Origin of the sequence: Agrobacterium sp. rho-8.1 (assembly GCF_033957725.1) — a bacterium.
Classification (GTDB): Bacteria; Pseudomonadota; Alphaproteobacteria; order Rhizobiales; family Rhizobiaceae; genus Agrobacterium.
Map to the genome: position 1 here is coordinate 632,191 of NZ_CP192789.1, position 115,343 is coordinate 747,533.

The 115,343-nt window shown below is 56.5% G+C and carries 99 protein-coding genes, 8 pseudogenes and 1 riboswitch (2 of these 108 only partly in view); of the genes and pseudogenes, 52 read left to right on the top strand and 55 right to left on the bottom strand.

Annotated features, from left to right (window positions below):
• From RMR21_RS17775 to RMR21_RS17795, 5 genes are all read right to left on the bottom strand, one after another.
• Positions 1 to 58 carry the beginning of an FGGY-family carbohydrate kinase gene (locus RMR21_RS17775; RefSeq protein WP_498670791.1) on the bottom strand. Its footprint begins 1,568 nt before the window's first position, so only the first 58 of its 1,626 coding nucleotides appear in the window; it begins with the start codon at positions 56 to 58; its stop codon lies off the left edge, out of view.
• A gap of 50 nt (positions 59 to 108) precedes the next feature.
• Positions 109 to 837: an SDR family oxidoreductase gene (locus RMR21_RS17780; RefSeq protein WP_498670793.1), complete on the bottom strand. Its 729-nt coding sequence runs from the start codon at positions 835 to 837 to the stop codon at positions 109 to 111.
• Positions 838 to 858: 21 nt separating this feature from the next.
• Positions 859 to 2,121, bottom strand: coding sequence for a sugar ABC transporter permease (locus tag RMR21_RS17785; RefSeq protein WP_498670794.1), 1,263 nt, complete (start codon positions 2,119 to 2,121; stop codon positions 859 to 861).
• Entirely contained in the window at positions 2,118 to 2,936 is an 819-nt protein-coding gene (locus RMR21_RS17790) for an ATP-binding cassette domain-containing protein (RefSeq protein ID WP_498670795.1), read from the bottom strand. Before RMR21_RS17790 ends, RMR21_RS17785 begins: the two co-directional genes overlap by 4 nt.
• Before the next feature lie 74 nt (positions 2,937 to 3,010).
• Positions 3,011 to 4,057, bottom strand: coding sequence for an ABC transporter substrate-binding protein (locus RMR21_RS17795; protein WP_498670796.1), 1,047 nt, complete (start codon positions 4,055 to 4,057; stop codon positions 3,011 to 3,013).
• Positions 4,058 to 4,328: 271 nt separating this feature from the next.
• On the opposite strand from RMR21_RS17795, the gene RMR21_RS17800 reads away from it, so the two are divergent.
• Positions 4,329 to 5,354: a LacI family DNA-binding transcriptional regulator gene (locus RMR21_RS17800; protein WP_498670797.1), complete on the top strand. Its 1,026-nt coding sequence runs from the start codon at positions 4,329 to 4,331 to the stop codon at positions 5,352 to 5,354.
• Between the two features lie 1,030 nt (positions 5,355 to 6,384).
• Here the strand turns inward: RMR21_RS17800 and RMR21_RS17805 are convergent.
• The 10 genes from RMR21_RS17805 to RMR21_RS17850 all read right to left on the bottom strand — a co-directional run bounded on the left by RMR21_RS17805 (position 6,385) and on the right by RMR21_RS17850 (position 19,893).
• Positions 6,385 to 10,371, bottom strand: coding sequence for an amino acid adenylation domain-containing protein (locus RMR21_RS17805; RefSeq protein WP_498670798.1), 3,987 nt, complete (start codon positions 10,369 to 10,371; stop codon positions 6,385 to 6,387).
• Positions 10,372 to 11,373: 1,002 nt separating this feature from the next.
• Positions 11,374 to 11,814 carry a DUF3429 domain-containing protein gene (locus RMR21_RS17810; protein ID WP_498670799.1) on the bottom strand — a complete coding sequence of 147 codons (441 nt, stop codon included), beginning with the start codon at positions 11,812 to 11,814 and terminating at the stop codon, positions 11,374 to 11,376.
• Positions 11,811 to 12,797: an NAD(P)/FAD-dependent oxidoreductase gene (locus RMR21_RS17815; protein ID WP_498670800.1), complete on the bottom strand. Its 987-nt coding sequence runs from the start codon at positions 12,795 to 12,797 to the stop codon at positions 11,811 to 11,813. The genes RMR21_RS17810 and RMR21_RS17815 overlap by 4 nt, the downstream gene beginning before the upstream one ends.
• Before the next feature lie 117 nt (positions 12,798 to 12,914).
• Complete coding sequence (locus RMR21_RS17820; protein WP_498670801.1) at positions 12,915 to 13,523, bottom strand: Urease operon accessory protein; 609 nt, start codon at positions 13,521 to 13,523, stop codon at positions 12,915 to 12,917.
• 588 nt (positions 13,524 to 14,111) lie between these two features.
• Entirely contained in the window at positions 14,112 to 14,891 is a 780-nt protein-coding gene (locus tag RMR21_RS17825) for an inositol monophosphatase family protein (protein WP_498670802.1), read from the bottom strand.
• Positions 14,879 to 15,775: a glycerophosphodiester phosphodiesterase family protein gene (locus RMR21_RS17830; RefSeq protein WP_498670803.1), complete on the bottom strand. Its 897-nt coding sequence runs from the start codon at positions 15,773 to 15,775 to the stop codon at positions 14,879 to 14,881. Before RMR21_RS17830 ends, RMR21_RS17825 begins: the two co-directional genes overlap by 13 nt.
• A gap of 47 nt (positions 15,776 to 15,822) precedes the next feature.
• Entirely contained in the window at positions 15,823 to 16,686 is an 864-nt protein-coding gene (locus RMR21_RS17835; RefSeq protein ID WP_498670804.1) for an ABC transporter permease, read from the bottom strand.
• A complete protein-coding gene (locus RMR21_RS17840) occupies positions 16,683 to 17,543 on the bottom strand; it encodes an ABC transporter permease (protein WP_498670805.1) in 861 nt (286 codons plus the stop codon). The genes RMR21_RS17835 and RMR21_RS17840 overlap by 4 nt, the downstream gene beginning before the upstream one ends.
• The gene (locus RMR21_RS17845) at positions 17,540 to 18,580 is read right to left on the bottom strand and encodes an ABC transporter ATP-binding protein (protein ID WP_498670806.1); all 1,041 of its coding nucleotides are present in this window, start codon (positions 18,578 to 18,580) and stop codon (positions 17,540 to 17,542) included. Before RMR21_RS17845 ends, RMR21_RS17840 begins: the two co-directional genes overlap by 4 nt.
• Before the next feature lie 83 nt (positions 18,581 to 18,663).
• A complete protein-coding gene (locus tag RMR21_RS17850; protein WP_498670807.1) occupies positions 18,664 to 19,893 on the bottom strand; it encodes an extracellular solute-binding protein in 1,230 nt (409 codons plus the stop codon).
• Between the two features lie 145 nt (positions 19,894 to 20,038).
• Between RMR21_RS17850 and RMR21_RS17855 the strand changes: the two genes are divergently transcribed.
• Positions 20,039 to 21,187: an ROK family protein gene (locus RMR21_RS17855; RefSeq protein WP_498670808.1), complete on the top strand. Its 1,149-nt coding sequence runs from the start codon at positions 20,039 to 20,041 to the stop codon at positions 21,185 to 21,187.
• Positions 21,188 to 21,407: 220 nt separating this feature from the next.
• Positions 21,408 to 22,775 carry an LLM class flavin-dependent oxidoreductase gene (locus RMR21_RS17860; RefSeq protein ID WP_498670809.1) on the top strand — a complete coding sequence of 456 codons (1,368 nt, stop codon included), beginning with the start codon at positions 21,408 to 21,410 and terminating at the stop codon, positions 22,773 to 22,775.
• A gap of 111 nt (positions 22,776 to 22,886) precedes the next feature.
• Here the strand turns inward: RMR21_RS17860 and RMR21_RS17865 are convergent, their stop codons facing one another.
• On the bottom strand, positions 22,887 to 24,149 hold the full coding sequence (locus RMR21_RS17865) for an SfnB family sulfur acquisition oxidoreductase (RefSeq protein WP_498670810.1): 1,263 nt from the start codon (positions 24,147 to 24,149) through the stop codon (positions 22,887 to 22,889).
• Positions 24,150 to 24,160: 11 nt separating this feature from the next.
• The gene (locus RMR21_RS17870) at positions 24,161 to 25,429 is read right to left on the bottom strand and encodes an SfnB family sulfur acquisition oxidoreductase (protein WP_498670811.1); all 1,269 of its coding nucleotides are present in this window, start codon (positions 25,427 to 25,429) and stop codon (positions 24,161 to 24,163) included.
• Between the two features lie 196 nt (positions 25,430 to 25,625).
• On the opposite strand from RMR21_RS17870, the gene RMR21_RS17875 reads away from it, so the two are divergent.
• From RMR21_RS17875 to RMR21_RS17885, 3 genes and pseudogenes are all read left to right on the top strand, one after another.
• Positions 25,626 to 27,044 (top strand): LLM class flavin-dependent oxidoreductase, encoded by a 1,419-nt coding sequence (locus tag RMR21_RS17875; protein WP_498670812.1) that lies wholly within the window; start codon positions 25,626 to 25,628, stop codon positions 27,042 to 27,044.
• Between the two features lie 153 nt (positions 27,045 to 27,197).
• Positions 27,198 to 27,409: pseudogene (locus RMR21_RS17880) on the top strand (transposase); the annotation flags it as partial.
• 82 nt (positions 27,410 to 27,491) lie between these two features.
• Positions 27,492 to 27,802 (top strand): annotated as a pseudogene (locus tag RMR21_RS17885) (IS30 family transposase); the annotation flags it as partial.
• A gap of 44 nt (positions 27,803 to 27,846) precedes the next feature.
• Here RMR21_RS17885 and RMR21_RS17890 read toward each other — a convergent pair.
• The 10 genes from RMR21_RS17890 to RMR21_RS17935 form a co-directional block, all read right to left on the bottom strand.
• The gene (locus RMR21_RS17890) at positions 27,847 to 29,253 is read right to left on the bottom strand and encodes an amidohydrolase family protein (protein ID WP_498670813.1); all 1,407 of its coding nucleotides are present in this window, start codon (positions 29,251 to 29,253) and stop codon (positions 27,847 to 27,849) included.
• Between the two features lie 122 nt (positions 29,254 to 29,375).
• Positions 29,376 to 30,422 (bottom strand): questin oxidase family protein, encoded by a 1,047-nt coding sequence (locus tag RMR21_RS17895; protein WP_498670814.1) that lies wholly within the window; start codon positions 30,420 to 30,422, stop codon positions 29,376 to 29,378.
• Positions 30,410 to 31,915 carry an NAD(P)-binding domain-containing protein gene (locus RMR21_RS17900; protein WP_498670815.1) on the bottom strand — a complete coding sequence of 502 codons (1,506 nt, stop codon included), beginning with the start codon at positions 31,913 to 31,915 and terminating at the stop codon, positions 30,410 to 30,412. Before RMR21_RS17900 ends, RMR21_RS17895 begins: the two co-directional genes overlap by 13 nt.
• 398 nt (positions 31,916 to 32,313) lie before the next feature.
• A complete protein-coding gene (locus RMR21_RS17905; RefSeq protein WP_498670816.1) occupies positions 32,314 to 33,288 on the bottom strand; it encodes a LysR family transcriptional regulator in 975 nt (324 codons plus the stop codon).
• Between the two features lie 121 nt (positions 33,289 to 33,409).
• Positions 33,410 to 34,699 (bottom strand): amidohydrolase family protein, encoded by a 1,290-nt coding sequence (locus tag RMR21_RS17910; protein ID WP_498670817.1) that lies wholly within the window; start codon positions 34,697 to 34,699, stop codon positions 33,410 to 33,412.
• 16 nt (positions 34,700 to 34,715) lie between these two features.
• Complete coding sequence (locus RMR21_RS17915) at positions 34,716 to 35,660, bottom strand: ABC transporter permease (protein ID WP_498670818.1); 945 nt, start codon at positions 35,658 to 35,660, stop codon at positions 34,716 to 34,718.
• Entirely contained in the window at positions 35,657 to 36,706 is a 1,050-nt protein-coding gene (locus tag RMR21_RS17920; protein WP_498670819.1) for an ABC transporter permease, read from the bottom strand. The genes RMR21_RS17915 and RMR21_RS17920 overlap by 4 nt, the downstream gene beginning before the upstream one ends.
• Positions 36,696 to 38,216, bottom strand: a complete 1,521-nt coding sequence (locus RMR21_RS17925; protein WP_498670820.1) for an ABC transporter ATP-binding protein — start codon at positions 38,214 to 38,216, stop codon at positions 36,696 to 36,698. Before RMR21_RS17925 ends, RMR21_RS17920 begins: the two co-directional genes overlap by 11 nt.
• Positions 38,213 to 39,622, bottom strand: a complete 1,410-nt coding sequence (locus tag RMR21_RS17930) for an amidase (RefSeq protein WP_498670821.1) — start codon at positions 39,620 to 39,622, stop codon at positions 38,213 to 38,215. Before RMR21_RS17930 ends, RMR21_RS17925 begins: the two co-directional genes overlap by 4 nt.
• Before the next feature lie 7 nt (positions 39,623 to 39,629).
• Positions 39,630 to 40,604, bottom strand: a complete 975-nt coding sequence (locus RMR21_RS17935; protein WP_498670822.1) for a BMP family protein — start codon at positions 40,602 to 40,604, stop codon at positions 39,630 to 39,632.
• 528 nt (positions 40,605 to 41,132) lie between these two features.
• Here RMR21_RS17935 and RMR21_RS17940 point away from each other — a divergent pair.
• The gene (locus tag RMR21_RS17940) at positions 41,133 to 42,422 is read left to right on the top strand and encodes an ABC transporter substrate-binding protein (protein WP_498670823.1); all 1,290 of its coding nucleotides are present in this window, start codon (positions 41,133 to 41,135) and stop codon (positions 42,420 to 42,422) included.
• A 228-nt stretch (positions 42,423 to 42,650) separates the two neighbouring features.
• Positions 42,651 to 42,884, top strand: a pseudogene (locus RMR21_RS17945) (transposase); the annotation flags it as partial.
• Between the two features lie 58 nt (positions 42,885 to 42,942).
• Here the strand turns inward: RMR21_RS17945 and RMR21_RS17950 are convergent.
• Positions 42,943 to 43,680: pseudogene (locus RMR21_RS17950) on the bottom strand (IS3 family transposase); the annotation flags it as partial.
• 53 nt (positions 43,681 to 43,733) lie between these two features.
• Here RMR21_RS17950 and RMR21_RS17955 point away from each other — a divergent pair.
• Complete coding sequence (locus RMR21_RS17955; RefSeq protein WP_498670824.1) at positions 43,734 to 44,450, top strand: IS6 family transposase; 717 nt, start codon at positions 43,734 to 43,736, stop codon at positions 44,448 to 44,450.
• Here RMR21_RS17955 and RMR21_RS17960 read toward each other — a convergent pair.
• A complete protein-coding gene (locus RMR21_RS17960) occupies positions 44,384 to 44,734 on the bottom strand; it encodes an FAD-dependent oxidoreductase (protein ID WP_498670825.1) in 351 nt (116 codons plus the stop codon). The genes RMR21_RS17955 and RMR21_RS17960 overlap by 67 nt on opposite strands.
• The gene (locus tag RMR21_RS17965; RefSeq protein WP_498670826.1) at positions 44,731 to 45,189 is read right to left on the bottom strand and encodes a MarR family winged helix-turn-helix transcriptional regulator; all 459 of its coding nucleotides are present in this window, start codon (positions 45,187 to 45,189) and stop codon (positions 44,731 to 44,733) included. Before RMR21_RS17965 ends, RMR21_RS17960 begins: the two co-directional genes overlap by 4 nt.
• Positions 45,190 to 45,319: 130 nt before the next feature.
• Between RMR21_RS17965 and RMR21_RS17970 the strand changes: the two are divergent.
• A pseudogene (locus RMR21_RS17970) lies at positions 45,320 to 46,023 on the top strand (IS5 family transposase).
• Between the two features lie 291 nt (positions 46,024 to 46,314).
• On the opposite strand, the gene RMR21_RS17975 reads toward RMR21_RS17970, so the two are convergent.
• The 3 genes and pseudogenes from RMR21_RS17975 to RMR21_RS17985 all read right to left on the bottom strand — a co-directional run.
• Positions 46,315 to 48,108 (bottom strand): GGDEF domain-containing protein, encoded by a 1,794-nt coding sequence (locus tag RMR21_RS17975; RefSeq protein WP_498670827.1) that lies wholly within the window; start codon positions 48,106 to 48,108, stop codon positions 46,315 to 46,317.
• A gap of 165 nt (positions 48,109 to 48,273) precedes the next feature.
• Positions 48,274 to 48,624, bottom strand: a complete 351-nt coding sequence (locus RMR21_RS17980) for a LysR substrate-binding domain-containing protein (protein ID WP_498671778.1) — start codon at positions 48,622 to 48,624, stop codon at positions 48,274 to 48,276.
• 834 nt (positions 48,625 to 49,458) lie between these two features.
• Positions 49,459 to 49,593: pseudogene (locus RMR21_RS17985) on the bottom strand (IS5/IS1182 family transposase); the annotation flags it as partial.
• A 226-nt stretch (positions 49,594 to 49,819) separates the two neighbouring features.
• Here RMR21_RS17985 and RMR21_RS17990 point away from each other — a divergent pair.
• Positions 49,820 to 50,848: a four-carbon acid sugar kinase family protein gene (locus tag RMR21_RS17990; protein WP_498670828.1), complete on the top strand. Its 1,029-nt coding sequence runs from the start codon at positions 49,820 to 49,822 to the stop codon at positions 50,846 to 50,848.
• A 3-nt stretch (positions 50,849 to 50,851) separates the two neighbouring features.
• Positions 50,852 to 51,553: a FadR/GntR family transcriptional regulator gene (locus tag RMR21_RS17995; RefSeq protein WP_498670830.1), complete on the top strand. Its 702-nt coding sequence runs from the start codon at positions 50,852 to 50,854 to the stop codon at positions 51,551 to 51,553.
• A gap of 63 nt (positions 51,554 to 51,616) precedes the next feature.
• On the opposite strand, the gene RMR21_RS18000 is transcribed toward RMR21_RS17995, so the two are convergent.
• The 3 genes from RMR21_RS18000 to RMR21_RS18010 are packed head-to-tail and all read right to left on the bottom strand — an operon-like array spanning position 51,617 to position 54,894.
• A complete protein-coding gene (locus RMR21_RS18000; RefSeq protein ID WP_498671780.1) occupies positions 51,617 to 52,723 on the bottom strand; it encodes an iron-containing alcohol dehydrogenase in 1,107 nt (368 codons plus the stop codon).
• Positions 52,724 to 52,734: 11 nt separating this feature from the next.
• Complete coding sequence (gene pdxA, locus RMR21_RS18005) at positions 52,735 to 53,700, bottom strand: 4-hydroxythreonine-4-phosphate dehydrogenase PdxA (protein ID WP_498670831.1); 966 nt, start codon at positions 53,698 to 53,700, stop codon at positions 52,735 to 52,737.
• Between the two features lie 3 nt (positions 53,701 to 53,703).
• Positions 53,704 to 54,894, bottom strand: a complete 1,191-nt coding sequence (locus tag RMR21_RS18010; RefSeq protein ID WP_498670832.1) for a sialidase family protein — start codon at positions 54,892 to 54,894, stop codon at positions 53,704 to 53,706.
• A gap of 351 nt (positions 54,895 to 55,245) precedes the next feature.
• On the opposite strand from RMR21_RS18010, the gene RMR21_RS18015 reads away from it, so the two are divergent.
• The 5 genes from RMR21_RS18015 to RMR21_RS18035 all read left to right on the top strand — a co-directional run bounded on the left by RMR21_RS18015 (position 55,246) and on the right by RMR21_RS18035 (position 61,376).
• Positions 55,246 to 56,763, top strand: a complete 1,518-nt coding sequence (locus tag RMR21_RS18015) for an ABC transporter substrate-binding protein (protein WP_498670833.1) — start codon at positions 55,246 to 55,248, stop codon at positions 56,761 to 56,763.
• A gap of 208 nt (positions 56,764 to 56,971) precedes the next feature.
• The gene (locus RMR21_RS18020; protein WP_498670834.1) at positions 56,972 to 57,886 is read left to right on the top strand and encodes an ABC transporter permease; all 915 of its coding nucleotides are present in this window, start codon (positions 56,972 to 56,974) and stop codon (positions 57,884 to 57,886) included.
• 95 nt (positions 57,887 to 57,981) lie between these two features.
• Positions 57,982 to 58,848, top strand: coding sequence for an ABC transporter permease (locus tag RMR21_RS18025; RefSeq protein ID WP_498671782.1), 867 nt, complete (start codon positions 57,982 to 57,984; stop codon positions 58,846 to 58,848).
• Positions 58,841 to 60,460 (top strand): ABC transporter ATP-binding protein, encoded by a 1,620-nt coding sequence (locus RMR21_RS18030; RefSeq protein WP_498670835.1) that lies wholly within the window; start codon positions 58,841 to 58,843, stop codon positions 60,458 to 60,460. Before RMR21_RS18025 ends, RMR21_RS18030 begins: the two co-directional genes overlap by 8 nt.
• 22 nt (positions 60,461 to 60,482) lie before the next feature.
• On the top strand, positions 60,483 to 61,376 hold the full coding sequence (locus RMR21_RS18035; protein ID WP_498670836.1) for a dihydrodipicolinate synthase family protein: 894 nt from the start codon (positions 60,483 to 60,485) through the stop codon (positions 61,374 to 61,376).
• Between the two features lie 295 nt (positions 61,377 to 61,671).
• Here RMR21_RS18035 and RMR21_RS18040 read toward each other — a convergent pair whose 3' ends face one another.
• From RMR21_RS18040 to RMR21_RS18065, 6 genes are read right to left on the bottom strand one after another with little or no spacing between them, the layout of a single operon-like run.
• Positions 61,672 to 62,334, bottom strand: coding sequence for a flavin reductase family protein (locus RMR21_RS18040; RefSeq protein ID WP_498670837.1), 663 nt, complete (start codon positions 62,332 to 62,334; stop codon positions 61,672 to 61,674).
• A 1-nt stretch (position 62,335) separates the two neighbouring features.
• A complete protein-coding gene (locus RMR21_RS18045) occupies positions 62,336 to 63,760 on the bottom strand; it encodes a M24 family metallopeptidase (protein ID WP_498670838.1) in 1,425 nt (474 codons plus the stop codon).
• Between the two features lie 23 nt (positions 63,761 to 63,783).
• Positions 63,784 to 64,611, bottom strand: a complete 828-nt coding sequence (locus RMR21_RS18050) for an ABC transporter permease (RefSeq protein WP_498670839.1) — start codon at positions 64,609 to 64,611, stop codon at positions 63,784 to 63,786.
• On the bottom strand, positions 64,604 to 65,431 hold the full coding sequence (locus RMR21_RS18055; RefSeq protein WP_498670840.1) for an ABC transporter permease: 828 nt from the start codon (positions 65,429 to 65,431) through the stop codon (positions 64,604 to 64,606). Before RMR21_RS18055 ends, RMR21_RS18050 begins: the two co-directional genes overlap by 8 nt.
• Before the next feature lie 9 nt (positions 65,432 to 65,440).
• Positions 65,441 to 66,481 carry an extracellular solute-binding protein gene (locus tag RMR21_RS18060; protein WP_498671784.1) on the bottom strand — a complete coding sequence of 347 codons (1,041 nt, stop codon included), beginning with the start codon at positions 66,479 to 66,481 and terminating at the stop codon, positions 65,441 to 65,443.
• Positions 66,482 to 66,504: 23 nt separating this feature from the next.
• The gene (locus tag RMR21_RS18065) at positions 66,505 to 67,620 is read right to left on the bottom strand and encodes an ABC transporter ATP-binding protein (protein WP_498670841.1); all 1,116 of its coding nucleotides are present in this window, start codon (positions 67,618 to 67,620) and stop codon (positions 66,505 to 66,507) included.
• Positions 67,621 to 68,247: 627 nt separating this feature from the next.
• On the opposite strand from RMR21_RS18065, the gene RMR21_RS18070 reads away from it, so the two are divergent.
• From RMR21_RS18070 to RMR21_RS18125, 12 genes and pseudogenes are all read left to right on the top strand, one after another.
• Complete coding sequence (locus RMR21_RS18070; protein WP_498670842.1) at positions 68,248 to 69,180, top strand: ABC transporter substrate-binding protein; 933 nt, start codon at positions 68,248 to 68,250, stop codon at positions 69,178 to 69,180.
• 3 nt (positions 69,181 to 69,183) lie between these two features.
• A complete protein-coding gene (locus RMR21_RS18075; protein WP_498670843.1) occupies positions 69,184 to 70,056 on the top strand; it encodes an amino acid ABC transporter permease in 873 nt (290 codons plus the stop codon).
• Positions 70,057 to 70,135: 79 nt separating this feature from the next.
• Positions 70,136 to 71,266 (top strand): sugar phosphate isomerase/epimerase family protein, encoded by a 1,131-nt coding sequence (locus RMR21_RS18080; RefSeq protein ID WP_498670844.1) that lies wholly within the window; start codon positions 70,136 to 70,138, stop codon positions 71,264 to 71,266.
• Positions 71,267 to 71,405: 139 nt separating this feature from the next.
• Positions 71,406 to 72,158, top strand: a complete 753-nt coding sequence (locus RMR21_RS18085) for a GntR family transcriptional regulator (protein ID WP_498670845.1) — start codon at positions 71,406 to 71,408, stop codon at positions 72,156 to 72,158.
• Between the two features lie 265 nt (positions 72,159 to 72,423).
• A riboswitch (guanidine-I (ykkC/yxkD leader) is annotated at positions 72,424 to 72,534 on the top strand.
• Positions 72,535 to 72,611: 77 nt separating this feature from the next.
• Positions 72,612 to 73,685, top strand: a complete 1,074-nt coding sequence (locus tag RMR21_RS18090; protein ID WP_498670846.1) for a putative urea ABC transporter substrate-binding protein — start codon at positions 72,612 to 72,614, stop codon at positions 73,683 to 73,685.
• 66 nt (positions 73,686 to 73,751) lie between these two features.
• Complete coding sequence (locus RMR21_RS18095) at positions 73,752 to 74,570, top strand: ABC transporter permease (RefSeq protein ID WP_498670847.1); 819 nt, start codon at positions 73,752 to 73,754, stop codon at positions 74,568 to 74,570.
• Positions 74,567 to 75,394 (top strand): ABC transporter ATP-binding protein, encoded by an 828-nt coding sequence (locus RMR21_RS18100; RefSeq protein ID WP_498670848.1) that lies wholly within the window; start codon positions 74,567 to 74,569, stop codon positions 75,392 to 75,394. The genes RMR21_RS18095 and RMR21_RS18100 overlap by 4 nt, the downstream gene beginning before the upstream one ends.
• A 2-nt stretch (positions 75,395 to 75,396) precedes the next feature.
• On the top strand, positions 75,397 to 76,215 hold the full coding sequence (locus RMR21_RS18105; RefSeq protein ID WP_498670849.1) for an urea amidolyase associated protein UAAP1: 819 nt from the start codon (positions 75,397 to 75,399) through the stop codon (positions 76,213 to 76,215).
• 13 nt (positions 76,216 to 76,228) lie between these two features.
• Complete coding sequence (locus RMR21_RS18110) at positions 76,229 to 76,879, top strand: urea amidolyase associated protein UAAP2 (RefSeq protein WP_498670850.1); 651 nt, start codon at positions 76,229 to 76,231, stop codon at positions 76,877 to 76,879.
• A 4-nt stretch (positions 76,880 to 76,883) separates the two neighbouring features.
• Positions 76,884 to 80,423 carry an urea carboxylase gene (uca, locus tag RMR21_RS18115; protein ID WP_498671786.1) on the top strand — a complete coding sequence of 1,180 codons (3,540 nt, stop codon included), beginning with the start codon at positions 76,884 to 76,886 and terminating at the stop codon, positions 80,421 to 80,423.
• A 1-nt stretch (position 80,424) separates the two neighbouring features.
• Positions 80,425 to 80,709 (top strand): annotated as a pseudogene (locus tag RMR21_RS18120) (amidase family protein); the annotation flags it as partial.
• Positions 80,710 to 81,132: 423 nt separating this feature from the next.
• Positions 81,133 to 82,419, top strand: a complete 1,287-nt coding sequence (locus RMR21_RS18125) for an MFS transporter (protein ID WP_498670851.1) — start codon at positions 81,133 to 81,135, stop codon at positions 82,417 to 82,419.
• Positions 82,420 to 82,632: 213 nt separating this feature from the next.
• Here the strand turns inward: RMR21_RS18125 and RMR21_RS18130 are convergent, their stop codons facing one another.
• From RMR21_RS18130 to RMR21_RS18140, 3 genes are all read right to left on the bottom strand, one after another.
• A complete protein-coding gene (locus tag RMR21_RS18130; protein WP_498670852.1) occupies positions 82,633 to 83,058 on the bottom strand; it encodes an FAD-dependent monooxygenase in 426 nt (141 codons plus the stop codon).
• A gap of 149 nt (positions 83,059 to 83,207) precedes the next feature.
• Positions 83,208 to 83,828, bottom strand: coding sequence for an FAD-dependent monooxygenase (locus tag RMR21_RS18135; RefSeq protein WP_498670853.1), 621 nt, complete (start codon positions 83,826 to 83,828; stop codon positions 83,208 to 83,210).
• A gap of 74 nt (positions 83,829 to 83,902) precedes the next feature.
• Positions 83,903 to 84,424: a MarR family winged helix-turn-helix transcriptional regulator gene (locus RMR21_RS18140; protein ID WP_498670854.1), complete on the bottom strand. Its 522-nt coding sequence runs from the start codon at positions 84,422 to 84,424 to the stop codon at positions 83,903 to 83,905.
• A 420-nt stretch (positions 84,425 to 84,844) separates the two neighbouring features.
• Here RMR21_RS18140 and RMR21_RS18145 point away from each other — a divergent pair, with 420 nt between their 5' ends.
• The 11 genes and pseudogenes from RMR21_RS18145 to RMR21_RS18195 all read left to right on the top strand — a co-directional run bounded on the left by RMR21_RS18145 (position 84,845) and on the right by RMR21_RS18195 (position 96,227).
• Positions 84,845 to 85,195 (top strand): peptidyl-tRNA hydrolase, encoded by a 351-nt coding sequence (locus tag RMR21_RS18145; protein WP_498671788.1) that lies wholly within the window; start codon positions 84,845 to 84,847, stop codon positions 85,193 to 85,195.
• Between the two features lie 78 nt (positions 85,196 to 85,273).
• On the top strand, positions 85,274 to 85,885 hold the full coding sequence (locus tag RMR21_RS18150) for a LysE family translocator (protein ID WP_498670855.1): 612 nt from the start codon (positions 85,274 to 85,276) through the stop codon (positions 85,883 to 85,885).
• Positions 85,886 to 86,206: 321 nt separating this feature from the next.
• Positions 86,207 to 87,106 (top strand): hypothetical protein, encoded by a 900-nt coding sequence (locus tag RMR21_RS18155; RefSeq protein WP_498670856.1) that lies wholly within the window; start codon positions 86,207 to 86,209, stop codon positions 87,104 to 87,106.
• Positions 87,107 to 87,704: 598 nt separating this feature from the next.
• Positions 87,705 to 88,838 (top strand): annotated as a pseudogene (locus RMR21_RS18160) (transporter substrate-binding domain-containing protein).
• A gap of 1 nt (position 88,839) precedes the next feature.
• Positions 88,840 to 89,463, top strand: coding sequence for an ANTAR domain-containing response regulator (locus RMR21_RS18165; protein ID WP_498670857.1), 624 nt, complete (start codon positions 88,840 to 88,842; stop codon positions 89,461 to 89,463).
• A 196-nt stretch (positions 89,464 to 89,659) separates the two neighbouring features.
• Positions 89,660 to 90,505 carry a nitrilase family protein gene (locus tag RMR21_RS18170; RefSeq protein WP_498670858.1) on the top strand — a complete coding sequence of 282 codons (846 nt, stop codon included), beginning with the start codon at positions 89,660 to 89,662 and terminating at the stop codon, positions 90,503 to 90,505.
• 35 nt (positions 90,506 to 90,540) lie between these two features.
• Positions 90,541 to 91,689, top strand: a complete 1,149-nt coding sequence (locus RMR21_RS18175) for a substrate-binding protein (protein WP_498670859.1) — start codon at positions 90,541 to 90,543, stop codon at positions 91,687 to 91,689.
• A gap of 54 nt (positions 91,690 to 91,743) precedes the next feature.
• On the top strand, positions 91,744 to 92,577 hold the full coding sequence (locus tag RMR21_RS18180) for a branched-chain amino acid ABC transporter permease (protein WP_498670860.1): 834 nt from the start codon (positions 91,744 to 91,746) through the stop codon (positions 92,575 to 92,577).
• Between the two features lie 115 nt (positions 92,578 to 92,692).
• Entirely contained in the window at positions 92,693 to 94,321 is a 1,629-nt protein-coding gene (locus RMR21_RS18185) for a branched-chain amino acid ABC transporter ATP-binding protein/permease (RefSeq protein ID WP_498671790.1), read from the top strand.
• The gene (locus RMR21_RS18190; protein WP_498670861.1) at positions 94,314 to 95,021 is read left to right on the top strand and encodes an ABC transporter ATP-binding protein; all 708 of its coding nucleotides are present in this window, start codon (positions 94,314 to 94,316) and stop codon (positions 95,019 to 95,021) included. Before RMR21_RS18185 ends, RMR21_RS18190 begins: the two co-directional genes overlap by 8 nt.
• 9 nt (positions 95,022 to 95,030) lie before the next feature.
• A complete protein-coding gene (locus RMR21_RS18195; protein ID WP_498670862.1) occupies positions 95,031 to 96,227 on the top strand; it encodes an amidase family protein in 1,197 nt (398 codons plus the stop codon).
• A gap of 223 nt (positions 96,228 to 96,450) precedes the next feature.
• On the opposite strand, the gene tnpC is transcribed toward RMR21_RS18195, so the two are convergent.
• From tnpC to RMR21_RS18215, 4 genes are all read right to left on the bottom strand, one after another.
• Positions 96,451 to 98,106 (bottom strand): IS66 family transposase, encoded by a 1,656-nt coding sequence (gene tnpC, locus RMR21_RS18200; RefSeq protein WP_498667440.1) that lies wholly within the window; start codon positions 98,104 to 98,106, stop codon positions 96,451 to 96,453.
• 45 nt (positions 98,107 to 98,151) lie between these two features.
• Complete coding sequence (gene tnpB / locus RMR21_RS18205) at positions 98,152 to 98,499, bottom strand: IS66 family insertion sequence element accessory protein TnpB (protein ID WP_498667441.1); 348 nt, start codon at positions 98,497 to 98,499, stop codon at positions 98,152 to 98,154.
• A complete protein-coding gene (tnpA, locus tag RMR21_RS18210) occupies positions 98,496 to 98,906 on the bottom strand; it encodes an IS66-like element accessory protein TnpA (RefSeq protein ID WP_498667442.1) in 411 nt (136 codons plus the stop codon). The genes tnpB and tnpA overlap by 4 nt, the downstream gene beginning before the upstream one ends.
• A 259-nt stretch (positions 98,907 to 99,165) precedes the next feature.
• Positions 99,166 to 99,453 carry a hypothetical protein gene (locus RMR21_RS18215; protein ID WP_498671792.1) on the bottom strand — a complete coding sequence of 96 codons (288 nt, stop codon included), beginning with the start codon at positions 99,451 to 99,453 and terminating at the stop codon, positions 99,166 to 99,168.
• A gap of 8 nt (positions 99,454 to 99,461) precedes the next feature.
• Here RMR21_RS18215 and RMR21_RS18220 point away from each other — a divergent pair, with 8 nt between their 5' ends.
• The gene (locus RMR21_RS18220) at positions 99,462 to 100,178 is read left to right on the top strand and encodes an IS6 family transposase (protein ID WP_498670863.1); all 717 of its coding nucleotides are present in this window, start codon (positions 99,462 to 99,464) and stop codon (positions 100,176 to 100,178) included.
• A 227-nt stretch (positions 100,179 to 100,405) separates the two neighbouring features.
• On the opposite strand, the gene RMR21_RS18225 is transcribed toward RMR21_RS18220, so the two are convergent.
• Together RMR21_RS18225 and RMR21_RS18230 are read right to left on the bottom strand one after the other, a co-directional pair.
• Positions 100,406 to 101,197, bottom strand: coding sequence for an ABC transporter permease (locus RMR21_RS18225; protein WP_498670864.1), 792 nt, complete (start codon positions 101,195 to 101,197; stop codon positions 100,406 to 100,408).
• Positions 101,194 to 101,778: an ABC transporter ATP-binding protein gene (locus RMR21_RS18230; protein ID WP_498670866.1), complete on the bottom strand. Its 585-nt coding sequence runs from the start codon at positions 101,776 to 101,778 to the stop codon at positions 101,194 to 101,196. The genes RMR21_RS18225 and RMR21_RS18230 overlap by 4 nt, the downstream gene beginning before the upstream one ends.
• Positions 101,779 to 101,968: 190 nt before the next feature.
• Between RMR21_RS18230 and RMR21_RS18235 the strand changes: the two genes are divergently transcribed.
• From RMR21_RS18235 to RMR21_RS18260, 6 genes are all read left to right on the top strand, one after another.
• Entirely contained in the window at positions 101,969 to 103,624 is a 1,656-nt protein-coding gene (locus tag RMR21_RS18235) for a phosphoethanolamine transferase (protein ID WP_498670868.1), read from the top strand.
• 2 nt (positions 103,625 to 103,626) lie between these two features.
• Positions 103,627 to 104,007, top strand: a complete 381-nt coding sequence (locus RMR21_RS18240) for a diacylglycerol kinase (RefSeq protein ID WP_498671795.1) — start codon at positions 103,627 to 103,629, stop codon at positions 104,005 to 104,007.
• Between the two features lie 66 nt (positions 104,008 to 104,073).
• On the top strand, positions 104,074 to 104,784 hold the full coding sequence (locus RMR21_RS18245) for a phosphatase PAP2 family protein (protein WP_498671797.1): 711 nt from the start codon (positions 104,074 to 104,076) through the stop codon (positions 104,782 to 104,784).
• Positions 104,785 to 105,397: 613 nt separating this feature from the next.
• Positions 105,398 to 106,408 (top strand): FAD-binding domain-containing protein, encoded by a 1,011-nt coding sequence (locus RMR21_RS18250; RefSeq protein WP_498670869.1) that lies wholly within the window; start codon positions 105,398 to 105,400, stop codon positions 106,406 to 106,408.
• On the top strand, positions 106,401 to 106,748 hold the full coding sequence (locus RMR21_RS18255; protein ID WP_498670870.1) for a thiol-disulfide oxidoreductase DCC family protein: 348 nt from the start codon (positions 106,401 to 106,403) through the stop codon (positions 106,746 to 106,748). Before RMR21_RS18250 ends, RMR21_RS18255 begins: the two co-directional genes overlap by 8 nt.
• The gene (locus RMR21_RS18260) at positions 106,745 to 108,058 is read left to right on the top strand and encodes an ABC1 kinase family protein (protein WP_498670871.1); all 1,314 of its coding nucleotides are present in this window, start codon (positions 106,745 to 106,747) and stop codon (positions 108,056 to 108,058) included. Before RMR21_RS18255 ends, RMR21_RS18260 begins: the two co-directional genes overlap by 4 nt.
• Positions 108,059 to 108,151: 93 nt before the next feature.
• Here the strand turns inward: RMR21_RS18260 and RMR21_RS18265 are convergent, their stop codons facing one another.
• From RMR21_RS18265 to RMR21_RS18275, 3 genes are all read right to left on the bottom strand, one after another.
• On the bottom strand, positions 108,152 to 108,478 hold the full coding sequence (locus RMR21_RS18265; protein ID WP_498670872.1) for an ANTAR domain-containing protein: 327 nt from the start codon (positions 108,476 to 108,478) through the stop codon (positions 108,152 to 108,154).
• Positions 108,479 to 108,756: 278 nt separating this feature from the next.
• Positions 108,757 to 109,710, bottom strand: a complete 954-nt coding sequence (locus RMR21_RS18270; RefSeq protein ID WP_498670873.1) for a quinone oxidoreductase family protein — start codon at positions 109,708 to 109,710, stop codon at positions 108,757 to 108,759.
• On the bottom strand, positions 109,707 to 110,357 hold the full coding sequence (locus RMR21_RS18275) for a TetR/AcrR family transcriptional regulator (RefSeq protein ID WP_498670874.1): 651 nt from the start codon (positions 110,355 to 110,357) through the stop codon (positions 109,707 to 109,709). The genes RMR21_RS18270 and RMR21_RS18275 overlap by 4 nt, the downstream gene beginning before the upstream one ends.
• A gap of 142 nt (positions 110,358 to 110,499) precedes the next feature.
• Here RMR21_RS18275 and RMR21_RS18280 point away from each other — a divergent pair, with 142 nt between their 5' ends.
• Complete coding sequence (locus RMR21_RS18280; protein WP_498670875.1) at positions 110,500 to 111,309, top strand: glutathione S-transferase family protein; 810 nt, start codon at positions 110,500 to 110,502, stop codon at positions 111,307 to 111,309.
• 108 nt (positions 111,310 to 111,417) lie between these two features.
• The gene (locus RMR21_RS18285) at positions 111,418 to 111,729 is read left to right on the top strand and encodes an alpha/beta fold hydrolase (protein ID WP_498670876.1); all 312 of its coding nucleotides are present in this window, start codon (positions 111,418 to 111,420) and stop codon (positions 111,727 to 111,729) included.
• A gap of 105 nt (positions 111,730 to 111,834) precedes the next feature.
• Here the strand turns inward: RMR21_RS18285 and RMR21_RS18290 are convergent, their stop codons facing one another.
• On the bottom strand, positions 111,835 to 112,779 hold the full coding sequence (locus RMR21_RS18290) for an AraC family transcriptional regulator (protein ID WP_498670877.1): 945 nt from the start codon (positions 112,777 to 112,779) through the stop codon (positions 111,835 to 111,837).
• Positions 112,780 to 112,985: 206 nt separating this feature from the next.
• Between RMR21_RS18290 and RMR21_RS18295 the strand changes: the two genes are divergently transcribed.
• The 3 genes from RMR21_RS18295 to RMR21_RS18305 form a co-directional block, all read left to right on the top strand.
• Positions 112,986 to 113,501, top strand: a complete 516-nt coding sequence (locus RMR21_RS18295; RefSeq protein ID WP_498670879.1) for a nuclear transport factor 2 family protein — start codon at positions 112,986 to 112,988, stop codon at positions 113,499 to 113,501.
• 99 nt (positions 113,502 to 113,600) lie between these two features.
• Entirely contained in the window at positions 113,601 to 114,773 is a 1,173-nt protein-coding gene (locus RMR21_RS18300) for an aldo/keto reductase (RefSeq protein ID WP_498670880.1), read from the top strand.
• Positions 114,774 to 114,826: 53 nt separating this feature from the next.
• A protein-coding gene (locus RMR21_RS18305) for a formylglycine-generating enzyme family protein (protein WP_498670882.1) crosses the window boundary here: on the top strand, positions 114,827 to 115,343 show its 5' portion. The gene runs 185 nt beyond the window's last position; the window shows 517 of its 702 coding nt (coding positions 1-517); it begins with the start codon at positions 114,827 to 114,829; its stop codon lies beyond the right edge, outside the window.

Here is a 115,343-nt window from a genome sequence, read left to right on the forward strand (position 1 = left end):
TACCGACATCGATACCGATGAGGTAGCCTGACACGGTCGTGTTCACTGCTTTGTTCATTGTGCTTGGCTCTTGAAAGTCTTGGAGTCAAATATGGCCGCTGGCATCGATCAGAGATCGACGCTGTTGGGTAGGATGACGAGATCGCGGATGGTTATGTTGCGCGGTCGCGACAACATGAAGAGAACGGCATCTGCCACTTCCTTCGGCTGCATCAGGCTGCCATTGGCAAGTGCATCGTCCAGCTTGGCCTTCGGCCAATCATCGATCAATGCCGTCACCACCGGTCCGGGTAGCACAGCGCCAACGCGCACGCCATGAGGTGCGACCTGGCGACGGGTGGAGTGCACGAAAGCCTGAACCGCGAACTTCGATGCGGTGTAGATGGGTTCCCACACGACAGGAACCACCCCGGCGATCGAACTGGTGAATAGAATATCGCCCGACTTCTGGGCAATCATGTGCGGAAGCACGGCGTGTACTGAGCGGAAAGCTGCGTTGATGTTGAGGTTCAGCATCCTGTCCCAAGCATCCGGATCGCCTTCCGCCACAGGTCCTCCGACATACGCACCGGCGTTGGCGTGGAAAATGTCAAGCCCACCAGCGACTTCCAAAATACGCGGCAACATGGCAGAGACCTCAGGTCCGTTCAGCAGGTCAACCACCAAGGGCTTGGCATTCTCTCCGAGTTCGGCGCACAGAGTCTCCAGTTTGTCCCTGGCGCGGTCGATCAACACGACGGTTGCGCCTTCGGCGAGCAGAGTGCGGGCGCATTCCAGGCCGATGCCCGATGCGGCACCCGTTATAGCGGCAACCTTGCCCTTCATGAGTTCAGTCATCAGTTTTCCTCCAATATGGTATTAGGCACGGCCATGGCTGACGCGAGATTGACGCGCCAGTGAATCGACGATGACCGCGATGGCGAGCACAGCGCCGGTAATCATGTAGCGCAACGATGAATTGAGATTGAGAAGGGTCAGACCATTCGAGATTGCCTGGATGACGATGATCCCAAGCAAAGCCGAATATGCGCTGCCACGGCCACCGAACAGGCTGGTACCGCCGATCACGGCTGCGGCAATTGCATTCAGGTTGACGTCGCCGGTACCGGCTTGCTGGCTTGCCGAAGCCAGACGCGATGCCGACAACACACCGCCCAGCGCCCCAAGCGTCGAGCACAGCATGAAGGCACTCATATAGATCCGGCGGACATTGATACCTGAGCGGCGGGCCGCTTCTCTGTTGCCGCCGACGGCAAATATTGATCGACCCCACTGTGTCTTGGTCAGGGCATAGTTGAGAATGACGACCAACGCGACGAACAGACCGAACATGTAAGGGACGCCGCGACCACGGTTCAGATAATAGACAGCAAATTCAAAGATCAATGTCAGCATGACCGCTTGGACCATGAGGCTGCTCAACGGTTTGGCGGACAGATTGACCGACAGGCGACGCTGGCGAACGAGATAGCCAGAGATCACCAGCACCAGACCGGGGATCAATGCCAGCATATAGGACAGCCAATCCGGCATCACCAGAATCTGACCGAAGCGTACGAGTGGCGAGGCATATGGCAGATTGATGCTGCCAGTCGGCCCGAGGATGTAGAGTTGCAGGCCAAGCAGGGCGAGCAGACCGGCAAGCGTTGCCACGAAACTCGGCATGCCCAGCCGGTTGTACATGACCGAATACAAGGCACCAACCAGTGCACCGAACACCAGAGCTGCGAAAATTGCCACCGCGATCGGCAAACCGGTATTCACCCAGAGCACGCCTATGATGGCGGACGACAGGCCGCTCATCGAGCCGACGGACAGGTCGATCTCTCCGAGCAACAGCACACAGACGATGCCAAGTGAGATAATCCCGACAGTGGCGCAATCGAACAGCAGGTTGACGAGGTTGTTCGGCGCCAGAAAGACCGGATTGAGAAGGCTGAACACCGTCGAGATGACGATCAGGCCGATGGCAACCGGTAGCATTCCGAGATCCCCGGATCGGACTCGAGTGAAGAAACCACGCACCATTCCTGAAATACCATCGTCGTGCCGGACGCGGATATCACTGCGGTCGAGCGCAGATGACTCGTTTGCTTTATCATTGGAGATGTTTTGACTCATAGGGTGCTCCCGGTCGTTTCCGTTTGCCCGGCCTTGCGCTCATTGCGGCGTGAAACAGAGTTTTCGGTCGCTCCGGTAATGGATGCGACTAGTTCCTGATTGGAGGCATCCGGTTCAAAGACGCCATTGTTGCGCCCAAGCCGCAGCACGACGATGCGGTCGGCAACAGCACGGACGTCTTCCATGTTGTGACTGATGATGATGACGCCCAACCCGCGATCCCGCACACGTTCGATCAGGTTCAGCACCTCGGCGGTCTGTGCAACACCCAGAGCGGCTGTCGGCTCGTCCAGCATGATGATTTTCGGGTCGAGGAGGAGCGAACGCGCAATGGCGACCGTCTGGCGCTGGCCACCCGAAAGTGAGGCAATCGGTTCGCGCACCGACGGAATACGCGCGGCGAGCTCTTTCAGAAGCGTCCAGGCACGAACTTCCATCGCAACTTCGTCAAGGTTCCACGGCGACATTTCATGGCCGAGAAAGAGATTGGCCACCACATCGAGATTTTCGCAGAGCGCCAAATCCTGAAAGACTGTGGCGATACCGAGTTCCAGTGCGCGGCTTGGGCTGTCGAGCGAGACCTCCTGACCACAAAATTCGATTGTCCCGGAAGTCGGCTGGTGAACCCCTGCAAGGACCTTGACCAGCGTTGATTTTCCCGCGCCATTGTCTCCCACGAGCGCAACGACCTCGCCGGCCCGCACGTCTAGGTCAATATCGGTGAGTGCCGACACCGCACCAAATTTTTTCGAAATTTTGCTCAGTCTGAGAAGGGTACTTCCCTTCTTTGGGACGATTGTGTCCGATTGCACCATGAGATCAGGCTCTTTTCTGGTTCCGGATATGCCCGACCGGATACGGAGATCCGATCGGACAAAGTCAAACAGGTTTACTGCGTGATACCGAGCTTCTTGCACCCGGCGAGGTACTCACCGGTGCAAACCTCCTGGACGGTTTGTATCTTCTTGTCGAAGATTTCAGCCTTGATGTTGTCGGCTGTGACAACGGCAGGAATGAAAAGCTCCGAAGGCGTATCGTAGAGCGAGGTCTTGGGCTCTGGCTTTTCACCTTTCAGAAACTGGACCGCCACTTTGGCCGCCGCCGCCGCAACGATTTCGGAAGGCTTGGAAATCGTATTGTACTGGTCGCCGGAAATCACGAGCTGCAACGCGGCGATGGTGGCATCATTGCCTGTCACAGGCGGAACCGGATTGACACCAGCGGCCTTGAAAGCCGCAATCGCACCGCCACCCGTGCCGTCATTGGCGGCAACGACACCCTTGATGTCAGCACCGAATCGGGTGATCTGGCCAGCTGCCCACTCCTGGGCCTTGGGGGGAGCCCATTCCGGTGTGTCATATTCAGCAAGCGTCTTATAGCCCGAATCCTTCAGACCGAGATGCACGCCATCGCGGATAAGGCCCGCCGCCGCATCGGTGGGCGAGCCATTGATCTGGAGAACGCCCGCGCCCGCAGGAACCCCGTTTGCCTTCAGATGCGCAACCAGCGACTTAGCAATTGCCTCGCCGATACCCTGATTGTCGAAGGAAACGTAATAGTCTGCTGGCTTAGCGGGGATCGGACGGTCATAGGCAATGACCTTGACCTCTTGCGACTGTGCAATTTCAACAAGAGCAGCGGCAGCCGCAGAATCGACCGGGTCCAGAACGACGACCTTGGCGCCCTGAGCAATGACGGAGTTAAACTGCTGCTGCTGCAGAGCTGCATCGCCGTTGGCATTCTGATAAATCAGCGTGCATTTTTCGCAAAGCTTTGCCATCTCGGCCTTGAAGCCGGGATAGTCGTGATTTTCATAGCGGGTTGATGCCTGGTCCGGCATCAGAAACGCAACGGTCGCTGCCTCCTGAGCGTGCGCTGAACCGGAAAACAGGGCAGCGGTCGCAACCGACACCATCATCATTGAACGAAGTTTCATAGTCTCCTCCTTTAGAATTCAAAATTCGTGCCGAGACGTGCTCCGGTTTCACGCCAAGCCTTTTCCATCTTCGTGATCATGACGCACAGTTCATTTGCCACAGCCGAAGCAGCGCCTGCGCGACGATGTTCATGGAAACTGACTTGAATGCCTCCCGGCCGACCCTCCACAGTCAACCAAATAACATCGATTGCGCAACTATGCTCAATCGATGAAGCAGATTGCTCCGTTCCCGGTTTGATGTCAAGCTGTGTTTGAAGTGGAGTCATTTGTGAATCAGCGTAGACCACCTAAAAAGACCACGATCTACGATTTGGCCGCACTTGCTGACACGTCAGCCAGTGCGGTGAGTGCAGTGCTCAACGGAAACTGGAAAAAGCGGCGTATCAGCAGCCAACTGGCGGAAAAGATCACGCAGATAGCTGAAGAGCAGGGTTACGCTCTCAACATGCAGGCCAGCCTGCTGCGCAGGGAAAAGTCGAAGATCATCGGCATGATCGTGCCCAAATACGACAATCGCTATTTCGGGTCGATCGTCGAGACATTCGAGAGCATGGCGCGCGAAAGGGGCCTCTTCCCAATCATTACCTGTACGCGACGTGACCCTGAACTTGAAGTCGAGGCGGCACGAACGATGCTCTCCTATCAGGTTGAATGGTTGATCTCGACAGGCGCAACTGACCCGGATCGCATCAGTGATCTGTGCGCTGCCGCTGGCGCGCATAGCCTCAATCTCGACTTGCCGGGAAAGAAGGCGCCATCGATCATTTCCGATAATTTTTCAGGCGCGCGGGAACTGACACGGCGCATTCTTGCCAACAGCAAACGCAAGCTGGGGGCTGCCAAACCTCTTCTTTTCATAGGGGGGCGCGGCAGCGATCATAACACGGCCGAGCGCGTGCGAGGGTTCCGCGCGGCACACGACGATATCGGTATTCCCGTCGATGACAGCCATATTCTAGCCAGTGGCTACGCACCGGAAAAGGCCGAAAATTCGCTTCGGGCACTGGCCGCCTCCGGTGACGCGCTTCCGATCGGAATGTTCGTGAACTCAACCATCTCTCTGGAAGGTGTGATGCGCTGGATCAAACGATCCGGCCACTACAAAGACCGGATGCCCGTCATAGGCTGCTTCGACTGGGACCCCTTCGCAGCGTTGTTGGGAGACGAGATCGAGATGGTTCGACAAGACGTTCAGGGTATGTTGGACGCGGTCTTCAACCTTATAGACCACGGCACAACGACTGACGGACTGATAGAAATCCCGCCCATATTTATTGATGCCGAGCAGAGGTAAATGATGTCAGCTCGACCCCGAATACGCCGCAGTGTCCGTCGATAAACGTCATCATTGCCCGAAGAGGCGGTCGCGATCGCTTTGCCCGACACGCAATGCTTGCTTTCGATGACAGGGGAAATCGCGAATGGCATTTCAGTCATCTCTGGTGAGGAGCCGGTTAATATTTGTTTCCTGTCTTGCAGTCGTCAAACCTAGCCATCGCGCGCCCAAGGGTTGAGGATAAGGCTGTGCCGAAGGCATTTAACAACTCGCGCCGAAGAGGTTGATGTGCTTGCGATTTTGAGCTACAAGCCCTTCTCGCAGCAATGCTTGCGTCCACGTAGCTCAGTCGGATAGAGCACAGGATTCCTCAATTGGGGGTTGCAATAGGAAACTTATGCAATCAAACCGCTCAAAGTCGGGGAACGCTTCGCTGGGCTTCCAGCATGCCAATCCCGAGCCAAGCCCCGGAGAAATCAGGGGAAGTGTGTAGAGACTGGACGGGCGGCACCTAACGGCTTCGGCTCATGGTGAAGGGACAGTCCAGACCACGAACGCGCAAGCGGCGGCGAAAGCCGAAGTGGTATGAATCCTGGGGTCGGAGGTTCGAATCCTCTCGTGGACACCATTTTCTCTTATGGAATCAATATATTATGGGCTTTCAGCTGATTACGCTCCGTTGATATGTCGCTGGTTGCAGAACCAGCGTTGATTTCACTGGTGTTTCACGGCCACGCTCACAAAGGTACGGGTGTTTGGATCTACTAGATTTGTCCGTACCGCTCTCTCTTCGGCTCCCCTGAGGTACCCACTTCCCTATTGCTCCCACCAACTTGGTTATCTGATCGCGGCGATCGCCTGGCGCGGATGAATGTCGATCGGCGTTAGCCGGTGTGGTTCATGCCAAAAATGCTTCAGACATACGAGCCTGTTCGTGGCAAGGACACCGCACGCTAAGCAGGAGCTACCAAATATTCCATGGTTTGTGGGTCGCCAGTCAAAGACTGAATTCAGAACGGCTTTTCGTTTCCAAACTCAGGTCGCACCCTTAAACCAAAAGCTGTGCCATGTGGTTGTTGGGAGTGGCACCTTGGTTTTGCATGCGGTGAGACATTTTTTTCAGCGAGTTCTTCGTAAAGATGGCCGCTATTTTTTCTGCGTTGCGTTGCTCCAACATGTCTTCGTGCGAACAATTGAGGTCATATCGAAGAACTCTGCCAATCGTATGTGGATGCCACGCCTCGGCATCGTATTTCAGAATTTTATGAAGCGTTTTCGATGTGATTGGATTTGCGCTGAAGAACCTTATATCGGCGTTGATCCTGCCCGGAACGAAGCGTTGTGCGATATCCAGGTGGTGCAGAATAACTTCGCGCAAACGCTCTATAAATGCCGGGTTCTCTCGCAGGATTTCCTTGAATACTGGATTTTCGCGCAGCCTGTATTGCTGGGCCAGGAAATCGCCGAGATCCAGGAATGTCGGTTCGGCTCCCATGATGTTCTCGTCGAAACCAAGGAAGCCCAAGGCGGACTTCGCCAGGACGCTCTCATTGTTGAATGTCGCACCTGAAGGCGGCATGAAGGGATAGGAATCCAGAAGAGCAAGGAATGTGACATCGTCGCCACTTCTTTCCAACTGCCTGGAAATTTCGTGCGCCACCAGCCCGCCGAAAGACCAACCGATGATATTGTATGGCCCCTCCGGCTGAATGGTGCGGATCCGGCCAAGATAAAGATTGGCCATTTCCTCGATCGAGGTCGGCATCCTTTCGTCGTTAAGTCCCTCGGCTTGGAAAGCGAAAATGGGGATGTCCTGATGGATATGCTTGGCCAAAGAGGTAAACGCCCAACCCAGACCCATGACAGGATGGATACAAAACAAGGGTGCGTGACGTCCCGTTGCCCGGATCGGCAAAACAGGAACCACTGACGCCGTCTGTTGACGCGGACCGTCCAGATGTTTTGCAAAACTGGCGATGGTCGGCGTATCCACGAAGCTCGACCATGCGACGTCGCCGTCTATCTTGCGGCTCAAAGCCGATATCATGGACGCTGCAGCGAGGGAGTCTCCTCCCAGCTGGAAAAAATCATCGTGAATGCTGATGGTTTCCAGATCGAGCACGTCGCACCACACCTTCGCCAACACCATTTCGGTAGCGGTGCTGGGCGCAACATGATCGTGCGAAATGCGCGCCTGCGGGGCCGGCAGGGCATTTCTGTCGATCTTTCCATTGGTATTCAAAGGCAGGTCTTCCATGACGACATAGATCGCCGGGATCATGTGCGGCGGCAGCGTTCCGGCTAGACGACTGGACAGATGCTGGGTGTCGATCGTCGCCCCTGCGACAGGGGTCAGATAAGCCACCAGCTGTTTGCTCTTGCCTGGGTTTTCTCGCAATACGACCACCGTCTGGCGTACCGATCCATTCGACATGATCGCCGCTTCGATCTCGCCAGGTTCGACACGGAACCCGCGGATTTTAATTTGGTGATCGTTTCGCCCGAGATATTCGAGCACCCCATCATTGCGCCATCGCGCAAGGTCGCCGGTGCGATACATCCGCTCTGCACCCGTCTTGAAGGGGTTCGGCAGAAAACGCTCGGCCGTGAGTTCAGGTTTGTTGAGGTAGCCCTTGGCGACGCCAACGCCGCCGATATACAGCTCTCCGACACTGCCCGGAGGCACAGGCTGTTGCATTTTATCCAGAACATAAAGCTCGGTATTGCGGATCGGTCTGCCGATAGGAACACTATCCAGATCAGGCCCGCTCAGCGGCATGCATGCAGACCACACCGTCGTTTCCGTGGGCCCATAGAGGTTGACCACCGGATGCCCGAGTTTTTCCATCACGCGTGCAAGATCACGCGGCAAGGCTTCACCGCCCACCAGGGGACGCAGACCTTTCAGTTCCGTCGCATATTCACTCAAAAGCATACGCCACAATGACGGCGTTGCCTGCATCAACGAGACGGCGTTGCGTTTGATGAGACGATAGAGAGCGGTCGGATCCTTGACCACGCAACGGGGCGCGATGACCGTTGCCGATCCCACCGTCAGCGGCAAGAAGAGTTCAAGGGTGGCAATGTCGAATGCAATCGTGGTGACGGCGACGATGCGATCTTCCGGTTTCAGAACGAGCAGTTCTTGCATGGCCTGCAGGAAGTTGAGCAAGGAGGCATGGGAAATCTCAACCCCTTTCGGGCGCCCCGTCGAGCCGGAGGTGAAAATCACATAAGCCGTGTCCTGTGGTTCAGGACGTTCGAACGTTGCCTCTCCGGAAACATTTGCGGGTTGCTTATCCAGCAAAATGATCGGTGCCTTAAGAACAGGAAGTGAAACACGAGCTTTCGATGTGGACAGGATGATGCTTGGCATCGCGTCCTCAAGGATCATCGATAGGCGGTCGCTTGGATCGGAAGGATCGAGCGGCAGATAGGCAGCACCTGTCTTGGCAACCGCCAAAAGCGCAATCAGCATATGTTCGTTCCGCGGCGTGGCTATCGCCACCAAGTGCCCGCGGCAGATCCCGCGTTCTCTCAGGACCTTAGCCCAGATGTCTGAGGCCTGATCCAGCCCCTCATATGTCAGATGCCGTTCCTCGAAAATGACCGCTGCCGCATGCGGTTGGTGCTCAACCTGTCGTTTGAACAAATCGAGCCAGGTGGCATCTTCGATTGGCGCACTGGTGTCATTCCAATCATGGAGAATACGTTTGCGTTCGCTCGCCAGAAGCAGCGAGATGTCACAGACCGGACGATCAGGATTGGCAAGTATATCGGAAATCAGGCGAAGGAACCGGTCTTTGTGGTCTTCCAACTCTTCCAGTGTGTAGAGAGCCGGATTTGCGTCGAAGTCGATATGCAGATCACCTCCATCGCCACGGTCATAGGCGAAAATCGTGAAATCGGTCATCGTGCCGTTCGACAGGTTGTGTGCAGTCGCGGCATGTCCTTCGAACCGAAGGTCGTAGTCAAAAGGTTCGATATTCACGCCCAGACGCGCTATCTGATCATCCTGGCTGTTGAAATTGAGATCGCGCCGCATGTCTTCGTAGCGATATCTCTGATAACGCAAAGCCCGCATCATCTGACCTGAAGATTGCTTGACCAAATCCCGCCACGAGAGCTCCGGGGTAATCTTGAAACGGAGCGGGACAGCATTCGCTACCATACCGGGTATTCGGCGTGCGGCGCCGCTGATGCGGCCGGTAACCATCGTGACCATCGTCAGGTCGTAACAATCGGTGGCGCGGGCATAGTATGTGGCCACCGTTGCAATCAATGCTTGAGGCAGGCTAGCGCCTTGCTGTTTCGCGTTTTGTTGTAACCGTTTGACGTCGTCTTTGCCAATCGTCGCTCTCAGGCGCAGCAAACCACCCGAGGGAACCTCGCTTCGCCGTGCAAGTGTAACCGGCGGCGAGATACCCTTCATCTGCTCGAGCCAATAGGCTCGATCGCGTTCGAAATGGACGGAGCGGCGATAATTGTCTTCACTCTCCAGCAGTTCCTGAAGCGACCCGAAGTCATATTCCCCAACGGCCTCGCCACGCATCATAGACGTATATATTTCTGCCTGACGGCGCGCGAGCAGCCCCCCGGAAAAGCCATCGAAAAGAATATGGTGGACCCTGTGGTACCAGATCCAGTGATCATCGTTGATCTTGATCAGGGCGCTCGACCAGAGATCGTCTTCCTCCAGGTCGAGGCGACCTGCCAGTTCTGAGCGCATCCAGACATATGCTTTTTCCAGCCCATCGCAATCAGCGCTGAAATCAAGCACGTCGAAATCCCTGCGCACATATGGCGTTATGATCTGCCGAGGCGTGCCATCGATTTCCATAATGCGCAGACGCGTCGCATCCACCTCTTGAGACAGACGCTGTAGCGCCTGACAAAAGATATCCGGCGATATGGGACCAGCGATCTCTATCGCCTCGGCAAGCACGAAACTTAAATCTGGCGGGGATAATTTTTCCTTTACCCACATGCCTGTTTGCGCGACTGAAAGCGGGTGCGATTTGAAATGCCTGTCCATCGAATGATCCTTCGTAAAATCGAGTAGGCAAAAATTCGGCCAGACATACAGGCGCAACGACGCGTCGCGCGGTCGCCAACGCTGCGGTGCAAGAGTGGTCTGGATTTGTGCTATGTGCAGAGTAGTGGACGTGTAAGCCAACTGACTCTGCTGCAGTGCACACTACAGAAGCATGCTCATTTTACAAGCTGAGGGTGCGCGTTTAAAATAAACCCTTATGAGTTTATAGTTGACAGGTATTATCGAAAAAACCCGGCTAAAATACAATCTAAAGGCGTCATATTCCCTATTATTGGACCAATAGCAGCAAGAAACTACAGTAATGTCGACGTCTTAGATTTAATTATAATTCAATCTTAAGGAGTCAATATTAATTTTAAAATTATTACGGGTAATTTTTCAGTGGTGATCCTGCCGCAGTGCAAGAAGATGATCGGGCTCGGCCTACAACCTGGGGGAAAGCCGCAAGCACAGCGCCTTATGCTTCGGCTCCCTGTTGGTGTCACAGTGGAAGGCCTCTTACAGCAAGGGGTGTCATTGATGTTCGTGGGACCCAACGGCCTTTCCAGTTCTCACCTATCAACTGACCCACTCTATTCCGTCGATTTTTGAAGGTCCTAATCAATCAGGAATTCGGGCTCGGGAGTCACGACAATTGCCATCCTGCCCACATCCTGCGGCCGTCCCTAGACGTTTCGTGGCAAGACTAGCTGCGAGTTGCTCTTCCCGCACATCGATCATGGCGCCTAGGCGATCAAGGGACGACCGACATTTTTGAGCAAGTGTGTCGAACAGCCCCCCGTGTTGTATCGACCTCGGCGACAATCTGTGCGGCACGACTGTGCTCGCGAACATCAGCGAAAACGTCAGCGCATCGGTCGAATGATCGCCTGAAGATGTTCTGCATGGCGGTGAGTGATAGAAATCGAATCTTCGCCCGAACCAATAACCTTGCCTGCCGCAGGCGTTCCGCTCGCGTCTTGTTGGTTCTGACGGTCAACTTCAAAGTCCCACCGTGAGTGCGCGATCAACGAGCAAGACACAGTAAGCCACTGCGACAATGAGAGTCACTCGCATCCGCAGCACGAGATACCAACGGTGCTCCTTGCGTTGGGCAAGGCTCTTGAAGTCAGCCACGAGAAGAAGCCCGAACACCGTCAGTTGCACGAAGAGAGCGGCGAGCGGCAGACCCGTCACGACGGTGACGAAAGCGATCAATGCCAGGACATTGCTCAGACCCATGAGGACGATATCGCCCTGTTCCATCTGAGCCCGTCCCCACAGGGTTCCAGCCATGAAAGAACTGATAATCGCACCGTACGAAACGAATACCGACGCCGTGTCGAAACCAGCAACGGTTTCCGGAGCGAGCATCAGAAACCAGAATGGCATTGCACCAGCATAGGCGAGTGTAATGGACACCTTGCGAGAGAGAGCCATCATTCAACGCCCTCGATGATGCCCTGCAAAGCATCTCCCAGACCTGCCCCACTGAGAAACGCCGCTTCGACGCGGCCGCCGATGCACCAATCGCCGCAAGCGGCAAGCTGCGACGCCCGATCGAGCAGGAATGCTTTTCCGACCGGCCGTTGAACATTGGCATAACGCCAGCGATGAATGACGGCGGCTTCGTATTCGATCGGAATATAACGCCTGATCGCATCAATCATATCGGCTCGGATAACGTCAAGCGGGCGATCGATATTGGTGTCGGCCCAGACGGGGTTTGAATTTACCACGAGGCAGGGCGATTCGGGGCGGTCTGGTTTGCTCTCGTTGCGGCAGATCCAGTCGATGACGGGGTCATCGACATGGGCTGCCGCGAACGGAATTTGGAGTTCGTGTTTTGGCCTGACCATCAACGTGAAACACGCGTTCATCTTCACAAGGCCTAATGCATCGTGATGCTCGAACCGGGAGGGAAGCAGCGCTGCCGATTGCGGCGCGGGCGCCGTCGCAATCAACCAGTCAAACGGCCCTTCCAGCTCGTCCCCTATCTGGAGGTACCACTGGCCGGGCTCTCCGGTGATGGCAGAAATCTGGACGTTCAACAGGACGTTCAAACCTTCGGACATGGCTTTCGGTAGCGCATTCATCGAGGGGCAACCGACGTATCTGGGCGTTTTTGAAGCGCTTTGTGTCGGATCACCATGCGTGCCCAAGTATACCAAATCTCCATTCCACGTCTGCACTGTTCCCGCTATACGGGCGGCCTCAAGCGTGTTGCGGAAGCGATCGTCTCGGATGGTGAAGTATTGTGCGCCATGGTCGAAGGCGGCATCCTCTGACCGTCGCGTGGCCATTCGGCCTCCGACACCTTTACTCTTCTCGAAAATGCTGACATCTGCGATCTTGGAAAGCGATCTTGCCAGGGTTATTCCCGCTATCCCAGCGCCGATGATCCCTATTCGTTGGCGTGTCACCATTCTATCCTCCAGTGCGAAATCTTGATGAACCATAGCCAGTCGGTTCGGAAGTCTCTTGATTTGAAAGCGCAGTCCTCACAAAGGGTTTGACGTTGTGATCGGCGTGGCAGAGGCAGCCTATAATCTGCAGAGCAATCCATTGGCGATATACCGTTCTATGAGGTCACGCTCAGCCCTGAAAGAATGGCCGCTCCAACCTTGATGACCAAAACCAGCTAGGAGCACTGTATCGTCGTCGACCGCGACCTCGCCGACGACATAGGAAACAGCGATCATGCCCGAACTCGGGACGACGTAGTTGCTGGTAACCCGCGTCTTCAGCTCCAGATCGATCCGGTCGTGATATCTGCGCGGTATCACCGTGAACATTTTGGCATTCTCTGTGGCAAAGTGGGCAAACTCGTCCGTATAGTCGTCACAAAAGTCGTCCAGCCCAGAGTGTTGAGCAAGAAGCCCCGGCTTCAGTTCGGCGAATTTTTTGCCGTCCCGCACGCACCAAATGGCGTTTGCATGTTCAATTGCTGCTTTTTCGCGCCAGGAGCGCTGTCTGATCATGGCGGATGCGGGACGTCCGGTGTTGCATACTGCGACCACATCGGTTCGCGATCCGCCCTCCCCGACCGACCTGCAGTCGTTGAACCGGATGACAACATCACAGTTATCAATCCGGCTTGCGTCGGATGGGGCGAATGCACCGTTTCCTACAATTGCAATATTACGTGACACGACGATATCCTATCAATTCACCGTATTACGATGTAATGAAACGAACGGATCACGGGCGATCTTCCGCGGATGTAACAGCATGGGGAAGATGGACGTTCAGTATGCCGTTGAGGTTTGTTTGATCGACGCGACCGTCGTCAAAATTTATCGTCGCGGGATCGGTAAATCAAAGAGTGGCTGAACCACCTAGAAACCTGCACTGGTGGATGCCTTAGCAACTTTGTCGGGGTCCGATGCTGGCCAATGGCCACAATACCATCGGTATCGCGCGCCTGATCAGAGCCATAGAATTGGATGCTACTCACCGCGAGATTTTCGCATCCGACTGAGATTTTCTCAAAATAGGTGACGAGCCGTTTGCGAGAGACAGTTCTTTGCTGGGAGAGTTTTCGGAGTGACTGATCGCTCTGTTCAGGAAGAAAGGAAGCTTCTGAACGGGAAGGGCATTTCCAACTGATCGTCTTGATGGTTCATCCGCCTTAGACAGCGGCGCTCACGAAAAGCGCCGCTCCAAACACTGCAAACTCCTTGCCCGAAACGATCGGGGTCAAGCGCCCTATAAGTCCTTTGCTCCGAGGCTCGGTGATCTCAGCGCGGGTTCCTGATGTCTGGCCAGAGATCTTCAGTCGCGGCCATGAGGGTTGGCGTTGCGGCGGCCACCCAAGGGATATCGCTGTCACCGCGTATTCCGATGCGGACATCAAGCCCCGCTTCCCGCGCCAGGACCGCGCCACCGGCGATGTCCCACATGGTCGTGAGTTTCTGTAGATGACCGTCAAATATACCGCGTGCGGCGAATGCCAGACCAAGGGATGTGGAGCGGATCGATTCGACAACCCAGCCCGCGTGCCTCAGACCGACATTGAGAGCCGCGATCTCTTGGGCGTCGGCGGATGCACTATCGCCGAGCGACATCACGCGTACATCCTCAAATGATACACGGCGCAGACATTGTTTGCCATTCAACAGCAAACCGGTCCCCTCCGCTGCTGCGTAGATATCACCTAAAACCGGAACCGCGACCACACCCAGTTCCGGTCGACCGTTGCGAACGAAGCCGAGCGATATGCCCCAGAACGGTGACCCGCGCAGAAAGTTTGCGGTCCCGTCGATCGGATCGATGATCCAGTAGGCGTCATCGGCGATGCCGCCCATTTCCTCTCCCAGCACGGTTTGCCCTGGAAATGCGACCGCCAACCTGTCCCGCACCAGCTTTTCGACTGCGGTATCCGCTTCAGAAACGAAATCCTGAAAACCCTTTGCCCGCGCGGCAATGGCGTCACGCGCCTCGAAAAAGCGCATAGCAAGCGCCACCGCTTCCTCGACAATAGTGACGGCTTGCTCAAGGCGGTGGCTTATCGTGTCCATGATCGAGCCGCCTCGCCAGCATCTGCCTTCAGCCAGTCCTTGAACGCCTGGACTTCATCCGTCTGGATGGCACCGACACCGCCCCGCGCAAGCACGCCCCAGACAGCCTCGGGATCGGCCAGCGCGTGCGTATCGTTAAAATCGAGGGAGTGTGAAACATCGAGCGTGTTGATCCAGAGACGAATATTCTGGCGCTCCAACTCGGCGCGGCCTTCCTCGACATCATCAATGTCGGAAAACTTCACTTCGATGATGGGCGCGCGCAACGCTTCGATCCGGCGTAGATCTTCGGCAAATCGACCCTTTCTCACCGGGAACATCGGCATATGCGGGATCTTGCCGAACCAGTCTGTATCCAGCACCGCGAAATGGGCAGCGTCAGTGTCGATATCCGTCTTGACCAGCACCTGATCTTCGATGCCCAGGCGCAACACCGTATCCATCACCTGTGGCAGATCACGGACAAACTTGGTATCGATATTGACGGTGATGCGCCCCCGTGCCTCCTCGAGCAGTTCTTCCAGCGTCGGCACGCATTCCTCAGTCACGTTGGCGCTCTGGCCACCCGCACCGGACTTCAGCCTCGCGGCACGAACCACCTCGAAGGGTAAGGCGCTCACGGTTCCTTTGCCCGTCGTCGTGCGGTCGATGGTTGTGTCGTGAATAACGACAAGCCGACCGTCCGCCGTTGTTTGCGTGTCGATCTCGATCATCTCCACGCCGGCCGCGACGGCCGCGCGAACGGAAGCCAGCGAGTTTTCGGCTGTGGTGGTCCAGAAGCCACGGTGAGCGATCGTCAGAATGGCGGGGTTGTTGCGCGAGCAAAGAGAGAGGACATTGCAGGATAAGAAGGCTTTTGAGGAGGCTGTAAGCGCCTGATTCATGGTTTTCGCTTTCGGATTTTACTTTTGATGAGATGTGATCGCCCAGATCAGATTTTGCCCATGCCGGCAGCCATCAGATCGTCGCGCAGAATGCGGCCGGCGATGATGAAGACGACAAGTGCTGGAAGAAGCAGGATGAAGGAGACGATGGACGCAAGCGGAAGCTGCATCGAATAGGGATCGAGATACATATAAAGCTTGATCGGCAGGGTCTGCACAACCGGTGCGCCGACGATGAAGGACTTGTCGAATTCTTCGAAACTACCGATGAAAGACATCAGCCCGCCCGCCAGAAGACCGGGAACGGCAAGCGGCAGGATGATGTGAAGAACGATGCCGACAGTTCCGGCACCCAGCGAGCGTGCGGCGTGGATGAGATCGTCGGGAATGGTTTCGAGCGTCGCCGTCATCAGCCGGATCATCAGCGGCAGAGTGCCGACGATCTGTACGAGAATGACCCCCGTGATCGAATAGGCAAGGCCAAAATGAAGAAATACCTGACCGATGCCCACAGCGACGACCAGTCCTGGAATGATGATCGGTGCCAGTATGAAGATTTCCACCAACCGTTTCAGCCGGAAGGGGAAACGAGCCATGGCCCATGCCGTGGGCAACGCGATGACGGCCGTTAGGAACGTCACAACAACGGCAATCACGATGCTGTTGACCGTCGCACCGAGAAGGCCCGCGTCGTTGAGAAGACTTGCCCAGCGCGCCGTCGTGTAATCCCGGGGTACGATGAGCGGCGGCGACCAGCCGTCGGCCACGCTCCATAAAAACATCAGCACGAGCGGCACTGCGATGGCGAGTGCCAAGGCACCGTAGAGACCGATGGCGACGAAAATCCGGTCCTCAGGCGTAAAGGAGCGACGACGTGGCATGACGCCGGGTTCGATGACGATGGCGCTCATGCTGCGTCTCCTCGGTTTTGGCCGGGACCGATGCGGGATGTCAGGGAATAATAGAGAAGCAGCACACCAATCGCGAACAGGCTCAGCACCATGCCTATGGCATAGACCTGATTGAAGCGCCCCTGATTGAAGTCCTGAACCATGAGAACAGAAAGTGGCCGGGCCGTTGGCGGGCCAACGATATCGGGAATGGCGTAGGAGCCCATGGAGCCGATGAAGGTGAGGAGGATGGCCGCAGTGATGCCCGGCATCGCGAGTGGAACATCCACGAAAATGAAGGTCTTCAGCCGCGAAGCCCCCAGCGTGCGCGAGGCATAGCGTATATCCTCAGGTATGGCGGCAAAGGCGCTGGTGATGATCAGCGTCATGAACGGGACCTGCTTCCAGACACTGGCCAGAATGACGCCGATGCCCCAGTCGTCGCGCACCAGATGGGGCAATTGGAGCCCAAGCGGCGCAACCAGCCGGTCTAGAAAACCGCCTCGTTCGAAAACGACAATCACCATCAGGCCAACGATGATACCCGGCACGGCCATTGGTAGCTTGTAAAGACCGCTGAAAAGCTTGCGACCTGGAAAGTTCTTCCTGATCAGAAGCGCCAGCGGAACCGACACGACAAGCGACACGATCACTGGCATCACACCGTAATAGATCGACGTCGTCAGGCCACGGATCATCGACGGGCGCGTGAAAATCCGCTCGTAGAACATCAGCGTGAAGCTGCCATCCTCCTGTCTGACACTGCCGATCAGCGCAGACACCAGCGGCCCGCCGAAGAAAATCACGAGATAGCCAACTCCCGGGGCAAGCAGGAGAAAAAGCTGCGCGCGCCTGCCGCGAAGGATGCCGCTTATCATGCCGCCTCCACCGCCATCGTGTCGTCAAGACATTGCACAGAGCCGGGAAATTGCAGGGCGACCCTTTGTCCGGCATTGATCAGAGCGTCTGCGCCGGACTGGCTGACCCTGATCTGATGACCGCCGATCTCAACCGTATAGAGCGCATTGGCACCCATGAAGGAAACCGCTGACACCGTGCCGACACCCGTCTCATCGGCACCGATTTGAATATTCTCGGGGCGGACCGAAATCTGGACGTTACCGTTAGCCGCCGCGTCCAGCACAACGGATTGTCCCCATGGCAATTGCGCCTGCATCCCTTGGGCGGATACCGGCAACAGGTTGGTCTGGCCCAGAAAACCGGCGGTAAAGGCGTGCTTGGGCGCGCGATAGAGTTCCAGCGGCGTGCCGATCTCAATGACGCGGCCGGCATTCATGACCACGATCCGGTCGGACATGGCCATGGCCTCGGCCTGATCATGCGTGACATAAAGGCTGGTGGCGCCGATACGGCGGTGAAGCTCGGTCAGTTCATGGCGCAGCGTATCTCGAAGCTTGGCGTCGAGGTTGGACAAAGGCTCATCGAACAGAAGCAGGCTTGGCTGCATGACGATGGCGCGTGCCAAAGCCACACGCTGCTGCTGGCCGCCGGACAATTGCCGCGGCATGCGATCCATCAGCCCGGCGAGATTGCAAATCTCCAGCGCATGGGTGATGCGGCGCGCCCGCTCGTCCTTGGCGATCTTTTTCATCTTCAGGCCGAAGCCGAGATTTTTGGCGACCGACATATGCGGAAAGAGCGCGTAGGACTGAAACACCATGGCGATATCGCGCCCTTCCGGTGGCGCCTGATCGATGCGCTTTCCACCGAGCCGAATTTCACCGCCGGATGGCTGGCTGATGCCCGTCAGGATGCGGAGAAGCGTTGATTTACCGCAACCCGATGGCCCGAGAATAGTGACGAACTCGCCCCGCTCAACGGATATCGAAACGGGATGAAGCGCCTGGCTCGAACCATAAGTCTTGCTGATATTGCTGATTTCGAGTTCACTCATGCGAGCGTCCGTCCTGATTGTGACCGAGCGTAAGACCTGTGAGGAGCTTTACAGGCCCTCACAACCGGGCGATCCTATTGGTGTTACTGATTAAGGACTTTCTCATCGAGCGCTTCGCCAAGCGCCGTCGACATGTCCCAGAATGCCGGCACCGACAGGCGCGGATAGACGTCTTGTGGCAAGACGTGGTCCTGCGCTGATTTTGGCATGAGATCGTTGGTGACATCGACACGGGGGGAACGCGAGGCCTTGTTCTCCAGCTTCCAGAGCTGAAAGTCCTTGCTCATCGCCATATCGATCAAAAGCAGGGCGGATGCGACATGTTTGGCATTGGCGGGTACGAACATGGCGTCGCCGGAGCCGACCTGACCCTTTTCCAGAATCGTGACCCGGAAACTGTCCGGCAATTGCTTGGTGCCAAGGAAGCTCATGACCTGATCCTCCCAGACGGTCCCCATGTAGAGCTGCTGGTTGTTAATCAGATTGAGCGTATCGGCGTTGCCATTGGTCAGTTCCGCCACAGCCAACAGGCGACGGTAATAGTCCCACACGGGATTGAGGCAATTGGACTTCATGGCCCAGTCTTCGGCCTGCTGCGGCGTCTGATCATAGTCAGTCAGTTGCTTGCGGCAGTCGCCAGTCAGATAATTGAGCGCCACCGAATATATGAAGCCACTGCCCGAACCGCCCTTGGCCGGAAGCGTGACGCCGAGACGCTTTGGGTTCTTCTCAGCCCACGCCAACAAGTCCTCGAAGCTTTTCGGGACGTCTTGAGCGCTCACGAAGGCGGAATCGTATCCGATTGCGGTTTGGTTGAGATGCACCAAGGGGAAGCTGCCACCGTGGGGTCTGCCGAATACGGTCTCGGCAAACTCAGGATTATAAGTGTCCATGTTGGGCAAGATCTTCGTCAACGGAATATTGCCGACCACGCCCTTGGAGGACAACAGAGGGTAGCTGCCGCCCCCGGCGAAATAGGCGTCAACCGGCGCATCCTGCCCCGCTGTCTGCACGGCGATCAGCTGCTGGTTGGCCTGCTCGCCCTTTACATCGCTGTAAGTGACCCTGATGCCATATCTGGCTTCAAAACGTGTGATCAGTTCCTTCCAGGTGTCGCCGAAACTGCCTGCGAAATTGTACATCGTCACCGAACCCTCGGCTTTGGCAGCGGGAACGACGATGTCATAGAAATTTTCACGCGTGACCTTCGAGAGATCGAAATCGAGGTTCTTCATATTGCTGTCAGCAGCAAGACAAGGCGCCGTGATCGTCGCCAACGACAACGTGGCGATCGTGAGGAATCTGATGCTCATTGATGGCGGCTCCTAAGGACGTGTGTAACAACTGACTTTCTATTAATACACTTTAAGTGTAATATTTGTGACAATCCGGCGAGAAAATACTTTTGCAGGCAGACGGCCGTGTTGCGGGGACCTTTCACAGTCGTTATCCAAAGACATGACCATCAATCACACGCCGCGACACATATTCGACCGCCAGCCGCTTGCCAGCGCGAACGATCGCCTTATTCTGGATATCGTCCGCCGCCACGGTTCCATCCCGAGGGCTCAGATCACAGGCCATACGAACCTGACGCAGCAATCCGTGCATCGCCTCATCGAGGGTCTGTTGGAGCGTGGGCTTCTACGCGCTGGTGCGGCGCTGAAAGGCGCTCGCGGCCAGCCGAGCCCCACCATCGAACTGGTTCCGGAGGCATCCTATTCTCTCGGTATTTCCATCAACACCGATTCCGTGATGATCTGCATTGCCGATTTCCAGTGCAGCATTGTTGTCGAAGAAAAACTCGAAATGCTTCCAAGCGACCGGGAAGAGACGCTTGCCGCACTGTCTATCGCTCTCGAACGCCTGCTTGAGCAGTATGGCATCGCGCGTGAAAAGCTGCTTGGTCTTGGTTTTTCCATGTCGGGGTTTTTCGTCTCGGAAGACCGTGCTTTCAATGCGCCCGAGCCTTTGAGAGACTGGTCGTTGATGGATCTGAGACCGATCCTCGAAGAGCGATTTCGCCTACCTGTCTGGCTTGAAAACAACGCCACCACGGGAGCGATCGGCGAAAGCCTTCGCGGCGTAGGGTCATGGTGCCAGACCTTTGCCTACCTGTCCTTCAACTACGGTTTCGGCGGCGGGTTGATCCTCGGCGGTCAACCCTTTCATGGCTTTCACGGCAATGCTGGCGAACTCAGCGGAATATACAATGCCGCTGAAGGCCCAAAGCGCCCCGCTTTGCAATATCTGATCGCAACGCTGCAAAAAAATGGCGTCGATATCCACTCTATTGAAACGCTCTACCACCGGTTTGACCCGGCATGGCCGGGCGTTGAAGAATGGCTAGACGATACCATGCCACAGTTGGATCGTTTGGTGGCGAGCTTGATTGCCGTTCTCGATCCACAGGCGATCGTTTTCGGTGGCCAACTGCCACCAGCGCTTGGCAGAATGATGATAGACCGCGTACGCCTGCCTTCGCAGCGGGACCATCGATATGGGGTAGGACCCAGGGAAGCAAAACTTGTCCTAAGCGAAACCAAGGGAGACGCCTCGGCTATCGGTTCTGCGTTACTCCCACTGAGGCTTCGTTGGTTCGTTTGAGCGCCGCTTGGTGAGTTGACGTCGCTGGATATGTCTGAACGCTATCGTCCCGGTGACAACCGGCGCTCTGGTACCAGCAGGTCCAAACTTAGGACAAATCCCAAACCCCGGACGTCCTAAATTATCAAGCCAGCCGGTATTTTCGTGGATGCCGCTGGCCTGATCGTCTCAACCGACTACAATATCGGCCTAGACATCATAGAAAACGGTGGAAGATGGAATGCCCAAAAAGGAAATTCGCCTGAATGCCTTCAGCATGAATTGCGTTGGCCACATCAACCATGGCCTTTGGACCCACCCCCGGGATCGCTCTACGGACTACAAGACAATCGGCTACTGGACAAGCCTTGCGCAAACGCTTGAGCGCGGTCTGTTCGACTCCATTTTTCTCGCGGATATTCTCGGCGTTTACGATGTCTATGGCGGCTCCGTCGATGTGCCACTGCGGGAATCGGTACAACTGCCCGTCAACGATCCGATGATGCTGGTCTCTGCCATGGCAGCCACGACCAAGCATCTGGGTTTCGGCGTCACGGTCAACGCCAATGCCGAGCCGCCCTATCTCTTCGCCCGCCGCATGTCGACACTTGACCACCTCACCAGCGGTCGTATGGGCTGGAACATCGTGACAGGATATCTCGACAGCGCAGCCCGTGCCATCGGCCAGAGCGCCATGACAGGCCATGACGACCGTTACGATCAGGCGGATGAGGCGCTCGAACTGCTTTACAAACTCTGGGAAGGCAGTTGGGCGGACAATGCCCTGCGCGCCGACAAGCAGGGCCGCACCTATGCCGATCCCGCTCGTGTCCGGGCCATCGACCACCAGGGCACATTCTACCAGTCGCAGGGCTATCATTTGAGCGAACCGTCCCCGCAGCGCACGCCGGTGCTGTTTCAGGCGGGCAGTTCCGAAAAAGGGCGCGCCTTCGCCGCGCGTCACGCCGAATGCATCTTCATTTCAGCTACGGATCGTTCTGCGGCGCAAAGAACATCTCGCCTGCTGCGGGCCGAAGCCGTGAAGGCAGGACGCGCGCCCGACGACATCAAGCTCTTCGTCGGCATCAACGTCATTCCGGGTTTGACGGATAGCGAGGCACGGGAAAAACATGCCGACTATTGCCGCCATGCCAGCCCGGAAGCGGGACTAGCGCATTTTTCCGCAGGCTCCGGGATCGATCTTGAAAGCCTTGCCCTTGATGACCCGATCATCAAAGACAGCGGAAAAGGCAACGCCATTCAATCCGGCGTTCAGACGGCACGGGAGCGCGGCTGGACGAAGCGTGATCTGCTCGCAAGCCTCGCCCTCGGCGGGCGCTACCCGACGTTGGTCGGCACGGTGTCCGCGATTGCGGATGAGTTGGAAGCGTGGATCGATGAAGGGGAAATCGACGGCTTCAATCTGACGCGGACTGTCGTGCCGGAGTGCTATGAGGCGTTTGTCGATCTTGTCATTCCCGAGCTTCAGTCACGCGGTCGCTACAAGACCATGTATCAGGGAGACACTTTACGCAGTTGCCTGTTCGGCAAGGGCGATCGCCTGACGCGTCCGCACGTCGCTGCGAACTGGCGCTTTCCTGGTGATTGAATTGACGATGCCCGAAGCTTCATCCGGGCATGGGTGGGCAGGTTTCAGACCACTTCCTCATGGGAAAGGCAGTAGCGGGATGTTCCGTTTTACGTTCTGAATCGACGCAGATCAGAGTGCCCCATGGCGTGGTGGCAGGGTGCCGTTGAGATAGAAATTGCCGATGTGGTGGTATTTCCAACGGACCGGATCGTGCAGCGAATGCGTGCGGGCATTGCGCCAGAAGCGATCGAGACCAAAACTTTCCAGTGTCGAGCGTGCGCCACCGAGTTCGATGAGTTTGTTCGAAGCCAGTTGTGCAACCTCCGTCCCCAGCGCCTTCACCTCGGCCACCGCGATAGAGGCAGCAGCAATGGTTTTTTCGTTCGGTGAAGCGGTCGCCTCGTCGAGGATACGCCCTGCCCTTGCCAGAAGCGCATCGGCCGAATGAACCCGGATCGCGACATCGCCTACCGAATGAATGGTGTGCGGGTCCTCATATCCATGCTCTATGTCCAGTTCGAAAAACGGTCGGGCATGGGCGCGGACGTAAGAAACCGTTTCGGCAAGCGCACCACGGGCAATGCCCACCTGCACGGCGGCATGGATGATCTGCGCGAACGGACCCATGGTCGTTGGCCGCTCGAACACAACCTGCTGGTCAACCACCTGAAAGGGTGTGATCTCCACATCGTCAAACGTGACGCTGCCGCTGCCCGTGGTGCGCTGGCCAAACGATGTCCAGTCATCGATGAGGTTGAGGCCCGCTGTCGATCGGTCGATGAAAACGATGTTCACACGATCATCCGGACCCTTGGCAACGGCCACAATGATGTGAGCAAAAAGCGAGCCCGTGGAATAGAATTTCTGCCCGTTGAGCAGCAGCTTTCCATTTCGTTCTGCGAAATGCGTCTTATAGTCGACCGGCGTCTTCGTGCCGATCTCAGTGAAAGCATTCCCCAGCCTGTCACCATCCAGAACGCGCTGGAAATAATGCTTTTTTTGTTCTTCGCTGCCCGCGAGCCGCAACGCTTCCACCATGTAGAAATGGTTCTGCGGTATTTGCCCGATGCTGCCATCGGCAGCTGATATGATGGCTGTCACGTCGGCCAACGTGACCGCTGACACGTCCGCTCCGCCATATTGCTTCGGCACGGTAATCGCCCAGAGGCCGCTTTGTGAGAAGCGCTCGATCTGCGCCAGCGGCAAACGCCGCTCGCGGTCGCGCTCGGCTGCACCCACGGCAAACTCGCGGGCAAGCTCTCTTGCAACACTGATCGCTTCATCGTCACTTTTGATGATGTGCGCCAGATTTTGGCGCGGCGGCACATGCGGTGCAGGCCTGCCAGCCGTTAGCGCTGCCTGCAGATGTAGCGTGCGGTCCGTTGTCGTCATCTCATCGAACCTCAGTTCCAGGCGTGGCGTGGCGGGTGCGCACCATTCAGGTAATAATTGCCGACATGATAGTATTTCCAGCGGACAGGATCATGCAGCGTATGAACGCGGGCATTTCGCCAATGTCGATCCAGCCCATGCTCCGCAAGCGTCGAGCGTGTTCCCGCCAGTTCAAACAGCTTGTTCGCAGCGAGAATGGCGATCTCCGTCGTCAGAACCTTGGATTCTCCCGTCTTGATCGTTGCTTCCGACACCGTTTCCAGCGTCGAATTGGCTCTGGCTCTATCGATGCTGCGGCCGGCGATCTCCAGCAGTGCTTCTGCCGCGTGGAGTTTGATCTTCAGATCGCCGATCGCTGCAATCGTGAACAAGTCTTCGCCAGCGGTCTCCTTGCCGCTGTCGACCCAGGGGCGGCTATAGGTGTTGATGAAAGTGATCGTATCCTCAATGGTGCCGCGCGCAATGCCCGCATCAATGGCCGATTGAATAATCTGGGAGACGGGACCACCAACCGTCGGGTGGTCGAAGGAGGTCACCTTCAATGCCCGCGTCTTCGGCACACGGACATTCTCGATCTTAACCGATCCAGACGCCGTGGTGCGCTGGCCGAAGCTCGACCAGTTGTTGGTGACGGTCAAGCCCGGTGCATCCCGGTCGGCGAAGACGAGAAAGCCTTGGCCGGTCTCATCGACACCGACGATGGGGACGATATGGGCAAGAAGCGCACCCGTCGTGTAAAACTTCTCGCCGTTGACGATGACCTCGTCGCCATCGTGAACGACTTTGGTTTGGAAATCCGCCACTGTCTTGCTCTTGAGTTCGGAAAAGGCGTTGCCGTAGCGAAATCCCTGAAGCGCCCAACCGAAGAACAGCTCCTTCTGCTCCTCAGTCCCATCAAGATCAACCGTCGCGATGATGGCCAGATGGTTCTGTGTCGTCTGGGCTATGGCCGGATCGGCAGCAGCGATGGTAGCGATAACCTTGGCAAGCGTGGCGTAGGAGACCTCCGGCCCACCATAGGCCTTGGGCACATTGAGGCTCCAGAGGCCGCTTTGCGAATAATCATCCAGTTCGGTCACGGGCAAAAGTCCTTCCCGATCACGCAGAACCGCGCCGACCTTGAACTTTTCTGCGAGACGTTCCGCAATCTCGATCGCTTCGGCATCGGAGTTGATCACATGGGCCGGAACCGCAGGGCGTGGCCTGGGTGCAACCGGGTCTGCGGAATTGACGCGCGGGTGAATAGTGTAATCGATTTTTGTCTCGGAAATCGTGCCCATGCAAATGCCTCACAAACGGGTTAAATCGGCTTGTCAGAGCATCGCACAGACACAGCTAAGTAAAAGTTATTCTATGTTTTTAATAGGGTAATATTGGGAAGGTTTTTCTTCCGCCATCATGATACAGGGTATGGACGCTCTTTCACTCCAACGCCGCCAGCCCGTATCGTCACGGGACAAAATTGTGGAGTTGATGATGAGCAAGACCATCCGTTTCAATGCGTTTGATATGAACTGTGTGGGCCACCAATCCCCCGGCCTGTGGGCACATCCGCGCGATAAATCATGGACGTACAAGGATCTGGACTATTGGCAGGACCTCGCCCGCACATTGGAACGTGGCATCTTCGATGGTATCTTCATCGCCGATGTGATTGGCTATTACGATGTCTATAAGGGCTCCAATTACCACGCCATTCACCAGGCGGCGCAAATCCCCGTGAATGACCCCCTGCAACTGGCAGCACCCATCGCACTTGCGACCGAGCATCTGGGCATCGGCATCACCGCATCCACGTCGTTTGAACATCCCTACACCTTTGCGCGAAGGCTCTCCACCGCCGACCACCACACGAAGGGCCGCATCGGTTGGAATATCGTCACGTCCTACCTCGAAAGTGGAGCCAAAAACATTGGGGAAGCAGGCTTGCGCCGTCATGACAACCGTTACGAGGTTGCGGCCGAATACGTCGAGGTGCTCTACAAACTCTTCGAGGGCAGTTGGGAAGAGGGAGCGGTTTTACGCGATCGCGAGAAGCGCATCTTCACCGATCCGTCGAAAGTCCACGAGATCGGCCACAAGGGCAAATATTTCGATGTTCCCGGCTATCACCTGAGTGAGCCATCACCGCAACGCACGCCGGTTCTCTATCAGGCCGGTGCGTCAGGGCCGGGCAAGACCTTTGCAGCGGAACAAGCGGAGTGCATCTTCGTCGCAGCACCGACCAAGTCAGTCCTCAAGGCCCATGTCGCAGATATGCGCAAGCGCGTGGCGGATGCCGGGCGCGACCCGAAAAAGGTCTATATCTATACGCTCATCACCATCATCACCGATGAGACCGACGAAAAGGCCCAGAAGAAATTCGAGGAATATCAGAAGTTCGTATCCTATGATGGCTCGCTGGTCTTCATGTCCGGCTGGAGCGGCATCGATTTCGGGCAATATGTGCCCACAGACACGGTCAAAAAGATCGAAACCAACGCCATTCATTCCTTCGTCGAGCATGTGGCTGGCGGCGACAAATCCTGGACGATCGATGAGCTCGCAAAATTCGGCGGCATCGGAGGCCTTGGTCCTGTCTTTGTCGGCTCCCCATCGCGCATAGCCGATATTCTTCAGGAATGGGCTGATGATACCGACGTCGATGGCTTCAACCTGGCTTACGCGGTAACTCCCGATAGTTTCGAAGATGTCGTTGGATATATTGTGCCCGAACTCCAGAAACGCGGCGTCTATCCAACGGCCTACAAGCCAGGCACCTTACGCGAAAAGCTCTTCGGCGCGGGCGATTATCTGCCCGCAAATCACCCTGCGGACCGTTACCGCGACATCGAAGCCTACAAACGCGAAGAAGCCGCACTTGAACGAAGCATGCCAAAAGAGGCCGTTGCCTGAAACCAATGCGGCACAGCTTCAAAGAGCGGTGGCGCATTGTTTTCCCAACATTGGAGGGATGCACTATGGGATTGTTCTGATCCCCAAAAACTGAATCGTTTTTGATTGGAGTTTTTCGCGCTCATTGCCCGGCTAGGAACAGGAGCGAGAGCGATGAAAGCATCGAATTTTTCGGACGCCCAGAACGTTCATTCTGAAACAAGGTGACGATGGCGTGCCGGTGGAGGAGATTTGCCGAAGGCGGGGATCAGCCAAGCGACCTTTTTCAAGATGCTGCAGGACGTCATCCGCCGAAAGCTCTAAGGCCTGCCCGCAAGCGTCAGATGCTCGACGGGATGCAAGTGGATTGGGGGACACGCGTTCGCTACGGCTATCAAACGCCTGCAGAAATTTTCCGCAAGAAAGTTCCCGCGCAAATGCGGCATTGCAAGTTAGCTTTGGATGCCCCGCAAATCGCGGTTCAGCGTAAACTCGCAACCCGGACCGACATTCACGTCCCATCATGGACAAGATCGTGCTCGCCTTTGCACGTCAGAGCTTTACTTTGCATCGCGATACAGATTTTGCTGCATTTCGGGCTTTGGAAGATGGAATCGGTCGCCAGGGGTTGGTTCTGCGTTCCCAGCGCGCCCTGGTAAAAGGTGCGGTCGAAGACAGACCTCAATCAGGTCGTCTGCATTCTCAACGACCAGCCCAGAAAGGGCCTCGGCTACAGGACGCCGACTGAAGCGCTCATGGCCCCTTTGCAGGAGGACGCCTACCCTACCTTGCAAAACGGCCTGATGCACTTAGGTCAAGATTGTCAAAGAGGCAGAGCATTAGCCTGGTGAACATTCTCCAGGTAAGGGATAAGCCGGGAGACCATATGGCGGTCACGAGCCTCCTCCTGGCTTTCTGTACACGCCAATATTGCGGTAATTTCGCCTAGAGCCGCATCACGGTCGATTTGTGTCACTCTGCCGGCGTCAACAACAAGTCGTCCATCGACAAAAACCTTGTCGATTGCATCTTTTGTCGCCCGATGGAGCACTGCTTCCGATATCGGTGTGTCGCGGTGGAGAAACGGACGGGCTATGCGGTCATGCCGCATCAACACGATGTCGGCGCGTTGCCCTGGCTCGATTCTGCCGACATTTGCTCCATATCCTGTACTTTTCGCACCATGCTCGCTCGCCATCTGCAGCACGGCTGCGGCATCAGGGCGGTCGTTCCAAAGCCCGGTTCCCCGGTGCAGCGCCCAGACGAGTTTCATTTCAAGCATCATATCGCGGTCGTCGGCGATATTTGATTGATCTATTCCGAGTGCGACTGGGATGCCACGCTGTCGCATCGCGTTGACAGGAGCAATTCCGCTTCCCAGCCGCAAGCCAGAACTTGCATTGTGGCAGATAGAACAGCCGCAATCGGCAATCAAATCGAGATCCTTTGCAGTCGCCCAGTTCCCATGGCCGATGGTGAGCTCCGGGCCAAGGCAGCCGAGCGCGTGAAGATGTTCCACCGCTGAGCGGCCATAGTTCTTTTGCGCGAAAGCAGCCTGGCGCTGTGTTTCCAATAGATGCATATGGACATTGGATCCGGCTTCACGCGCTGTCTCAAATATCACTTGCAGGCTTTCGTCGGTGCACCAATGGAGGTTGGCGGGTGCAAGATGATGCCGCACCCTGTAAGGATTGCGGGTCTGCCATTTTGCCCGGCTTCTTTTAAAAAAGTCCATGTAGCTGGCTATCGGCACCGCTGCCACCGATAGTTTCGGTGCTAGCCAATCCCTGACATCGATGGGCAGTGTTGCAAGAACATCGGCATCTGGCTGATAAGTCAGAATATTTCGGTCACGCATCATGAATGAATAACCAGCGCGCATGCCGATGTCATCATAAGCACCCAGAACCGCATCGGTTGTGCGATCCCAATCCTCTGGAGAGCCTGTCAACCCGCTGGCAATATGGTGCACTGTGGTCGTGCCGCTTTCCAACATCTCGATAGCGGAGTAGAGCGTGTCCAGTCGGGCACCGACTGAGCGCATGGCACGAAAACGCGGTAGCCATAACTCCAAGGGTGCAAAGGGTACACCCATCATCAACGGTGTCAGTCCAAAATGATGATGACTGTTAACGAGGCCCGGCATTGCCACCATTGCGCGTGAACCATAACGCGGCAAGTGGTCATTGCCATAAGAAACGGCTTCCATAGCTCCGATCTGGGCAATCATTCCCTTCTCTACGCGAATGCCAACGTCATGGCGTAGGAGCATTACGCCGTTCGATCCCAGACCACACAAAACTGTGCCCGCCTCGATGATACAATCGGCTCCCGCCGATGTAGGGCCTTGTATCATTGCGTATAGTCTCCGATCAGACCAAGTCGACGTGCCGCAACAACACGATAGAGCGGGTCACCATAAAACTTCATGTCCTCGCTTGCAGAAAAGGCGATGCTGATGTCGTGTTCATCATAACTGACGGCAGCTGCCGAATGGATTTCTATCCATTTCGGTGCATAGGCCTCTCGCCATCGCTGCACGGTTTCATCTTCGGGCACCTGAGGAAAACCCAACTCGGGCAACAAGGCTGCAATGGCTTGCCAGAAAACCCTCAGCATCGTCTCGCGGGTTACTTCATCGCAATAGGGCGATATAAGCCTGATCCAATGTAATCCGGTCACAACATGCAGTGCCGCAAAGTGTTGTGTTGAGGCGAAAATCCGAAGTGCGACAGAGGCCATTTTCTCCATGGTGTCTGGCGTGATACGCAACCAATCGACGACAGGCGCAAACTCAGGCAGCGCGGCTGCATCGCGAATATTCTGCCAAAGCAGTTCGTGGATTGTCAGATCATGCAGAGGAGCAATTCTGGCCGTGAGAGCGAGGATTTCTGCGGGATCGTCCGTTATGGCTTTTGTACCTCTCGCCGGTGGAAGCGGCAGATAGGTGGCGGCCCAATAGGCTAGTGCAACCGAGATATCCTTCTGACTGCCGCGTAACACACCATAGGCTGTTCGCATCAGAGCGTGGAAGGCGCTCGCTGCAATACCTGGCACCAAAACGGGCAGATACAACCGGAGCGCCTGCTCGATGCCAAGTTCTGAAACCCGTGTGTCGAAGAAAATCCTCAGATCCGGCTCATATTCTCGTTGGCCGATTGTGAATTGCCAGGTGTCTTCAGTCAGTGGAGTGGTTTTAGCCCCCACGGGTAAAAGTTTCTTGCTATCACGATAGAATTCAAAAAAACGCTGCATCTGCAGCGGGGTACCACCAATTCGATCGAGCGCAGTCAACACCATCGGAGCATGATTGGCAAAAGTTCTATCGAATTCGGAAGCCCATAATGGCATTTCGTCAAACAAGGCATCGACGTCATTTGAGATTGTTACTTCAGGCACTGACGTATCTCCGAGTCCTCTGGGGCAGTGGTCATCTTAAGAACAACGGACAGCTTTTCCTCAAAATCGTCGGCGACGGGCAGGTCTTGGGCGCGATATGCCGAGAGCCAGGGTACAAGCTCCTTTTCCTGATCAAGCAATAGGCGCCTCTCGACACCGCGCACCAGTCGAGGAAGGGCGTGACGATGACCGCTTATGGAGGTGGAATGGGGGCCGTGGCTGACTGCGCTCGCACTGTTGAAGGCAAAGACGCGGCTTACCCATCGATCGGCCTCGGCCTTCGGCTCAAAAGCATAGTGTCGGTCAAGATATGGATGCAGAGCAAGCCTCTGATCCTCTTCGGCTTCGGGGGGAGTAAAGCAATCACCCCAGAGTTTCACGCGGGTCGCAAGCGTTGACAGCTCTGGTCGCGCGGAAAGGTCGACGTGGAGACCTGTCGCCAGCAAAAGATGATCGAATTCGAGCAAACCGCCTGGCGTCTCTACGGAAATCACGCCGTCACGTTTTTCAACGGATAGCCACGGAGTTGCAGGCCTCAGCCGAAACCCAGGCGTGGAAAGCGCCGTTTCGAAGCTACGAACAGGTGGCGGTTGATCAGCTTTGCGGAAGAAGCGGGCAAGCTGCCAGCGTGTGTGATCCGAAAGCTCTGGAAAGTGCGTCATCAGCGCTGGTGTTTCCAAGGCACGAAGCGGATTTGTGCGTGGAAGCTTGATGCGCCTAAAACAGAGATCGACCGAGGCCGCCCCCGCTCGCAAAGCCTTTATTGCGTTGTCGAACGCGGAAGCGCCGTGGCCTAGTATTCCTACGCGCATCCCTTCAAATTTTTTGAAATCGATTGGACCATTGGTGTGGTCATAACACGAAGACGGCAGATGTTCAGATATAAAAGATGGAACCTGCCAGGCACCCGCACCATCAAATCCAGTGGCAAGCACCACAGCACGAGCAAAGCGGCGTGATATCCGCCCCTCACACGATACATCGAGCGCGATCAGATCACCTGCGGGCGCGATATCAACCACTTTCGTATTGTTGGTAATTGCAATCGAGAAGGCGGCTGCGTACCAGTCGAGATAGTCTCTCCAGTCTGTGCGCGGAATTCTGGACAGCGTCTCCCATGCCGTTTTGCCGTAACGCGTTTCGAACCAGCGCCGAACCGAAAGATTGGCGACATTAAATTCGTTGCCGACCAACGTTTTTGGCGTTCGGAGTTCTTCCATGCGGGCAAACGTCGTCCATGGCCCTTCGTGCCCAGCTGGCGCGCTGTCAAATACAGAAACTGCGGCAAGCCCGTCCCATTTGAGTTGAGCGGCGATCGTGATGCCCGATTGTCCGCCACCGATGATCGCCACATCATCTACGGGCCTCTTTTCATCAGACTCAATGGGAGCCAACCACGGAGCAGCCGGAAACCCAAGTTGCGCCAAATCTGCGCGTGCGGCATCCTTTAACGCGGAAAGCGCTTCTGCTGCGTTAGAGATAGGATCAGGCATTAGACGTTTCCTTTGGGGGTCGATCAATTATTAAACGCAACATGGAAATGAGGTGAACGCCACCCTCATCGCATGAAGGCGCAGCAAAGCGAGTATCGCCGCCTGCCGGAAACATTTGTCTTATGGTCAAATCGTGATGGGGTGAGGCCAAGCGACCAAAGCAGGTGCGCGCACCCTGCCAAAGCTGAGCCCTAGAGGGGTGGCCTGACGACCTCCGTGATGGAGTCCATCTGTTTTTAGCCATCAATAGCAAGGCTTGTCGTTTCGTCCCTTCGCGCATCACAGGCCTTCCAGTTTAGTGAAAACACTGTGTGGTCTGCGGAGCCGGATGCCTATAATGCGCAGGCAATAACCTTTATTGTGTTCGTCATCAGAAAGTTGATCTTAGCCCGAAAGGGTCAGGCATGAAGAGAGGACACCAGGGGCGGGGACTTTCTGTCGAGCGCCCGCATCTCTGCCGCCGCCGCTTTAATCATTCCGCGCAGCCATATGTGATCAGGTGAGCGATGCTTCCGATCATGCCAGAGCATGTAGAAATTCATTTGGCCGAGTTCAGCCGGAGCCTCAAGGACAGCGAAAGGGAATGTTTGAGCGACCTGTTCAGCGAAGTGGCGTCCTGTTGTAAACATCAGGTCTGATTGGGCTAGGACGTAAGGCGCGATGGCATATTCCGGCACTGTCGCCCGGATCTGCCGTTTCAGGCCGAGTTCTATGAGCCGACCGTCGATCGGGCTCAGATGGGCATGTCTGTCCGATGTGGGAGAAAGATGTCGTTCCCTAAGGTATTCTTCCAAGCTTATTCTAGTTTTACGCTTGGCAAAAGGATGGTTGGGTCTAACGAGGCAAACGATATCCGTCGTCAGAATGGGCGCTATGCGTAAATGCTCCGGCGGTCTTGGCCAGTTGCCTATCACCGCGTCGATCGTTCCATCGGAAAGGCCCGAAAGCATATTCTCATGCTCAGGCATCGGCGAGACATCAAGGCTACTATGTTGCGCCACACGCGCCACTGCGCCAATGAGCGGCGGAAGAAACACTGTTCCGAGGCAATTTGTAGCGACGATCCGAAAACTGCGCGTGGACGTCTGAGGGTTAAATCCAGCGCTGGTGACGAGATCGGTATCGATATGACCGAGCACTTTGTCCATTGCCTCTCTGAGCATGGTTCCCCTTTCGGTTGGAACCAGCGAGTTGCCGTCCCTGACCAGTAGGGGATCATCAAATATTTCGCGCAAGCGCTTCAAGGCTAAGCTTATTGTTGGTTGTGCCTGCCCAAGAATATCTGCCGTCTTGGAGACACTGCACTCCGTCAACAAAATAAGCAAAGTGCGCATCAAACGCACATCGAGTGAGCCTATAGCATGAGCTGTCATGTCTCTACTCCGGCGTTGGGTTGATTTCTACATAAAAAAGCAATTTTCATGCCATCATAAAATCAGCGCCCTCGATGAATTAGTGGCATAACTGTGCCGCATACATTGCCGCATTCACTGTTCAATAACGTGGTAGATAGTCCAAGCCGCTGTCGATCTTGGCAGGGCGGCCTTGCAGAAACAGTTCGCCGATGCGTGGTGCGGTGCGCGAAATGATCTTTCCACCTTTCACCACGAAGAGGCGAGAAGGCTTCAGGCGCAACGCCTCAGTGACGTCGGCAGCCTGAAGGACAATGAGGTCGGCCTTGCAGCCAACGTCAAGCCCGTAATCGTCGAGCCCCATGGTTCTGGCCGAGTTGACGGTAAGGGCCTCGAAAATCTTTTTCTTGTCATCGAGCCCGCCCATCTGCGCCACATGGATGGCCATGTGCCCGACCTCAAGCATATCGGCCGATCCCATCGAATACCATGGATCCATTGTACAATCCTGCCCGAAAGATACATTGATGCCAGCAGCCATCAATTCCCGCACCCGCGTCATGCCGCGACGCTTCGGGTAGGTATCGTGGCGGCCCTGCAGCATGATGTTGATCAACGGATTGGGGATCACGTTGATCTTGGCTTCCTCGATCATGGGAATGAGCTTGGAGACGTAATAATTGTCCATTGAATGCATGGAGGTGAGGTGCGAACCGGCAACGCGACCCTGCAACCCATGGCGGATGGTTTCCGCAGCCAGCGTCTCGATATGCCGCGACATCGGATCATCCGACTCGTCGCAATGGATATCGACAGCGAGACCCCGCTCGGCGGCAATGCGACAAAGCGCTTCCAGAGATCGCCGACCGTCATCCATCGTCCGTTCGAAGTGCGGGATGCCGCCGACGATGTCCAGACCCATGTCGAGGGCACGATTGAGGGATTCCACACCCTCCGCTGTCCGATAATATCCATCCTGCGGAAAGGCTACGAGTTGGAGTTGAATATAAGGTGCGACCCGCTCCCTCACCTCGATCAACGCTTCTGCCGTGACAAGACGTGGATCCGACGTATCCACATGGCTGCGGATGAAGAGGAGGCCTTGGGAGACGGCCAAGTCGCAATATCGCAGCGCGCGCTCGACAAGCGCCTCCTTCGTCAGCAATGGCCGCAGTTCGCCCCAGAGTGCAATGCCCTCCATAAGCGTTCCTGACACGTTCATGCGCGGCATGCCGAGCGAAAGCGTGGCATCCATGTGAAAATGCGGATCGCAAAAGGGCGGACTGACCAAGCGTCCGGTGGCATCAATTTCCTCATTGGCGGATGTGCCAAGATGCGTCTCTACGGCAACGATCTTTCCGCCGGATAGGCCAAGATCAAAACCCTGGCGTCCGTCGGGCAGGTTCGCATTGCGGATGATGATATCGAGCATGAAAGGCCTCTTGGGATCAGCGCTCGCCGCGCCGGTAAGGTTGCATAAGGGCCTGCGGAACCCTGGCACGCCGCGCCATGACCGCAAGGGCTGCGATGGAAAGTACGTAAGGGATCATCAGAAATAGTTGGTAGGGCATTATACCGCCCAAGGCCGTCTGCAGGCGAAGTTGGAAACCATCGAAAAAGGCGAAAAGCAGGGCGCCGAGCAGAGCGCGCCCCGGACGCCAAGAGGAAAAGACCACAAGTGCAATACAGATCCAACCGCGGCCCTGCACCATGGTGGGAAAGAAACTGTTGAACGCTGACAGTGTCAGGAAGGCGCCAGCCATGCCCATCAGGGCGCTGCCCGCCACGACCGCGCCGTAACGCACAGCCACGGGATTGATACCCTGTGCTTCTGCTGCATGCGGGTTCTCGCCAGTCATGCGGATGGCAAGCCCGAGCGGCGTGCGAAAAATGATATATCCCAAGATGATTGCGATCAGGATTGCGAGATAGGTCGGCGGGGTCTGTACGAAAAATGCGGGTCCGACAAATGGCAAATCGCTCAATCCGACTATCGCGACCGGCTGGAACGGCTCGATAGTCGGTGGCGTTCCGGCAACCGGCACCATCAGGCGAAAGACGTAGTAGCTGAAACTCGACGCAAACAAGGTGACGCCGAGGCCGGAGACATGCTGGGAAAGCCCTAAGGTGACCGTCAGAAGCGCATGTAACAAACCAAAGACGCCGCCAGCCAGCGCCGCGACCAGCATACCGGTCCACAGATCTGCACCATTATAAACCGAGAACCAACCGATCATCGCGCCAAAGGTCATGATACCTTCGATGCCGAGGTTCAGCACACCGGCCCGTTCGCACAGCAACGCCCCCAGCGTACCCAGGATCAGTGGGGTCGCGATGCGCAGAACGGCAGCCCATAGACCTGCTGAGGCCAAGATGTCGAATACCGCTGTCATCGGCGTATCCTGTACTGGGTGAAGAAGATGGCGACCAGCATGGTCAGGAGCGACAGCGCTACCGTTACGTCGGCGATATAGCTCGGAATGCCCATGCTACGGCTCATACCGTCGGCACCGACGAACATAATCGCCGTAAACAGCGCCGCCAGCACGACGCCCAGTGGGTTCAGATTGGCCAGCATGGCGACCACGATACCGGAATAGCCGTACCCTGGGGAAAGGTCCGTTGTGACATATCCCTTGACGCCCATTACTTCCACCGCCCCTGCAAGGCCCGCAAGGCCACCTGAAATGCAGGCAACAACGACCAGCGTCCGGCCAAGTGGCACACCAGCAAATATCGCGCCAGCGGGATTGAGGCCCGCTGCGCGTGACTGAATGCCAAAAACCGTGCGCGACTGCACGAAGTGCAAGATCAAAGCGAGTGCGATGGCAATGACGAGGCCCAGATGCAGGCGTGAGCGGGAAAGCAGCTTGGGCAGCATGGCAGCGTCAGCAACAGGTAGCGATTGCGGCCAGCCGAAAGCCGCCGGATCTTTCAGTGCCGTATCGATGAGCATCGAGACGAAAAGAACCGCAATGAAATTGAGGAGAAGTGTTGTCACCACCTCATCCACGGAGAAGCGCAGCCGCAACCAGAGTGGCACAAGCAACATGATCATGCCAGCGAGGGCGCCAACGGCCAAAAGCGCCGGGATCTGGATGAACGAGGGCAGATCGCCTAGAAAATGGGAGCTGGCCGCAGCAACCGCAATCGCACCAAGGTAAAGTTGTCCTTCCGCCCCGATATTCCAGAGACGTGCTCGGAAAGCCACTGCTGCCGCTAGACCTGTCAGCACCAACGGCGTGGCACGGGTTAGCGTTTCGGTAGCGGAAAGCCGGGAGCCAAATGCACCTTCAAGAATGCGCCAGTAGGCTTCGAGAACGGGCGCGCCTGCAATCGCGATAAGAATGCCCGATAACCCGAGAGCCGCAACGATTGCGATTAGCGGTGTTGCGATAACGAGAGCGTACGAGCGGTGTTCGCGCCTTTCAAACCGCATTGCAACTCTCCGCTGCCCATTCACCGGCCATCATCAATCCGAGTTTTCGCGCATCTGCTTCGTCAGCGGCAATAGGGGGTGAAAGTCTACCGCCCACGATTGCCTGAATGCGGTCGGCAAGTGCCATCACCTCGTCCAGATCCTCGGAGATAAGAAGCACGGCCGTGCCCGCGCGGCGTGCCTCTAAAAGCCGTTCATGTACTGCGGCAACGGCGCCTTCATCCAGGCCTCGAGCAGGCTGGGCAGCGAGCAAAATGCGTGGTCGGTTGATGAGGTTTCGGCCAAGGATGAGTTTCTGCATGTTGCCGCCTGAGAGGAGCCGGATGCGGCTTGCAGGCGTTCCACCGCGCACGTCGAACTGCGCGATGATGCGTCGGGCAAAATCCATGCCGGCCTTCTGGTTGACCAAACCGCGATGTGAAAAATCGGACAGCCGTTCCAGGATTGCGTTTTCCCAGATGGTCATCTCGCCGACTACCCCTTCCTTGTTTCGATCTTCGGGGATGCGACCGATCCCGGCGGCTACTACATCCGCCACAAGGAGCCGATCGACGGGAACGTCGAACAGCAACAGGTCGCCGGAAGTGCGGGGAATAGTGCCAGACAAAAGTTGTGCCAGCACGCTCTGGCCGTTGCCGGAAACGCCTATGATGCCGAGAATTTCACCGGCGCGAAGCCTAAAATCCACGGCCTTCAACGTGTCGACGCCCCCAGAACGGACTGTTACGGCGGCTGCTTCAAGAACAATTTTGCCCGGCGTCGCCGCTTCACGAACCGGTCGCGTCACAGTGCGACCAACCATAAGTTCCGCAAGTTCCGGTTTGCTTGTTTCCGACGCCTTTCGTTCGGCCACATGCCGCCCGCCACGCAAGACCACAATTCTGTCGGCCGTGGACATAACCTCATCCAGCTTGTGCGAAATGAAAATCAGCGAAAGGCCTTGGGCTGCCATATCCTTCAGTGTTTCAAACAGCTTTTCCGCCTCGATCTGCGTCAGTACTGCTGTCGGTTCGTCCAGAACCAAAATGCGCGCGTCGTTATAAAGCGCTTTTAGAATTTCTACCCGCTGCTGCTCGCCAACGGAAAGATTCCCGACACGTACATCAGGATCGACTTTGAGGCCGAATCGCTTCGAAATCGCCAAAAGCTTTTCACGGGCCTGTGTGCGACGCGAACGCAGGGACCACAGGCTTTCGGTACCTGTCGTTACATTCTCCAGAACGGTGAGGTTTGGTGCCAGAGAAAAATGCTGATGGACCATGCCGATCCCGGCACGGATTGCAGCGCGCGGTTTGCCGGGCGGCAACTCCTTTCCATCGATCATAACCTTGCCGGTGTCTGCAACATAATGGCCGAAAAGAATGTTCATCAACGTTGTTTTGCCCGCGCCATTTTCGCCCAGAAGCGCGACGATTTCGCCCTTGGTTAGCGACAGGGAAATATCATCATTGGCAATATTGGCGCCAAACCGCTTGCTGATGCCGATAATATCGAGAACGGGAACGCTCATGAGCGGAGTGCTGCTATTGGAAAGCGATGCTGGAAACGGTCTTCCTGCTCCAGTCTGGCCGCAAGCTTCAAAAGTAGCGCTTCCCCTCCCATTGGCGCGATGATTTGCACAGGCAGGGGCAACCCTGAGGCATCAGTGCCGGACGGCAGAGTGATCGCAGGGAATCCCGAAGCATTTGCCAGCGCTGCCAGCGGTGCAAATGCCGCCATTCGTTCGAAATGCAAATCGATGTCCCGATGATTGCTTGGGAACGACCCGATAGGCAGCGGCGGTGAAGCCAGCATAGGGCACAGTAGACAGTCGATATCGTCGAAGAGGCGCCACAGGTCGTAACTGACAGTGACCATGGAATTCAGGCTGCGCCAAAGATCAATGGCCGAGAGCGTGTAGCCCCGATCAATGACGGCCTGTGTAAGAGCTTCGGCTTTTGAGGCATCAAGGTTAAACCTCGAAACGTTATCGGCAAGATTTGCGCAGACAATGTCGACAAAGGCGCTACGGCTTGCAGTTGCCTGCTGTTCAATAGCCTGAAAAGCCATTGGGACAAGTTGATGTCCATCCGTTTCAAGCATCTTCGCGGCGTCCTCGATCACAGTCAACCGGTCAGCTTGCGTGGGATATTGAGAGCCGGTATCCGTCAGGATGCCGATGCGCAAACTCCGGCTTTCCGTTTGGGTTAGGTTTAACGGAGGGAAAGGGCCGCGCGCATTACTACTCAGCGCGGTAAATATGGTGTTGGCGTCTCTTACTGAGCGGCAAACTGCCAGTTCGCTGGCAATGCCGCCCAAATGATTTCCGAAAGACGGACCCGCTGGCATCGCGCCCCGGCTTGGTTTCAAACCGACCAGGCCACAGCAGGCAGCAGGAACCCGGATTGAACCTCCGGCATCCGTAGCATGTGCAATCGCAACAATGCCGCAAGCAACCGCTGCGGCTGCCCCGCCTGAGGAGCCGCCAGATGTTAAAGTAGCGTCCAGCGGGTTACGGCAGGTTGGACCAATTTCAGGTTCACTGGCTAGCGAAAGGCCAAATTCCGGGGTTGTTGTCAGGCCGAAAATACAAAGCCCTGAATCGCGAAAGCGCTCTGCGAGATCGGAGTCAGGGAGACCGCCTCGGCGCCGTATAAGCCTGGAGCCTGCGACGACCGGAAAGCCGGCAAAAGGACCGCCGAGATCTTTGCCCAGTGTCGGAACGCCTGCAAACGGCATTGCCAATCGGCGTGGCGCATTCAGCTCCAACGCGTCGATCGCACCTGCCGCCTTGAGCCCCAATTTCGCGTCTGAATATGCGACAGCACCGAATTCGGAGAAAACTTCGGAAGCCGTGATTGAGGCCTGCATAGCCTCGGTAGAGGTGAGGTTGCCGCAGGCAATCGCTTCGGCTAGAGCAGTTGCATCCATTTGCACGATGCGCCTATTTTGGCTCTTCCATCATTTTCGGAACTTCGAATGTACCTGCCTTGATCTTGGTCCGAATGGCTTCCATTGCCGTTTCGGCCTCGGTGGGAGCAGTATTTTTCACATAGACGATGTCGCTTCCACCTTCCTTCATAAGACCATAGGACGTGTAGGCGCGGCCTGTCGGTTTTCCCGCTGCGATATCTGCAAGAGCGGCGTTCAAGATAGGCCGGAAATTCCAGAGCGCATTTGCGAAAACCGTTTCAGGGTAACGTGGGGTATAATCGACAAGCGAGCCAACAGACTTTATTCCACGTTCTTTTGCGGCATCTGCTGTCCCTATGCGCTCACCGAAAAGCACGTCAGCGCCAGCATCGATTTGAGCGAGACCAGCTTCGCGAGCCTTCGGTGGATCGAAGAACGTTCCAATGAAAGCAACAAGATGCTTGGCATCCGGATTAACCGCTTTCACGCCAGCTCCGAACGCGTTTATGAGCATATTAACTTCAGGTATCGGCATGGCGCCAACGGAACCCACAATATTCGACTTGGTCATCTTGCCGGCCAACATCCCGGCAAGGTAGGCTCCTTCGAAGTTCCAGGTGCCGAATACGCCGAAATTGTCGCCAGCCTCCTTGCCGCTGGAGCCCATGACGAATGCGGTGTCCGGGTAATCGGCAGCCGCTTCGCGCGCCTGCTTCTCGACTGGGAATGTTTCTCCGATGATGAGCTTCGCGCCCTGTTCGGCATATTCACGCATTGCGCGTGGGTAATCGGTACCAGACACGCCTTCAGAGAAAACATACTCGATCACGCCCTCCTTGGCTGCATCCTGCAAAGCTCTGTGCAAGACCGAATTCCAGGCATTTTCCACAGGCGATCCATGTATGCCTGCAACTTTTACGATAGTTGCGGCGCGTGCCGCAGGGATGAAGGAAGAAGCACCGAGTGCAAGCCCTGATGCCAGAACTGTACGGCGAGATATCATCATTTTGTTATCCATTCATTGCATCCCCGATTTTTATCATTTGGTCGAAATTTAGGGTAAGCTTAAAATTGTGTCAAGATATCAATCTGACTAAAATATAGGCTATGCTGCCATCCTAACGAATATTGTTTTTTACGATGTCTTGGGCTCACGGGAAGAAGCCGGGTGAAGTCAATGATGTTGCTGACACTAACGCCAAGATTGGAAAGTCCCATTGGTTGTCGCGAGGACGACAATATAGGTTATTGCATTCGCGTTATATGCAGTCAGTCCCGAAAATCACACAGTGATGCCTCTTAAAACCCAAGCCTTAGGATGACCGCTGACATCACGTCATAGGGTGACCTGACGGTTTTGGAATATCGAGGCACTAGGAAATCGCAATCTTCGCACACCGTTTTATGAAATACAACTTAAACGATAATTATTGATTTTATCGATCCATTCACCGGTCGTCGCCGGAGATCGTAACGTCGTCCATTGCAAGTTGATGCTGACTTGAATCCATATCACCCTTAGGAGAATGATATTATGAGCGACACAAAGAAAACGGGAAAGGGCCTGACACGCCGCTCCATTCTGAAGACGGGTGCCGCTGCAGTCGGCGCTGCTGCAGGTATGGGGATCATTACTGGCTTTCCGACGATTTGGGCACAGAACCCGATCACGCTGAGACAGCTCGGGACCGGGACTTCCAATATCAATGCGATTGCTCAGAAGTGCAAAGAAGATCTAGGCATCACGCTTGAAATGACAGCGGTGGATTCGGACGCTGCTGCGCAGCGCACCGTGACCCAACCCAACTCTTACGACATTGCCGATATTGAATACTGGACCCTCAAGAAGGTCTATCCGGCTGGATTGATCCAGCCGATGGATATTAAGAGGCTGAAATATTACGATAAGATCGTGCCGCTTTTCAAAACCGGCAAGCTGACGGCAGACAGCGTCATTGCGCAGGGCACCGCGCCGCATACTGTAAGCTTTGTCGAAAAGCCCGGTGACAAGAGCTTTGCTAAGGGTGAAACTGGATGGTTCACCATGGTTCCGACCATCTACAATGCCGACACCCTCGGCATTCGTCCCGATCTGGTCGGCCGCGACATCACCAGTTGGGCTGACATTATGGACCCGGCCTTCAAAGGTAAAACTTCGATCCTCAATATTCCATCGATCGGTATCATGGATGCCGCAATGATCATGGAAGCCATGGGCAACATCAAATACGCCGACAAGGGCAACATGACCAAGGCGGAAATCGATGCAACCATCGAATTCCTGATAAAAGCCAAGCAATCTGGCCAGTTTAGGGCCTTCTGGAAGTCCTTCGACGAGTCGGTCAACCTCATGTCCTCCGGTGAGGTCATCATCCAATCCATGTGGTCGCCAGCCGTTGCCGCAGTCCGCTCAAAGGGTATCGCCTGCAAATACCAGCCACTGAAAGAAGGGTATCGCTCGTGGGGCGGCGGTCTCGGTCTAGCTTCACATCTGGCCGGTTCGCAATTGGACGCAGCCTATGAATACATCAACTGGTACACATCCGGTTGGGTCGGTGGCTATCTCAACCGACAGGGCTACTACTCTGCAGCGATGGATACAGCAAAGGAATTCATGACTGCCGACGAGTGGGGCTACTGGATCGAAGGTAAGCCTGCAATGGGTGACATCATGTCACCGGAAGGCAAAGTGATGGAGAAGGCCGGTGCGGTGCGCGATGGCGGATCCTTCTATGAGCGCATGGGCCATGTGGCCTGTTGGAATTCAGTCATGGATGAAGATCGCTACATGGTCCGTCGTTGGAACGAGTTCATCGCAGCGTAGCTTTTTCGGCGAAATCAACCGCACCTGTTTGCCGGAGGCTCCAACTTCTGAAAAAGTTGAGTCATCTTGAGCCAGACGACGAACAGGTTTTCGCCTTCAGTCCGCCAACGTGCCATTCGTATGCTGATTGTTTACGAAGCCGCATCTCAGAGGCCGCCTCAAAAAGAAGTGGGTGATTTCACCGGGTTATGATTCCTCCGGATTTGAAAAGATTCGGTAGAGACCGCAATGGCCTGTACTGAAATCACCCGTCGGCAATATGGCCGGCGAATGGGACGCCACGTAAGTGACATGACGGATCGGGAATGGGTGTTGGTTCGGCCTTTTCCGCTGATGCCGCGCCGCTTTGGCCGTCCTGGCACTATTGATCTGCGCGAGGTCGTCAACGCTCTGCTTTACACCGCCACGACCGGTTGCCCGTGGCACATGCTGCCGAAGGATTTCCGGCCCTGTTCAACTGTCTGACGTGAGACCCATCTTCCCTGCAGTTTTCAGGAGAGTCTGGGTTTTCAATCTGGCCTTATGCTGCCAGTTTTTCCATAGCCATTTTCATTGCGAATTCAGTGGGTGTGATAGTGCCAGTGAAGAGTGTGGCCTGTTTCGATTGTGGTCCTCATTCCATGCTGTGATTTCCGTCCTTGCCTGTGGCAGTGACGAGAACAATGTTTCGTTGAGGCATTCGTTGCGGAAGCTGCCGTTGAAGCTTTCGATGAATCCGTTCTGCATCGGCTTGCCAGGGGCGATGTAATGCCAGTCGACGTGAGTGCTTTGGCACCATTCGAGAATGGCCATGCTCGTCATCTCCGTGCCATTGTCAGAGACAACCGTTCGCGGCTTCCCTCGTCGGGCGATGACGGCATCAAGTTCCCGCGCAAGCCGCCGACCCGAAAGCGACGTGTCGGCGACCAGCGCCAGGCATTCGCGGGTGAAGGCCTCAACAACGGCAAGAACGCGAAAGCGACGGCGATCCGTGAAGGCGTCGCTAACGAAGTCCAGGCTCCAGCGCTCGTTGGGCCGCAACGGCCGTGCCAAAGGTCGCCGCGTTCCCAAAGCCCGCTTGCGCCCGCCGCGTTTGCGCACGGTCAGCTTTTCTTCCCGATAGAGCCGTCTGAGCTTCTTCAGGTTCATGACAATGCCCTGTCGATCCAGCATGACGTGAATGCGTCGCCTGACGGTGATTGCTCTGCAATCACCTGACGGCCAAGGGATAACCGAAACGGCGACGTTCGGATGCCACCAGCTTCATCGCCTCACGGATATCGGGCACTGTAACGTTAACCTGTCGGCGATTTGCGTGTGCGATCTTTCGGCATGACCCAAGCCGTTCGTGATCCCCTTTATCGCCGCCACCGGTTCCCAGCTGAAGTGATTGCTCATGCCGTCTGGCTTTATCTTCGTTTCCCGCTCAGCTTGCGGATGGTCGAAGACTTACTGGCGGCGCGCGGGATTATTGTCTCGCACCAGACAGTCCGTCTTTGGGCCGAAAAATTCGGGCGCCACTTTGCCAATGAAATCCGGCGGCGTTCAGCCGGAAAGCTCGGCGACACGTGGCACCTCGATGAAGTCGTCATCTCTATTGGCTGCAAGAAACACTGGCTGTGGCGGGCTGTCGATCAGGATGGCTTCGTTCTCGACGTGCTGGTGCAGAGCCGCCGCAATACCAAGGCCGCCAAACGTTTGATGCGAAAGCTCTTGAAAGGACAGGGCCATTCGCCGCGCGTCATGATCACTGACAAACTGCGATCCTACGGCGCTGCCAAGCAAGACATCATGCCCGGCGTCGATCATCGTTCACACAAAGGGCTTAATAACCGGGCGGAGAATTCCCATCAACCGACACGACGGCGAGAGTGGATCATGAAGGGCTTCAAGTCAGCCCGACATCTCCAGCGTTTCGTCTCCATTCATGACCCGGTCGCCAATCTCTTCCATATTCCACGCCACGATGTCCCGTCCCACCATCACCGCGAACTGAGAGCCGCGGCAATGCAAATGTGGAATAAGATCGCACGCCTGCAGGCAGCATAAGCGAGAGCGACGGCCGAGACCTTTGACCCGAGCCCTTTAACTTTACGATGCCGATAGGACTTCTCGGCGAGCGCATCGCGGATGCCGATACTTGCCAGTAGTTCCTGAGGGCGGGCCCAGACATTATTGGCTCGGGAGTGAGGCTTCGGCTCCAGTCGTTGCTCGAACAACCGGAAATTGACACCGTGATGGGCAAGGGCACATGCTGTGCTCAGTCCGATTGGGCCCGCGCCGATGATGATGACGTCTGTATCAAAATGGTCGCTCTTGAATGTTTTGCTCATTCTGTACCTTTCAACAAATCGGTTTGGGCGGTGGTCGAGGCCGCCTCTAAGCTTTGATCAATGATTTGGTTCAATTCCCGTAACACCGTCATGGCGCTCACGAGACGTTTACTGCCGATCCTTTCGAGGATCCTGCGATCGAGTGGAAGCACGGCCGCTTCAGCTTGGTTGAGGGCGGCTTGTCCAGCTGGCGTCAGTACGACAAGCTTGGCGCGCAAGTGATGCGGGTTGTTTTCGAACTGGACGAAACCCCGCTCAGCCAGAAGGTCGGCGACACGCTGAACTGCCTGCCGGGTCAATCCCATATTGCGGGCAATGTGTGCCACAGGCAGCGGCACTGACGAGTAACCAAGTGCGCCAAGGACCTGCCACCATGCTGTCGTAAGTCCTAATGGCTGGACGAGCGCATTTCCAGCAACCGAGATCCGCCCGTTAGTCTCGAAAACAGCTAGCACTACGGTTGAAACCCAATCAATCTATTGATTATATTATCTCTACATGATTCACTTTCCGCAGAAGCGGGAGTGTTTGACCATGGCCGGAGAATTTTGGCTTGATGACCACCAATGGGCAGTGATTGCGCCAATGCTTCCCACCAACCAGCCTGGCGCTCATCGCACCGATGATCGCCGGATCATAAGCGGGATCATTCACGTCTTGCGATCCGGCTGCCGATGGCAGGATTGTCCGGCCTGCTACGGCCCCTCAACAACCGTCTACAATCGCTTCCATCGCTGGTCTGCAAAAGGGATATGGCGGAGACTGTTTGAAGCCTTGGTGCAAACCACCGATCGGGATATCCATATGATCGACAGCACCACCGCAAAAGCACACCGTTCAGCCGCTGGCGGAAAAGGGGTGCAGATGCCGAAGCCATCGGTCGCTCGCGAGGCGGCAGATCGACAAAAATCCATGCTGTTGTCGATGGTTGCGGCCGTCCAGTCGCGTTGCGAATAACGCCTGGGCAACGCGGGGACGCACCCGTCGCCATTCCGCTGCTCGAACCTTTGCCACCGACGCGGCTCTGCGCCGCAGATACGGCTTACGACAGCGACGCTTTGCGCGACTTCCTGACAACGCGCGGCACTGAACCCGTCATTCCAAACAATCCAACCCGAAAGCGGATCAAGCCCTTCGACCCGATCGCCTACAGACGACGAAACATCATCGAGCGCACATTCTGCCGTCTCAAGGATTGGAGGCGTGTTGCAACACGATACGACAAGCTCATGATCAACTTCGCGGCAACATGCTGCATCGCCGCTATCGTTACATGGTGGATTAATTGAGTCTGGAGGCTAGCGCGCGAACGCTATTTTCAGTTTCATCAACACTCATTACAGCATCTCGCCATTACGACAACAAACTGTCAACTTGCAGAGCTACTTTTGGTTCCGTGCGCATGAACAGGGCTAACACGCTTTATCCAGCTTTTTTACTTTTGCTCGTTCAAAGCCCGTTGCGCTTCCGCTCCGCGACATTTTGCAGTTGAATCGGAAAAAGGATTCCCTGACTTAGGGCTCACGAAGATTATCCAGCGGTTCGAGTTCAAGACGGGTCGGGATAGACCTCGAGAGAAGCTATCTTTGAGGATGACCGCTCATTCTGCTCGCAACGACTAACCTGTTACGACCTTCTGCCTTAGCGGTCAGCAAGACGGCGTCGGCTCGTGCGATTATCGTTTCTGAGGAGCCTGCTTCAGGACACGTCGCAACACCGATCGACACCGTGACCATGCCCAACATCCGGCCTGCATGAGAGAGCGTTGTACTTCTGATCTTCTCGATCAAGGTTTCACCAAGGTCGGCACCCGCTTCTTCGGTCAGACCAGGCAACAGGACCGTGAACTCCTCTCCGCCGAACCTGAATGCAAGACCTGCCGCCCCGGTGGTATCCAGGAGGATCTGTCCGACATGCTGCATGACCATGTCTCCCGCGTCGTGTCCGAACTCGTCGTTGAAGCGCTTGAAGTTATCGATGTCGATCATCAAACAAGTTAGAGGCTGGGATGCAGGGTCCGAAGCAAACCGTTGCAGCGTTTCATCCAGGAAACGACGATTGCACAAGCCCGTGAGTGGATCCTTGATTGCAAGGATGGTCAACCTCTCCCGCAGTTGAAGATTGGCAATCGCCAACCCGACATTTTCGGCGATCAGCTCCAGATAAAGCTGGGAGCTACTCAGCTCTGTGGGGTTTTCCCCTCGCTCCTCAAGATAAAGAAGCCCAATCATCTCCCCCTGCGCCGTCAAAGGCACGCAAAGTGCGGCCGCGGCAGATCCATCCAGATGCTGGCACGGAACGTCCGTCTCGTGCATTCCACTGGAGTGAGGTCGACCTCGCCGCAATCCCCAACAGGCGGAAGCTGGAAAAGCATCGGGCGAATGCTGAGGTTCGCGCCATGCTCCCGCACGCGACAGCGCTGTTTTGTTTTCATTAAGGATGTAGAGACTGCCCGCAATCCCCTGGAATATCTCCGGTGCGAAGCGCGCCACGACATCGGCTAGCTCTTCCTGGTTCTGGCACGCCTGCAGCCGGTGCATCATCTGCAGGATGAGGTCTTTGGTCTGCTGGTCAGCCAGCCGCTCTGCGTCGAGGCGGTCGCGCTCGATACCATTGGACCGGAAGATTTCGATGGCAGAGTTCATCTCCCCGATCTCATCACGGCGCCCATCCGTCGGGACCTCTACCGTGTAATCTTGCTTGGCAAGCCTACCGACGATGCCGGTCATCCGCGCCAGCGGCATTGCAACCCGTCGTCGCAATATAAAGTAAAGCACTGCCAGAAACAGCGCTCCGGTCAATCCGAGCACGACCTTGGCAACGAAGCTCCACCAGTCGCTCCATTCCTGCGCCGCTTCAAGCTGAGATCCGGTTCTAGCCACAATCAAATCCCGAAAATGCGCGACGCTGTTGAGCAAAACTTTTTGCACACGTTCATGTTCGGGGCCGAATAGCATCGTTTGCGCGCCAGTTATGCCACCGCTTTGGAACGCTTCGACCGCCGCAACCTCTATCTTGTCCAGGTCTTCTACGTCGTTTTCCACCTCCTTCAGCGCTTTGGCCTCGGCGGGCGGCAATCCTTGAGTCAGAATCATCTCCGCAGCAGTCTCGAGACTGCGTTCGGTCTCTTCCTCTGCACGAAACGCTAAAAGATGGCGGTCTTCGCCACGCATCACATAAAGTCTTGCCTCGTCAGTTCTGGTTTCCGCCTCAAGGGCAAGCTCTTCGGTTAGCGTATCGAGAGTCAGATGTTCCTCTACAGCGAGCCGCTCCTCGAACGCGCTACGAGAGGACATGAGAAACGCAGCGCCGGACACCGCCGTCAAAGCGACCGTGATGCCATAGGCCCAATTGGTGATGGTACTTATTCTCATTGTCTAATTCTAGCGGTTGCCGCTTGACGGAGGATTAAGACGCCTGGATCAAATGACAAACGCGCAACATGATTGCCAACGGCGGCAACGTCAAAAAAATCAAGAACTGAAAGCTTGTCACAGGGCGTCAGTGCTGGATATGGGAGGGAGATAACTATGCAATGGTCACCAAACCCGAAGCGCATCGATGACGGCGCGCAGGCCACCCCACAGATACTTGCGGGTTGGGTCGTAGAGATAAAGCCAGTCCTCGGGCGCACTCCAGGGGGCAAGACATTCCACCAGAGTTCCCTCCGTGACGTATCGGCGCGCACGCTCCTCCCAACCATAAGCCAGCCCGACGCCCACCAGCGCTGCCCCGGCCATCAGTTGGTGATCATCCAGCGAGGGCGACCCGGTGGGTCCGAAATCGACTTTCTTGCCTAAGCGGCTGAACTGCCAGGCGTAGGGCTTGCCGCTTGGAAAGATATTGCGGATGCAAACATGGTCGCGAAGATCCTCAGGTGTCTCTGTTATTGCGGGTCAAATCCCAGTGCCTTGTTGAAACCGGGTTGTTGTTGTCGACATGTCCGGGATGGTCTATCGAAGCGGCGCGGACGCAGTCTGACAGCCGATAGAGAGACACCGAATCGATGGCACGCAAGTACAGAGAAGATTTCGCTTCGCAAGATGTCCGGTCAGGGCCCGTCATCTGTCCGCTCTGCGAGCGGGTAATACCTGACGATCAGGTCGAGGACCACCATCTTGTTCCCAAGAGTAAGGGTGGGAAGATCAAGGTGCCTTTGCACCGGATATGCCATAGCCACGTACATGCAGCCTTCACGGACGCTCAGTTGGCAAAGAAGTTCTCCACGATCTCAGCTATTCTCGAGGACCCCATTATTGAGAACTTCGTCAATTGGGTAAAAACCAAGCCACCTAGTTTCGATGATGAAGCGGAGAAGCAAGCCCGACGTCGCTGAGAATTGGCCATGAGACCGCGCACGGTAGGATTGATTTAAGATCGCCAGCACTTTGTCCGCCCCATTTAACGCTTTGATTCTCTCTTTTGGTAAAGCATTGATGCAGCATACTTTTCTCTTAAAGGGATCAGAACGGACGCCCCTGTCGTTACAAACGCTGTCTGTGTGAAAAAACCCACCAGAGCTAAAGCTAATATTGAGTTATTATCTGGGCTTGTTGAGTTTCAGCAGGACTTAAAACATTCTTCCATTTCGCGTTAGACCACCAGATCCGGTTTAGTGAATTGTCTGATAACTGTTTTATCCGGCGTTAGTGGATCACGGCGAAACGGAACAACGGCTCAAACTCCCACCAAAACTGACAGTCGCCCGCTTCGGCGCCTGCCACGATCGCTTCTGATGTAGTCCAAAGCATCACGCTGGCACGCGGGCGCAGCCCAGCCTCATGTTCCGGCCAGTTCGTCACCTTGAACTTCAATTTCCCGATATGACGACGGCGGGCGTCATTATGCTTATGTAGCAGGGTCTGCGGATCAATCACGCTGATATCCACCGTGAAATTCGATCCCTCAACCAAATGCCATGCTGAGACAGACGAGCGGCGCTTCGATCCTCTGGCGTCCAATCGAGAAAAGGTAACCCCGCATCAAGCTACAAGTTGCCCTCTATTTGTCTAGATGTGCCTATTAACCATTGACAAAAAAGCGTTTTTTGAAATTATAAAGATAACAACTTCATAGGGTAAAGTCATGCTGGCCATTCTTGCCGACGATTTGACTGGTGCGCTGGACTCAGCAGCACCATTCGCCGCACGCGGCCTTCGTGTAGATGTCGCCCTTGATCTGGAAGCAGTGGCCCAAATCGTAGCGGACAAACCAGATATCATCTCGATCAACCTGAACACTCGCGAGATCGGGGCCGATGAGGCAACAACCGCAACAGCAGCAGCTATCAGCTTATTGCCAACCAAGATGCGTTTGTTCAAGAAGGTTGATTCCAGGCTTAAGGGCAATATTATCGCCGAGATCGACGCCATCACCTATTCCCGCGCGCTTGTTGCACCTGCCATTCCGACATTCGATCGTATTGTGGAGCTCGGTTACGTCGTGGGTCACGGTATCGACAAGCCGATATCGATTGCCGAGCGCTTCGGCTCGCATCTCGCGCGTATCAATGCTCCCGACACGCGCACGCACATCGACATGGAAAATGCGCTCGCTGCCGCTGAGCGCGATGACACTGATCTTTTGATCGGTGCGCGTGGGCTTGCCGAAGCACTTGCTGGTCGCATGACCGAGGGCGCGCTTTCGAAGGTAGCGACAATCCCCGCGGGCAGCGCCATCTTCGTGATTGGCTCGCGTGATCCAATTACGCTGGAGCAGATCGACATATTGCGCGCAGCTATCGATCTGCATTATGTAGCCGCACCCAATGGGCGTGTTAACGCCGCTTTGGGAGCCGATGCTGCGCTAACGTTGATTCAGGCGACGCCGGGATCTCACGCAGTTAGCCCGCAGGCGGTTGCCGACGCTTTGGGAGAAGGTCTAAAAGGCGACTTGTCCCAGCGCAAGGACACGCTGCTTCTTTCGGGCGGGGCGACCGCGGATGCGGTCATGCGCAGCCTTGGTGTTTCTCGGCTGCATCTGCATGGGGAATGCCTGCCGGGACTCAGTGTCGCGTCAGCAAATGGGCGCACCATCATTGCTAAATCAGGCGGGTTCGGCCATCCTGATACACTCAAGATCATTGCAGGTATGGTTCTTCGGAAGGCAAGTTAAGACATGGGACTCGAAGCCGGATTCGCTCGCAAAGGTCTTCCTGACATCGTGTTCGAGCGCATGCTGCGCGCTATCAAATCAGGCGCCTACAAGTCCGACGAACGTCTGCCCACCGAACATGACCTTGCCGCAGAGTTCGAAGTCTCGCGCCCAGTTATCCGTGAAGCGCTTAAGCGTCTGCGCGATCAGGGCCTGATCTATTCGCGTCGGGGTGCGGGTAGTTTTGTTCGCTCAATGGGGATGCGCCAACCGCTCGGCTTTGGCCAGCTAGAAAATGTCGCAGACCTCTTGAACTGCTATGAATTCCGCCTGACGCTCGAGCCTGCTGCTGCGGCAGCAGCCGCGAGCCGCCATGATGCCGAAACGCTCAAATCAATCCGACAGGCTCTTGAGCTATTGCGTGACGCCACGAACAGGCAATCGCACCGCGAGGACGCCGACTTCCAGTTTCACTTGGCGATAGCGCGGGCGGCTCAGAACACGTATTTTTCGACAGCGATGGAGGCCCTGAAAGACCATATTGCAGTGGGCATGAAGTTTCATGGCGCGTCCATCCGCCGCGAAGCCACCGGCTTGACCCGCGTGTTCGCCGAACATGAGGCCATTGCTAAAGCCATTGCCGATGGCCAGGAGGACGATGCGCGAAAGCTGATGTTCGAGCACCTTCAGGGATCTCGTGGACGACTTTTTCAAGCCTCCCAGTAATAGCTCGGCGACAATTAAAACGCAGCACAAATGCGACGCCTTTTCTTGCTTAACCGATACCGACTAGAAACTGGCCTTATAGATATCGAGAACATCCTCGACACTCATATCCGCCGGGTTGTTGTCCATCAAACGACGGATGGCATGGGCATCGGCAGCATAGCGCGATAAATTACCCTCAGTCGCCCCGTGTTTAGCAAGGGACATTTCGATCCCGAGATCGGAACAGAAACGATGGGCGCTGTCGCGCAATTGTGTCTGTGAAAGTCCGCCACCAAGTCCGAGCGCTTGCGCAACTTCCGCTGTTTTTGCCAAGACGACGGGCTGGTTGAAAGCGAGCACATGCGGAAAAACGATGGCATTGGCCAGACCATGTGGCAGGTGCAAAAGCGTACCAAGCGGATAGGCGATGGCATGCCCCGCTGCGGTATTGACCGGCCCGAGGCAAATGCCGCCGTAATAGGACGCCAGCATCAGACCCTCGCGGGCTTCGCGATCCGATCCGTCCCGCACCGCCCTGCCCAGATATTTGCCGACGAGGTGAAACCCCATGCGGGCAAAGCCGTCGATCATCGGGTGGGAGCGCTTGCTGGTGAATGCCTCGACACAATGGGCCATGGCATCGACACCCGTTGCAGCCGTTACCGATGGGGGCACTGAATAGGTCAGCTCAGGATCGAGCACAGCAAGATCAGCGATCAGATGTGGACTTTCAACGGCGATCTTGTTGCCCTTGACCGGATCGGTGATGAGCGAACGGATACCTGCCTCCGAACCGGTGCCAGCGGTGGTGGCGATCTGCGCCAACCGCGTCCGGCGGCCTGCCACCTTGTTGGGTCCCGCGACATCGCCGAGCGTCTGCTCGCCATCCCAAAGGGCCGCCACCAGCTTGGCGACGTCCATCACCGAACCGCCGCCCAGACCAATGACGAGATCAGGTTTGGACGCACGTGCAGCCGCCAGCGCCGCATCGAGCGTTGCTATTTCCGGCTCGCCGGGGATAGCGTCGAACAGAGCGACTTTGCCCGGCAGTTTCAGACGGTCGACAAAGCCGCCAGTGATCGGCGATGCGATCACCAGGGTCGAGGTTACGTCTCCCACCCAAATGGCGACCTCGCCGATTGTTCCAGCGCCGACGATCAGCCGTTTTGGTTGATGAAGCGTAATCATGGGAGTGCTGGTCATGCCTGCGCTCCCTTGGAAACGCCGCCATTGACGAGCTTGCGGGCATAAGCGATAGCGGACAGCATGTTGCCATGATTGGCGATACCCTTGCCAGCAATATCGAAGGCCGTGCCGTGATCGACAGAGGTACGGTCAATTGTAAGATCCACCGAAACATTCACCGCTGTGTCGAAGGCGACGAGCTTGATCGGGATATGCCCTTGGTCGTGATACTGCGCAACGACGAGATCGAAACCGCCGGAATAGGCGCGATGGAACACCGTGTCGGCTGAAATCGGTCCATAGGCATCGATGCCTTCGGCGCGGGCGGCGGCAACGGCGGGTGCGATCTGGTCATCGTCCTCGGTGCCGAACAGGCCGTTCTCACCGCAATGCGGGTTGATGCCAGCGACCGCGATGCGTGGACGCTCGTAACCGGTGCGTTTCAGATGGTCGTTGCCAGCCTTGATGGTCGCCAGAACCCGCTCGGTTGTGGCGCGGAGGATCGCTTCCTGCAATGAAACGTGGGTGGAAACATGGATGACCTTCAGCTTTTCCGAGGCCAACAACATATAAGCGGCAGCCGATTTCGTCAGGCTGCGCAGCATTCCGGTATGGCCATCGTAATGGTGGCCAGCCAGGTTGAGCGCTTCCTTGTTGATCGGCGCGGTGACGATACAGCCGATCGTTCCGGCCTCGGCATCGCGCACGGCTTTCTCGATGAAGCGGAAGGCTGCGTCACCGGCGACGGGTGACAACTGGCCCCAAGCCAGCGGCGCACCTTCGATAGGCAGATCGACAACATAGGGCGCCAGATCGATGTCGATGTTCAACGCGTCGCGGGCCGCTTCCAACGTTGGAAGATTGCCGTAGATGCGGGTCGTAGCGCGGTTCGCCTCATCCATTTCTGCCAGTGCGCGCACCGTGATTTCCGGTCCGACGCCGCAGGGGTCACCCATCGTGATACCGATGATATTGCTCATGATTTATCTCCCGTCTACCGTACTTGCCCAGCCCGGAGCCAGACGAACATATTTGATTGCACGCCGATAATAAGTATAGGCAATGTGAAGAGAGCCATCCGCTCCCTCGATCAGCCACGGATAGGACATTTCCTTGTTGTGGCCGTCTATGGAATTGTTTGAGAGGCACGTGCCCGCGCCATCCTCGATGATGATCCGCTGCGGAAAGCGTTTTGCGCCGTCATCCGAAATGCAGACGCTGACCGGCGCACGCGGCACACCCCAGATCGGCACACAGCCACCATCCGGGTTGGCATCCGGCCGGTCGTCATCCTCTCCCAGCTCATCATAAAGCGAGGCGCGACGGTCGCTGGACATATCGGCATTGGTCGGGTTGCAGATCATTGCAATGCGGCCATCGTTCAGACGGATCGCGGCAATGGATGAATTGTTGTTTGGCACGTCGGTTGGCAGGGGCTCCGACCACGTGCGACCACCATCCGCACTATACGTGCGGTAAACGAAATCGGCCTGACGACGGCGAAACACGGCTGCCAGTTTCGTGTCCCCGGTTGCAATAGGGCTCATGTGCACGCAGCCGGTGGACTGGTCGACGTCCTCCAGACGCCAGGTCTTGCCGCCATCTTCGGAAATACCAACCGCCGCGCGGTCATGGCTGCCGTTCCACTTCTGACCTCGACGCTGGATGCAGCGGAAGATCGGCAGAAGCCATGCCCCATCCTCGCGAACCACCAGTGGCGCACGAACAAAGCAACCACGCGGTAGGTCGAGATAACGCCCCTCACCCGCCGTAAGATTGGTCGGCTCTGAAGCATTGCGAGAAACCTCTGCAACGCGGATACGGCATTCGTCCTGATTGCCTGAAGTTTGCGACGTGTGAAACAGCAGCAGCTTGCCGCCGGGCGCTGAAAACAGGACGGGGTTCTGCTCGGAATGATCGGGATCGAAGCTCAGCCGCTGCGGGGTACCCCATTGATCGGATCCGTTGCTCAGCACCGACGCGAAGATCGAGATGTCGGACTTTCCTTCCAGCGTGCCACCAAACCACGCGCAGATAAGTGCACCATCCTCAGTCAGGTGAAGGAAGGATGCATGGTTCTGGATCATCGGCGAAGCCAGCAGAGCCTCGTATCGTCCCTCGCCGGCTGCTTCGACCTTTCCGGTCATGACCGTTGCAATCTGTTCAGGCGTCATCTGGGTCTCCTCTTACCATCATGAAAATCACCAAAATAACAAAGTTGTCAAGTTTGAAAAATTCCAAAACCTACTGGTTGCAACCGAATTAAAATCTTTATCTATCTGAATTAAAACATTTTTATAGAATTAAATTTTATCTAAATCTACATAAACGAATATTTAATTTGACAAACTTGGAAAGAAATCTGATGGTCTGGGCCAGTCCGCTCAGAGCGACATCAAGAGAACGAGGTATCTCTGATTGTGCGCTGGGCTTCTAGGAGGAAGACATTCAAACCGCGTCGCAGCGATGCCGTCGCGAGGTGAACAATAAGCGGTGCGGTCTGCACCTTTAGGGAGGAGAATGACATGAAAACCTCGCGTCTTTTCGGAGCCATTCTGGGTTCCGTTCTCGCATTCGGGCCTGGCATCGCGCCGGCCAACGCTGCTTCGACGGATATCAAGATCGTTCTGCCTGAAGAGGCCGACTTGCTTGAGCCCTGCATGGCGACACGATCCAACATTGGCCGCGTCATCATGGAAAATGTCAGCGAGACGCTGACCGAGCTCGATGTCCGCGGCAAAAACGGTGTTATGCCGCGCCTTGCCGAAAGATGGGAACAGACAGGCGATGGCGCCTGGCGCTTCCACCTTCGCCAAGGTGTGAAGTTCTCTGACGGAAAGACTTTTGGCGCCAAGGACGTAAAATACAGCTTCGACCGCATCTTCAGCGACAAGAACATCTGCGAGTCGCGCCGTTATTTCGGCGGCATGAAGTTCGACGTGAAAGTGGTTGATGATCACACCATCGATTTCAAGGTCGATCCGGCTCAACCCATCCTGCCACTGCTTCTGTCGCTTGTTACCATCGTTCCAGACGGCACTCCTCTGGAGTTTGTGCGCGAGCCTGTGGGCACCGGTCCATACAAACTGTCCAACTGGACGCCGGGCCAGCAAATCGTTCTCGATGCCCGTGACGACTATTGGGGCAAGAAGCCGGCAGTGACCAAAGCCACCTACCTATTCCGCGCCGATCCGGCAGTTCGCGCCGCCATGGTTCAAGCCGGTGAAGCTGATCTTGCTCCATCGATTTCCCAAGTGGATGCGACCAATGACAAGACAGATTTCTCCTATCTCGATAGCGAAACGGTGTATCTCCGCCTCGACGGCAATATCGCGCCACTGAATGATGTCCGTGTTCGCAAAGCGCTGAACCTTGCTATCGACCGACAGGCTTTCATCGGCACGCTCGTGCCACAGGACGCAGTTCTTGCGACAGCTCTGGTGCCACCCACCACGCTCGGATGGAACCCTGATGTCAAGGTCTTCCCTTACGATCCTGATCAGGCAAAGAAACTGCTTGAAGAGGCAAAAGCGGCCGGCGTCCCGGTAGACACGCCGATCACCATCATCGCACGCACAGCCAATTTCCCGAATGTGACGGAAATCATGGAAGCCGTGCAGGCACAGTTGCAAGATGTTGGCTTCAAGGTCGAGCTTCGCTTTGTCGAAGTGGCCGAGCACGAAGTCTATTACTCGAAGCCGTTCAAGGAAGGGCGTGGCCCACAGATCGTTGCTGCCATGCACGACAATTCCAAGGGCGATCCATCGTTTACGATGTTCTTCAAGTACGATAGTAAAGGCACGCAGTCGGGCTTTGCCGACAAGAATGTCGATGACCTGATTGCCCGCGCATCCGCGGCCACTGGTGACGAGCGTGCGAAACTCTGGTCTGAGCTGATCGCCTACGTCCATGACGACCTGGTTGCTGATGTCCTGCTGTTCCACATGGTCGGTTACTCGCGTGTGTCGGAACGACTGGATTTCAAACCCACCATCGCGACCAACTCCATGCTGCAGCTCTCAGAGATTGGCTTCAAAAAGTAGGCCCTTGAAGGCACCACCCTCCTACCGTGATCGCGACGTAAGGTCGTGGCTATGCCGGCAGGGTGGGAAATCCCTCAGAAGACAGACGTGGGAGCGATACGCCATGCGTTCCGCTCCGCTGATCCAAACAGAGGGCGATTGATCGTCCTGTCGAAGTGAGGTGGAGAGCGAACCGTTCGCCATCCATTCCAGCTAGATCGAGGTCCCAATGCTCAGATTTATCCGCAAACGCGCCCTCGCCAGCCTTATCTCGCTGATAGGGCTTCTGATCATGGTGTTCTTTCTCTCTCGCTTGACCGGCGATCCTGCATCGCTGTTTCTACCGGTGGAAGCGTCCGCTGAAATGAAGGCCGAGTTTCGCGCCCTGCACGGGCTGGACCAGCCGCTTCTGGTGCAATTTTTCCAATATGTCGGTAACGTCATGACCGGCGACCTCGGAGAGAGCCTGCGCAAGGCCCGTCCCGCACTTGATGTGGTGCTTGAGGCTTTCACCTGGACGCTGTGGCTTGCCGTTATCACCATGACACTGGTTACGGTCTGCGCCATCGTTGTCGGCTCACTCGCAGCTTTCCGAACCGGCGGTTTCTTTGATCGGTTTTCCTCGATGGTTTCGCTGATTGGCGCCTCGGTGCCTGACTTCTGGCTGGCCATCGTCGCCATTGTTGTCTTCGCTATCCAGTTATCCTGGCTGCCCACCTCCGGCACCGGTACGTTGTCTCACTGGATTTTACCGATCTGCGTGCTCTTCGTGCGCCCATTTGGCATCATCGTGCAGGTGGTGCGTGGGTCGATGATCTCGGCGCTCTCGTCTGCCTACGTCAAGACGGCCCGCGCCAAGGGCGTCAAATCCGGCCCGATCATCTTCATTCACGCACTCCGAAACGCCATGTTGCCGGTCATCACCGTGATCGGAGACCAGGCGGCAAGCCTTCTCAATGGCGCCGTCGTCATCGAGACGATCTTCGGTTTCCCCGGCGTCGGTAAGTTGATGATCGACAGCATTCTGCAGCGTGACTTCAACGTCGTGCTGGCGGCGATCCTTGTTACCGCTTTCGCCATTTTCCTCATGAACCTCGCAATCGACTTGGCCTACGCTCTGCTCGATCCGCGCATTCGCTACTGAGGAGCGGTATGATCATGGCCACTGAATCCCCTAAAACCGCCGATAACGGCTCCACAAAAGAACCCGTCCTGGAAGAGGCAAGCGCAATCGTGCGCATGGCACGTATGCTGTGGGCAGACAAGTTCGCGCTCTGTGCCGCTATTTTTCTCGTCGTGGTGATCATCCTCGCGATCATCGGTCCGCCCCTGCTCAACGAGCTCGCTACCAAACAAAATCTCCGTGGCCGCAACCTCGCGCCGTTCGATTTCAGCCGCGAATGGTTCATGTGGCTCGGTGCCGACGCACTCGGGCGTCCGCTCTGGCCGCGCATCATCGTTGCGACCCAGAACACGATCATGGTCGCTGCCGGTGCGGTCATCATCTCAGCCGTCGTCGGCACCCTGCTGGGCCTCATCGCCGGCTTCGCGTCATCGCGCGTCAGCCAGATCATCATGCGCCTTGCCGACGTCATTATGTCGTTTCCCTCCTTGCTGGTCGCCGTCATCGTCCTTTACATCCTCGGTTCTTCGATCCTCAACCTGATGTTGGTCCTATCGATCACGCGCATTCCCGTCTACCTTCGCACCACGCGTGCCGAGGTGATGGAGATCCGCAGCCGCATGTTCGTGCAGGCAGCGCGTGTCATGGGTGCGTCGTCAAAACGCATTCTGTTTCGCCACATCCTGCCTGTGGTTTTACCCACGCTGACAACATTGGCGACGCTCGATTTTGCCTATGTCATGCTGGCAGAAAGTGCGCTGTCCTTCCTTGGCATCGGCATTCAACCACCTGAAATCACCTGGGGTCTCATGATCAGCCAAGGCCGTCAGTACCTTACAAACGCATGGTGGCTATCATTCTGGCCGGGTTTGGCGATCATCCTCACCACGCTGTCACTCAACCTTCTGTCGAACTGGCTGCGTATCGCGCTCGATCCCGTCCAGCGCTGGCGCCTGGAAATGAAAGGACCGAAAAATGGCTGATCATTTGCTTGAGGTCCGCAACCTCTCTGTGGATTTCTATACCGCCACAGGCACCGTCAAAGCTGTGCGCAACATCTCGTACCATCTGGACCGTGGAGAAACGCTCGCCATTCTGGGCGAAAGCGGTTCGGGCAAATCTGTATCATCCTCTGCGATCATGAACCTGATCGACATGCCGCCGGGCAAGATTTCCTCAGGCGAAATCTTGCTCAACGGCAAGGACCTCCTCAAGATGAGTGCCAACGACCGCCGGGCCGTGAATGGTCGCCTCATCGCCATGATTTTTCAGGACCCGCTGAGCCACTTGAACCCGGTCTATACGGTGGGTTGGCAGATGCGCGAGGCCCTGAGGACGCATGGCATCGACAACAAGCAGGCACAGGCAGAAGCCTTGCGCCTGTTCAAGCGCGTGGCTTTGCCAGAGCCGGAAAAGGCGCTCGACAAATACCCGCACGAATTTTCCGGTGGCCAGCGCCAGCGTGTGATGATCGCCATGGCGCTGGCGCTCAAACCCGACCTGCTGATCGCGGATGAGCCGACGACAGCGCTAGATGTGACTGTGCAGGCGGAAGTTCTGGCGCTGCTCAAGGAACTGCAACGCGAAACCGGCATGGGCGTGCTGATCATCACCCACGATCTCGGCGTCGTGTCCGAAGTTGCCGACCGCGTTGTCGTCATGGAAAAGGGTGTGCTCGTCGAGAGTGGGACCATTCGTGAGGTGTATCGAAATCCACAACACCCCTATACCAAAAAGCTGATTGCCGCCGCTCCCGGAAAGGGTGAGTTGCACGAACCAGCGACCGATGGCGAACCGATCCTCAAGGTTCGGGATGCCCGCAAGTCTTATGGCGGGTTTGAAGCGCTGAAGGGCGTTTCCTTCGACTTGAAAGCTGGCGAAACGCTTGCCGTTGTCGGTGAGAGTGGTTCTGGAAAATCCACCCTCGCGCGTATCCTTTTGCGCCTGGATGACCCGGACAGCGGCACAGCGCATTGGAAAGGCCAGGACCTTTTCGCGCTTTCGCCAGCCGAACTCTTCAAGCTGCGCCGCGACTTGCAAATGGTGTTTCAGGACCCGACACAATCCCTCAATCCCCGTATGACGGTGTACCAGTTGATCTCCGAGGCCTGGGTGATCCACCCGGAGATCCTGCCCAGGACCAAATGGCGTGAACGCGCAGCAGAATTGATCGATCAGGTTGGACTATCGCCCGAGCATATGGGTCGTTACCCCCATCAGTTCTCCGGTGGTCAACGCCAGCGTATCGCCATTGCCCGCGCACTTGCTCTTGAACCGAAGCTCATCGTCTGCGACGAGGCCGTTTCAGCGCTGGACGTGTCTGTTCAGGCGCAGGTGGTGAGGCTGCTCGACAAACTGCGCCGTGAGATGGGCATTGCCTTCATCTTCATCGCCCATGACCTGCCCCTCGTTCGTGATTTTGCTGATTACGTCATGGTCATGCAGAAGGGGGAGGTCGTTGAATTCGGCACGGTCGCGCAGGTCTTTGACAACCCGCAGCAGCGCTACACCCAAGCCCTGATTTCCGCCACCCTCGACCCCGACCCGGACGTCCAGGCGGCCAACCGGAATGCTCGCCTAGCGAGCGTTTCCTGATTGAATGACCGGAGTATAGATCATGACCAAAAAAGCCTTCGTCGCGATCGTCACCTGCTTTAATGATGACGAGACCATCAACTACGAAGCCACCCGCGCGCAGGTTCGCCGTCAGGTTAAGGCTGGCAACAACATCATGTGCGCAGGCACAAACGGTGATTTCTCCGCTCTGACCCACTCCGAAAAAATCAGGCTTCTGGAAGAAGTCGTGGATGAAGTCGGCGGCAAGGTCGACGTGATCGTCAATGCCGGTATGCCCGCGACGTTCGAGACGCTGCAACTTGCCAGGGAATTCAACCGTATAGGCGCGACCGGCATTGCCGTGATAACGCCATTCTTCATCGCCTGCACCCAAGACGGCCTGGTGCGTCACTTTTCGACGGTTGCAGATGCGGTCAGCACACCAGTCTATCTCTACGACATTCCAGCACGCACACAAAACCACATCGAACCTGAGACTGCGCGAAAACTGGCGACCCATGGCAATATAGCCGGGATCAAGGATTCCGGCGGCTCGCAAGAAACGTTGGAAGCCTACTTGCAGGTTTCAAAGGACGTCGAAGGTTTCGAGGTCTATTCCGGCCCTGATCATCTCGTACTCTGGGCGCTGCAAAACGGTGCCACGGGTTGTATCTCCGGTCTTGGAAACGCTATGCCGGACGTCCTCGCAGGCATAGTCAACGGCTTCAATTCCGGAGACCTCGCGCAAGCGGCACGGCAGCAGTCGATCTACACGGCCTTCCGAACGGAACTCTATGCCCATGGCTTTCCGCCAGCAATGGTGAAGCGCTCGCTCTATTTGCAGGACGCATCTGTCGGCGCAAGTCGCCAGCCTGCATTGCTTCCCGATGCTGCACAGGATCAAAAGATTGAGGAAATCCTCAGGAAATATGGCCTTCTGGTTGCAAAGGCGTGACAACTCCGGACGCTGTCTGGTTCATGATCGGTCGGTTGTCAGGATCCAGGAGCGATTGCACGGGAGCTTGCGATTTTCCTTCTCAACTAGCCGAATGATTAGACGCGTTATGGCGCAAATCCAGTCTAGGATTGGACGTCTTTCACTACGCTAACATACTGTTTTTAGATCGGATTTCGGTTGATAAAAATAGTAAGAGTTTAGGCTTACACGCCTTGAAGGGGTTCGAACCCCAACCAACAGACTTAGCTATCTCACACCAAGTAAGCCTCTGAATTTGCAAAATCTATCGACTTCATTCCGCCGCCACCTTCTCATCCGCCTTCCGGCTTTCCCATTCCTGCGGCGTCAGCGTTTTGATATCGAACTGGTCGCGTGTGCGGGTATAAGTGTGCCCACCCATGCGGCCGACGGCATCCATGAGCTGCTGGTCGATATGCAGGTTAGCAGCATTGACCGCATCACTGCGGACGAAGACGCCGACGACTTCACCGAGAATGATTTCTCGGGCCGGGCCGACCTGCAGGGTCGTGTGGCGGCGGCATTCCAAAGCTGCAGGAGCGGCCAGAATACGGGGGCTGCAGACCATCTGGCCGGGAACCGTGGCAAGGCCAGCCTCCTCCATCTCGTTGACCTCGGGGCCGAACTTGATGGCGCAGATTTCCATCTGCTCGACAAGCGCATTGTCGCAGATGTGGACGGTGAATTCGCCCGTTTCTCTGATATTGCGGGCGGTGTCCTTGAAGCGCATGTCCGAGTAGTTCTCGACGCCGATGGCGACGATGGCTGGATCATGAGTCAGCACGTTGAAAAAACTGAACGGTCCAGCGTTTGGTATGCCGTCCTTGCTCACCGTGGTTACCAGGGCGATTGGACGCGGAATGACGGTTCCGATTAGAATCTTGTAACGTTCCCGCTCATTGAGCTTGGCGAAATCAAAATGGGTGTAGTCGGTCATATCAGGCCTCGGCGGAGATGCGGTGGATTTCAAGCGGTGTGTGGCGCGCCAGGTTTTCAAACCCGTCCTTGGTGACGACATACATGTCACCGACATTACAGCCTGCCGACAGCGGCTCAAGCCATTGCGTGTGCAGAACGAACACCATGCCCTCCTCCATCCGGTCGTAATTGTGAGACGAGATGTTGAAACTGTTTTGCCCACCAGCCATGCCGACCGAGTGGCCGAGATTGGGGTTATGTGGGCCATGTGTTGCCGGATAGACATGCATCAGGGTGCGGCCCTGCGCTTCCCAGTCGATATTCTTCACATATTGCCGTGGGATCAGCCGCGCGCTGCCATCATCCATCGGTGCCCAGTTGTAGGGCATGGTGCGGGCTTCGGGCGAAGTCAGCATACCGCGCTCGATCATCGGCTCGAAGGCAGCGTTGTTGACGTCACGCATCAACGCGCCGGGACGGATGAGTTTTTCGGCACGTTTGACGCCTTCAGTGCAGGCCGCCAGCACCTCTTCCTGCCGCTTGGTGATATCGCCAACCGCGATCATGCGCGCTGTTTGTGCGGTGTAGCCACGATAGGTGATGTTGGAGACGTATAGATTGATAAGATCGCCCGGACGCACGACATGGCCGTAAGGCTTACCGCAATGGGTGCCGAACTCGTTGATGCCAATCTGGTAGCCGTCACCAGTCTCGCCACCGAAGGAAAGCTGTGCCTGTGTGAAGGCTGCATAGATTTCGTGATCGGTCACACCGGGCTTGGCAACGTGATAGGCCGCCTGTGTGGCGATGCTGATGAGCTGGGCAGCACCCCGAAACATTTCGATTTCGCGCGGAGAGCGCACTTTTTGCATCCGGTCGAGAATGGCATTGTCAGCGACGAACTTAGCCTTCGGCATCAGTTCATCGAGTGCCGCCCATAAGGTGAGTGATGTGCGATCACCGATGCGGCCGATCTGCGCCTTCGCCAAGCCCATGCCAGCCAGCAGTTCTGCACATTTCTCAGCGGTCTTGATCAAGCTGTCGCCCGGACGGTCCGCATATTCGCGACCTATCGGGCCGATCTGCCAGATGTCTTCCACCAGCACAGGCTCGCCACCCGGCGGCAGAAGCACGGATTGGGTGAAGAAGGACAAGAGCACCATCGGCTTGTCAGAATCCGTCGGGATGATCAGCACGCCCTCGCGCATCCAGTCGCAGATGTAGCGCAGATAGGCGTTCGAGGTATGGAACCAGCCGACGCCACCGGTGTGGACGATCAGCGCATCATGGCCACCTTCGACAGCCTGGCGACGGATGCGGCGTAAGCGGTCTTCAAACTCATCGACGGGCAAAGGCAGCGGTGCGACAAAGTCGAAATCCGGCTGGAAATCGGCCAGCAGCGATCCGATGCGGTAGTCGCCTGCCTTAGTGGCGTGTCTATTCATTGGGTATTCCTTCCAGAGTATTTTTATTGGTCAGCTTGCCGTGCCGGCGCCAATACGCGCCTCGCTACCAGCATCACGATGAATGTGAGTCCGATCAGAATTCCCGACATTGCCGCGACGCGGACATCGAGCGATTCTTCGATCAGTGCGAACATGCGAAGCGGCAGCACGGTCGTCTGCGCATCGGCAAGGAAGAGCGAGACGGAGACGTTGTCGAGCGACTGAATGAAGACGAGGAAGGCACCGGCCAGAATGCCGGGGGTGAGCAGCGGCAGGATCACGCGCCTGAGCGTCGTGTACCATGTTGCGCCCATCACGGTGGAGGCTTCTGCCAGCGACGGATTGATGCCCTGCGCGACGACGGATGCGGCCCGGTACATCAGCGGACCGAACACGACGACATGGCCGATAACGGTGAGCCAGAGCGATGGCTGGAAACCGACGAAATTCGCCACGATCAGCGCCGCCAGACCATAAACCAGGCTTGGCAGAACGAGCGGGGCGAGCAGAAACGGCTCCAGCGCATTGACCGTGCTACGCCTCATACGCGCCATGCCGATGGTAGCAGGCACGGCAAACAGCAGCGATCCCAGCACTGCGAGGCCCGCGATCTTCAGCGAATTGCCGGCGGCAATATGCTCCGTTCCGGAACGGACAGGATCGATCAGCGCTTCATACCAGCGCAGCGAGAACCCCTCGGGCGGATATTTGAGCGTCTGGCCTGACGTGAATGACATGGTGATTGCGATCACAATCGGTGCCACGAGATAGATCAGGCTGAGGCTGCCGAAACCGAAGACGAATGCCTTGTAGAGGAAAGTCGGGATCGGGTTTTCAGGATGATTATGCATGGCCGACAAGCCTCCGGTGACGGGAAATCATGGTCATGGCGACGAGGAGAATGCCGGTCGACAGAAGCAGGACGACGGCGATGGCGGAAGCCATGGACCAATCGAATAGCGTTCCGACCTCGCGGTAGATCAATTGCGGTACATAGACATTGCGCGCACCGCCTATGACAGCCTGGGTGACGAAAGAAGCACTGGTGCTGGCAAAGACGAGGATCCAGCCCGCCAGCAGGCCGGGCAGCATCATCGGCAGCAGAACCGTGACGAAGATACGCCACGGCCCGGCACCCGAAACCTGCGCAGCCTCGGTGAACTGCACTGGCGTGCGCGACAGGATGGCAATCAGTGGCAGGATGATCAGGGGCAAGTCGATCTGGCACATGGCCATGACCAGACCCAGTTCGGTGGAGAGCAGCGTAAACGGCCGCTCGGCAAGTCCGAGCGCGACAAAGGCCTCGCTGATCGGTCCCTGTCGTCCAAGGATGACGATCCAGGCAAAGGTGCGCACCACATTGCTGGTCAGCATCGGAATGAGTGTCAGGAAGATGATGATCTGCCGCGCAGTCTTGCCGCTGTGCCAATAGAGAAGTGCTATCGGGATGCCGAGCAAGGTGGTGCTGGCGATGGTCTGGAGACCGAGTGTGGCAGTGTTGACCAGCACCCGGTAATTGAACGCATCGCCCAGAAAGCGTGCGTAATTGTGCAGCGACACGCCGTCAGGACCGATAAAACTGAACCCGACGAGAACGGCGAGCGGCGTCGCAAAGAACGCCACCGACAGCAAAAGCATCGGGATAACGTATGGGAAACCGCTCGCTTTCATTGTGTAACCTCAACCGGCAACGAGAGCGTCGAACTGGCGGATCCATTCCGCACGGTTCTTGTTGATTGCAGCCCAGTCCGGATATACCAGCGACGCAAGCTGTTCGCGCTTCACATAGGCCTCGATACCGGGCGTCAGTTCCACTTGCTTGTTTGTGGGGAACATCTCCGTCGGCGGCATTTTCAGCTTGTCCTGCGCTGCCTTGGAGATGGCGGCGTCCATATAGGCATAGGCCGCATCGGGGTTTTTCGCACCCTTGGTCAGATGAATGTTGACGGGAGCGGCCGGAGAGCCAGTTTCAGGCTGGACGAACTCGGCCTTGAGACCCATTGCTTTGAGACGGGCGACATTGCCTGTCGAGCACATGAAGACCGCGATTTCGCCCTGCTGGAACAAGGTCATCTGGTGGTTCGTGCTGGCGACGACGCCCTTGATCTGCTCCGGATTGTCCTTGAACAGCCTGAACACGGCGTCCATGTCATCAGGACCCTTGCCGAATATCTTGGCGAGTTCGGTATAAGCCATCACGCCCGTGTTGGAGGCGAAACCGGTCCAAGACACCAAGCCCTTATAGGCCGGGTTTTCGAACAGGTCGCGGTAGCCCTTTGGCGCTGGAACCAGATCCGGGTTATAGGCGATGCCATTGACTTCGACCGTGACGGTCGGGCCATACTCGCCCTGGAACGCCGGATCGAGCATGTTCCAGTTCTTGAGTTTGGACGGATCGATCTTCTGGATCAGGTCATTTTCGATGGCCACGGCCATCTGGCCGGGCGACATCAGCAGTGTATCGTAGGGCGGGTTACCGGGGCTGGCCATGACCTTGGCAAGCTGATCCTGCGCCATAGCTGGCGCAACCGTAAGGTCAAAACCGGCCTCCTTGACGAGCGGCGTCAGTACCGTGCGATAGCCGTCTTCCCAATTGCCCGGAAACGTCGCAGCGACCGCGGTGCCGCCGGCAGCACGGGCTGCAAAGGGGGCGGCGACTGCGACAGCCGCACCGGCGGCAAGCAATCCGAAATGACGTCGTGTAATGTTAAAGTCCTGCATCTGTTCACCTCTATTGTTGTTGTTCATTCACTGGATGCTTCCGGTTCGCTCGGAAAGGCGTGACACCGAGTGGTGTCAATCTCGGCAAAGAGCTGTGCTCCCGGCTCGGGAATGAATGTGGCCGGTCCGCGCACCTGCGATGCCCGCAGGCCCGTGCCGTCCTCAAGAAGAAGATCATGGACGAGCGTCGGCCCCAGAGGAACGGACACCGTCAACCGCGCTGGCAGCGCAAATTCACTTTGGTTCGTGGAAAGACGAACGTCTTCGGGGCGGAAGGTGATGGTGACGTTGGAGCCAACAGTGAAGTTCAGCCGACGCGGCAGAACGAGTGTCTTGCTGTTCGTAAGCGCAATGGTCGTTGCCTCTGCATCCAACCCCTGCACCGTGCCATGCAGCATATTGGCCTGACCGATGAAGGTGTTAACAAAAAGTGTTTTCGGCCGGTCATAAACGGCCATTGGCGTGTCGATCTGCTCGACATTGCCTTTGTTCATCAGCACCAGACGCCCGGCAAGGCTCTGCGCCTCTTCCTGGTCGTGTGTGACGATCAGCGTTGTGATGCCAAGGGTTTTCTGGAGATGTAGAAGCTCAACCTGCAGATCGAAGCGAAGCGCCCGGTCGAGCGCACCGAAAGGCTCATCGAGCAACAGAAGCGATGGCCGCCCGGCAATGGCACGGGCAACCGCTACGCGTTGCTGCTGGCCGCCAGACAGTTCACGCGGCAATCGATTGCTATAACCCTTCAACTGCACGAGCGAGAGCATCTCGTCCACCCGTTCCCTGCGTTGCGTCTTCGGCATCCGCTGGCAGGCCAAGGGATAAGCAATGTTCTCAGCGACCGTCAGATGCGGGAACAGGGCGTAATTCTGGAACACCATGCCAATGCCGCGAGAACGCGCCGAAACATGGGCAAGGTCCTGACCGCCGAGTTGGATCATTCCGCTTTTTGGCTGGATCAGCCCCGCAATTGCCCGCAGCACTGTGGACTTACCACAGCCGCTCGGCCCCAGAAGTGCTACGATCTCGCCAGCAGCAACCTCGAACGAGATATCGCTGATCGCATTCTGTCCACCATAGCTATGGGTCAGGCCGCGAACGCTGAGCTGCTTACCATCGCCTGCCTTCGAGACCTCTGCCATTGATATCCCCTCGGGTTGCCTTCTGCCGTCAAAGTTTTCTGCGCCCGATGTTACGGCGCGAAGATGGGATCGATCAGCGATGTGGGTTTCTGTGTTGGTCATACCAAGGGATTTGCAAGCTGCGTGCCAGTTTCCGAGTTCCAACGTATAGCTTAGGTCAATGTATTGATAAAAAACATTTATTTATGATTTTTACACTTTCGAATATTTATAATAATATCTAACCGAATTTATTTTCGAATTTAAAAAATGTGCACTCGCCGTCGATTTAGCTTATTCAATAAGCAGTATTTCAGCGTCAAAACACGAAATCTGCCGTTGATTGATCGAAAACATGCAGCAGATCATGACTCTCACAATTTGAGCACATGGCGGAATGCGTATCAAAATCAATGACGTAGGTAGCCAAGCCTTAAATCCATGACATTGAGCGCCGCAACGGCTGATTTTTTAATCATCGCGCTTCCGAACTTCTATGCGAATATTTGTGCGAAAAGTTTTGAATCTGACGAATTCAGAAATATCTCTTTAAAAACAGTGCATCAAACATTCGTCGATCAAGCTGGCATGCCGATTGCATCGTTGTTCCTGTGAATTCACTCCGATAAAAATCAAAAAGGGGACCGCATGCGCCGCTTCACGAAAAGTCTCAAAAACGGCCTTACCGGTATCGCGTTCGCGCTGCTGGCCACATCGGTCCATGCCGCAGAAGGTTCCGCCATCAAGATGGTACCCACCGCAGATGTCGCTAAACTGCCGGGGATCGCATTCGACCAGAAACTGGCGGACCGCTTACCTTCTACAATTAAGGACAAGAAAGTGCTCAAGGTCGCAACCGACCTGACGCCGCCGATAAGCTTCCAGTCGGAAGACGGCAAGCTTATCGGGATCGATGCCGATATTGCAGCAGCGCTCGGCGTCATTCTCGGCATTGATGTTCAGATGACCAATGTCGGCGCAGGTGCCGCCATCGTGCCGGCTGTCCTCTCCAAGCGTTTCGACATGACCATTTCCGGCATCAATGATGATATTGAGCTGGAAAAGCAGGTCGATGTCATTGACTACATGTTCGACGCCACCACCATCATGACCATCAAGGGCAACCCGCTCGGCATCAAGAGCATGGAAGACCTCTGCGGCAAGAAAGTTGCCGTACCAGTCGGCACGTTCCAGGCACGCCTAGTGGAGACAGCATCGGCGAAATGCACGACACCGATGAACACCATGTCCATCCCGAAAATGCCGGATGTGTTGCAGGCCGTGCGCACCGGCCGTGCCGATGCAACCGTCAACGGTTATGCGACCAGCGTCTACACAACCGAAAACCAGACTGGCAAGGGCGTCGGCCTGCAAGCGCTGCCAGACGTTCGTCTCGCAGTCGGCTATCTCGGCATGCTGGTCTCGAAGGACAATCCGGATTTGCGAGATACGGTTATCGCCTCGCTGCAACACATGGTCGATAGCGGTGCCTACAAGGCCATCATGGAGAAATGGGGCCTTGGCCCGCTTGCCGTGAAGACCGTGAAGTTCAACGACGCCGCCAGCATGCCGGTGAATTGAGCCATGTCCCTATTCGCTCAACCCGTCAGCATGGCCATCGCACCTCCGCTCGGCAAGCCGATGCGGTGGGGGCAGATCACAACAGGTACCAGCGCGATCCTCGCGGTGGTACTCGTCATCCTCACAGTCGCACGAAACCAAACTGTTCAATGGGGCGAAATTCCCCGCTATATGATCGATCCAGTTATCCTCGACGGCGTTGTTCTGACCCTGCAACTGACGGCGGGCGCCATGGTGTTCGGGACCGCTTTCGGCTGCATCGTCGCCATCATGGCCACAAGCCAGAACATCGTTTTGAAAGCGATTGCCGTCGCCTTCGTCTGGTGGTTTCGCGGCGTGCCGCTGATCGTCCAGATCTTCTTCTGGTTCAACATCGCGCTGTTTATTCCTATGGTGGGCATCGGCACCTATTCCATAGCCATCAACGACCTTGTAACCCCCGCACTTGCCGGGTTTCTAGCACTCGGCCTGCACGAAGCGGCCAATATGAGCGAGATCATTCGCGGCGGATTGACCGCCGTCGACCGTGGCCAGCGTGAGGCGGCCTCTTCATTGGGCTTGCAGCCCCTCCAGACGCTTCGGACAGTGGTTCTGCCTCAAGCGATCCGTCTGATTGTCCCGCCAACCGGCAACCAGGCCATCGGCATGTTGAAGGCCAGCGCTATCGTTTCCGTCATCGGCATGCAGGACCTGCTGACCCAGGCGCAGGCTATCTACGCGCGCAACTTCCTCGTCATCGAACTGCTGTGCGTTGCCTCGCTCTGGTACTTGCTCATCACAACCATCGCATCCATCGGCCAGCATTTTCTGGAAAAGCACCTCGCGCCAAAAGGTCGAGATGCCGGCGCGCAGAAAGATACCCGGCGACGCACCTGACGCGCCGCCAATTCAACCATCAATCAAACGGAAATGCCATTGCAGCAAATCCGATCAGGAAACATGAAGGAGCATACCCATGAAACTAGGTATCGACGGACAGAAACTGCCCGAAGCCAGAAAGCGTGGCCCACTCAAAAGCCTCGAACACGTCAAGGAACTCGGTCTCGGCGGCATCTTCTTCAGCACGGTGCTCGACATAAGCGAGACGCTGGACAAATGCGAACTAGCCGATATCAGAGCAAAAGCTGATGAACTTGGCCTCTACCTCGAAGCGGGCGTTGGCAAGATCAATCCCTATTGCAGTGCCGAGGCCCCTGAGTTTCGCGCGATCGGGGGTGGCGACGTTATCCTGGGCTTTACCCGCATGATCGAAGCGAGTGCGGCCATCGGCTGCCGTGAACTCTGGGTATCGCCGGGCAACTTCAAATCGGAATATCGCGGACGGCTGGCCAATGACCGCTTCCGCACCGATGTGACTTGGGACGAGCAGTTGCTGGGCATCGAGAAGGTCTTGCTGAAGCTCGCGCCGGTAGCGCGCGCAACTGGCGTTCATCTTAATATGGAAACCCATGACGAAATCACCTCCTTCGAAATCCTGCGGCTGATCGAAAAGGTCGGCGAGGATTGCATGGGTGTCGTCTTCGACACGGCAAACGGCCTGCAACGCGCCGAGCACCCCGTTTTTGCCGCAAAACGGGTAGCCCCCTATGTGCGCCAAACCCACATCAAGGATGCCTATGTCGGTCATGCCACGGGCGGCCTCGATTTCCAGACACGCCCCGTCGGTCGCGGCATTGTCGATTTCGCCACGATCATCCCTATCCTTGCCAAAGCCAATCCCGACTTGAACCTCTCCCTGGAGGTTGCGGCCTCCGTCGAGGACAAGCCACGCAAGGCCAATCCCCGCCAATGCATCGAGATCGATGATCCAATTTGGCGCGCCGGCCATCCCGACCTGACGGCAGAGGAACTCGAGGCCTATCTCGGATTGGTGGACGCATTTGAAAAACGTGTGGCCAGCGGAGAAGTACCGGACTGGGAGATCTATGAGGCGAGCCAGTATGGCTATCCGTCCTATGAGCACCAGTCCTATGGCTTCAACGAAGCGCTGACCTTCATCAAGGCGTCTGCACGTCACATTGAAGAGATTTGCCAGGCGAATGGAATTCCACTTTCGACGCCATCCAGGAAGCAGCACGCAGCCTAGGACTCGCGTATTCCATCGAACACGTGTGTCGCCAACTTTAAAAACCAAGGGACGAACGAAATTTTTAGGATCAAGCGCATATACGCAGGAATATTCCCATGAAAATAATCATATCGCTTGATCCGATCTGGAGACGACAATGAAGATCACAAGGCGACGTCTAAGCGCCAAGACCGCACCCAAGGCCAGCAGCCCGGTGGATACGGCCGAAACCGCCAATGACGACGTGACCGAGCGCATCCGCAACACTCTGGCCGCAGCAATCGGTGAGGGCGCGCTCAAGCCCGGCGTCAAAATTCTGGAAGATGCCATAGCCGACCATTTCGGGGTCAGCCGCACGGTCGTGCGCGGCGCGCTCGGCGTTCTGGAGAGTGACCACCTTTTGGAGCGCAAAAAGAACCGCGGCACTTTCGTGGCAGAGCCAGGCATTGAAGAGGCCAAGGCCTTGTTCGAGGCCCGTCGCAAGCTCGAGCACGTTATCCTGGAGCTTGTCCTGGACCACGCGACTGCCGATCAGTTGGACGCGCTTGAAAAGCTAACCGACGAGGAAGAACACATCCATAACCATGGTGATGAGAAGTCGAAGACGGTGCTGTCAGGCAAGTTCCATGTCGTTTTGGCGGAGCTTGGTGGCAATGCCGTGTTGACGGAGGTGTTGTCAAAGATCGTCGCGCGCCTCTCGCTCGTCATGTCCCTTTACGAGGAGGAGCGGAAAGACGACTGCGGCGCCGATCACCATCGGTTGATAGTCACAGCCCTGAAAGAGAAGGATCTCGCAAAGGCGCAGCAACTGATGGACCATCACCTTGCAGACATCGAGGGCCGCGTACGATTGACTGAGGGACAGGGCGATAGACATACATTTCTGGCCGTGCTGGAGAATTTTTCCTAATCGCGTCGTCTTGATAGGAATCGAACCGCGACAGGTTGGTCAGATAGCGTAAGTGTCTGAAAAGACATCCGTCGTGGGATAACGCCTATTTATGGAATAGTTCAGGCTGACACGGAAATTCACACTCTACCGCCGAACTCCAAATCTGCATGCTCAATTAATGGGCATGTGCATGCAGTTTTTGGGCGCAACCTAACAGCTTTGTGAATTTTTCGTGCGAAACCAATGAATTGAACTTTGGCACGCCCCTTGCTTGTTAATCCACAGAGTTGGTGGCTAGGGTTCCGGCGCTGTCAGAAAGCGTGCTGGTCCGAGAGCTGCCACCGGTAGGGGAGACATCCCGCCGGGTGCACGGCGGGACAAAAGCCCGGGAGACCTCGTTAGCCAAGGGATTGGCGGAGCGATGGTCCATGCCGATCCCTTTTTTGAAGAAAAGCAAAAAGGGGAAATTCAATGCAGACTTTTTCGAAAATGCTCTCAATCACTGCACTCACGGCTTCGCTGGCCTTTGGCATGGCGTCGGCCGCCTTCGCCGCACCGAAGACTGATTTCAAGGTTGCCTGGTCGATCTATGTGGGCTGGATGCCCTGGGGCTATGCCCGCGACCACGGCATCGTCAAGAAATGGGCGGACAAATACAACATCAAGATCGAAGTCACCCAGTTCAACGACTATGTCGAATCGATGAACCAGTACACCGCCGGCGCTTTCGACGCCGTGACGCTGACCAACATGGACGGCCTCTCCATTCCGGCAGCGGGCGGCGTCGATACGACCGCCGTCATCGTCGGCGACTTTTCGAACGGTAACGATGCGGTGATCCTGAAAGACAAGGCGAGCCTTGCCGATCTGAAGGGCCAGAATGTCAATCTTGTCGAGTTTTCCGTCTCCCACTACCTGCTCGCCCGCGCACTTGAGACTGCCGGCCTGTCCGAAAAGGACCTGAAGGTTGTCAACACGGCCGATCCGGACATGGTCGGCGCCTTCCAGACGGCCGATGTCACCGCCATGGTTACCTGGAACCCGATGGTGGCCGAAATCGTGGCGCTTCCGGGTGCCCACAAGGTCTTCGACAGCTCGCAGATCCCGGGCGAAATCATCGACCTGATGGTCGCAAATTCTGACGTGCTGAAAGACAATCCGAACTTCGGCAAGGCGCTTGCAGGCATTTGGTACGAGACAGCAGCCCTCATGACGGCCGACAATGCGGAGGGCAAGGCCGCCCGTGAAGCCATGGGCAAAGCATCCGGCACGGATCTCGCGGGCTTCGAAGCCCAGATCGCTGCGACCAAGCTGTTCGACAAGCCGGCCGATGCTGTTGCCTTCACCTCGTCGCCGAGCCTGCCGAAGACGATGGATCTCGTGCGCAACTTCCTGTTCGAAAAAGGCTTGCTCGGCAGTGGCGCGGCCTCAGCCGATGTCATCGGCGTCGAAATGCCGGATGGCACGGTGCTCGGCGACAGCGGCAACGTCAAGCTGCGCTTCACCGAGACTTACATGAAGGCTGCTGCTGACGGTTCGCTCTGAGCGTTGCCCCGACCGGCGATGCGGTCTTCCGCGTCGCCATTTCCTTTCATCAGCGGAGCCATATCCATGCGCTGGATCAACACCAAGCCGAGGCGGGGTACGCAACTTGCCCTCATGCTACTGCCCTTCTTGCTGCTGATCGCCGCCTACACGGCGGGGTCGGCCGCGCGGCTGGCCGAAAATGCCAATGACAAGCTGCTGCCCAGTCTTGCGGGCTTTACCGAGGCCATCAACCGGCTGGCTTTCCTGCCGGACGCACGCACCGGCGACTATCTGCTCTGGTCGGATACGGCTGCCAGCCTGATCCGGCTTTTCGCAGGGCTTGGCATCTCAACGCTGACGGCGCTTTTGATCGGCATGGTCATCGGCATGCTGCCCTATCTGCGGGCTCTGCTCGCCCCTTTCGTCGCCGTCATTTCCATGGTGCCGCCGCTGGCATTGCTGCCCATTCTCTTCATCGTCATGGGCCTTGGCGAGACATCCAAGATCGCGCTCATCGTCATCGGCGTCGCGCCGACGATGATCCGCGACCTGGGCTTGAAGGCACTGGAACTGCCGCGCGAACAGATCGTCAAGGCTGAAACGCTGGGTGGCTCGTCGTGGCAGATCGCCCTTCGTGTCGTGCTGCCGCAGATCCTGCCCCGGCTGATCACCTGCGTGCGGCTGCAGCTCGGTCCTGCCTGGCTGTTCCTGATCGCCGCGGAAGCAATCTCGTCGGACTCTGGGCTCGGCTACCGCATCTTCCTCGTCCGCCGCTATCTGTCGATGGACGTCATCTTTCCCTATGTCGTCTGGATCACGCTTCTCGCCGTTCTCACCAACTTCATCCTCGACCGCATCCGCATCGCTGTCTTCCCCTGGTCCGAACTGGAGAAGCAGGGATGAGCGAACTGATCATCGACAATGTCTGGAAGGAATATGGCGACCAGATCGTGCTGGAGAATGTTTCTCTCACCGTTGCATCCCGCGCCTTCGTCGCACTTGTGGGGCCGTCGGGCTGCGGCAAGTCAACCTTCCTGCGCATGCTGCTCGGCCAGGAACAGGCAACCAGAGGTACGATCCTGCTTGACGGCGAGCCTCTGCCGCCCGAGCCGGGTCCGGATCGCGGTATCGTCTTCCAGCGCTATTCGGTCTTCCCCCATCTGACAGTGCTAGGGAACGTGCTGCTCGGCAAGGAGCTGACGGCCTCCGGATACAAGGCCAAACTTTTCGGCGCGGCCCGGCGCGCGGGCATCGAGGAGACCCGGCAGTTGATTGCCGAAGTGGGTCTCTCAGGCGCGGAAGGCAAATATCCCGCCCAGCTTTCCGGCGGCATGCAGCAGCGGCTGGCGCTGGCTCAGGCGCTGATCATGAAACCGAAGGTCCTGCTGCTCGACGAGCCCTTCGGCGCGCTCGATCCCGGCATTCGCGCCGAAATCCACACGCTGATGAAGCGACTCTGGCACGAGACGCAGATGACCGTGGTCATGGTCACGCATGACATGCGCGAAGCCTTCACGCTTGCCACCCGCGTTGTCGCCTTCGAGCGTCCGCGCGATCGGCCGGAGGAAAAACAGCGCTACGGCGCCACCATCACCAAGGACATTGCCATCTGGCCGCCGCGCCGCGCAGGCGAGCCTTCGCATTCAAACCCTGATCGGGACGGCCCGGTCGCTTTACAGGGCCTTCGCCGGGACGACCCGTCTTCCAGTCCGTCAGGAGATAAATAGCCATGCACGTCAGACGTTCCGCAGAAGAAATCGCCGCCAACCGGCAGCGCTACGGAGAACATCAGAAGAAGGGCCTGGAGTTCGCTCCCAAGACACTTCCGACACCGAGCGCTCTGCCCGCGCCGGCGATCTCTTCCACTGTAATCATCCATCAGGAAATCATCCCCGGCGGCTGGTACTGGTCGACCCTTTTGAAGCGTGGGGAGGCGCTGCGCATCGACCAGCACGACGGCGCCTCGACCGTGGCGCTGATCGCCTGGAACGCCGCCGACACCAGCGAGCGGCTCAACCTGGTCGATACGGTCAAGATGCAGTGGACGACCGCGCTCGGCAAGGGACGGGTGATCTTCTCCGATATGGGCCGCGTGATGTTCTCGATGATCGAGGACAGCGCGGGTTCTCACGATTGCCTGATGGGCGGATCGACGGCAGCGTCGAACGCCGCGAAATATCCGGGCGTCAAGACCCGCAACACGCGCGACAACTTCATCTTGGCAGCCGGCAAGCTCGGTCTCGATCGCCGCGATATTCCGGCCGTTCTCAATCTCTTTGCACCGGTCCGCATCGACGATGCCGGCGGGTTCCGCTGGCAGGGCAAGACCTCCAACAGCGGCGACTACGCCGAAATGCGTGCCGAGATGGACATGGTGGTGGCGCTCTCCAATTGCCCGCACCCGCTCGACCCCAATCCGGTCTATGCGCCCGCGCCTGTGACCATCACCCGCTTCCATGCAGCAGCACCGGCAGCAGACGATCTTGCCCGCACGGCCACCGCCGAGGCCGTTCGCGGTTTTGAAAACAACGCCCTGATGCAGGCTTGAGGAGGAGCGGACCATGACCGATTTCATTCAGACCGCCGCCGCGCGCACTGTCGAAAACGCCGCGCACGATCATTTCATTCCGGCCGAAGCGCCCTGGTCCGGCATCGTGCGCAAGGGCCAGACGATCCGCATCGAAGACAGCTACGGCCAGCAGGCGATCGATACGCTGTTCTACAAGGCCGTTGATTTTTCCGAGCGTTACTCCAACCAGGATACGATGCGCGAACAGGGTGCGGCCTATGTCGGTACCGGCACGCGGATCATGTCCAACGAAGGCCGCGTGATGCTGACGATGACGGCCGACAGCTGCGGCCGCCACGATACGTCGGCTGGGGCTTGCTCCTGCGAGAGCAATACCGTGCGTTTCGGCCATGGCACCAAATACCTGCATGCCTGCCGCGACAACTTTGTGATCGAGGTGATGAAACACGGCATGAGCAAGCGCGACATCGTGCCCAACATCAACTTCTTCATGAACGTGCCGATCAGCCCGGATGGCAAGATGACCATCGTCGACGGCATCTCGTCGCCGGGCGACTATGTCGAGCTGGTGGCCGAGATGGACGTGCTCTGCGTGATCTCCAATTGCCCGCAGATCAACAATCCCTGCAACGGCTTCGATCCGACACCGATCCGTGTGCTGATCTGGGATGCGGGGGTCTGATTTGATATTCAACAAGGTTCTCATCGCCAACAGAGGCGAAATCGCTGTCCGGGTCATCCGGACATTGAAGACAATGGGTATCGCCTCCGTCGCCGTCTATTCCGACGCCGACCGGTTTGCTATGGCAACGCGGCTTGCGGACGAAGCAGTGCGTCTCGGCCCCTCCCCCGCAACGGAAAGCTACCTCAACGTCGATGCCGTCATCGCCGCCTGCAAGGCGACGGGCGCGCAAGCCGTACACCCCGGCTACGGGTTTCTGTCCGAAAATATCGGTTTTGCCGAACGGCTGGCAGATGAGGGCATAGCCTTCATCGGGCCGCGTCCGGAGCATCTCTCAGCCTTCGGGCTGAAACACACTGCCCGCGAACTGGCAAAATCGAGCGGCGTGCCGCTTCTGCCGGGCAGCGGACTGCTGGAGGGCATCGATGACGCGCTCTCAGCCGCCGAAACCGTCGGCTATCCGGTGATGCTGAAGAGCACGGCGGGCGGTGGCGGCATCGGCATGCAGCTGTGTACCGATGCGCAAACGCTGAAGGACGCCTTCGAAAGCGTGCAACGCACGGCGCGCGCCAGCTTCGGCGATGCCCGCGTCTATATCGAGCGTTTCGTCGCCGATGCCCGCCATGTCGAGGTGCAAATCTTCGGCGATGGCATGGGCAAGGTGGTGGCGCTCGGCGAGCGGGACTGCTCGCTGCAGCGGCGCAACCAGAAAGTTGTCGAGGAAACACCGGCACCAAGCCTTTCGCCGGCGACAAGAGCACGGCTGCACAAGGCGGCGGTCGATCTGGGAAGCTCGGTTTCCTACGCATCGGCGGGCACGGTCGAGTTCATCTACGATCCGGCCCGCGAGGAATTTTATTTCCTGGAAGTCAACACCCGCCTCCAGGTCGAGCATCCCGTGACGGAAGCGGTGTTCGGTATCGATCTTGTCGAATGGATGATCCGCCAGGCGGCCGGCGAGGATGTGCTTTCGGGTACCGAGGCTCTGGCGCCGAAGGGCGCCGCCATCGAGGTGCGCGTCTACGCCGAGATGCCGCATGCCGACTTCCGCCCGAGCGCCGGGCTGCTGACGGAGGTCGTATTTCCCGAAACTGCCCGTGTCGACGGCTGGATCGAGACCGGTACCGAGGTGACGCCGTTCTACGATCCGATGCTGGCAAAGCTGATCGTCGCGGCCGAGGATCGCCCTGCGGCGATCGCGAAACTTCAGGTAGCCCTTGCGGCGACGTCGATCGCCGGGATCGAGACCAATCTCGACTATCTCCGCGAAATCGCCGCTTCCGATCTTCTCGCAAGCGGCAAGGTGGCCACGACGGCCCTGCGCGATTTCGTCTTCGTGCCGGATGTCATCGAGGTTCTGTCTCCGGGCGCCCAGTCCAGCCTTCAGGAACTGCCAGGCCGCATCGGCCTCTGGCATGTCGGCGTGCCGCCGAGCGGACCGATGGATGAGCGCTCCTTCCGCCATGCCAATCGTCTGGTCAGCAATAACGACACGACTGCCGCGCTGGAACTGACCGTGTCCGGCCCGACACTGCGCTTCCACACCGATACGGTGATTGCGCTCGCTGGGGCGCTTATGCCGATGACCTGTGACGGTAACCAACTGCCGCATGGCACGGCCGTGACCATTCGGGCTGGGCAATTGCTGTCCATCGGTACCATCGAAGGTCCCGGCCAGCGCGCCTATCTCGCCGTCGCGGGCGGCTTTTCCGCGCCCGTGGTACTCGGCTCGCGCGCCACGTTCGGCCTGGGCCAGTTCGGCGGTAACGCCACCGGCACACTCAGGGCCGGCCATGTACTGCACCTTGCGCGGCAAGCACCTGTCAAGCCGCCGGAACCGGTAACCGAACCGGCCGAACTCACCCGTGAATGGAGCGTCGGCGTCGTCTACGGACCCCATGGCGCACCGGATTTCTTTCAGCCGGGCGACATCGACGCACTGTTTTCCACCGCCTACGAGGTGCATTTCAACAGCGCTCGCACCGGTGTCCGCCTGATCGGCCCGGCTCCGAAATGGGCGCGCAGCGATGGTGGAGAGGCGGGGCTTCATCCCTCCAATCTGCACGACAACGCTTATGCCGTCGGCGCCATCGATTTTACCGGCGACATGCCGATCATTCTCGGCCCTGATGGTCCAAGCCTCGGCGGTTTCGTCTGCCCGGCGGTGATCGCCCGCGACGAACAGTGGAAGATGGGCCAGTTCAAGCCCGGCGACCGTATCCGCTTTCATGCTGTCGCGCGGAATGAAGATCCTGTCGCCGGTCCTGCCGTTCATCGGCCGGGCGCGGATATCGGCTCGGCCATCGTCGGGACGTGCGACGATGGCCCTGTTTCCGTCGTTTACCGCCGCCAGGGTGACGACAATCTGCTGGTCGAATACGGGCCGATGGCGCTCGATATCGCGCTGCGGCTACGTGTTCACCTGCTGATGCAGGCCGTCGTGGAGGCCCGCTTGCCCGGTCTCATCGACCTGACGCCCGGCATACGGTCGTTGCAGATTCATTATGATGGCACGACATTGACGCGAAAGCGTCTGCTTGGACTGTTAGCTGATCTAGAGGCGAGCCTTCCACCCGCGCAAGCGGTTACGGTCCCGAGCCGCATCGTGCACCTGCCGCTGTCTTGGAACGATCCGGATGCCGAGCTTGCGATGCGCAAATATCAGGAGCTGGTTCGCCCGAACGCGCCCTGGTGCCCGTCCAACATCGAATTCATCCGCCGCATCAACGGATTGCCGGACGAACAGGCGGTGAAGGACATCGTCTTTGATGCCAGCTATCTCGTGCTGGGTCTTGGCGACGTCTATCTCGGCGCGCCGGTGGCAACCCCTGTCGATCCGCGCCATCGTCTCGTCACTACCAAGTACAATCCCGCCCGCACCTGGACCCCGGAAAATGCCGTTGGCATCGGCGGCGCCTATATGTGCATCTACGGTATGGAGGGTCCCGGGGGCTACCAGCTGTTCGGCCGCACCATCCAGGTCTGGAACACTTGGCGGCAGACGCCCGAATTCGTCAGGGGCAAGCCGTGGCTGCTCAATTTCTTCGACCAGATTCGCTTCTTTCCGGTCAGCCATCAGGAGTTGACCGAGGCGCGGGCCGCCTTCCCGCATGGCGGTTATCCCGTGCGGATCGAGGAGACGGAATTCTCCTATGCGGCCTATGAGAAGGAACTACAGGCCAACGTGGAGTCAATCAATCGCTTCAAGGCCACGCAGCAGGCGGCTTTTGACGCCGAGCGGCAAAGCTGGAAGGAAACAGGTCTCGACAGTTTCGTCAGTGACGAAGGAGCAGGCGAAAGCCTTGAGGGCGATATCCCGGCCGGCTGCTTCGGTGTTGCCAGCAGCGTTCCGGGCAATATCTGGAAACTCATGGTGGAGCCGGGAGCTTCCGTTGCCGCAGGCGACACGGTTGCCATTATCGAATCCATGAAAATGGAGATCAACGTCACTGCCCACGCCGCTGGACGCGTCCGCGATCTACGCGCCGGGCCCGGACGAAATATCAAAGCCGGCGATACCATCGTTGTTCTGGAGACCTTGTAACATGTTGCCGACTATTCTCGATCTCTCAAGCCTTCGCGCCGCCTATCAATCAGGCCTGACGCCGCTGGATCTCGCCGAGGAGGTGATTGCCCGCCGCGCGGCCTCCAATGATCCGGCGATCTTCATCACGCCCACGCCGGATGATGACCTTCGTCAAGCGGCCCGCGATTTGGTGGCGCGGGCGCCGGCGGCAAATAGTCTGCCGCTCTGGGGCATACCCTTCGCGGTGAAGGACAATATCGATGCCGCCGGTCTACCGACGACGGCCGCTTGCCCCGCCTATTCGGCAGCATCGTTCGGGATCAATGTGCTAGCGTCAGCGAAAAAACCGCGTGCGCTGAAAAACTTCAACTGCGAGGCCAAGCCGAGCCTCGTCGCGGCCGGTTTGGAATTGATGAAATCAATGTCGGCGAAGCTCAGGCTCTATTGACCGACAATGTCCGAACTCGAAATACCCGTACTCATTAAAGCGCTCCTCAAATTGGAGCGCAATGTCACGACCGGGCACTTCTCGGGTCAATCCTCCACGCCGTGTTCCCACAACGTTCTTCGAGTTGGCCAAAATCGCAGCTTCGGGCCGACTGCGCCCAATTGCGGACAAAGTGTGAGCTCGCGGCAAGAACGCCAATGACCGCTTACGCGAGGCGTTGGCTGACTGCGGGTCAGCACATCTATTGTATTTGGTGCAAGCGTAGACGATGCTACGAACATGGCAACCGACCTAGAATTCTCATTCCAATCGCTCACGCGGTCCGCTCAGCGCCATATTCGGGTATTTCAAGTCCACCAGTTTCTGGATCGTTTCGCGATGGGTCTGACGGTGGCCGTTGTCGCATTGGCTCTAAACGACCGGAGCATGGACCTTTTCGAGATTTCGCTCCTTTTTGGCATCTACTCGCTGACGACCATAGCTGCGGAATTACCATTTGGTGGGCTGGCGGACAACGTTGGACGCAAGCCCGTTTTCCTGTCTGCGGTCGTTGCAAGCCTGATCTCTCTGGCTCTCTTCTTGTCGTCACACGACTTCTACGTACTGGCCCTATCGTTTGCCTTCATCGGCTTTGGACGCGCACTGCGCTCAGGCACTCTGGATGCTTGGTTTGTCGAGAGTTTCATAGCCATGGCTCCAAACGTTGATGTTCAACCTGCTCTCGCAAAAGCCCAGTTTGCCAATGCGATGGGATTGGCTTTCGGTGCCATTTTTGGAGGTCTGTTGCCGGATGCCTTCGGCTCAGTCGCCGTTCGACTGGGGTTCAGTATTTACGACGTCTCTTACGCTGTAAGTTTCGTTTTGATGTTGGCTGTGTTTGCTTACACCGTCTTTGCCATTTCGGAAAAACGGCGTTCGCTGAACCTTCAGGCACTCATAAAGGGGTTCACAGACGTTCCACACGTGATCAAAGATGCGGGTCTGCTCGCCTTGAAACACCGCACGCTGTCGATTCTACTCGTGGCGCTTGCCTTTTTCTTGATGGCGACAAACCCGGTCGAAGTGATCTGGCCAACCCACGCAAAACCCATGCTGGATGATGGCTACGCGAATTCTGTGGTTGGCGCACTGACGGCGACCTATTTCTTCTCAATTGCTTTCGGAGCGTCGCTGTCTTCCCAAATCAGTCGGATTTTCAGACGCCGTCACGCTATGACATTATCAGTGACTTTTGCCTGTCTTGCAGCCGTTCAAATCGCGTTGGCGCTACAAGACAATATCATGGGCTTTGTTGCAATCTTCATCCTTTACTCAGTGATCTTGGGCGCGAGTGAAACGCCTGCCAGTAGCATTCTGCATTCCTGCGTTGAAGATCGACAGCGGTCTACAATGCTGTCATTGCGCTCACTCGTGCAGCAATTGGGGGCTGCGTTTGGCTTGGTCTTGATAGGAGCTGTTGCCGAGGCTTACACAACGCCCACCGCGTGGATGGTTGGGGCAACCTTCCTTTTGACTGCGATGCTTCTGATGGGTGTGTTGGTCAGAAGGCTACGGCCAAAAGAATGACATAGCCGACATTAATTTGCTACGCAGCATCACGCTAAGTGGCCCCCCTGCTGCCTCTCGCTGCAGGTGACACGAAGGTCCGCTTCGGGCCAATGGCCGCCTCTGGCAACATTACCACAAAGCGGACACGACTCTCTCTTGCTAGTTTGGAGAGAAAGTCGAATTAGAGGTTTTGTCGGAAATTTTCCCATGCTGTCGGGTTGGCATAAACCCTCATATCGTCGATGCGTCGGCATAATCGGGAAGTTCGATCTTCTTCGAGTCCCTGAGGTACAAGTTCGAAAAGGTCTTTCGAACTAATGGTGTCCCGGCTACGCGCATCGTACCACGAAGGACAGCCAGACCAAGACGGGAGTGAGGCCAGAGCATACGGGGCACAATTTTCGGTACTCCTTGCCCTTCCTTAACGAATGGCCGCATAACGCGTTCGTATCCTGCAAGCGCAGATGGAAGATCATCCGTCTTCGACAATTCGCCCGCCAAAACATAGCCGCCGATGACCGCAAGCGTCGTTCCAATACCCGACAATGGGGTGGCGCGCCAGGCAGCATCTCCCGTCAGCACCACGCGGCCGTCAGACCACCGATCCATCCGTACCTGGCGCAGGACATCGAAATAGAAATCGTCAGTCTTGAACATGCCGTCTAGGATGCGCGGAAAATGCCATCCTGCATGAGAGAATTTTTCCTTCAGGAACAGCTTCTGACGCTCGGTGCTTCACTCATTCTCGCCCTCAGGCTTTTTCTGCATGCCCATGTAAACATGGACATTGTTTTTGCGACCCGGTTTCAGCGTGCACCTATACCACCGATGGTGTTGTACTGGCGTGAGAACTCGCCGTCATCGGCCGTCTTGGGAATGCCGAAGTATGCAATGGTAATGTCCATCCACTTCGGCTTGTTCTCGTCTGGAAATATTTTGTCCCGGGTCGGTGAGCCAACACCCTCTGCGGCAATTACGACGTCATAACGTTCGCTTTTACCGCTTGCAAAGTGCACGGTGACGCCTGAGGCATCCTGCTCCAAAGCCTGTATCGTTTCACCAAACCGATAGGCCGTTCTTTGGCTTGCCGGGTCATAGATCATCCGGGCAATATCGCCGCGCATAATCTCTAGCTCGGCAGTCGGCCCGTCGTCGATATCGGCTACGGCAAACCGCGCAATTGTGTTGTCATTCTCGTCTACCCAGTCTGTGCCCGCCTCTCCAGTCGTGAGATCAAGCGCCGCTTGCTCAAGGCCCATCCTGCGCAACACCTCGCGGCCAGCCCCACAAACGTCGACGTTCTGGCCACCCTCGCGAAATGCGGCGGCCTTTTCGATTACCGTGACTTCGGAGCCATATCGAGATAGCCACCAAGCCGTCGTGTTGCCTGCGACGCTCGCACCACTAATAAGGACTTTATTGGACATGCAGATACTCGTGTTGTCCGGATAATTATATCATGCGTGATATTAAGTAAACATCACAAGTGATATAATGAGCTTCATCGCTCTAGATTGCCGATAAAGCGTTGGAGCATCGCGACGAAAACCATAGCCTCTTCAGTTGTGAAGCCCTCCATTCCTCGTGCATTTGTGTCGAGTAAGACCTGTCGTCCACGCGCCGCCACTTCTTGTCCGAATGGCGTGATGCTCACTGTTGAGGCCCGCTTATTCGCGGGGACGGGAGTACGTTCAATAAAGCCTGCAACTTCCAACTTGTCGAGTGTCGCGACCATCGCGGGCTGCTTCACGGCCGATGCTTTTACGAGGTCTCTTTGGAGCATGGGCCCGCGCCAGGACAACCATAGCAGAGGGCCAAGTAGGGTCAGCGATATTCCATGGGATCGCAACGCGTTATCTACCGACCGGTTAAACACACGCTCTGCATGATTTGCCAGATAGCCAGGAGCAACGGCAGCTTCAGGATGGATATTTTCATTTTTTTTCATTCGGATTTTCTGGTTAAATTCATTTGATTTAACCATTCTATCGCTGATCAAGCGAACCTGCAGTAAATTCTGCATGGCCGCTTTGGGCCAATGGCCGTCATGACAGAGAAGCGCCGATACTGTTGAAAAACTCCGGCGGGAAGCCTCTCGTAGGTTTTAGCTGAAATGGAATTGCTCATGGGCAGCTTCACTGCCATTCTCTCGCAAACATATTCTCCTCTGCTCGGATCAGCGGAAATACATCCCAACGGTTAAGGCGGCGGTTGGCCTTGTGTTTGCTCAGCAGAGTTTTTCAACAGTATCCGCCAACACCGGACATTGCGGCTGTCGCAAAATGAACTATTCTGCGACGTCGCAGAAGTCAGTTAAACAAGTGCAACTTGAATTGGGAATTTCGCGACAACCGAAATATAGCCGGGCGGCAATCGTCAAGGGCGGATCGAAATTATGGCCCTGATAGCCTTGCGCGCTGACATGGAACGCTCAGAACTTCGCATGTGGCTGTTTGTTCGGAGGGATTTACCTATGCCCCTAGGTAAGTTCGCCGCGCGGGTTGGGCATGGGTACTGGACTTGCCTATGGATGTCATATGAACGTGATCCTAATATCGTCAAGACGTACATGAACCATGCGCAAAGCAAGATCGCACTTGGCGTCAAAAACGAGGCACAGCTTTTAAAGTGCGTCAGCGCTTGCCAAGCGGCAGGTCTTATTGCCGTGTCGATCCGAGATGCAGGGCTGACATTCTTTGAGCAGCCGACTCTTACTATTGGTGCAGTAGGCCCTTGCTACCGGGACGATCTTCCAAAGCGAGTATTAGGCCTGAGCCTCTTCCATGACTGGTAGCGCAATGTCACGAGTCGTAATATTCGTACGTGGGCGGACACAGCTAGCCTTTCCGCGCGTACATGGTAACTTGGCTATATGACCCCTATGGCGTTTCTGATCTTCGCCGGAGCATTGATCGCGGACAGCATCAGCCCCGGCCCAACTGTTGCAGCACTCGTCGCGCGGGTACTGTCTCGTGGTGCTCGCGATGTTCTGCCGTTCCTAATCGCAATCTGGGTCGGCGAGGCGATCTGGCTCAGCGTTGCACTCGCGGGTTTAGCCGCGCTAGCGTCTAGTTTTCTCGTCCTTTTCGAAATTATTAAATGGGTAGGGGTCATCTACCTATTCTACCTCGCATGGGCGCTGTTTACGGCCGAACCTGACGTTCGCACTGGAGAATTGCCGGTGAGGGGGAGCGGGGTGAAAGCCTTCCTCTCAGGCCTTTCGATCTCGATTGGCAACCCAAAAAACATGCTCTTCTACCTAACCCTCATGCCTTCGCTAATTGATATGCAAAGCGTGACGGCGATGGGATGGATGCAACTGGTGGCAACCCTGCTCGCCACTCTGGTCGTTGTTGATCTGTCATGGGTATTTTTAGCGTCGAAGGCGCGGCACTTTCTACGAAACAGTCGGGCAATTCGCCGCATAAACAAGATCAGCGGGGCTGCGATGGTATTAGCCGCGGCCGCGATCGCTATACGGTAGTTATGTTTCGCAAAAGTCAGTCGCTAAACTCTGACTTTTGCGGCCGACTTTCGCGACAGAAATTATACTGATTTTTCAACGACGGCGATTTTCCAGCAAATAGCAGGGTTTCACGGCAATTGCTCCGGCGGCGAATGACTGGTTTGGGCCAAAAGGCGTCTTTCGCTTCGCGCCAGAAGCAGACTTTGCGAGTGCCGCAAAACTCCCTATTCTTCAACGTCACAAATGTCGGAAAAAGAAGCGTCGCTGTAATTGTGATTTTAGCACGTTGTAAAAATTAGGATCCAATTGACGCAGAAATCGGTATAAGGAAGCCGCACGATGATAGCATATGACATCGAGATGCTCCCGCGTCCGGCGGATCGCGGGCCTGACTGCCACGGATGGGTGTTCGGCCTGCCACCCGGTATCACACCGGAGCGATGGCCGCTCGATCCGAACAATGGCTACCCGCTGATGCACGGCTTTACCTTATTGCTGCCGGAAGATTATCGCGTTCATGGATTAGAAATAGTAGCCTTGAGCTTCTTTGCTACGGCTCCCGATCATTGCGACGGGGCATTTTTCGAAGTCAAAAGTGCACGCGCTAAGGTCGAGGCCATCCAGGGTCATCCCCGGCTTCATCGCATGCAGGACATTCTCGGGTGCGAATATGCACTGATCCTGCTGACGCAAGCCGAATTTGACGGCCCTCTCTGTCAGCCGCCGGGATCTCAAATCGAGACCGACCGAAAGCCGAATTGGATGACCCTAGGCGCGGCCGCATCGCATTGGAAAATGATCGGCCTGGATGAGACCGTGCAAGATAACTACCTCAAGCGGATCCTCGGCGAGAAACCGCCACGCGATGTGATGTATAATCGGGCCATTCGCTGGATACCGCGTAAGAGCGATCTCAATGCCGGAGTACCGCCGCGCGAGGATTGGGAAAACGACAACTCGGGCTATCAGTCGTATTTTTACTGGGCCGAGGATCCGGTGGAGATCGCAACCGACACCGAGGAAGGACGCCAACGCGTGCAAGACGCATTTCGGATACACGATTGGGCGAAGGATCATAAAGACGCGCATATCGGCGGCACGATGCGGCCGGCGCAGAACATCCCCGCGTTCAGCCCATACTACATCGAATTTGATGAGTATTTCGGCGGGTACAATTTTGGCGGAGGCAATGCACAACTCGATTTCTGCGACATGAAGTTCGATTGGGCTTGTGGCTGACGAGCCAGCGTAGCTGCGCCAGCAGTGGTCATTGCGCCCTCGAAGGAGTCCCTTAGCCAATGAGCTTCTGGCCGAGGTAGGTGCCCGCAAAACCTCCGCATCCCGCCGCAATGCACGATAACCAAAATGTGGCGTCTAGATTACCCGCAAGCAACGCTGATAGGCCAGCTGCGATGCCCCCTAAAACACTTGGCAAATGTTTTGTCATTTGATCTCTGAATCGAAACGCCGACTGGAAAAGCCTAGCTGAACTTTTGCTCGAAACAACTCATTTTTCTGCTTTGGGCTGAACGTAGACATTCTGCACTCCGCCTTGATGAGAATCGAACCTATGACTGAAAAGGGGCGACATCAGATAAATCAGATGCTTGTGCTTTAAAAAAGCGGTACGTCACTGCTGAATACTAAGCTTTAGTTTGCGTCACAAAACAACAATTTGGTGAGTTATCTCTTTGTAGAAGGAGGTACCCATTACAGATTGCCATGCTTCCAAAAAAAATTGAGGTATGCTCCTTGGATCTGCTTCTGCAAACAAAGTGCAGAAGCCTGAAAAAGTTTGTAGTGACGCTCCAAAATAATATTGGATTCGGGAGGCAATATGACGATTAGCGAGTGGCGTGTGGGTGTGCTTTTTTCGCGCAGCGGTGCGACAGAGATCACCGAAAGCGAGCATTTTTTCGGAACGGCGTTGGCTATTGAGGAGATTAACAAGGCCGGGGGCGTGCTGGGAAAACCTATCGTACCGGTTGCCTACGATCCTGGTGGAGATAATTCTGCCTACCGCAATCTCGCGCGTCGGCTGCTTACCGATGATGACGTCAACATCATCTTCGGGGGTTCGATGTCAGCAAGTCGCAAAGCAGTCCTGCCGATCGTTGAACGTCACAACGGGCTCCTGTTTTATCCGTCGATGTATGAAGGATTCGAATATTCAGAGAATGTCATTTATACGGGTGCGACGCTCAATCAGAATACCTTTGCACTCGCTGAATACCTGTTGACTGCATATGGCCCCCGCATCCTATTTATAGGCGCTGATTATATCTACCCCCGTGAATCCAACCGGGTCATGCGCGATATTGTAGAGGCGAAGGGCGGCGAAATTGTCAGTGAGCGTTACATACCCATCAGCGCCGACGAAGAAACCCTACGATCGGTGATAAGTGACATACAGCGCCTCAAGCCGAATGCGATCTTTTCGACGATTATCGGCCGCTCCGCGCAGAAGTTCTACAGAATGTATGCGGAGGCCGGGATCGACCGCACGACGACCCCCATCGCAAGTCTGACGATGGCAGAGACGGAAATCCGCGAAATTGGTGCCGATCTTTGCACAGGACATATTCTGTCGGCTACCTATTTCCAGACGGTGGAAACTGCGGCGAATACTGAGTTTGTGCGTGCGTTTAAGGCGCGTTTTGGTGCAGATGTGACGACGAGCATTTGATCGCAACCGGCCTATGCACAAGTACATCTTTTTGCTCGCGCTCTGGCTCGTTCAGGTTCATTGGAAGCGCACCGCATTTCAGAGGAGATACTTGCCGAAGATTATCCTGCGCCAGAGGGGCAGTTAAGCTTCGATGCCGATACGCGGCATCTGTGGCTCCATCCGCGCATCGGAATGGCCCGGGCCGATGGCCTGTTCGATATTGTGTGGCAGGCACCAGGACCGGTTCGTCCCGATCCGTACCTCACCGCTTCTCGTTTCGAAGACGTCTGGCTGGAGGCCTAATATGGCGGGACCCGGTAAGATCATGCAGGATTTGCGCCGCGCGCGCGTTCTCGTCGTTCATCCACGCGATGAGGACGGCGACACCCTTGTCGCCCACCTCAAACGTCTCGGCTGCGAAGTGCGCGCAACCTGGCCGCTTCCCTCCGTCCTGCCACCGGACGTCGATACTCTCTTCCTGCTTGTAGACGAGGTGCAGACGGAACACGCATTACAAATCACAGAGCAACAGCAGGCCGCAATTATCGCAGTCGTCACCTACGAAAGCCCGACCATCCTGCAGGCAATCATCGACCTGAATGCCCATGGCGTCATCAGCAAGCCGTTGCGACCACTCGGCATCCTGACGCAGTTCGCGCTTGCACGGTATCGGCAAAGCTACGAGAAGCGGTTGGCTGGCAAGGTTCAGAAACTGGAAGACACTTTGAAGGGCCGTCGTCTGGTTGATAGGGCAGTGGCGGCGTTGCGAACATTGAACGGTCTCGACGAGGAGGCAGCCTACAAACTCCTCCGCGATCAGGCGACTTCGAAGCGGGTGCCGATTGCGGCGGTGGCTGAATCGATCATTGCAGCGCAGGAAACCATGAAGAGCCTTGGTCTGTCGATCGGTGGAAAAACAGGCACATAAACAATCATCTCATTGTCTTAAAAGATAAATAATTTATTTCCGGTCTTACTTGACGATTGGTACAGTTCTATGAAAGTGTTGTGACAACGAGCAAGATTGCTCAGCGGCAGGGCTGCCGCTTTCACATATTGGCTACGTAGCCTCTGGTTCACGGATTGATTTCCGTGCCAGAGGTTTTTTGCGTTTGGAGACAACTTTGGTTCCCGAGACTTCTACCTCACGCCTCTTGACGGTTGCGACCGTGCAGTTCGAGCCGATCGTAGGCGAGAGCGACCGTAACTTGGCTGCAATAAATCGGCTTGTAAAAACCGCCAAAGTTGCTGGCGCCGACATTGTCGTTTTGCCGGAGCTGGCCGTGAGCGGCTACAATTTCGTTGATGCCGAAGAGGTGAGAGCCCTCTCGGGTGCGGTTCCGGGCGGTCCAGGCGCAGAGGTTCTGTGTCAAATCGCAGCCGAGCTATCGATCTATATCGTTAGCGGCGTTGCGGAAAGCGACGGCGACAAATCTTATAACTCCGCGATGATCTGTGGACCGGAGGGGTTCATCGGCAAGTATCGCAAGCTTCATCTCTGGAACAACGAGCACCGCTACTTCCACAAAGGTGATATCGGGTTGCCCGTGTTCGACCTGCCGTTCGGACGGGTAGGCATCGCCATCTGCTACGATGGCTGGTTTCCGGAAACATTTCGTTCGCTCGCGCTGGCCGGAGCAGAGCTCGTTTGCGTGCCAACAAACTGGGTTCCTATGGCAGGCGCCGAAAGCGACGCTGAACCGATGGCGAACATCCTTCATAAGGCAGCGGCTCACACAAACGGCCTCTTCATTGCCTGCGCCGACCGCACAGGTACGGAACGTGGTCAACGCTTTATCGGCAACAGCCTGATAATTGGGCCTGACGGCTGGCCAATATCCGGTCCGGCCAGCGCGGATGGGGAGGAGCTCCTCGTTGCTAAAATAGATCTGTCGGGTGTCGCGAAAACCCGCGCACTCAACGACCACAATCATCTGCTCGGTGATCGCCGGGCCGATGTCTACGGCTGACTTCAAGCCAGCTCAACCAAGAACAGGGGAACAAAATGAAACTTAAAATCATCGCGCTTACTTTGGCTTCCACGGCATTTACCACGGTCGCCTATGCTGAAGATCCGATCAAGATCGGCGTTCCGGTGGGATTGTCCGGCGCTAACAGCGTCGTTGCACCCTCGGTCGTTCAGGCGGCAGAACTTGCCGTGGAGGAAATCAACGCCAATGGTGGCGTTCTCGGCCGCCAGTTGGAACTCGAGATCGCAGACGACGCTTCCGGCGCGGCCGGTGCACAGAAAGCCTTCGACTCGCTGGTCTTTCAGAAGGAAGTCAACGTCGTTATCTCGATGGAGACAAGTGCTGCGCGCAATGCGGGTCTGCCTATCATCAGCAAAGGCGACATACCCTACATTTATACGTCGTTCTATGAAGGAAAGTCGTGCAATGCAAACTTGTTCATAAATGCCTGGGTACCGGAACAGCAAGTTCCACCCGTCGTCGACAATTTCATCAAAAAGCAGGGCGCTAAGAAGTTCTTCCTCATCGGTTCCGATTATTCTTTCGGTCGAGGCATGCTGACTTTCGCGAAGGACTACATCACGAAAGCCGGGGCGGAAGTTGTCGGCGAAGAATACCTTCCAATGGATGGAAGTGACTGGACCGCAATTCTCTCCAAGGTGAAATCGGCCGGCGCGGATGCAATCATCACCTCGACGGCCGGCGGTGCGCCAAACGTTACATTGACCAAGCAACTGCGCTCATCCGGAATCAACGTTCCTTACGGCAATCTTGCCGTCGACGAAGGTACTGCCAAGAGCATGGGTGGCGAGGCCAAGGGCATCTTCCTTTCTGCTTCCTACGTCACTGGCATCGACAGCCCTGAGAACAAAACGTTTCTAGCCGCTATGGAAAAGAAATTTGGCAAGGACCTGCGCACGCCAAACGATCTTTCCGTTCCGCAGTATGAAGCGATCTACCTTTACAAGGCAGCGGTGGAAAAGGCAGGCTCGACGGAAACGGCCGGCGTCATCAATGCATTGCCATCTGTTTCGTTCAAGGGCCCTCGTGGCGAGATCTCGATGAGCAAACAGCACCATGCCCCACTGAACATGTATCTCGGTGAAGTGAAGGACGACGGGAGTGTCGTCGTCGTGGACAGCTTCAAGTCAGTCGATCCAGGCGCACAGTGCCCCAACCTGTGATCTTGCGCGAGGTGGGGCCTTTGTGCCCCGCCTCCAGCATTTGGGAGTTCCGATTTGACACTCATCCTCGATATACTCAGTACCGCAGCCATCCTGTTCATCGTATCCGCAGGGCTGCTGGCAATCTTCGGCGTGCTGAAGATCATTAACTTCGCCCATGGAGCATGGCTTACAATTGGTGCCTATTGTGCCGTTGTCGCCGCCGGTTTGGGCCTCAACCCCTGGTTCGCACTTCCACTTGCCTTTGTGGCCGGCGCGGTTCTCGGTGGGTTGACCGAACACTTTATTGTCCGGCCACTCTATCGCCGCCCACTGGACGCCATCCTGGCGACGTGGGGTCTCGGCATCGTCATCGGCCAGTTGATCACGCTCTGGTTTGGCCGCGATGTTCAGTTTACGCCAGCCCTGTTGGCTGGCGCAGTCACTGCATTTGACGTCAGCTACTCGCTCTATCGTCTTTTTGCTATCGGCGCAGCACTGGCGCTCGGCCTCGACTTCGCTTTTCTGCTGGACGGTACGCGCCTCGGTCTTTCCGCGAGAGCCGTGATTATGAACGAAACCTTGGCGCGCGCGCTCGGCATCGACACTGAAAAGGTGCGCTTAGCGACATTCATGATCGGTACCGGTCTCGCTGCCCTTGCAGGGGTATTGCTCGCACCGCTGACCAGCGTGGATCCCAACATGGGCGTCGCATGGCTGACCGGAGCTTTCATGCTGGTCATGGTTGCAGGCTCGTCTTTTGGTGCACTGGCCGCAGCCTGTCTCGTCTTCGGGGCCGCCCAGGTCCTCGTCAGCATCTATCTCAGCCCCGTTATCGGCGGCATGACCGTTGCCGTTCTGTGCGCCGTGACGTTGCGCATCCGCCCGAAAGGATTCGCCCGTGTCTGACAGACGCAATATCCGCCTGATCCTCCTCGCAGCACTTGCGATTGGTGCTGTTCTTCTTATCGCTTTCGGGCCGGCGTTCCTCGGTCGCTTCAGCCTCAATGTGCTGACGCGATCGATGATCTACGCGATGCTCGCGATCACCGTGGATCTTCTGTGGGGTTACACAGGCGTGCTGACCTTCGGGCAAGCCGCATTCTTCGGGATTGGCGCCTACGCCACCGCGATGGTGCTCACCCACCTTGGCTCCAGCCCCGAATTTTTCGTGCTGGCGCTCGTCGCATCAATCCTCATTCCCTTTATCTTCGGGCTCGCCGTCGGATGGCTCTCTTTCTACCATGCATCGACCCCGCTTTATGCAACCGTGATCTCACTCGTGGTCCCTATCGTCGTCACGCAGATCGTGTTTTCAGGTGGCGTCTGGACGGGATCCTCCAGCGGGCTCGTCGGCTATGACACGCTCCCTCTGGGTCTCGCGGGATATTTCAGGCTGACAGGAGCATGCCTCGCCATCTTCGCGGTATTGGCCATCATCTTCGTTCGGTCTGACGCCGGGCGGCTGCTGGCCGCGGTGCGGGATAACGAGGCGCGCGTTTCGTATCTTGGAATGAACCCGGCAAGGGTCAAGATTATGCTGACTGCGGTACTCGCAGGTGTTTGCGGACTTGCCGGATTCCTTTTTGCAAATGCTTCGGGTGTCGTCGCACCAGAGAATGCAGGTTTCGTTTTTGGGACCGAACTTGTGGTTTGGACGGCGCTAGGCGGCCGGGGAACAATCGTCGGCCCAATCTTCGGCGCGATCGGAATTGATTATCTAAGCGCCAATTTGTCTGGGGATCTGCCATTCCTGTGGCAACTGATCGTCGGTAGCCTCTTCGTCGTGATGATTATCTTTCTGCCGGGTGGTCTTGCCTCACTCGCGACCCGCTTTTTCAAGGTGGGCAAAGGTAAGATCAAGCTAAGTGCCATCCCTATGCAACCTCTCGATAAAAATGCTGGCGACGCCAGCCTGCTGTCCGTACGCGACCTTGGCAAATCCTATGGGGCGCTTTCGGTACTCAAGGGCATTGATCTGGAAGTGCGGGCCAGCGAATTGGTAAGCCTTGTTGGTCCCAACGGCGCGGGCAAGACAACTCTGATGCGCTGCCTTTCAGACGGTAAAGAAAAGATTGAAGGTTATATCCAAATTCTCGGCAAGAATATCGAAGGCTGCGCCCCACAGGACATCGTCGCACTGGGTGTGGGACGTAAGTTCCAGGTTGCCAGCATCTTCGACAGCATGACGATCGGCGAATGCATGAAGATGGCGCGTTTCAGCCATCGGTCGCCTAGCGCCTTGCGCTCCCTCCCTGATATCGACCTACCTGCCCCAGCCGTTGAAATCCTCCAATTGACCGGCATGGCCGATATGCTCGACAAGCCGGTCTCGCTGCTCTCCCACGGCCAACGGCAAGCACTGGAACTGGCGATGGTCGTTGCGCTACAGCCGCGCGTCATTCTTCTTGATGAACCTACAGCAGGCCTCACCAAGACTGAACGGATGACGATAGGAACGATATTAAAGAAGTTGACCGATGAGATGGGCTTTGCCGCGATCCTAGTCGAGCACGACCTCGACTTTGTCCGAGAAATATCGAGCCGCATTGTCGTTCTTCACCAAGGTAGGCTCATTCTCGACGGCACTGTGGAGGAAGTCGTTAATTCCGAAACCGTCCGCACTATTTACTCAGGAGGCGCCCATGGCTGAGGTTGCAAAGCTCGAGCTCGAGGGCGTAGGGAGCGGGTATGGCGCTGTCGACATCGTCAACGGTGTATCACTATCCATTCCCTCAGGCGAAATATTTGCGCTGCTCGGCAAGAACGGGATGGGCAAGACCACGCTGTTGAAAACCATTCTTGGTTTCTTGCGCACAAGTACCGGAACAATAAAGGTCGACGGTGCGTCGATCGCCGGACGGAAACCGGCGGAACTGATCGCTTCAGGTATCGGCTACGCCCCGCAGGAGCTGCCACTTTTCCAGGATCTTTCGATCCGCGACAATCTGCGTCTGGCGCTCAGAAGCGACAAGCATCTGAGTGATGCGCTCGATCAAGTCTACGGCTACTTCCCGTTCCTGAAGGATCGTCTTGACCAAAAGGCCGGCACACTATCGGGCGGCGAGCAGAAGATGCTCATCCTCTCGCGCGCGCTCATGCTGCGCCCGAGGCTGCTTCTGATCGACGAAATCTCCGAGGGCCTTCAGCCTTCGGTCGTCCAGAATATTGCAAGGGCTTTAAAAGACGACAGAGAGAGGCGCGGCACGACTGTGCTCTTGGTCGAGCAAAACCTAGATTTCGCACTTTCGGTTGCGGATCGATGGGGCATTCTCAAGCTCGGTGCTATCCAGGAAATCAGCGTGAATAGCGCCGATAGCGTCGGTCGCGTCATGCAGCATCTGAAAATCTAGGAGGCATTGATGGAGGACCGGTGGAATGCGTTCGCACCTTACCCGTACGCAGAGGTGGCATGCGCGACGACCGGTCCTTTGTGCGGGCTTCGGCTGGCGGTCAAGGATTTGTTCGATGTCGCCGGCTACCCGACGGCAGCCGGCAATGCGATGCTGTTGGCGTCATCCGGAATCAAGACGAAAACCGCTCCACTCGTACAGACCTTACTTGATGCAGGCGCGGATTTCGTGGGCAAGGCCAATACTGACGAACTCGCATATTCCTTGCTCGGCAACAATGTTCATTTTGGTATGCCGGTCAATCCGAGAGATCCCGGTGCGATACCTGGAGGGTCGTCTTCCGGGTCGGCCGTCGCGGTTGCAGCAGATCTCGCAGATATCGGACTTGGAACGGATACCTCTGGCTCAATCAGACTCCCCGCCGCAATCCAGGGGCTGGTTGGGTGGCGGCCAACGCACGGCAGTCTGAGAACAGAGGGCTTGCGTCCACTTGCACCCAGCTTCGACGTTCCAAGCTTTGTCACGGCACACTTGGACGCGATGACCGCAGTCATGGACGCCGTCAGATTGCCTTCGGTCCAGGCGAGGTCGTCATCTATTGTCATTGCGGAGGATATTCTACAATCGGTCGATGCCAGTATTGCCGACGGCATCCTCACTATCCTGCAGACGACTGGCCAGCATATCCAAACCATTCGCTCCATTGCTTCAGCCAGCCTCAACGATCTCGCCACTGCTTTCGTCACCATACTACAAAGTGAAGCGTGGGAAACCAATGAAGCGTTCTTCAAGAAGCATGGCGCCACCATAGCGCCCGACATTGCTGCACGCCTTGTCGCAGGGTCGCGTCTTGACGCAACAGACGTGCAAGAAGCGCGCAGAATTCGAAGCAAATTTCGAAACGAAACATCCCACCTCCTCGCCGACAGCAAAATACTGGCGTTGCCTACATTGGCTATGAAAGCGCCTCCTCGTGACGCAACTGCGGGACAGTTTGATACATTTCGGTCAGCCAACATCAGGCTTCTATGCCTTGCAGGCCTCGGCGGCTATCCGCAACTGGCGTTCCCTGTATTCAACGCATCGCAAAGCTTTTCCCTTTCACTGGTAGGTGCGGTTGGCGCTGACCGTTCTCTTGTAGTGATGGCAAACCGGATCTTTGGTCGCCGCACTTATGAGAACTCCTGCAGAAAAGCTCCGATGTAATTTAGCTTCGTAGAAATTGGTTTGCACCTTGAAAGGATTGGAACCAACCGCCTGCTTAATTCCCCGGTCTCACCTGCCTCAAATTTAACAAATGATTTAAGGTTCGCTCTTGCCCCAAAACCTGTGTTCGCTCCACCTCTAAGTCACTCAGTTTCGTCACTCATCTGATGACGTTATGCGTCCGTCAGCTACTAGAATGTAAGCATCCGGCGAAGGCCGCAGGTCAGGCCGCCTGAGCACTCAGCGTCTTGGGTGTCCAGTTCCACGGCAGGAGTTGCTCAAGCCTTCTGATCGGCGTGTCCGCAATGTTGGCGAGGACGTCTGCAAGCCAGGCCTGCGGGTCGATGTCATTGAGCTTGGCGCTCATGATCAGTGTCGCCATGAACGCCGCACGTTCAGCACCACGATCCGATCCGGCAAACAGCCATGACTTCCTGCCGAGTGCAAAGCCTCTGAGCGCTCGTTCGGCAGCATTGTTCGCCAGGCAAATCCGACCGTCATCGAGGAATGACGTAAAGCCATCCCATCGCTTGAGCATGTAATCTATCGCCTCGGCGACGGGAGAACTGCGCGACAATTTTGCCCGCTCGGTTTGGAGCCAGTCATGCAGCTCTTCTACGAGTGGCTGGCTGTCTTTGCGGCGGCGCTCCAGACGCTGCTCGGCGGCAAGACCGTTGATCTCCCGTTCGATATCGAACAGGGCATCGATCTGTTTGACGGCCTCTAATGCCATTGGCGAGATCGGCGCAGCTTTGCTGCCACGTTTGGCGTTCGCGGCGATGTCGGCCAGCACGAAGAACTTTCGGCGTGAATGTGCCCAGCAGAGTGCTTGGCGCAGAGGCGCGGGATCGCGATCTACCTTGAACAGCGGATTGTAGCCGCCATAAGCATCCGCCTGCAGAATGCCATAGAAGGCCTTCAGGTGGCGTACGGGATGCTCTTGTCGCCGGTCTCGCGACGCGTAGAACAGAGCTGCTGGCGGTGACAGCCCGCCAAACGGCCGGTCATCCCGGACATAGGTCCAGATGCGGCCCGTATCGGTCTTTCCCTTCGCCAGGATCGGTACGGTCGTGTCGTCGCCATGCAGTCGCTCGGCGGCCAGGACATGGGCCTCGATCAACGAATGGATTGGCTTCAGGGCCGCGGCGCACGCGCCGACCTGATCGGCAAGCGTCGACAGGCTGAGGTCGATCCCCTCTCGGGCATAGCGCTCGCTTTGGCGATTGAGCGGCTGATGCTGGGCGAACTTCTCGAACAGGATCATCGCCAGAAGGTTCGGGCCGGCAAAGCCGCGCGGCGTCACGTGGAAGGGTGCTGGCGGCTGCGTGATCTTCTCGCATTCGCGGCAGGAGAACTTCTCCCGCACGGTCTGAATGACTTTCCACTGACGCGGGATGACCTCCAGCGTCTCTGTGATATCCTCACCGAGCTTCGAAAGCTTGGCCGAGCCGCAGCAGGAACAGTTTGTTGGGGCAGCAATGACGACACGTTCGCGTGGCAGATGCTCGGGAAACGGCTTGCGTGACGGACGCTTGCGCTCGAAGACCCTAACGGTCGAGCCCTTGGCAACCATCTCCGCCGCGAGCTCGTCTTCGCCAGCATCAGCCTCCAGTTCCTCGAGCTGCAGTTCCATCTGTTCGAGAAGCCGCGCTTTGCGCTCGGAGCGACTGCCATAAAGCTCCCGGCGGACTTTCTCGATCTCCAGCTTCAACCGCGCGATCAGCGCCTCGGAGTGCGACACGAGCGCCTTTGCACTGGCGGCTTCTGCCTTGGCAGTCGCTGCTTCTACCTCGGCAGCAACACGCCGGGCACGCTCCGCCGCCAGGGCCGCAAGTGCGCTGGCAAGATCGTCGGGAAGCTGTTCGGCCGTATCGTTCATGGACTGATGGAATCATATTCTATCCAGCGATTCCAGCGTTTTTGCTCATCCGGCTGAGGTCGGTCTCCACGTTTTTTTTGGCATCCGCCAGTCGATACCTTCCAGCAAATAACTGAGCTGCGCCGGCGTAATCACGACCGTCCCATCGGCCGCCGACGGCCATATGAAGCGTCCCCGTTCCAGCTTCTTCGTGAACAGGCATGCTCCCTGGCCATCATGCCAGATGACCTTGATCAGGCCGCCGCCACGACCCCGGAAGACGAACAGATGCCCGCACATCGGATCGCGCTTCAGCGTCTCTTGCACCATCAGCGACAAACCGGGAAAGCCTTTGCGCATGTCCGTATGGCCGGTTGCCAACCAGACCTTCACACTAGCAGGAACAGGGATCATCGTCGCCCCAGCACACAATCGAGAATGCGGCCAAGCGCCTCCGCGTCTATGTCGCTGTCCACGCGGACACGGCGATCGCGGCCCAGCTCAATCGTCACATCGCTACGCTTCCGACGGGGTTGCGATGGGGCTGGCGCTTCTAAGGCGGCGGGCTGGGCTGCCGGCGCGGCCTCCGAAACGATCACGGGCACCAAGGTGCTCGATACCTGCTTCGACGGCTCCTCGATCCGGCAGAGTTCCTTGCGCCACCGAAAGAGCTGGCTAACGTGGATGCCGGCCGCACGGGCAATCTCGGAAAGAACCGCACCAGGCTCAAGGCAGGCTGCAACCAGCCGCTCTTTGTCCTCGCGAGACCAGCGCCGACGGCGCTCGACAGACGTGATCACTTCAATCGGATGCTTGGTCATAGGACTACTCCTAGTGTTTGCACTAGGACTTCCGATGTTCGCATCAACCTCGCAAGACGGCCCTCACCGTGGGCTTACGATGTTCTAACACATTATCGTCTTAATGTTGGGATTCTCAGCGAAAATTCTACGTATCGGCACTGATACCTGCTTCTGATTCGCTGCCAATCTATTTTTGACAGAATTTTTAGTAAGTTCGACAGTCTATCTCATGGTGAGCGTCCGGCGAAAGCATTTTTCGGGTTTCGAGAGATGGAATCTAAAGGCTGCGCTTCATCTCATCGGCCATGATGCGGCCGATTATTTCAGGATCGCACTGTGTGTCGATGAGGAACTCGCGGATACCGCCGTCCCACGTCCTGATGTCGGCAAGTAGGCTTTGAAGTTCTTTGATGCCGTTCTCGGTCAGACCCTTCGTGCCATCTTCAGTGCCATCGCTGACGTAAACCAGTTCGCCTTCGGAGATGTTGTCCGAGTTGGCCGTCACTTCTTCGATCAGTTCGAGGGGCACTGTAACGTTAACCGGTCGGCGATTGGCGTGTGCGATCTTTCGGCATGACCCAAGCCGTTCGTGATCCCCTTTATCGCCGCCACCGGTTCCCAACTGAAGTGATTGCTCATGCCGTCTGGCTTTATCTTCGTTTCCCGCTCAGCTTGTGGATGGTCGAAGACTTACTGGCGGCGCGCGGGATTATTGTCTCGCACCAGACAGTCCGTCTTTGGGCCGAAAAATTCGGGCGCCACTTTGCCAATGAAATCCGGCGGCGTTCAGCCGGAAAGCTCGGCGACACGTGGCACCTCGATGAAGTCGTCATCTCTATTGGCCGCAAGAAACACTGGCTGTGGCGGGCTGTCGATCAGGATGGCTTCGTTCTCGACGTGCTGGTGCAGAGCCGCCGCAATACCAAGGCCGCCAAACGTTTGATGCGAAAGCTCTTGAAAGGACAGGGCCATTCGCCTCGCGTCATGATCACTGACAAACTGCGATCCTACGGCGCTGCCAAGCAAGACATCATGCCCGGCGTCGATCATCGTTCACACAAAGGGCTTAATAACTGGGCGGAGAATTCCCATCAACCGACACGACGGCGAGAGCGGATCATGAAGGGCTTCAAGTCAGCCCGACATCTCCAGCGTTTCGTCTCCATTCATGACCCGGTCGCCAATCTCTTCCATATTCCACGCCACGATGTCCCGTCCCACCATCACCGCGAACTGAGAGCCGCGGCCATGCAAATGTGGAATAAGATCGCACGCCTGCAGGCAGCATAAGCGAGAGCGACGGCCGAGACCTTTGACACCAGTCCTTAAACTTTACGATGCTTGTCAGGCTACCACGTGTGAGTTTCTGGCACGTTCCATGTGCAATGTTGGTTGTGCATATCCCTTCAAGAGCACAAGCACAATAATCAAGACATCCCCGGAACCCATAGTCGCGTCGATCAACCAGATCGACACTCCAAATAGATTCTGGAGCTTTTGGATAGTCACTTTGCCGTCTATCCAAAACGGTCGAGACGTAGGCGATGCCGTTCATCGGTGAGCCGATAGAGGCCCAGAAATACTGCAATCAGGATGCTTGCGACCGACGCGGCACACAGAAGAAACATCAAAAAGATCTGTGACCGGGCGGCGGACATGGGATCCTGACCAGCCAGTATCTGGCCACTCATGATACCGGGCAGGGTGATGATGCCGGCACCAGCCATTTGATTTATGATGGGTATCGCGCCAGCGTGGATGGCGCTGCGCATGATGGGTGTGACGGCCTTCCGTCTGCTATATCCCAGCGCCAACTGTGCCTCGATCGCTGCCCGTTGGCTGGCGATCGTGCTGAATAGAGTATTCAGTGCGACGCTTGCCGAATTCATGGATGTGCCGAGAATGATGCCGGTGATCGGAATCATGATGCGAGGCGAAGTCCAGTCATCGGTTGTGGCAAGGGTCGCCAGGGCAAACGCCGCGATAAGGACGGTCGATATGCTGACGGCTGCGCCGCTGATCAGGACGTGCCAGATACCGCGGACCCGCCGCTTCTGGCGGGCGCTGACTTCGTAAGTTGCAGCAGCCACCATCACGGCGAGGAGGGCAGCCGTGAATGCGGTGTTGGACGGTTCAAACAGCGTCCGCAAGACCAGCCCGATCAGCCAGAGCTGCAGAACCATGCGGGTTGCCGACACCAGGATCTGGCGATGCAGTCCCAGCGACATGGCAAGTGACATAGCCGCGCAGAGCAGAACAAGTCCGCCCGCGATAGAAAGCTCAACAAGCCCGGACGTCATCCCACTCATTGAGGAGTTCCGATCCTGAAAATCTCAGTGCTGACCCTTTCCACTTGATCGGCGTCGTGGGACACAATGACCACGCCGACGTCCCTGTCGAGCAGGTCTTTGATCATGCCTTCCATCTGGAGGGTTGATGCCCGGTCGAGTGCGGAGGTCGGCTCGTCAAGCAAAAGAAAGCGGGGCGTGCTCTCGATCGATCTCAGAAAGGCAAGCCGTTGCCGCTCGCCTGTCGACAGGTTGTCAGGCGGTTCGTCGAATATGCCGTCTCGAAGCCCAAGCACTTTTCCGCTTTCTCTGCTCTTTCCAGTGGTGAAGTGGGACCCGACCGTGCGGTCCCACCATCCCTGCTCGGATGCATGATAGCGGACTGCACGACGCCACAGCGGAGCAGGCATGTCGCTGCACTTTTCACCATCAAGGCTTGTGGAGCCGGAATGTGGGATCAGGTCTGCAAGCATACGCAGAAGAACGGACTTTCCAACGCCAGACGGACCGGTAATCGCCAGACAAGTCCCTGTCTCGACATCGAGGTCGAACGGACCCACGTTCAGATATCGCAGGCTTCGTGCCGAGAGAATGGAAGGCATGTGTTCTCCGGGTCAGATAACGGAAGTGGTACTGGTCAACGGATATGCATCATATTGATTATCAATGACATTTACTAAAGCCTAATTTGTCACTCGTTCAGGCTTATGTCAGCTTCACTCTCCATCACCCGTCAGATGCTGGCCGCTTCTGCCAGTGCATGCATGGTGTTGATGTAGGGTGGCTATCGTATTGACGAAGACAGCAGTTGAACAGAAAAAATCTGGATTTCGCCGCCTTGAGCTTGGGAGCCTGACACTCAGTGCGATCGTTGGCATTTACCTGATCGCATCTGCCAACTTAACATTCTGGGCAAAGGTTCATGCCTATCTTGCGGCAAATCCATTTGCCATTGTCGGGCTGTATGTCGGGATCAGTGCGGTCTTTATCGCAATCATCAGCTTTTTCTCGGTCAAATACCTCTTCAAACCGGTTCTGGCGTTTTTGATCTTTGTTGCCGCGACAGCATCCTGGTTCATGGATCAGTTCGGGGTCATCGTCGATAGCGACATGGTTCGCAATGCCTTCCAGACCACGCCAGCCGAGGCCGGGAACCTCATGACGGAAGGTTTCATCTGGCATCTGATCCTGTTTGCCGTATTACCCGTTCTTTTCATATGCTGGGTGCGGGTGAAACATCGTCCATTTCCGCAAAAACTGGTGCGGAACACATTGGCGATCGCGGGCTACTTCGTCGTGTTCGGGCTTGCCGCCTTTGCCAACTCCAAGACATACACAACTGCAATTCGACAGCACAAAGATCTGGTCAAGAGCCTCAATCCCGTTACTCCTATCGCTGGTGCGATAAGCTTCTTCACGCAAGCAGGGGCGGAAGCACAGATCGTCGTCGCGCCGTCGGGACGTGATGCGAAGGTCAGCCTAGCGTTGAACGGAGTGACAAAACCGCGTGTGACCATCATCGTCGCTGGCGAGACGGCGCGGGCCGCGAACTTCTCTCTGAATGGTTACGGTCGCGCTACCAATCCGGAACTTGCGAAACGCGATATCGTCTATTTTCCAAACACAACGAGCTGCGGGACCGCGACAGCGACCTCCATTCCTTGCATGTTCTCGCAATTCACCCGCGCCGACTATTCCCACAAGAAGGGTCTGGCGAACGAGAACGTGCTGGATGTCCTGTCACATGCAGGCGTCGATGTCAGATGGTGGGATAACAACACCGGGAGCAAGGGCGTGGCAACGCGTGTTCCCTTCGAGAATCTCGTTGAAACCAACGACCCGAAGTTTTGCGAGGAAGGCGAATGCCTGGACAGCATCTTCTTCGACAAGATCGATGCATGGCTCGACACCATCAGCAAAGACAGCGTCGTTGTCGTCCATCAAATGGGCAGCCACGGGCCGACCTATCACAGGCGATACACCGAAGAGTTCAGAAAGTTCATGCCCGACTGCCAGACGTCGGAACTCAGCAAATGCAAGGACAGCGAGATCGTCAACGCCTATGACAATACGGTCCTCTACACCGATCATTTCCTCGCGACGCTTATCGACAGGTTGAAGGCTCGGTCGGACAAGCTTGCGACCGGTTTGATTTATGCTTCTGATCACGGTGAATCCCTAGGGGAAAACGGTCTCTATCTGCATGGTGCTCCCTATATCATTGCTCCAGCGGAGCAAACGCATGTTCCGTTTCTGGTATGGTTCGACAGTGATTTTTCCAGATCGATGGGCCTGGACAAGAGCTGCCTGGTCAAGGATGCGGGGCTGCGAGCTTACTCACACGATAATTTCTTCCACAGCATTCTCGGCATGATGAACATCGCCACCTCCGTTTACGATCCGGACCTCGATGTCTTTGGCGCCTGCAAGAGTGGGAGGCCATCATGAGCATGGCTCCCGAGTTCCGAAAACTGACCGGGCTGGAGCATTTCTTCGCCGCTGCCCGCTATTCCGCAGGCGGGGCCAAACGCGCATGGCAGGAAGCGGCGTTTCGCCATGAAGTTTTGGCTTTTGGCGTCCTTCTTGTGATCTATTTTCTTTTGGCTGTGCCAATCGAGATCTTCGGAATTGCGATCGGTCTATTCTTACTGACCATCGCCGTCGAGGCGTTGAACACCGCGATCGAGGAGATCGTTGATCGCATATCGCCAGAGTTTTCGACGACCGCAAGACATGCAAAAGACCTTGGGTCTTTCGCCGTGTTCTGCCTGCTGTCGCTCAACGGTCTGCTTCTTGGGTACAGCCTGTTGGTCAAATATCTGTACGTGTGATCAGGCTGGCGATGCTGGAGATTTGCAATGCAGAATGATCGGTCTGGACACGGAGAAACCAAACGGATGCGAACGGTCAAATCCTGGACGTCTGGCGCGCTGAACGGCGTTCCCCCGGCAATATTTGCCCTGCTCGCAGCGGCACTGGTCGGAACGGGTTTGTTCCTCGGGCTGACGAGTGAGATGCTGGAAGGTGAAACCCGCACCTTCGACGAATCCATCCTTTTGTTCTTTCGACATGCCGACGATCTTTCCATTCCAATCGGCCCTGGCTGGCTTACCCACGTGGTCGACGACATTACAAGTTTAGGCGGCACGACGGCCCTTTTTCTCATAACCGCCCTGACGATCATTTATCTTTTCATCGTGCGCCAAAGATCGGTGGGAGCATTCGTCGCTCTTTCCGTTGTGGGCGGCTGGGCTGTCAGCACGGTTCTTAAGATCGGAATTGCGCGTCCTCGGCCCGATATCGTTCCTCATCTGGTCTCCGTCCGTGATCTGAGCTTTCCCAGTGGTCACGCGATGGTGTCCACAGTCACCTATCTGACCCTGGGGGCACTGCTGTCGCGAATTCAAACGACGAGGGCCGCGCGCATCTACTTCATTGCGGTTGCCATTTTCCTGAGCGGTATCATCGGTTTCAGCCGCATCTATCTGGGCGTTCATTATCCAACGGATGTGCTCGGCGGATGGTGTGCAGGGGCCAGTTGGGCAATGTTTTGCTGGATTCTCGCGCAAAGATTTCTCTGGCCCCAAGCCAGACCTATCGACGCTTGACGGCGTACCATTCGGTATGGTTGCGCCAAGATTTATGAGAATGAGATCACCGATCCTCCGTAAGCATCTGGAGGTAGGGTGCAGATAGATCGAAAGCGGCGGTACTCGGTGGGCCATTGGGCATCCCACTGGTATTTTTGTTGCTGAGAAACATGATCTAACTTTTACGCCTCAGTGCGCCATCCACGTGGCATACAAGTCAGTGACGCAATGCGAGCGCTGAGATCCACGCATGTCCGGCGATGCTAAGGCCGAACCTGCGGGTACAACAGTCAAGGTCAAAGCGCGACAAGCAAAAACCGGCCAACTGAAACTTGAGAATGTTTTTAGTCGGCCGATCCGACGTCACTCGCTTGATCCAATGACCGCTTCTCGTCGTATCAACTTTATAAAAATCTTGCAGGAATCTGGCTTGTCCTACGATGCATCCCTCATTGATCAATCGATATTTCCGCTAACGCGGGATACAGCGCTAGAGCGCTTGCATGCATTTTTACCCCATGCGGGCTCAGATTACGCTCGGCAGCGCAATTTCGATTGCGGCCCGGATGGGCATCCACATGTCTCGCGCTTGTCCTCCGCCTTGCGTCGTCGCCTTATCAGTGAAGAAGAGGTGATTGCTTCTGTCGCCGGATATCATGGGGCGGATGCAGCGGACAAATTCATCACTGAAATCTTCTGGCGGACCTATTGGAAGGGCTGGCTCGAACAACGCCCCGCGATCTGGACTGGATACCTGCAGGCTTCAGACCGGGAGAGGGCTCGATTGGAAACCGATGATGCTCTTGCTCGCCGGTACGCCGATGCCTCTGCCGGCCGCAGCGGCATCGATTGCTTTGACGCATGGGTCGAGGAACTGGAAGGTACCGGCTACCTGCACAATTGGGCTCGGATGCAGTTTGCCTCGATCTGGATGTTCACCCTTGGCCTGCCATGGGAGCTCGGTGCCGCCTTCACGCTGGACCGTCTGCGTGACGGCGATCCTGCGTCGAACACCTTGTCCTGGCGCTGGGTGGTCGGGCTACACACCGCCGGAAAGGCATACCTTGCCGATGGCGATCGTATAAAGGCCATGACTGGCGGCCGCTTCGCACCACAGAAGCTGGCCCGGCACGCCATGGTACCAGCCAACAATTCTGACATGCCACCTGCGACCCCGCCAAGGACGTACAATCGCCCCGATCCCTTGTTGTCCACACTGCTTTTACTGACAACGGAGGACCTCTCGTTGGAAACCGTTCCTGAACTAAATGGTCTGAGCGTCGTTGCCATCGCATTCTTGCCCTCTGAGACGGCATCTGATCAGACCGCGTTGGCGGATGGTCTCATACGAGCCACGCGGCAGTGGCCAGATGCCGCTGTACTCGGGCCCGCGAACGCAGCCGCGTTTTCAGCCGCAAAAGGTTTGGGCTGCGGGCAGGTCGTCACGGGTTTTTCGCCGATCGGACCGACCGCTGCTCGGCTAGAATGTCTAAGGGGGCAAGCGGCGGACGAGGGCGTGTTGTTTGCCGAACACCTGCGTGCATGGGATCGACTGATCTGGCCGCACTGTCGCAAAGGTTTCTTCGCGCTGAAAGACAAAATTCCAGTGCTCATCAAAACCGGAGACGATCGTCATGGGTGAACGCGTGACAGTCTGGTTCGACAGCAGCTGCCCATTGTGTCAGCGCGAAATCGCTTTGATGAAGCGGCTCGATCGGCGCCGCGCGATACACTTTATCGATGCCTGCGATCCGATGACAGCCTGTCCCGTTGATCGTGGGGACATCCTGGCCCGCTTCCATGCGCAAGAAGGCGGGAATTTGCTGTCCGGTGCGGCGGCATTTGCCGCGATGTGGCGGGCCATCCCACTATTGCGTCCATTGGGGGTGGTAGCCGGCTGGCCAGCTGTCACACCCTTGTTCGAGGCCGCCTATCGTGGCTTCCTGCGCGTGCGGCCCAGGCTACAGAGGCTTGTCCAATGAAGGACCGTTTTCGTCCTGTCCCCCAAAGCCGTCTTGGCCGTCTTGCCGCCTTTGGTCAACTCGCCGGAGGCGTCGCGACGGGGATCGTGGGAGAAGGCTTGCGCCTGATGGCACGGGGAGAACGGCCGCATCTTTCCGATCTGCTTCTGACACCATCCAATGCGCTTAAGGCTACCGAGCAATTGTCACGGCTGCGAGGTGCCGCCATGAAGCTTGGTCAGATGCTGTCACTCGATGCGGGCGATCTTCTCCCACCCGAACTCACCGTCATCCTTGCCCAGTTGCGCGAGACAGCACATTTCATGCCGCATCGCCAACTCCAGCAAACGCTGAGTGCAGCCTGGGGTCCAGACTGGCAAAGACATTTCTCCCGCTTCGACATGACACCGATAGCGGCGGCCTCGATCGGTCAGGTTCATCGCGCTGTCCTTGCATCCGGGCGCGAGGTGGCGGTCAAGGTTCAGTATCCGGGGATTTCGGCCAGTATCGATGCCGACATCGACAATGTTGCCGCACTTCTTCGGATCACGGGCCTGCTCCCGCCCGGACTTGACCTGGCACCGTATCTGGCTGAGGCCAAACGGCAGTTGCATGAAGAGGCCGACTACGTGCGGGAAGCAGAGCAGATGCGCAGCTATCACGCGCTTTTGGCGGGCGACCCACGTTTCGTTGTGCCTGAGCCTGTCACAGACCTTCTCCATAGGACGATCCTGCCCATGGACTACATTCCCGGTGAGCCCATAGAAGCGTTGGCCGCCGGCTCGGACGACGATCGCAACCAAGTATCTGTAGCATTGCTCGAACTTGTGCTGAAGGAGTTGTTCCAATTCGGTCTGATGCAGACAGATCCTAATTTTGGCAATTATCGCTGGCAGCGCGACAGTGGTCGCATCGTGCTCCTGGACTTTGGTGCCACGCGCGCGATAGCGCCTGCTATTGCTGAGCAATATCGCGTTTTGCTGCGCACCGGGTTGATGGGCGATGTCGCAGCGATCCGCGATGCGCTTGTCGCGATGGGTTTCATATCCCCGATCCAGATTCTGCGACACGGTTCTGCACTGGATGACATGATTGGCCTTGCAGTTCGCCATATCAATATTAGCCGAAACAGTGTTTTCGATTTCACCAATCGCGATGTCATCGCGCTGATCCGCGAACGTGCGGCGCCGATGTTGAGCGATCGCGCAAGCTGGCACCTGCCACCCGCCGAAACGCTGTTCATTCAGCGCAAGATAGGCGGCATGGCGATGCTTCTGACCAGCATGCGGGGCCGTCTGCCCTTGGCCGACATCTTGGAGCGCTATTGCTGAGTTTGCGTTCGCCTGAAAGATACTCACCATCGCTGGCATCCGAAAGGGCCAGCGCCAGTTGGGTCTCGATCCAAGTCTCGAAGATGCGGGCATTCATCTGCCTGTTGACGATCCAGGGGGCGACCATGCCATGGGATCGCAGTCCGGCGATGAAGGTTTGGGATTTCCATGAACCAAAAGGTGCGTACGTTCGAAAGCTCTGGCCTCGCTCAGCCCCAGCCGATGGAGAAGCAGGCCGACACTGGAGCGAGGGACGACGACGCCACGCCCGGAAAGCTCTACACGAAGCTCGTCCAGGGACAGTTCACCATTCTGTGCCAGCCGCTCGCTGACCCAGCCGGGATGCGTCGAAAGCTTGCCACCGCCAAGGTGTCCCTGCCGGCGCGGTGCAAGCCAACCTGTCTCACTTTTGAGGATCACCAGATCTTTCACAAAACGCGGCGGGACCCGAAAGTGCCAGGCGATCTCCCTTGAAATCAAGGGGAATCATGGACCGCATGATTGGAGAACTACGAATCGCAAAAATCGCGACGCGCTTTATAGACATAAGGGCGATATCTCATCGATTTCCGTCAGCACAAGCCATGCCGTTGCCAAAGGCAGCAGATGACGCCACTCTGTAAATCGTGTCGAAATTATCGCCGCCGAAAGTGTGCGGATCATCATTTTTGCCGGAGAGATTTGGGAGGTCGTTGCTGTTACACTGTCACAATCACTCGTCCGAGCCTACCAGCCAGTTCGGCGCGACGGTGTGCATCGGGCATTTCAGCGAGATTGAACGTTTCATCGACAGGGACAGTTAGTCGACCTTCCGCGCAGTCTTGGATCAAATCCTCGATGAGCCTACGCGTATCGGGTAGCGTCATGATCGGCCCCATGAAACACCCCGTAACGGTCAGGCGGTGCATGAGAAGGTGGCCGGTATCAATAGGCGTGTTGAAACAGCCGATCACCCCAACCATCACCGCACGTCCGCCATCTGCCAGTGCGATCAGGCCGTCCGTCAATGCTCTCCCGCCTACCGTATCGATGAGTAGGTCCGCACCGCGGCCACAGATCGAAACGACCCGTTCGTTTAACGGTGTTCCGCCGCTCACGATCGCATCTGAAAGACCGAGTTTCTTCAGTTGCTCCAGGCTCTTCAGGCTCCGCGCTGTTCCGATGACCCGAGCACCTTTTGCAGCGGCGATCTGAACGGCAGCGCTTCCAACGCCACCGGTTGCCCCGGTGATGAGGACCGTGTCGTCGGGCTTGAGGCGTCCAAGGTTCAGCGCAAGTGCGGCTGTCCCCGGCCCACATGGAATAGCGGCGGCAACACCCATGTCCATCCCGTCTGGAACGGCAAATGTCGTTGCTGCAGGGGCAATTCTCAGCTCGGCATGGGACCCTCCGAAGGCAAAGGTCGTTACCTTCTGTCCGATCCGAAACCCATTCACAGCACGGCCAAGCTTTACGATCGTCCCTGCGGCAGCGTAACCCATCACCGCCGGGTAGAGTGTCCTCCCCTCACGACGGTCTGCCAGGTCGCCACCCTCGATACTGATGGCTTCAACTCGAACAAGGACATCTGTGTCGCCTGGCTGAGGATCAGGAACGGTTTCAAACTGGAAAACATCCGGTCCACCCGCCGCGTTGATGACCGCCGCTTTCATGACGCTGTTCCCGGTTGTGAGGCCGGTTTAGTCCTGCAGATAACGGTTACCGCGGCACGGGCGATGTCAGACAGTTGCTCCCGGTTGCTGCCTGTCCGCGCTCGTATTGCCAGCGTCTGGAGCATAGCCGCTGCAACTTTGGATGCCGACGCCGGATCAACGCCAGTGTTCAGCTCCGCCGCCGATCGTTCAAAACGTTCCTGGAAGACACGGTCGACGTCTTCGACATAACCTGCGGCGATCGCCCGGGTGTCGCCGTCCCTGAGTGCTTCGGTGACCGCCGTGCAAACGACGAAGCATCCGCGCGCGCCGGCTTCTCCTGCGAGAGTGCTATCGGCCGCGTCCATGAGGAAATTAAACAAGGCCTCACGAAGCGGCATGTCACCTGCCAGATGCTGCCGGATTCCGTCGACGGAACATTCGCGGTTGTCTGCAAGGGTCCGCAGGTAAAGCGAATGCTTGTCGCCGAACGCGGCATACAGGCTTGGGCGGTTCAACCCCGTGGCCGCGGACAGTTCGTCGAGCGACGTTGCGGCGTAACCATTCTTCCAGAATGTATCGCGTGCGGCTTCCAGAACCTGGCTCTCATCGAAGGTGCGTGGGCGTCCTCTCGGCCGCGCCGCGGCTGGCAACTTATTTTGTACCATTTCGCATAAAATCCTTGACCGATCGATTTGTTTGCGGAATGGTACATAAATCTTCACCTGCCGTCAACCAACCGCGCTTACCCACTTTCGTAATGGATAGCGCAGGCAAGCTACGAAACTTTTGAACAAATTGGAGATCCACATGAAACAGTATCCGCTTTACGAAAATCCCTATGACGCTCTCAAGATTGACAGCGACACCGTCGTCAATCTGCATGCCGTCACGCTCGGCCAAAATGAACTCTCATCCTACGTCGCCAGCCTCTCGCCCTATGCCGCCAAGCTGCAGGCCTACTTCCGCCTCTTCAACATCAAGCATGAAATGGTTTCAGAACCGGTTCCTGATGTCGGACCGCGCGGCAAGGTGCCTTTCATCAGCGTCGGGAACACGCGCATTGCCGACTCCGGTCTCATCATCGATTATCTAAAGCGCACCATCGGCGATCCCGATGCTCACCTGACACCGGCTCAGAAAGCTCTGGGACTGATGGTGCAGGGTACGTTGGAGGATCACCTATACTGGGTCATCATCTATTACGAATTTTTCGATCAGGACGGCTGGGACTTCCTCATAAAGGTCATGGTCGGCGATCCGACTGCGTTGCCGGCAGACATTCAGGAGGCGCTGCGGGTTCGCCGCGAAGACTTCCGCAAACGCTGCTACGATCAAGGGATCGCACGCTTTACACCGGCCGAGATCATCCATAAGGCAAAGCGTGCTCTGGCCGCCATCGACGTTATCATCGGCAATCACAAATACCTGCTCGGCAACGATCGTCCGAGCTCCTACGACGCCGTGCTCTTCGGCTTCACACAGGCGTTTTTCCAGGCCCGTGGCATGCATCCAGAAATCTCCGACTTCGCTCACACGCTGCCAAATCTTGGGCGCTTCATCCAGACAGTCACCGAAGACTGCTACCCAGAACTCAAGCTGGCGTTCAAACCGGCCTAATCGGTCCGAAGGATTGTTTGCGCCGAACGGACGATCTCCGTCGGTGCAGACCCGCTTCTGTCCTGGCAACACAACAGAAGCGACAACCCGGACGTCCAAGGAGAAGAAATGACAAACCCTCACCGGGTTTCTCACCACAGTGGGTCTGTAGACGGCATTCGCATTCGCTACGCCAAGGCCGGGGAGGGTCCCGCGCTGGTACTCCTGCATGGCTTCCCACAAAGTGGACGCGCATGGCGCCACATCATTCCGCACTTCTCCAAAGACTACACGGTCATCGCGCCTGACTTGCGAGGTTTTGGAGATTCAGATCGACCGCCGGCTGGCTATGACAAGCGAACTGTAGCGCAGGACGTCTATGAACTTGTGCAGCAACACCCCTTTCAACTTGCTTCAAAGGATCTCATTGAGATGCCTTGAGAAATTCCCTACATCTCAGAAAGAATTACGGGTTTCTAGTTCAATACCTTTCAAGTCGAGAGACGTTGACGGCGCAGGGATTTGGCGTCAAATTCGCATCAAGGATCAGTCTCGCTTAGAAGACTTGGCATTCCTTAATATCCCCACATCTCGCTTGGGTGGTGCACCGAACATGCGTGAATACTCTCGGCTGAACTGCTGCGCGCTATCATATCCAACTCTGGATGCAGCGCTGTTGGCATTGATGCGTTCTGTCAGCATAAGATTTTTCGCAGCGTAAAGGCGGAGCGTTTTTTGATATTGAATCGGACTTGTTCCGGTCAAATCACGAAAGTGACGATGAAATGTCGACACCGCCATGCTAGACAGGTCAGCAAGCCTTTCGACCTGCAGTGGATACATATAATTGGTCTTAAGCCATTCAACCGCCTTGACGACGCCACCCGCTTTGAAGCCGTCACTTGCCATAAGTGCAACCCACGCGCCTACCTCGCTTTGAAGCAAGCGGACGTAAATTTCGGACTTAATCGCGTCGACCAGCAAGGGAATTTCGTCTGGCCGATATGCCAGATCTACAAGACGTCTCAAAGCGACGAGAAGCTCTTCTGGCGCATGACCGGTTGCGACACCCCTTGCATGTGCCGAGCCTCCCTCGCCGGAGAACCGCATCTGCCGAGCAAGCTCGTGAAGCCGAGTCGAGTCGATTTTCATAATCATCGCGACATAACGATTTTCTAGTGATGCTTCGATGACATGCGCGGACGTCGGGATATCGATCGACGTAACGAAGAAATCACCCGGATGGAAAAGCATTTCCTCTTCGTCGAACATCACGCGCTTAACGCCGCTCAGGATGACCGCGATACACGGTTCGTAAAAGCACCTGTGCGGCTCGTCCGGTTTTGACAGCCTGAAAAACTTAAGGCCAGGCACGAAACTGGCGTTGATCTGTTCTTGGGGGCACAACCGCAGGACTTCAGACGCCAACATAGAGATGCTCTTCAAACTCGGCATACTGCCAAGATCATCACTCTTTACAACTTGGTTCATTCACTTGCCTCTCGGTCAACTCTTCGAAATGTGATCGAAAAATATGTTGTGCGCAAGGCAATCGAGAGGATCGTGCAAAATTTCGGTAGGATAGAGCTAACTGCACAGACACACCTGGCCTTATGTTCGCCAGCATATCTAGCAAGCTACTGGGGTAGCGTGCGGCGATCACGGTGCAACGGAATCAACTTCTACGGAGACAACTCTTGAACAAATTCGTTCTCGTTATCGGCATCGCACTTGGGTCCATTATGACAAGCGCGTCCGTGCAAGCCCAGGACGCGGTCGTTGCGGCTTCCAACCCGAACGCTTTATTTACCAGCCCGGATTCCAAGCTTCACGCCAACAAACAGGTCGCCTACAAGATCATTCTCGAACTTCTGGAGGCCGGACATTGGGAAAAGGCCAGCCAATATCTGACGGACGATTACATCCAGCACAACCCCAATACAAAGAGCGGCTTGAAGGCAGTTGTGGCTTATTTTACGGAAGTTCTCAAGGTTCAGCCAAAGCGCATTCCAGACGGGATTTCCATGAAAGTCGCCGATGTGGTTGCCGAAGGTGACCTCGTGGTCGTCACATATTCTCGGACCGAGAAAGATCCAAGGGATTCGTCGAAGAGCTACAGCACGACCTGGTTCGACATGTGGCGCATCAAAGACGGCAAGGCAGCAGAGCACTGGGATTCGGCATTGCTGAACGAAGCTCCTAATTTGCGCTGAACGCGGCGCCCTTCATTCTCAAAATATTGCAAATTACTCTTCTAAGTTGCGATTCCATCGCAACGAAATTCCTCCCTATTTGAAAACTTGGAGTTTATCATGGAACGTCGCGACTTTCTGACATTGGCGGCCGGGACTGCGATTACGACAGCGCTTGCTCCTTCTCTTTTACGGGCGCAAACACCAGCATTCGAGGCACAAACGGTTCAAGGCACCGTGATGCCGACATTGGGTAAAATAACTGGAACATCCCTGCCATTGAACGCTCCTGCTGAAGCCGGGATTCGATATCGCCCCCGCTATCGATTTGGAATGGGAGGCACGCAAATCGGCAATATCTTCGCGCCGATAAGTGACGCTCAGGCACACGCCACTTTGAATGCAGCGTGGGACGGCGGCGTTCGCCTATTCGACACGTCGCCTTTCTATGGCCATGGCTTGTCCGAACATCGCTTGGGCACATTCCTCAGAACCAAGCCACGTGACCAATATCTGGTCTCGACCAAAGTCGGGCGCGTATTCCATCCCAGCCGTGAACCGCTTGCCCCGGATTTCTGGGCGGAAAAGCTCAATTTTTCGTATGAGTACGCCTACACAGCGGAGGGTGCCCGCCGTTCTGTAGAAGACAGCTTGCAGCGCCTGGGGCTCTCCAGTATCGACATTGTCTACATTCACGATCTGGGACCTGACAATGCCGAGCTACCGCAGCCTTGGACGGGTTCGTATGAGATTGCTCGAACGGGTGCGATGGTCGAGCTCGAACGTATGCGTGAGGACGGTTTGATCAAGGCCTGGGGATTTGGCATCAATCGCCCGGAAGCGGCTGTTCTTGCGACGACTGGAGATGGCCCAACACCCGACATCGTCCTTCTGGCTTGCCAGTATAGCCTCATCGATCACGAGGAAGCGATCACCCGAACGTTCCCTGCGCTTGCTGCCAAAGGGATCACAGTGACCTTGGGTACGCCGTTGAACGACGGATTTCTCGGGGGTCGCAACCGCTATCATTTCAGTGACAAGCTTCCTGCTGGCGTTGTCGAAAAGCGAGTACAGCTTGCAGAAGTCGCGAAACGCCATGACATAGACATCCGCACCGCTGCCCTTCAGTTCGCAGCGGCCCCGCAGATTGTCTCATCAATTGTCCCTGGTTCGCGCGTACCAGGTCAGGTCGAAGCCAATATTCAATCCATGAAAGTGAGTATTCCCGTCGCTTTCTGGGACGAGTTGCGCGAACGCAAACTTATCCTGTCTGACGCACCTGTTCCAGCATAATCCGACTGCGGAACAGCCCACTTGGCGAGCCGGGTTCATTCAAGGGGAAAACCGTGAAAACTTTGACACTGATTCCTTTGATCGCGGGCGTCATCAGCATGCCGCAAGCGGTTGAAGCTGATGAAGTCGTTAGGTTCGCCAAGTTCGGCATTGATCGAAACGAAATCACCATTGCTCGATTTGAAGCCTTTATTCAGGCTCACGGTGTCAGATCAGTGGCAGAACGTGAGGGTGGCGGGCATGAATGGGGCGTAGGTTGGGAGCGCCGACCGGGGTGGAACTACCTTGCGCCATTTGGTGAGGTCGTCGAAAACAAGGCACTCCCTGCCGTTCATGTGAGTTGGAGAGAGGCGAACGAATATTGTATATGGGTGGGAGGACGCCTCCCGACGCGAAATGAATGGAGTGAGGCAGCTTACAAAGAGCAACGTGAGAACGCGCCACCTGACATGATCCGGGGTGAAATTTATCCCTATCCGACGGGTTCTGACGGTCGGGGAGCCAATACAAGCAACCCTGATCCGTGGCCACAGCTTTCGCCCATAGCAACAACCAAGGCGGGTGTGAATG

What these genes read in the sequence shown, in the direction of transcription:
- RMR21_RS17940 (WP_498670823.1), top strand. Translation starts at nt 41,133, where the DNA reads ATGAGCGACACAAAGAAAACGGGAAAGGGCCTGACACGCCGCTCCATT.
- RMR21_RS18300 (WP_498670880.1), top strand. Translation starts at nt 113,601, where the DNA reads ATGGAACGTCGCGACTTTCTGACATTGGCGGCCGGGACTGCGATTACG.
- RMR21_RS18035 (WP_498670836.1), top strand. Translation starts at nt 60,483, where the DNA reads ATGACCAAAAAAGCCTTCGTCGCGATCGTCACCTGCTTTAATGATGAC.
- RMR21_RS17855 (WP_498670808.1), top strand. Translation starts at nt 20,039, where the DNA reads ATGACCATCAATCACACGCCGCGACACATATTCGACCGCCAGCCGCTT.
- RMR21_RS18245 (WP_498671797.1), top strand. Translation starts at nt 104,074, where the DNA reads ATGCGAACGGTCAAATCCTGGACGTCTGGCGCGCTGAACGGCGTTCCC.
- RMR21_RS17955 (WP_498670824.1), top strand. Translation starts at nt 43,734, where the DNA reads ATGACCCAAGCCGTTCGTGATCCCCTTTATCGCCGCCACCGGTTCCCA.
- RMR21_RS17830 (WP_498670803.1), bottom strand. Translation starts at nt 15,775, where the DNA reads ATGAATCAGGCGCTTACAGCCTCCTCAAAAGCCTTCTTATCCTGCAAT.
- tnpC (WP_498667440.1), bottom strand. Translation starts at nt 98,106, where the DNA reads ATGAACGATACGGCCGAACAGCTTCCCGACGATCTTGCCAGCGCACTT.
- RMR21_RS18125 (WP_498670851.1), top strand. Translation starts at nt 81,133, where the DNA reads ATGGCAACCGACCTAGAATTCTCATTCCAATCGCTCACGCGGTCCGCT.
- RMR21_RS17850 (WP_498670807.1), bottom strand. Translation starts at nt 19,893, where the DNA reads ATGAGCATCAGATTCCTCACGATCGCCACGTTGTCGTTGGCGACGATC.
- RMR21_RS18225 (WP_498670864.1), bottom strand. Translation starts at nt 101,197, where the DNA reads ATGAGTGGGATGACGTCCGGGCTTGTTGAGCTTTCTATCGCGGGCGGA.
- pdxA (WP_498670831.1), bottom strand. Translation starts at nt 53,700, where the DNA reads ATGAGCAATATCATCGGTATCACGATGGGTGACCCCTGCGGCGTCGGA.
- RMR21_RS17995 (WP_498670830.1), top strand. Translation starts at nt 50,852, where the DNA reads ATGGGACTCGAAGCCGGATTCGCTCGCAAAGGTCTTCCTGACATCGTG.
- RMR21_RS17780 (WP_498670793.1), bottom strand. Translation starts at nt 837, where the DNA reads ATGACTGAACTCATGAAGGGCAAGGTTGCCGCTATAACGGGTGCCGCA.
- RMR21_RS17935 (WP_498670822.1), bottom strand. Translation starts at nt 40,604, where the DNA reads ATGATGATATCTCGCCGTACAGTTCTGGCATCAGGGCTTGCACTCGGT.
- RMR21_RS18085 (WP_498670845.1), top strand. Translation starts at nt 71,406, where the DNA reads ATGAAGATCACAAGGCGACGTCTAAGCGCCAAGACCGCACCCAAGGCC.
- RMR21_RS18020 (WP_498670834.1), top strand. Translation starts at nt 56,972, where the DNA reads ATGCTCAGATTTATCCGCAAACGCGCCCTCGCCAGCCTTATCTCGCTG.
- RMR21_RS18000 (WP_498671780.1), bottom strand. Translation starts at nt 52,723, where the DNA reads ATGATTACGCTTCATCAACCAAAACGGCTGATCGTCGGCGCTGGAACA.
- RMR21_RS17785 (WP_498670794.1), bottom strand. Translation starts at nt 2,121, where the DNA reads ATGAGTCAAAACATCTCCAATGATAAAGCAAACGAGTCATCTGCGCTC.
- RMR21_RS17975 (WP_498670827.1), bottom strand. Translation starts at nt 48,108, where the DNA reads ATGAGAATAAGTACCATCACCAATTGGGCCTATGGCATCACGGTCGCT.
- RMR21_RS17865 (WP_498670810.1), bottom strand. Translation starts at nt 24,149, where the DNA reads ATGACGACAACGGACCGCACGCTACATCTGCAGGCAGCGCTAACGGCT.
- RMR21_RS17805 (WP_498670798.1), bottom strand. Translation starts at nt 10,371, where the DNA reads ATGGACAGGCATTTCAAATCGCACCCGCTTTCAGTCGCGCAAACAGGC.
- RMR21_RS18195 (WP_498670862.1), top strand. Translation starts at nt 95,031, where the DNA reads ATGGAGGACCGGTGGAATGCGTTCGCACCTTACCCGTACGCAGAGGTG.
- RMR21_RS18145 (WP_498671788.1), top strand. Translation starts at nt 84,845, where the DNA reads ATGTGGCTGTTTGTTCGGAGGGATTTACCTATGCCCCTAGGTAAGTTC.
- RMR21_RS18280 (WP_498670875.1), top strand. Translation starts at nt 110,500, where the DNA reads ATGAAACAGTATCCGCTTTACGAAAATCCCTATGACGCTCTCAAGATT.
- RMR21_RS18065 (WP_498670841.1), bottom strand. Translation starts at nt 67,620, where the DNA reads ATGGCAGAGGTCTCGAAGGCAGGCGATGGTAAGCAGCTCAGCGTTCGC.
- RMR21_RS18055 (WP_498670840.1), bottom strand. Translation starts at nt 65,431, where the DNA reads ATGAAAGCGAGCGGTTTCCCATACGTTATCCCGATGCTTTTGCTGTCG.
- RMR21_RS17875 (WP_498670812.1), top strand. Translation starts at nt 25,626, where the DNA reads ATGAGCAAGACCATCCGTTTCAATGCGTTTGATATGAACTGTGTGGGC.
- RMR21_RS18070 (WP_498670842.1), top strand. Translation starts at nt 68,248, where the DNA reads ATGCGCCGCTTCACGAAAAGTCTCAAAAACGGCCTTACCGGTATCGCG.
- RMR21_RS17925 (WP_498670820.1), bottom strand. Translation starts at nt 38,216, where the DNA reads ATGAGCGTTCCCGTTCTCGATATTATCGGCATCAGCAAGCGGTTTGGC.
- RMR21_RS18045 (WP_498670838.1), bottom strand. Translation starts at nt 63,760, where the DNA reads ATGAATAGACACGCCACTAAGGCAGGCGACTACCGCATCGGATCGCTG.
- RMR21_RS18165 (WP_498670857.1), top strand. Translation starts at nt 88,840, where the DNA reads ATGGCGGGACCCGGTAAGATCATGCAGGATTTGCGCCGCGCGCGCGTT.
- RMR21_RS18270 (WP_498670873.1), bottom strand. Translation starts at nt 109,710, where the DNA reads ATGAAAGCGGCGGTCATCAACGCGGCGGGTGGACCGGATGTTTTCCAG.
- RMR21_RS17815 (WP_498670800.1), bottom strand. Translation starts at nt 12,797, where the DNA reads ATGGTGACACGCCAACGAATAGGGATCATCGGCGCTGGGATAGCGGGA.
- RMR21_RS18285 (WP_498670876.1), top strand. Translation starts at nt 111,418, where the DNA reads ATGACAAACCCTCACCGGGTTTCTCACCACAGTGGGTCTGTAGACGGC.
- RMR21_RS17810 (WP_498670799.1), bottom strand. Translation starts at nt 11,814, where the DNA reads ATGATGGCTCTCTCTCGCAAGGTGTCCATTACACTCGCCTATGCTGGT.
- RMR21_RS17900 (WP_498670815.1), bottom strand. Translation starts at nt 31,915, where the DNA reads ATGCCTGATCCTATCTCTAACGCAGCAGAAGCGCTTTCCGCGTTAAAG.
- RMR21_RS17915 (WP_498670818.1), bottom strand. Translation starts at nt 35,660, where the DNA reads ATGACAGCGGTATTCGACATCTTGGCCTCAGCAGGTCTATGGGCTGCC.
- RMR21_RS17840 (WP_498670805.1), bottom strand. Translation starts at nt 17,543, where the DNA reads ATGATAAGCGGCATCCTTCGCGGCAGGCGCGCGCAGCTTTTTCTCCTG.
- RMR21_RS18155 (WP_498670856.1), top strand. Translation starts at nt 86,207, where the DNA reads ATGATAGCATATGACATCGAGATGCTCCCGCGTCCGGCGGATCGCGGG.
- RMR21_RS18100 (WP_498670848.1), top strand. Translation starts at nt 74,567, where the DNA reads ATGAGCGAACTGATCATCGACAATGTCTGGAAGGAATATGGCGACCAG.
- RMR21_RS17835 (WP_498670804.1), bottom strand. Translation starts at nt 16,686, where the DNA reads ATGAGCGCCATCGTCATCGAACCCGGCGTCATGCCACGTCGTCGCTCC.
- RMR21_RS18185 (WP_498671790.1), top strand. Translation starts at nt 92,693, where the DNA reads ATGATCTACGCGATGCTCGCGATCACCGTGGATCTTCTGTGGGGTTAC.
- RMR21_RS18025 (WP_498671782.1), top strand. Translation starts at nt 57,982, where the DNA reads ATGGCACGTATGCTGTGGGCAGACAAGTTCGCGCTCTGTGCCGCTATT.
- RMR21_RS18220 (WP_498670863.1), top strand. Translation starts at nt 99,462, where the DNA reads ATGACCCAAGCCGTTCGTGATCCCCTTTATCGCCGCCACCGGTTCCCA.
- RMR21_RS18015 (WP_498670833.1), top strand. Translation starts at nt 55,246, where the DNA reads ATGAAAACCTCGCGTCTTTTCGGAGCCATTCTGGGTTCCGTTCTCGCA.
- RMR21_RS18190 (WP_498670861.1), top strand. Translation starts at nt 94,314, where the DNA reads ATGGCTGAGGTTGCAAAGCTCGAGCTCGAGGGCGTAGGGAGCGGGTAT.
- RMR21_RS18260 (WP_498670871.1), top strand. Translation starts at nt 106,745, where the DNA reads ATGAAGGACCGTTTTCGTCCTGTCCCCCAAAGCCGTCTTGGCCGTCTT.
- RMR21_RS17890 (WP_498670813.1), bottom strand. Translation starts at nt 29,253, where the DNA reads ATGATTGCCCAGATCGGAGCTATGGAAGCCGTTTCTTATGGCAATGAC.
- RMR21_RS18240 (WP_498671795.1), top strand. Translation starts at nt 103,627, where the DNA reads ATGGCTCCCGAGTTCCGAAAACTGACCGGGCTGGAGCATTTCTTCGCC.
- RMR21_RS18175 (WP_498670859.1), top strand. Translation starts at nt 90,541, where the DNA reads ATGAAACTTAAAATCATCGCGCTTACTTTGGCTTCCACGGCATTTACC.
- RMR21_RS18095 (WP_498670847.1), top strand. Translation starts at nt 73,752, where the DNA reads ATGCGCTGGATCAACACCAAGCCGAGGCGGGGTACGCAACTTGCCCTC.
- RMR21_RS18290 (WP_498670877.1), bottom strand. Translation starts at nt 112,779, where the DNA reads ATGAACCAAGTTGTAAAGAGTGATGATCTTGGCAGTATGCCGAGTTTG.
- RMR21_RS18075 (WP_498670843.1), top strand. Translation starts at nt 69,184, where the DNA reads ATGTCCCTATTCGCTCAACCCGTCAGCATGGCCATCGCACCTCCGCTC.
- RMR21_RS18140 (WP_498670854.1), bottom strand. Translation starts at nt 84,424, where the DNA reads ATGCAGAATTTACTGCAGGTTCGCTTGATCAGCGATAGAATGGTTAAA.
- RMR21_RS18090 (WP_498670846.1), top strand. Translation starts at nt 72,612, where the DNA reads ATGCAGACTTTTTCGAAAATGCTCTCAATCACTGCACTCACGGCTTCG.
- RMR21_RS18060 (WP_498671784.1), bottom strand. Translation starts at nt 66,481, where the DNA reads ATGCAGGACTTTAACATTACACGACGTCATTTCGGATTGCTTGCCGCC.
- RMR21_RS17905 (WP_498670816.1), bottom strand. Translation starts at nt 33,288, where the DNA reads ATGACAGCTCATGCTATAGGCTCACTCGATGTGCGTTTGATGCGCACT.
- RMR21_RS18130 (WP_498670852.1), bottom strand. Translation starts at nt 83,058, where the DNA reads ATGTTCAAGACTGACGATTTCTATTTCGATGTCCTGCGCCAGGTACGG.
- RMR21_RS18080 (WP_498670844.1), top strand. Translation starts at nt 70,136, where the DNA reads ATGAAACTAGGTATCGACGGACAGAAACTGCCCGAAGCCAGAAAGCGT.
- RMR21_RS18030 (WP_498670835.1), top strand. Translation starts at nt 58,841, where the DNA reads ATGGCTGATCATTTGCTTGAGGTCCGCAACCTCTCTGTGGATTTCTAT.
- RMR21_RS17790 (WP_498670795.1), bottom strand. Translation starts at nt 2,936, where the DNA reads ATGGTGCAATCGGACACAATCGTCCCAAAGAAGGGAAGTACCCTTCTC.
- RMR21_RS17845 (WP_498670806.1), bottom strand. Translation starts at nt 18,580, where the DNA reads ATGAGTGAACTCGAAATCAGCAATATCAGCAAGACTTATGGTTCGAGC.
- RMR21_RS17910 (WP_498670817.1), bottom strand. Translation starts at nt 34,699, where the DNA reads ATGCTCGATATCATCATCCGCAATGCGAACCTGCCCGACGGACGCCAG.
- RMR21_RS18050 (WP_498670839.1), bottom strand. Translation starts at nt 64,611, where the DNA reads ATGCATAATCATCCTGAAAACCCGATCCCGACTTTCCTCTACAAGGCA.
- RMR21_RS18255 (WP_498670870.1), top strand. Translation starts at nt 106,401, where the DNA reads ATGGGTGAACGCGTGACAGTCTGGTTCGACAGCAGCTGCCCATTGTGT.
- RMR21_RS17990 (WP_498670828.1), top strand. Translation starts at nt 49,820, where the DNA reads ATGCTGGCCATTCTTGCCGACGATTTGACTGGTGCGCTGGACTCAGCA.
- RMR21_RS18105 (WP_498670849.1), top strand. Translation starts at nt 75,397, where the DNA reads ATGCACGTCAGACGTTCCGCAGAAGAAATCGCCGCCAACCGGCAGCGC.
- tnpB (WP_498667441.1), bottom strand. Translation starts at nt 98,499, where the DNA reads ATGATCCCTGTTCCTGCTAGTGTGAAGGTCTGGTTGGCAACCGGCCAT.
- RMR21_RS17795 (WP_498670796.1), bottom strand. Translation starts at nt 4,057, where the DNA reads ATGAAACTTCGTTCAATGATGATGGTGTCGGTTGCGACCGCTGCCCTG.
- RMR21_RS17825 (WP_498670802.1), bottom strand. Translation starts at nt 14,891, where the DNA reads ATGGACACGATAAGCCACCGCCTTGAGCAAGCCGTCACTATTGTCGAG.
- RMR21_RS18040 (WP_498670837.1), bottom strand. Translation starts at nt 62,334, where the DNA reads ATGACCGACTACACCCATTTTGATTTCGCCAAGCTCAATGAGCGGGAA.
- tnpA (WP_498667442.1), bottom strand. Translation starts at nt 98,906, where the DNA reads ATGACCAAGCATCCGATTGAAGTGATCACGTCTGTCGAGCGCCGTCGG.
- RMR21_RS17920 (WP_498670819.1), bottom strand. Translation starts at nt 36,706, where the DNA reads ATGCGGTTTGAAAGGCGCGAACACCGCTCGTACGCTCTCGTTATCGCA.
- RMR21_RS17960 (WP_498670825.1), bottom strand. Translation starts at nt 44,734, where the DNA reads ATGAGCAAAACATTCAAGAGCGACCATTTTGATACAGACGTCATCATC.
- RMR21_RS18275 (WP_498670874.1), bottom strand. Translation starts at nt 110,357, where the DNA reads ATGGTACAAAATAAGTTGCCAGCCGCGGCGCGGCCGAGAGGACGCCCA.
- RMR21_RS18135 (WP_498670853.1), bottom strand. Translation starts at nt 83,828, where the DNA reads ATGTCCAATAAAGTCCTTATTAGTGGTGCGAGCGTCGCAGGCAACACG.
- RMR21_RS17870 (WP_498670811.1), bottom strand. Translation starts at nt 25,429, where the DNA reads ATGGGCACGATTTCCGAGACAAAAATCGATTACACTATTCACCCGCGC.
- RMR21_RS18230 (WP_498670866.1), bottom strand. Translation starts at nt 101,778, where the DNA reads ATGCCTTCCATTCTCTCGGCACGAAGCCTGCGATATCTGAACGTGGGT.
- RMR21_RS17860 (WP_498670809.1), top strand. Translation starts at nt 21,408, where the DNA reads ATGCCCAAAAAGGAAATTCGCCTGAATGCCTTCAGCATGAATTGCGTT.
- RMR21_RS18010 (WP_498670832.1), bottom strand. Translation starts at nt 54,894, where the DNA reads ATGACGCCTGAACAGATTGCAACGGTCATGACCGGAAAGGTCGAAGCA.
- RMR21_RS18110 (WP_498670850.1), top strand. Translation starts at nt 76,229, where the DNA reads ATGACCGATTTCATTCAGACCGCCGCCGCGCGCACTGTCGAAAACGCC.
- RMR21_RS18150 (WP_498670855.1), top strand. Translation starts at nt 85,274, where the DNA reads ATGACCCCTATGGCGTTTCTGATCTTCGCCGGAGCATTGATCGCGGAC.